102 protein-coding genes, 1 tRNA gene and 1 other RNA gene (1 of these 104 only partly in view) are annotated in these 114,029 nt (G+C 65.0%); 39 read left to right on the top strand and 65 right to left on the bottom strand.

Annotated elements, in window-relative coordinates; genetic code table 11:
- Positions 1–506, bottom strand: the 5' portion of a protein-coding gene (locus tag ACYQ3G_RS12995) for a YeeE/YedE thiosulfate transporter family protein (RefSeq protein WP_459826251.1). It extends 295 nt beyond the left edge of the window; 506 of the gene's 801 nt are visible here — the first part of the coding sequence; its start codon is at positions 504–506; its stop codon lies off the left edge, out of view.
- On the opposite strand from ACYQ3G_RS12995, the gene ACYQ3G_RS13000 reads away from it, so the two are divergent.
- From ACYQ3G_RS13000 to ACYQ3G_RS13010, 3 genes are all read left to right on the top strand, one after another.
- On the top strand, positions 410–2,989 hold the full coding sequence (locus ACYQ3G_RS13000) for a PAS domain S-box protein (RefSeq protein ID WP_459826253.1): 2,580 nt from the start codon (positions 410–412) through the stop codon (positions 2,987–2,989). The genes ACYQ3G_RS12995 and ACYQ3G_RS13000 overlap by 97 nt on opposite strands.
- 122 nt (positions 2,990–3,111) lie before the next feature.
- On the top strand, positions 3,112–5,406 hold the full coding sequence (locus ACYQ3G_RS13005; protein ID WP_459826255.1) for a bacteriohemerythrin: 2,295 nt from the start codon (positions 3,112–3,114) through the stop codon (positions 5,404–5,406).
- Between the two features lie 148 nt (positions 5,407–5,554).
- Positions 5,555–5,983 carry an acyl-CoA thioesterase gene (locus ACYQ3G_RS13010; protein WP_459826259.1) on the top strand — a complete coding sequence of 143 codons (429 nt, stop codon included), beginning with the start codon at positions 5,555–5,557 and terminating at the stop codon, positions 5,981–5,983.
- 23 nt (positions 5,984–6,006) lie between these two features.
- On the opposite strand, the gene ACYQ3G_RS13015 is transcribed toward ACYQ3G_RS13010, so the two are convergent.
- The 12 genes from ACYQ3G_RS13015 to ACYQ3G_RS13070 all read right to left on the bottom strand — a co-directional run bounded on the left by ACYQ3G_RS13015 (position 6,007) and on the right by ACYQ3G_RS13070 (position 18,861).
- Positions 6,007–6,663, bottom strand: a complete 657-nt coding sequence (locus ACYQ3G_RS13015) for a potassium channel family protein (protein ID WP_459826262.1) — start codon at positions 6,661–6,663, stop codon at positions 6,007–6,009.
- Between the two features lie 17 nt (positions 6,664–6,680).
- Positions 6,681–8,051: a TrkH family potassium uptake protein gene (locus ACYQ3G_RS13020; RefSeq protein WP_459826264.1), complete on the bottom strand. Its 1,371-nt coding sequence runs from the start codon at positions 8,049–8,051 to the stop codon at positions 6,681–6,683.
- Positions 8,048–8,632, bottom strand: a complete 585-nt coding sequence (locus ACYQ3G_RS13025; RefSeq protein ID WP_459826266.1) for a hypothetical protein — start codon at positions 8,630–8,632, stop codon at positions 8,048–8,050. The genes ACYQ3G_RS13020 and ACYQ3G_RS13025 overlap by 4 nt, the downstream gene beginning before the upstream one ends.
- Complete coding sequence (locus tag ACYQ3G_RS13030) at positions 8,633–10,465, bottom strand: sensor histidine kinase (protein ID WP_459826268.1); 1,833 nt, start codon at positions 10,463–10,465, stop codon at positions 8,633–8,635. It abuts the gene before it with no gap.
- A 159-nt stretch (positions 10,466–10,624) separates the two neighbouring features.
- Entirely contained in the window at positions 10,625–11,962 is a 1,338-nt protein-coding gene (locus ACYQ3G_RS13035; protein ID WP_459826270.1) for a sigma-54-dependent transcriptional regulator, read from the bottom strand.
- Positions 11,963–12,122: 160 nt separating this feature from the next.
- Positions 12,123–13,784, bottom strand: a complete 1,662-nt coding sequence (hcp, locus tag ACYQ3G_RS13040; protein ID WP_459826272.1) for a hydroxylamine reductase — start codon at positions 13,782–13,784, stop codon at positions 12,123–12,125.
- A 112-nt stretch (positions 13,785–13,896) separates the two neighbouring features.
- A complete protein-coding gene (locus ACYQ3G_RS13045) occupies positions 13,897–14,433 on the bottom strand; it encodes an HPP family protein (RefSeq protein ID WP_459826274.1) in 537 nt (178 codons plus the stop codon).
- Between the two features lie 2 nt (positions 14,434–14,435).
- A complete protein-coding gene (locus ACYQ3G_RS13050; protein WP_459826276.1) occupies positions 14,436–15,026 on the bottom strand; it encodes a CBS domain-containing protein in 591 nt (196 codons plus the stop codon).
- Positions 15,027–15,162: 136 nt separating this feature from the next.
- Positions 15,163–15,867, bottom strand: a complete 705-nt coding sequence (locus tag ACYQ3G_RS13055) for an ABC transporter ATP-binding protein (protein WP_459826278.1) — start codon at positions 15,865–15,867, stop codon at positions 15,163–15,165.
- 2 nt (positions 15,868–15,869) lie between these two features.
- Entirely contained in the window at positions 15,870–17,069 is a 1,200-nt protein-coding gene (locus tag ACYQ3G_RS13060) for an ABC transporter permease (protein ID WP_459826280.1), read from the bottom strand.
- The gene (locus ACYQ3G_RS13065; RefSeq protein WP_459826282.1) at positions 17,066–18,256 is read right to left on the bottom strand and encodes an efflux RND transporter periplasmic adaptor subunit; all 1,191 of its coding nucleotides are present in this window, start codon (positions 18,254–18,256) and stop codon (positions 17,066–17,068) included. Before ACYQ3G_RS13065 ends, ACYQ3G_RS13060 begins: the two co-directional genes overlap by 4 nt.
- A complete protein-coding gene (locus ACYQ3G_RS13070) occupies positions 18,253–18,861 on the bottom strand; it encodes a TetR/AcrR family transcriptional regulator (protein ID WP_459826284.1) in 609 nt (202 codons plus the stop codon). The genes ACYQ3G_RS13065 and ACYQ3G_RS13070 overlap by 4 nt, the downstream gene beginning before the upstream one ends.
- 197 nt (positions 18,862–19,058) lie before the next feature.
- Between ACYQ3G_RS13070 and ACYQ3G_RS13075 the strand changes: the two genes are divergently transcribed.
- Positions 19,059–19,865, top strand: coding sequence for a sterol desaturase family protein (locus ACYQ3G_RS13075; protein ID WP_459826286.1), 807 nt, complete (start codon positions 19,059–19,061; stop codon positions 19,863–19,865).
- 297 nt (positions 19,866–20,162) lie between these two features.
- On the top strand, positions 20,163–20,483 hold the full coding sequence (locus ACYQ3G_RS13080; protein WP_459826288.1) for a DsrE family protein: 321 nt from the start codon (positions 20,163–20,165) through the stop codon (positions 20,481–20,483).
- 55 nt (positions 20,484–20,538) lie between these two features.
- Here ACYQ3G_RS13080 and ACYQ3G_RS13085 read toward each other — a convergent pair whose 3' ends face one another.
- The 12 genes from ACYQ3G_RS13085 to ACYQ3G_RS13140 all read right to left on the bottom strand — a co-directional run bounded on the left by ACYQ3G_RS13085 (position 20,539) and on the right by ACYQ3G_RS13140 (position 35,209).
- Entirely contained in the window at positions 20,539–21,138 is a 600-nt protein-coding gene (locus tag ACYQ3G_RS13085) for a PqiC family protein (protein WP_459826290.1), read from the bottom strand.
- Entirely contained in the window at positions 21,128–22,759 is a 1,632-nt protein-coding gene (locus ACYQ3G_RS13090; protein ID WP_459826292.1) for a PqiB family protein, read from the bottom strand. Before ACYQ3G_RS13090 ends, ACYQ3G_RS13085 begins: the two co-directional genes overlap by 11 nt.
- Entirely contained in the window at positions 22,756–23,388 is a 633-nt protein-coding gene (locus ACYQ3G_RS13095; RefSeq protein WP_459826294.1) for a paraquat-inducible protein A, read from the bottom strand. The genes ACYQ3G_RS13090 and ACYQ3G_RS13095 overlap by 4 nt, the downstream gene beginning before the upstream one ends.
- The gene (locus ACYQ3G_RS13100) at positions 23,385–24,065 is read right to left on the bottom strand and encodes a paraquat-inducible protein A (RefSeq protein ID WP_459826296.1); all 681 of its coding nucleotides are present in this window, start codon (positions 24,063–24,065) and stop codon (positions 23,385–23,387) included. Before ACYQ3G_RS13100 ends, ACYQ3G_RS13095 begins: the two co-directional genes overlap by 4 nt.
- 111 nt (positions 24,066–24,176) lie before the next feature.
- Complete coding sequence (gene pgl / locus ACYQ3G_RS13105; RefSeq protein WP_459826298.1) at positions 24,177–24,923, bottom strand: 6-phosphogluconolactonase; 747 nt, start codon at positions 24,921–24,923, stop codon at positions 24,177–24,179.
- 13 nt (positions 24,924–24,936) lie between these two features.
- A complete protein-coding gene (locus ACYQ3G_RS13110) occupies positions 24,937–26,373 on the bottom strand; it encodes an efflux transporter outer membrane subunit (protein ID WP_459826300.1) in 1,437 nt (478 codons plus the stop codon).
- Positions 26,366–29,539, bottom strand: coding sequence for an efflux RND transporter permease subunit (locus ACYQ3G_RS13115; protein ID WP_459826302.1), 3,174 nt, complete (start codon positions 29,537–29,539; stop codon positions 26,366–26,368). Before ACYQ3G_RS13115 ends, ACYQ3G_RS13110 begins: the two co-directional genes overlap by 8 nt.
- A 4-nt stretch (positions 29,540–29,543) precedes the next feature.
- On the bottom strand, positions 29,544–30,764 hold the full coding sequence (locus ACYQ3G_RS13120) for an efflux RND transporter periplasmic adaptor subunit (RefSeq protein ID WP_459826304.1): 1,221 nt from the start codon (positions 30,762–30,764) through the stop codon (positions 29,544–29,546).
- Positions 30,765–31,064: 300 nt separating this feature from the next.
- On the bottom strand, positions 31,065–31,751 hold the full coding sequence (locus tag ACYQ3G_RS13125) for a DUF3313 domain-containing protein (RefSeq protein WP_459826306.1): 687 nt from the start codon (positions 31,749–31,751) through the stop codon (positions 31,065–31,067).
- A 124-nt stretch (positions 31,752–31,875) separates the two neighbouring features.
- Entirely contained in the window at positions 31,876–32,544 is a 669-nt protein-coding gene (locus ACYQ3G_RS13130) for a TetR/AcrR family transcriptional regulator (protein WP_459826308.1), read from the bottom strand.
- A 26-nt stretch (positions 32,545–32,570) separates the two neighbouring features.
- Positions 32,571–33,170 (bottom strand): outer membrane protein, encoded by a 600-nt coding sequence (locus ACYQ3G_RS13135; protein ID WP_459826310.1) that lies wholly within the window; start codon positions 33,168–33,170, stop codon positions 32,571–32,573.
- A 242-nt stretch (positions 33,171–33,412) separates the two neighbouring features.
- Entirely contained in the window at positions 33,413–35,209 is a 1,797-nt protein-coding gene (locus tag ACYQ3G_RS13140) for a sulfatase-like hydrolase/transferase (protein ID WP_459826312.1), read from the bottom strand.
- Between the two features lie 381 nt (positions 35,210–35,590).
- On the opposite strand from ACYQ3G_RS13140, the gene ACYQ3G_RS13145 reads away from it, so the two are divergent.
- From ACYQ3G_RS13145 to ACYQ3G_RS13175, 7 genes are all read left to right on the top strand, one after another.
- Positions 35,591–36,142 carry an RNA polymerase sigma factor gene (locus ACYQ3G_RS13145; protein ID WP_459826314.1) on the top strand — a complete coding sequence of 184 codons (552 nt, stop codon included), beginning with the start codon at positions 35,591–35,593 and terminating at the stop codon, positions 36,140–36,142.
- Entirely contained in the window at positions 36,139–36,723 is a 585-nt protein-coding gene (locus ACYQ3G_RS13150) for an isoamylase early set domain-containing protein (protein WP_459826316.1), read from the top strand. The genes ACYQ3G_RS13145 and ACYQ3G_RS13150 overlap by 4 nt, the downstream gene beginning before the upstream one ends.
- Positions 36,707–37,429, top strand: coding sequence for a hypothetical protein (locus tag ACYQ3G_RS13155; RefSeq protein ID WP_459826318.1), 723 nt, complete (start codon positions 36,707–36,709; stop codon positions 37,427–37,429). The genes ACYQ3G_RS13150 and ACYQ3G_RS13155 overlap by 17 nt, the downstream gene beginning before the upstream one ends.
- A gap of 40 nt (positions 37,430–37,469) precedes the next feature.
- Positions 37,470–38,471 (top strand): tetratricopeptide repeat protein, encoded by a 1,002-nt coding sequence (locus tag ACYQ3G_RS13160; protein WP_459826320.1) that lies wholly within the window; start codon positions 37,470–37,472, stop codon positions 38,469–38,471.
- A 17-nt stretch (positions 38,472–38,488) separates the two neighbouring features.
- Positions 38,489–39,217 (top strand): hypothetical protein, encoded by a 729-nt coding sequence (locus tag ACYQ3G_RS13165; protein ID WP_459826322.1) that lies wholly within the window; start codon positions 38,489–38,491, stop codon positions 39,215–39,217.
- 218 nt (positions 39,218–39,435) lie between these two features.
- On the top strand, positions 39,436–40,038 hold the full coding sequence (locus tag ACYQ3G_RS13170) for an MFS transporter (RefSeq protein ID WP_459826324.1): 603 nt from the start codon (positions 39,436–39,438) through the stop codon (positions 40,036–40,038).
- Between the two features lie 24 nt (positions 40,039–40,062).
- Entirely contained in the window at positions 40,063–41,106 is a 1,044-nt protein-coding gene (locus tag ACYQ3G_RS13175; RefSeq protein ID WP_459826326.1) for a GNAT family N-acetyltransferase, read from the top strand.
- A 30-nt stretch (positions 41,107–41,136) separates the two neighbouring features.
- On the opposite strand, the gene ACYQ3G_RS13180 is transcribed toward ACYQ3G_RS13175, so the two are convergent.
- Together ACYQ3G_RS13180 and ACYQ3G_RS13185 are read right to left on the bottom strand one after the other, a co-directional pair.
- Positions 41,137–41,367 (bottom strand): acyl carrier protein, encoded by a 231-nt coding sequence (locus ACYQ3G_RS13180; RefSeq protein WP_459826328.1) that lies wholly within the window; start codon positions 41,365–41,367, stop codon positions 41,137–41,139.
- Positions 41,368–41,401: 34 nt separating this feature from the next.
- The gene (locus tag ACYQ3G_RS13185) at positions 41,402–42,877 is read right to left on the bottom strand and encodes an AMP-binding protein (RefSeq protein WP_459826330.1); all 1,476 of its coding nucleotides are present in this window, start codon (positions 42,875–42,877) and stop codon (positions 41,402–41,404) included.
- A gap of 296 nt (positions 42,878–43,173) precedes the next feature.
- On the opposite strand from ACYQ3G_RS13185, the gene ACYQ3G_RS13190 reads away from it, so the two are divergent.
- The 9 genes from ACYQ3G_RS13190 to ACYQ3G_RS13230 are packed head-to-tail and all read left to right on the top strand — an operon-like array spanning position 43,174 to position 52,808.
- The gene (locus ACYQ3G_RS13190; RefSeq protein ID WP_459826332.1) at positions 43,174–45,468 is read left to right on the top strand and encodes a xanthine dehydrogenase family protein molybdopterin-binding subunit; all 2,295 of its coding nucleotides are present in this window, start codon (positions 43,174–43,176) and stop codon (positions 45,466–45,468) included.
- Positions 45,465–45,917, top strand: a complete 453-nt coding sequence (locus ACYQ3G_RS13195; protein ID WP_459826334.1) for a (2Fe-2S)-binding protein — start codon at positions 45,465–45,467, stop codon at positions 45,915–45,917. The genes ACYQ3G_RS13190 and ACYQ3G_RS13195 overlap by 4 nt, the downstream gene beginning before the upstream one ends.
- Positions 45,914–46,747 (top strand): FAD binding domain-containing protein, encoded by an 834-nt coding sequence (locus tag ACYQ3G_RS13200; RefSeq protein WP_459826336.1) that lies wholly within the window; start codon positions 45,914–45,916, stop codon positions 46,745–46,747. The genes ACYQ3G_RS13195 and ACYQ3G_RS13200 overlap by 4 nt, the downstream gene beginning before the upstream one ends.
- A complete protein-coding gene (locus tag ACYQ3G_RS13205) occupies positions 46,744–47,691 on the top strand; it encodes an ABC transporter substrate-binding protein (RefSeq protein ID WP_459826338.1) in 948 nt (315 codons plus the stop codon). Before ACYQ3G_RS13200 ends, ACYQ3G_RS13205 begins: the two co-directional genes overlap by 4 nt.
- On the top strand, positions 47,688–49,637 hold the full coding sequence (locus tag ACYQ3G_RS13210; RefSeq protein WP_459826340.1) for a SpoIIE family protein phosphatase: 1,950 nt from the start codon (positions 47,688–47,690) through the stop codon (positions 49,635–49,637). Before ACYQ3G_RS13205 ends, ACYQ3G_RS13210 begins: the two co-directional genes overlap by 4 nt.
- 10 nt (positions 49,638–49,647) lie before the next feature.
- Entirely contained in the window at positions 49,648–49,977 is a 330-nt protein-coding gene (locus ACYQ3G_RS13215; RefSeq protein WP_459826342.1) for an STAS domain-containing protein, read from the top strand.
- On the top strand, positions 49,977–50,417 hold the full coding sequence (locus ACYQ3G_RS13220; protein ID WP_459826344.1) for an ATP-binding protein: 441 nt from the start codon (positions 49,977–49,979) through the stop codon (positions 50,415–50,417). The genes ACYQ3G_RS13215 and ACYQ3G_RS13220 overlap by 1 nt, the downstream gene beginning before the upstream one ends.
- Positions 50,414–51,715, top strand: coding sequence for a hypothetical protein (locus tag ACYQ3G_RS13225; RefSeq protein ID WP_459826346.1), 1,302 nt, complete (start codon positions 50,414–50,416; stop codon positions 51,713–51,715). The genes ACYQ3G_RS13220 and ACYQ3G_RS13225 overlap by 4 nt, the downstream gene beginning before the upstream one ends.
- Entirely contained in the window at positions 51,702–52,808 is a 1,107-nt protein-coding gene (locus ACYQ3G_RS13230) for a pyridoxal phosphate-dependent aminotransferase (protein ID WP_459826348.1), read from the top strand. Before ACYQ3G_RS13225 ends, ACYQ3G_RS13230 begins: the two co-directional genes overlap by 14 nt.
- A 72-nt stretch (positions 52,809–52,880) precedes the next feature.
- Here the strand turns inward: ACYQ3G_RS13230 and ACYQ3G_RS13235 are convergent, their stop codons facing one another.
- From ACYQ3G_RS13235 to ACYQ3G_RS13245, 3 genes are all read right to left on the bottom strand, one after another.
- Positions 52,881–53,459 carry a DJ-1/PfpI family protein gene (locus tag ACYQ3G_RS13235; RefSeq protein WP_459826349.1) on the bottom strand — a complete coding sequence of 193 codons (579 nt, stop codon included), beginning with the start codon at positions 53,457–53,459 and terminating at the stop codon, positions 52,881–52,883.
- Between the two features lie 59 nt (positions 53,460–53,518).
- Entirely contained in the window at positions 53,519–53,713 is a 195-nt protein-coding gene (tatA, locus tag ACYQ3G_RS13240; RefSeq protein ID WP_028575970.1) for a twin-arginine translocase TatA/TatE family subunit, read from the bottom strand.
- Positions 53,714–53,812: 99 nt separating this feature from the next.
- The gene (locus ACYQ3G_RS13245; RefSeq protein WP_459826352.1) at positions 53,813–54,760 is read right to left on the bottom strand and encodes a L,D-transpeptidase family protein; all 948 of its coding nucleotides are present in this window, start codon (positions 54,758–54,760) and stop codon (positions 53,813–53,815) included.
- 79 nt (positions 54,761–54,839) lie between these two features.
- On the opposite strand from ACYQ3G_RS13245, the gene ACYQ3G_RS13250 reads away from it, so the two are divergent.
- Positions 54,840–55,160, top strand: coding sequence for a hypothetical protein (locus ACYQ3G_RS13250; protein WP_028575969.1), 321 nt, complete (start codon positions 54,840–54,842; stop codon positions 55,158–55,160).
- 1 nt (position 55,161) lies between these two features.
- On the opposite strand, the gene ACYQ3G_RS13255 is transcribed toward ACYQ3G_RS13250, so the two are convergent.
- The 4 genes from ACYQ3G_RS13255 to ACYQ3G_RS13270 form a co-directional block, all read right to left on the bottom strand.
- Positions 55,162–56,082: a L,D-transpeptidase family protein gene (locus ACYQ3G_RS13255; RefSeq protein ID WP_459826354.1), complete on the bottom strand. Its 921-nt coding sequence runs from the start codon at positions 56,080–56,082 to the stop codon at positions 55,162–55,164.
- A 209-nt stretch (positions 56,083–56,291) separates the two neighbouring features.
- The gene (locus tag ACYQ3G_RS13260) at positions 56,292–56,957 is read right to left on the bottom strand and encodes a potassium channel family protein (RefSeq protein WP_459826356.1); all 666 of its coding nucleotides are present in this window, start codon (positions 56,955–56,957) and stop codon (positions 56,292–56,294) included.
- A gap of 8 nt (positions 56,958–56,965) precedes the next feature.
- Positions 56,966–57,613 carry a potassium channel family protein gene (locus ACYQ3G_RS13265; protein WP_459826359.1) on the bottom strand — a complete coding sequence of 216 codons (648 nt, stop codon included), beginning with the start codon at positions 57,611–57,613 and terminating at the stop codon, positions 56,966–56,968.
- On the bottom strand, positions 57,610–60,453 hold the full coding sequence (locus tag ACYQ3G_RS13270; protein ID WP_459826361.1) for a cation-translocating P-type ATPase: 2,844 nt from the start codon (positions 60,451–60,453) through the stop codon (positions 57,610–57,612). The genes ACYQ3G_RS13265 and ACYQ3G_RS13270 overlap by 4 nt, the downstream gene beginning before the upstream one ends.
- 297 nt (positions 60,454–60,750) lie before the next feature.
- On the opposite strand from ACYQ3G_RS13270, the gene ACYQ3G_RS13275 reads away from it, so the two are divergent.
- The 8 genes from ACYQ3G_RS13275 to cysS all read left to right on the top strand — a co-directional run bounded on the left by ACYQ3G_RS13275 (position 60,751) and on the right by cysS (position 73,303).
- The gene (locus ACYQ3G_RS13275) at positions 60,751–64,146 is read left to right on the top strand and encodes a PAS domain S-box protein (protein WP_459826363.1); all 3,396 of its coding nucleotides are present in this window, start codon (positions 60,751–60,753) and stop codon (positions 64,144–64,146) included.
- Between the two features lie 256 nt (positions 64,147–64,402).
- Positions 64,403–66,739 carry an SLC13 family permease gene (locus ACYQ3G_RS13280; RefSeq protein ID WP_459826365.1) on the top strand — a complete coding sequence of 779 codons (2,337 nt, stop codon included), beginning with the start codon at positions 64,403–64,405 and terminating at the stop codon, positions 66,737–66,739.
- Positions 66,740–67,076: 337 nt separating this feature from the next.
- Positions 67,077–68,036: a Nif3-like dinuclear metal center hexameric protein gene (locus ACYQ3G_RS13285; RefSeq protein WP_459826367.1), complete on the top strand. Its 960-nt coding sequence runs from the start codon at positions 67,077–67,079 to the stop codon at positions 68,034–68,036.
- Positions 68,037–68,090: 54 nt separating this feature from the next.
- Positions 68,091–68,822 carry a zinc ribbon domain-containing protein gene (locus ACYQ3G_RS13290; protein ID WP_459826369.1) on the top strand — a complete coding sequence of 244 codons (732 nt, stop codon included), beginning with the start codon at positions 68,091–68,093 and terminating at the stop codon, positions 68,820–68,822.
- 7 nt (positions 68,823–68,829) lie between these two features.
- Positions 68,830–69,187: RNase P RNA component class A (gene rnpB / locus ACYQ3G_RS13295), an RNA gene on the top strand.
- An 8-nt stretch (positions 69,188–69,195) separates the two neighbouring features.
- Entirely contained in the window at positions 69,196–70,386 is a 1,191-nt protein-coding gene (gene ispD, locus ACYQ3G_RS13300; RefSeq protein ID WP_459826371.1) for a 2-C-methyl-D-erythritol 4-phosphate cytidylyltransferase, read from the top strand.
- Positions 70,383–71,843, top strand: a complete 1,461-nt coding sequence (gene gltX / locus ACYQ3G_RS13305) for a glutamate--tRNA ligase (protein ID WP_459826373.1) — start codon at positions 70,383–70,385, stop codon at positions 71,841–71,843. The genes ispD and gltX overlap by 4 nt, the downstream gene beginning before the upstream one ends.
- Positions 71,844–71,845: 2 nt before the next feature.
- Positions 71,846–73,303, top strand: coding sequence for a cysteine--tRNA ligase (gene cysS / locus ACYQ3G_RS13310; protein WP_459826375.1), 1,458 nt, complete (start codon positions 71,846–71,848; stop codon positions 73,301–73,303).
- 485 nt (positions 73,304–73,788) lie between these two features.
- Here the strand turns inward: cysS and ACYQ3G_RS13315 are convergent, their stop codons facing one another.
- The 13 genes from ACYQ3G_RS13315 to ACYQ3G_RS13375 all read right to left on the bottom strand — a co-directional run bounded on the left by ACYQ3G_RS13315 (position 73,789) and on the right by ACYQ3G_RS13375 (position 87,160).
- Positions 73,789–74,829 carry an IS110 family RNA-guided transposase gene (locus ACYQ3G_RS13315; RefSeq protein ID WP_459822339.1) on the bottom strand — a complete coding sequence of 347 codons (1,041 nt, stop codon included), beginning with the start codon at positions 74,827–74,829 and terminating at the stop codon, positions 73,789–73,791.
- Positions 74,830–75,152: 323 nt separating this feature from the next.
- Positions 75,153–77,195, bottom strand: a complete 2,043-nt coding sequence (locus ACYQ3G_RS13320) for an AsmA family protein (RefSeq protein WP_459826377.1) — start codon at positions 77,193–77,195, stop codon at positions 75,153–75,155.
- Between the two features lie 274 nt (positions 77,196–77,469).
- The gene (locus ACYQ3G_RS13325) at positions 77,470–78,483 is read right to left on the bottom strand and encodes an FAD:protein FMN transferase (protein WP_459826379.1); all 1,014 of its coding nucleotides are present in this window, start codon (positions 78,481–78,483) and stop codon (positions 77,470–77,472) included.
- Positions 78,484–78,510: 27 nt separating this feature from the next.
- Positions 78,511–79,392: an RnfABCDGE type electron transport complex subunit B gene (rnfB, locus tag ACYQ3G_RS13330; protein ID WP_459826381.1), complete on the bottom strand. Its 882-nt coding sequence runs from the start codon at positions 79,390–79,392 to the stop codon at positions 78,511–78,513.
- A gap of 19 nt (positions 79,393–79,411) precedes the next feature.
- Complete coding sequence (locus tag ACYQ3G_RS13335) at positions 79,412–79,987, bottom strand: electron transport complex protein RnfA (protein ID WP_028575952.1); 576 nt, start codon at positions 79,985–79,987, stop codon at positions 79,412–79,414.
- Positions 79,988–80,005: 18 nt separating this feature from the next.
- On the bottom strand, positions 80,006–80,725 hold the full coding sequence (gene rsxE, locus ACYQ3G_RS13340; protein WP_028575951.1) for an electron transport complex subunit RsxE: 720 nt from the start codon (positions 80,723–80,725) through the stop codon (positions 80,006–80,008).
- A 27-nt stretch (positions 80,726–80,752) separates the two neighbouring features.
- Entirely contained in the window at positions 80,753–81,334 is a 582-nt protein-coding gene (gene rnfG / locus ACYQ3G_RS13345) for an RnfABCDGE type electron transport complex subunit G (RefSeq protein WP_028575950.1), read from the bottom strand.
- Between the two features lie 5 nt (positions 81,335–81,339).
- Positions 81,340–82,296, bottom strand: a complete 957-nt coding sequence (locus ACYQ3G_RS13350; protein WP_459826384.1) for an RnfABCDGE type electron transport complex subunit D — start codon at positions 82,294–82,296, stop codon at positions 81,340–81,342.
- A 57-nt stretch (positions 82,297–82,353) separates the two neighbouring features.
- Positions 82,354–83,550 (bottom strand): 4Fe-4S dicluster domain-containing protein, encoded by a 1,197-nt coding sequence (locus ACYQ3G_RS13355; protein WP_459826386.1) that lies wholly within the window; start codon positions 83,548–83,550, stop codon positions 82,354–82,356.
- Between the two features lie 7 nt (positions 83,551–83,557).
- The gene (locus tag ACYQ3G_RS13360) at positions 83,558–84,307 is read right to left on the bottom strand and encodes a cytochrome c3 family protein (RefSeq protein ID WP_459826388.1); all 750 of its coding nucleotides are present in this window, start codon (positions 84,305–84,307) and stop codon (positions 83,558–83,560) included.
- Between the two features lie 477 nt (positions 84,308–84,784).
- A complete protein-coding gene (locus tag ACYQ3G_RS13365; RefSeq protein WP_459826390.1) occupies positions 84,785–85,162 on the bottom strand; it encodes a hypothetical protein in 378 nt (125 codons plus the stop codon).
- 62 nt (positions 85,163–85,224) lie between these two features.
- Entirely contained in the window at positions 85,225–86,598 is a 1,374-nt protein-coding gene (locus ACYQ3G_RS13370; RefSeq protein WP_459826392.1) for a PFL family protein, read from the bottom strand.
- A gap of 10 nt (positions 86,599–86,608) precedes the next feature.
- Positions 86,609–87,160 (bottom strand): glycine cleavage system transcriptional repressor, encoded by a 552-nt coding sequence (locus tag ACYQ3G_RS13375; protein WP_459826394.1) that lies wholly within the window; start codon positions 87,158–87,160, stop codon positions 86,609–86,611.
- A 147-nt stretch (positions 87,161–87,307) separates the two neighbouring features.
- Here ACYQ3G_RS13375 and purT point away from each other — a divergent pair, with 147 nt between their 5' ends.
- Both purT and ACYQ3G_RS13385 read left to right on the top strand, forming a co-directional pair.
- Positions 87,308–88,489, top strand: coding sequence for a formate-dependent phosphoribosylglycinamide formyltransferase (gene purT, locus ACYQ3G_RS13380; protein ID WP_459826396.1), 1,182 nt, complete (start codon positions 87,308–87,310; stop codon positions 88,487–88,489).
- A gap of 171 nt (positions 88,490–88,660) precedes the next feature.
- A complete protein-coding gene (locus ACYQ3G_RS13385) occupies positions 88,661–89,224 on the top strand; it encodes a DUF2059 domain-containing protein (RefSeq protein ID WP_459826398.1) in 564 nt (187 codons plus the stop codon).
- 64 nt (positions 89,225–89,288) lie between these two features.
- Here the strand turns inward: ACYQ3G_RS13385 and hysD are convergent, their stop codons facing one another.
- From hysD to ACYQ3G_RS13405, 4 genes are all read right to left on the bottom strand, one after another.
- A complete protein-coding gene (gene hysD, locus ACYQ3G_RS13390) occupies positions 89,289–89,756 on the bottom strand; it encodes a NiFeSe hydrogenase maturation protease (protein ID WP_459826400.1) in 468 nt (155 codons plus the stop codon).
- Positions 89,757–89,864: 108 nt separating this feature from the next.
- Positions 89,865–91,409 carry a NiFeSe hydrogenase large subunit HysA gene (gene hysA / locus ACYQ3G_RS13395; protein ID WP_459826402.1) on the bottom strand — a complete coding sequence of 515 codons (1,545 nt, stop codon included), beginning with the start codon at positions 91,407–91,409 and terminating at the stop codon, positions 89,865–89,867.
- A gap of 15 nt (positions 91,410–91,424) precedes the next feature.
- Entirely contained in the window at positions 91,425–92,372 is a 948-nt protein-coding gene (hysB, locus tag ACYQ3G_RS13400; protein ID WP_028575941.1) for a NiFeSe hydrogenase small subunit, read from the bottom strand.
- Positions 92,373–92,761: 389 nt separating this feature from the next.
- Positions 92,762–93,529 (bottom strand): hypothetical protein, encoded by a 768-nt coding sequence (locus tag ACYQ3G_RS13405; protein ID WP_459826405.1) that lies wholly within the window; start codon positions 93,527–93,529, stop codon positions 92,762–92,764.
- A 171-nt stretch (positions 93,530–93,700) separates the two neighbouring features.
- On the opposite strand from ACYQ3G_RS13405, the gene ACYQ3G_RS13410 reads away from it, so the two are divergent.
- Both ACYQ3G_RS13410 and ACYQ3G_RS13415 read left to right on the top strand, forming a co-directional pair.
- Entirely contained in the window at positions 93,701–94,684 is a 984-nt protein-coding gene (locus ACYQ3G_RS13410) for an ABC transporter substrate-binding protein (protein ID WP_459826407.1), read from the top strand.
- Positions 94,685–94,749: 65 nt separating this feature from the next.
- A complete protein-coding gene (locus tag ACYQ3G_RS13415; protein WP_459826409.1) occupies positions 94,750–95,334 on the top strand; it encodes an NF038143 family protein in 585 nt (194 codons plus the stop codon).
- Between the two features lie 49 nt (positions 95,335–95,383).
- Here ACYQ3G_RS13415 and ACYQ3G_RS13420 read toward each other — a convergent pair whose 3' ends face one another.
- Complete coding sequence (locus tag ACYQ3G_RS13420) at positions 95,384–95,683, bottom strand: hypothetical protein (RefSeq protein WP_028575937.1); 300 nt, start codon at positions 95,681–95,683, stop codon at positions 95,384–95,386.
- 121 nt (positions 95,684–95,804) lie between these two features.
- On the opposite strand from ACYQ3G_RS13420, the gene ACYQ3G_RS13425 reads away from it, so the two are divergent.
- Both ACYQ3G_RS13425 and ACYQ3G_RS13430 read left to right on the top strand, forming a co-directional pair.
- The gene (locus ACYQ3G_RS13425) at positions 95,805–96,503 is read left to right on the top strand and encodes a FadR/GntR family transcriptional regulator (RefSeq protein ID WP_459826411.1); all 699 of its coding nucleotides are present in this window, start codon (positions 95,805–95,807) and stop codon (positions 96,501–96,503) included.
- A gap of 4 nt (positions 96,504–96,507) precedes the next feature.
- The gene (locus tag ACYQ3G_RS13430) at positions 96,508–97,530 is read left to right on the top strand and encodes an alpha-hydroxy-acid oxidizing protein (RefSeq protein ID WP_459826413.1); all 1,023 of its coding nucleotides are present in this window, start codon (positions 96,508–96,510) and stop codon (positions 97,528–97,530) included.
- A 45-nt stretch (positions 97,531–97,575) separates the two neighbouring features.
- Here ACYQ3G_RS13430 and ACYQ3G_RS13435 read toward each other — a convergent pair whose 3' ends face one another.
- Positions 97,576–97,878 (bottom strand): PilZ domain-containing protein, encoded by a 303-nt coding sequence (locus ACYQ3G_RS13435; RefSeq protein WP_028575934.1) that lies wholly within the window; start codon positions 97,876–97,878, stop codon positions 97,576–97,578.
- A gap of 201 nt (positions 97,879–98,079) precedes the next feature.
- Between ACYQ3G_RS13435 and ACYQ3G_RS13440 the strand changes: the two genes are divergently transcribed.
- The 3 genes from ACYQ3G_RS13440 to ACYQ3G_RS13450 all read left to right on the top strand — a co-directional run bounded on the left by ACYQ3G_RS13440 (position 98,080) and on the right by ACYQ3G_RS13450 (position 99,777).
- Positions 98,080–98,156 (top strand) — tRNA-Met (locus tag ACYQ3G_RS13440).
- Positions 98,157–98,521: 365 nt separating this feature from the next.
- Positions 98,522–99,073, top strand: coding sequence for a PilZ domain-containing protein (locus ACYQ3G_RS13445; protein ID WP_459826415.1), 552 nt, complete (start codon positions 98,522–98,524; stop codon positions 99,071–99,073).
- Between the two features lie 35 nt (positions 99,074–99,108).
- Positions 99,109–99,777: a GntR family transcriptional regulator gene (locus ACYQ3G_RS13450; protein ID WP_459826417.1), complete on the top strand. Its 669-nt coding sequence runs from the start codon at positions 99,109–99,111 to the stop codon at positions 99,775–99,777.
- 178 nt (positions 99,778–99,955) lie between these two features.
- Here ACYQ3G_RS13450 and ACYQ3G_RS13455 read toward each other — a convergent pair whose 3' ends face one another.
- The 12 genes from ACYQ3G_RS13455 to ACYQ3G_RS13510 all read right to left on the bottom strand — a co-directional run bounded on the left by ACYQ3G_RS13455 (position 99,956) and on the right by ACYQ3G_RS13510 (position 114,028).
- Complete coding sequence (locus tag ACYQ3G_RS13455; RefSeq protein WP_459826419.1) at positions 99,956–101,893, bottom strand: type IV pilus secretin PilQ; 1,938 nt, start codon at positions 101,891–101,893, stop codon at positions 99,956–99,958.
- A gap of 147 nt (positions 101,894–102,040) precedes the next feature.
- Positions 102,041–102,532, bottom strand: coding sequence for a pilus assembly protein PilP (locus ACYQ3G_RS13460; protein ID WP_459826421.1), 492 nt, complete (start codon positions 102,530–102,532; stop codon positions 102,041–102,043).
- 7 nt (positions 102,533–102,539) lie between these two features.
- Entirely contained in the window at positions 102,540–103,163 is a 624-nt protein-coding gene (locus ACYQ3G_RS13465) for a type IV pilus inner membrane component PilO (protein WP_169725509.1), read from the bottom strand.
- Positions 103,156–103,740: a PilN domain-containing protein gene (locus ACYQ3G_RS13470; RefSeq protein ID WP_459826423.1), complete on the bottom strand. Its 585-nt coding sequence runs from the start codon at positions 103,738–103,740 to the stop codon at positions 103,156–103,158. The genes ACYQ3G_RS13465 and ACYQ3G_RS13470 overlap by 8 nt, the downstream gene beginning before the upstream one ends.
- Positions 103,741–103,755: 15 nt before the next feature.
- Positions 103,756–104,808 carry a type IV pilus assembly protein PilM gene (gene pilM / locus ACYQ3G_RS13475; RefSeq protein WP_459826425.1) on the bottom strand — a complete coding sequence of 351 codons (1,053 nt, stop codon included), beginning with the start codon at positions 104,806–104,808 and terminating at the stop codon, positions 103,756–103,758.
- A 540-nt stretch (positions 104,809–105,348) separates the two neighbouring features.
- Entirely contained in the window at positions 105,349–106,506 is a 1,158-nt protein-coding gene (icd, locus tag ACYQ3G_RS13480; protein ID WP_459826427.1) for an NADP-dependent isocitrate dehydrogenase, read from the bottom strand.
- A 90-nt stretch (positions 106,507–106,596) separates the two neighbouring features.
- On the bottom strand, positions 106,597–107,073 hold the full coding sequence (locus ACYQ3G_RS13485; RefSeq protein WP_028575926.1) for a chemotaxis protein CheX: 477 nt from the start codon (positions 107,071–107,073) through the stop codon (positions 106,597–106,599).
- A 49-nt stretch (positions 107,074–107,122) separates the two neighbouring features.
- Positions 107,123–108,160, bottom strand: a complete 1,038-nt coding sequence (locus tag ACYQ3G_RS13490; RefSeq protein ID WP_028575925.1) for a protein-tyrosine phosphatase family protein — start codon at positions 108,158–108,160, stop codon at positions 107,123–107,125.
- A complete protein-coding gene (locus ACYQ3G_RS13495) occupies positions 108,153–110,609 on the bottom strand; it encodes a PEP/pyruvate-binding domain-containing protein (protein WP_459826430.1) in 2,457 nt (818 codons plus the stop codon). The genes ACYQ3G_RS13490 and ACYQ3G_RS13495 overlap by 8 nt, the downstream gene beginning before the upstream one ends.
- 15 nt (positions 110,610–110,624) lie before the next feature.
- The gene (locus ACYQ3G_RS13500; protein WP_459826432.1) at positions 110,625–110,996 is read right to left on the bottom strand and encodes a response regulator; all 372 of its coding nucleotides are present in this window, start codon (positions 110,994–110,996) and stop codon (positions 110,625–110,627) included.
- An 81-nt stretch (positions 110,997–111,077) separates the two neighbouring features.
- Complete coding sequence (locus ACYQ3G_RS13505) at positions 111,078–113,111, bottom strand: ATP-binding protein (protein WP_459826434.1); 2,034 nt, start codon at positions 113,109–113,111, stop codon at positions 111,078–111,080.
- Positions 113,108–114,028, bottom strand: coding sequence for a phosphate/phosphite/phosphonate ABC transporter substrate-binding protein (locus tag ACYQ3G_RS13510; protein ID WP_459826436.1), 921 nt, complete (start codon positions 114,026–114,028; stop codon positions 113,108–113,110). The genes ACYQ3G_RS13505 and ACYQ3G_RS13510 overlap by 4 nt, the downstream gene beginning before the upstream one ends.
- Between the last annotated feature and the right edge of the window lies 1 nt (position 114,029).

Raw genomic sequence — 114,029 nt, forward strand, 5'->3', positions numbered from 1 at the left:
ACCAGCATGAACTGCCAGTCGACCTTGACCTTTTCCTTGGTGAAATATTCGTTGGCCTCCACGCGTTCCGGCACGACCTGCTTCTCGATGATGCCCGCCCCGCGCACGAAGGTCGTCGAGGCGCCGAGATAGGTCGTCTTGCCCAGCCAGACCGTGGTGGCATAGGCCGAAAGAATGGCCAGCACGCCCACCAGGGCCCCGGCCAGATACGGGCTCCAGCCTCCGTCGTTCCTGTTTGATTGCATTCGCGTTCCCTCCTGAAAAGATTGAGAGCCAAAACCCTGCGGCGCCGGACGCCGCGCATGCCGATTCAAGAAAACCATACTTGAGAATAGGGAAAAAGTGGAGCCCCAAAAATGGGGGAGGGAGCTTCTCCCCGCCCTTGACCACGGCCCCCGCCATCTGTCACATGGATTATACCGAAAACCGCCCCGGCAGGCATCCGGGCAGGGCCGGCGCCTTCCGGCCCCGAAACAACCGCAGCCCCGGAACCATGCACGATTCATCCGCGCCGCCCCCCTCTTCCCGCCTCGAGCAGGATCTCATCGCCGCACGTGCGCGCATCGCGGAGCTGGAAAGTCTGCTCCTGAGCCTGCAGTCGCGGCCCGGCCCTGTCCAGGACGCGGGCGGGTCGAATGCGGCCGTCTACCAATCCATGGTGGACAACCTCCCCCTGTCCATCATGACCTATGACCGCAACGGACGCGTGACCTTCGTCAACCGGTTCCATCTGGAAACCTTCGCCAGGGGTCGACTCGGCCCGGAATTCTTTCTCGGCCTCCATCTGACGGAACTGCCCGGCTTGGTTTCCGCCGGTCTGCGGGACGAACTCGAAGGGTTGATCCAAGGCCAGCCCCTGGCCCTGGAGAGCGTCTTCATCCCGCGCCTCTCCGCCGGCGGGTCGGCCTGGCAAAGCGTCAGGGGCATCCCCCTGCACGACGCGGGCAGGATCTGCGGCGGCATCCTCATCCGCGAGGACGTCACCGGGCGCAAACTGGCCGAAAGCGCGCTCAGGGAGAGCGAGCAGCGCCTGCGCGTCATCGCCGACAACACCCACGACTGGGAATACTGGCGGGGCCCGGACGGCAAGTACCTCTGGGTTTCCCCGGCCTCGCGCGAGATCACGGGCCTGGCCCCGGATGTGTTTCTTGGCGACTTCGGCCTGCACATCCGCTCCGTCATCCATCCCGACGACCGGCAGCGCTGGCTGTCCCACCTCGACGAGGCAGACGCGCTGCGCCCGGCCCACAGGGAGATGGAATTCCGCATCGTCAAGCCCTCCGGTGAAGTCGTCTGGATCAGCCACGTCTGCAAGGCTATCTATGACGCCGACGGCAAATACCTCGGCAGGCGCGGCTGCAACCGCGACATCACGGCCCGGAAACAGGCCGAAAACGACCTGCAGTCGACCCTGACCGAGCTTTCGGCCGTGCACAAGAGCGCCCCGGTCGTCATGGTGCTGTTCGATGAAGAGACGCGGGTCCGCAAGCTCAACCGCGCGGCCCTGGAGTTCATCGGCCGCAGCGAGGAGGACATCCTGGGCCTGCGCTGCGGCGAAGTGCTGGGCTGCCCGAACCACGACGCGTCACCGCTGGGCTGCGGATTCGGCCAGACCTGCCCGATGTGCTCCATGAGCGGCGTCATCCGGGACACCTTCGCCGACCGGCAGAGCAGACAGAACGTGGAATTCTGGCTGCTGCACGGCGAGTCCGGAGGCGAGGACCGCTGCCTGCTGCTCAGCGCGGACTACCTGGAAGTGCAAAGCGCGCCGCTGGTCCTGGTCTGCGCCCTGGACATCACCCGCCAGAAGGCCGTCGAAGCGAGCCTGCTACGCGCCAAGGAGGAGGCCGAAGCCGCCAATCGCGCCAAGTCCGAGTTCCTGGCCAACATGAGCCACGAGCTGCGCACGCCCCTCAACGGCGTCATGGGCATGATGCAGCTCCTGCAATCCACGCAGCTGGACGAGGAGCAGGACGAGTTCGTGTCCATGGCCCTGCGTTCCTCGGACCGGCTGACCCGGCTGCTCTCGGACATCCTCGACATTTCGAAGATCGAGGCCGGCAAGGTCGAAATCGTGCGCGAAACGTTCAGTCCGGCGGAGCTGGCCGAATCCGTGTCCGACCTTTTCAGCCTCGCGGCCCGGGAAAAGAGCCTGCCCCTGTCCTGCGCCCTGCATCCCGACCTGCCACAGCGCCTCGTGGGCGACGCCGCCCGCGTGAGACAGGTCCTCTTCAACCTGGTGGGCAACTCCCTCAAGTTCACGGATTCGGGCTCCATCACCCTGGAGATGACGCCTCTGGCCTCGCCGCGGGCGGATGCGCTGCGCGTTCTCTTTTCCGTGCACGACACGGGCATCGGCATCCCCGCCGACAAGTTCGGCGAGCTGTTCAAGCCCTTCGTCCAGGTGGAGGGGTCCTACACGCGCAGATACCAGGGCGCAGGCCTGGGCCTGGCCATCGTCAAGCGCCTGGTGGAACTCATGGACGGGAACATCTTCATCGAAAGCGAGCCGGGCATGGGCACCTCGATGCATGTGGTTTTGCCCTTCGAACTGCACGCAGGCGCCCAGAGGGATATGCGGGCCGGGGCCCGAACCGGAGAATCGCGCCCTGGCCTGCGCATCCTGGTGGCCGAGGACGATCCGTCCAACCAGCTCTACATGCGGCGCATCCTGGAAAAGGCGGGCCACGCCGTCGTCTTGGCGACCAATGGCCGCCAGGCGTTCGATTTCTGGGAAAATGCCGACTTCGACCTGATCCTCATGGACATCCAGATGCCGCTCATGGGCGGGACCGAAGCCGTCAGGCTGATCAGGGAGACGGAAACCCGGACCGGCAGGGCCCCGGTCCCCATCATCGCCCTGACCGCCTACGCCATGGCCGGAGACCGCGAGAGATTCATGTCCCATGGCATGAACGACTATGTCGGCAAGCCGGCAGGAATCGACGCCCTGGAGGCGGCCATCGCCAGAGCCTGCCGCCGGCCCTGACGAAGCGTCCTCCCGCGCCCGCACCCGGCAGATTTGCTCATCCGGGGTGACACGCCGCAGGGAGTCTGTTACCCATCACGGCAGGAACGTGTAACTGGGGGCGATGTGACGGGAGGCAAGCCATGCCCGGCAAGCCGGATACATTCCGCACAGAATGGACGACCTTCGCGGTCTGCGCCTTCATCCTGGCTGCCGTCCTGACATACGCGAATCAGCGTGAATACGCCGCCATCAAGGCCCGGGAACAGGAACGCCTGACGGCCGTGGCCTCGGTCAGCGAGTACATGGTCGAGACCCAGCTCGGAAAGATCGGCGCGACCCTCGGCAACCTCCGGGACGCATTCCCCCCACCCGCGCTCACGCAACGCCTTCATGACAGTTCGGGGGCCCTTTCGACCGCAGCCAGACTCAAGATCCTGGCCACGGCCATGACCAGCGTCCGCTCCCTGGACATCATCGACGCGTCGGGCGCAATCCTCGCGTCCAACCTCGATGAGCACGCAGGCCAGAACGCGGCGGAGCAGGAATACTTCACGACTCCCCGCGACCGGCCTGCCGACGATGTCCTCTATATCAGCCGCCCCTTCAACAGCACCGTCGGCGACCTGACCGTCAACATCACGAAATGCCTCATCGCGCCGGACGGCTCCTTCGCCGGCCTGATCACGGCCTCCGTCGACCCGGAGTTCTTCCGGGCCATCATGACCGCCGTGCTGTACGCTCCCAATTCATGGGCCAGGCTGGTCCACGGCTCGGGCACGATCCTCCTCTGGGTGCCCGAAAGACCGGGACTCATCGGCTCGAACCTGGCCATCCCGGGCACATTCTTCACGCGTCACATCGAGAGCGGACTCGAATCCGCCCTGTTCGAGGGGAAAAGCTATGCCGCGCAGGAAGAGTCCCTGCTCATCCTGCGCACGGTGCAGTCGCCGAGCCTCAAGCTGAGTCCGCCGCTGGTCCTGGGCGTCGGCCGGGACACGCACACCGTATTCCTGTACTGGCGCCATAACGTTCGCGTCTCCGTCGTCCTCTTCTGCTCCGTCTCCCTGGCCGGGGCCGCAGCCCTCTTCGGCTCGCAGCGCTGGCGCCGCACGACGCGGCTCCGTTCCGAACGCATGGGCATCGAACTGCAGTCGGTCCGGACGGAACTCGAAAGCTTCTTTTCCATCTCCCCGAACCTGCTCGTCATCGCCGACCTCCAGGGCGTCTGCCAAAAACTCAACCCGGCCTGGGAAAAGGGCATGGGGTACGCTGCCGGGGAACTGGAAGGGCAACACTGCGTCGACCTCTTCCACCCCGACGACACGCAAGCGGTTTTCGATGCCCTGGCCGACATCGCCGCCGGCAAGACCATTTCCGACTTCGTGGCCAGATTCCGGCACAGGGACGGGTCCTACCGTTGCCTCGAATGGTCCGCGGCAGGTCGCGACGGCCTGGTCTACGCCGCGGCCCACGACATCACCGAGCGCAAGGAGACGGAGCGGCACCTGCATGAACTGGCCTACCATGACCGACTGACGGGACTCCCCAACCGATCGCTCTTCTTCGACCGCCTGTCCCACGCCCTGTCCGTCGCCAAACGCAACCAGAAGCGTCTGGGCATCCTCTTCCTCGACCTGGACGGGTTCAAGAAAGTCAACGACGAGCACGGCCACGACGCGGGCGACACGGTCCTGAAGACCATCGCCGGCAAGCTCGTGGAAACCGTGCGGGCCACCGACACCGTCGCCAGAATGGGCGGCGACGAGTTCGTGGTCATCCTCAGCGAGATCGAGGGCCAGGACGGGGCCGAACTCGTGACGCGGAAGATCCTGAGCGCGGTGACCCCCGAGATTCCCCTGTCCGACACGCTGACGTGCTCGGTCGGCGCCAGCGTCGGCATCAGCCTCTATCCCGAGCACGGCGCCGACATGGACAGCCTGCTCATGGCCGCGGACATGGCCATGTACCTGAGCAAAAAGAAGGGCCGAAACGGCTTCGCCTTTGCCGGAGAGGCAGAACAGCCCGAAACCGGCGTCAGGCTGAGCGAAAACCATGTCGTGGGCGTGGGGGAGATCGACGAGCAGCACGCGGAATTGGTCTCGCTGGTCAACAGATTGTGCTCCACCCTGCAGGTCGGGGACGGCCTGGTGGTCGAGAGCCTTTTCAAGGTGCTCCTGGCGTACACCGAATACCATTTCGCCACCGAGCTGAGGCTCATGCTGCAGCACGACTACCCGAACCGCAGGGAACATGACGCCGAACACGAACGGCTGGTGCGGGAGCTGCGCCGCTTCGGCCTGGAGATGGGCGGCAGGGACGCTGCGTTCCTGAGCGACTTTTTCACGACATGGCTCCTGGAACACATCCTGAAGCAGGACAAGGCGCTCGGCGCGTTCCTGCGCGGCCTGCGGGAACCGGCAGGGACCTGGACCTGAGCCGGCGGCGTCCCGTCGCCCCGGCCCCGAAGCGGCCCCCCGCGATTCGACAACGGGATGGTGTTGCTGGTAGGGATGAAAAATGCCGGAACGCAACCCCAACCCGGCCGCGCCCGTCCGGGCCGCGGCCGCACCGCGAGGAGAGCCCATGTCAGAGCCCGACAAACCAGGACGCCAGCCCAAGGGGCTGCTGGTCCTGCGCACCCTGGCCATGCCCAAGGACACCAACCCCAGCGGCGACATCTTCGGCGGCTGGATGCTGGCCCAGATGGACGTGGCCGGCGGACTCATGGCCTCGGAGATCGCCAAGGGCCGGACGGTGACCGTCAGCGTGGAGAAGATGTCCTTCGACAAGCCGGTCAAGGTCGGAGACACCGTCTGCATCTACGCGGAACTGCAACGTGTGGGGACCTCCTCCATGGACATCAAGCTGGAGGTCTGGGCCCGGCAGCTCGTCGGGGCCTACGAGGCCGAACGCCAGCTGGTGACGGAAGGCCTGTTCCGCTACGTGGCCGTGGACGAGAACCGCCGCCCGCGCAAGGTTCCGGACAACCCGCTCTTCTTCAAGCGGGACTAGCCGAATGGGCGCCTGCCGCCGGGCTACTTGAGTTCCTTGATCCGGCGGATGTCCGCGGACTTGCCGAGCATGACGAGGATGTCGCTGTCCTTGATGACGTAGTCCGCGGGCGGTACCAGGACGAAGTTCTCGGGCACGAGTTCCTTGATGGCGATGACGTGCACGTTGTACCGCGCGCGAAGGTTCAGCTGGATGAGGGACTTGCCGATGAAATCCCGGGGCGCGCCGACCTGGATCATGTCGAACTCCTCGGCCAGCGGGATGAAATCGAGCACGTTGGGGCGGGAGAGGTTGCGGGACACGCGGATGGCCATGTCCCGTTCCGGATGGATGATCTCGGTGGCGCCCATGCGCCGGAGGATCTTGGCGTGGTCGTCATCGATGGCCTTGGCCAGAATCTTCTTCACCCCGGCCTCCTGCAGGTACAGGCAGATCAGGATGCTGTTGCTGATCTTGGTCCCCGTGGAGACGATGACCCCGTCCGTCTCCTCCAGGCCCAGCGACTTGACCGCCTCCTTGTCCGTGGCGTCGAGGACCATGGCCTCCGAGCAATGGGGATCGATGGACTGGACCCTGGCCCGGTCCGAGTCGATGGCCAGCACCTCGTTGCCGTCCTCGTAGAGCGCCTTGGCGGCGTGAAATCCGAAGTTGCCAAGGCCTATCACCGCAAAACGTTTCATATCTTCAGACCTCTTTTCTATCCGATCATCAGGTTTTCTTCGGAATACTCGACGCCCCTGGCCGGGCCTGCGCCGACGACAATGTAGGTGAAGGTCAGCACGCCGACACGCCCAATGAACATCATGCAGGTGATGACCAGCTTACCCCAGAGCGTCAGGGACGGGGTGATGCCCATGGACAGCCCCACCGTGCCGAAGGCCGACACGGTCTCGAACATGTAGGACAAAAACGACCCGTGCGGCGTGACCAGGGCGCTCTCGCCCACCGCGTCCCCGGCCAGGAGCAGGAACACGGCCAGGCCGATGATGCTCAGGGAAACCAGGACGAGGGATACGCTGCGGGTCACGGTCTCGTTCGGAACGCTCTTGCGGAACATGTTGACGCGCGGGCTTTTGCGGACGCGGCAGATGGTGAAGGCGGCCAGCAGGGCCAGCGTCGTCGTCTTCACGCCGCCGCCGCACGATCCCGGGGACGCGCCGAAAAACATGAGGAAGAGCATGAACGTCAGGGTCGCGTCCTGCAGGGCGCCGATGTCCACGGTGTTGAAGCCGGCCGTCCTGCAGGTGATGGACTGGAAAACCGGGGCGAGGAACTTCTGCGCCGGGGGCCCGTCCGGCAGGGAGCCGTGCATTTCGAGCAGATAGAACATCACGGAGCCGCCCGTGATGAGGATGAGCGTCGTCCAGAGCACGACCTTGGTCTGCAGCGCCAAACGACCCCTGGACCCCTTGCGGCCGGTCGCCCAGGCCTGGAGGTCGTACAAGACGGGGAAGCCGATGCCGCCGATGACGATGAGGGCGCAGACGGCGAAGTTCAGAAGCAGACTTCCGTTGTAGCGCACCAGGCTGTCGGGGAAGAGAGCGAACCCGGCGTTGCAGAACGCGGAGACGGAATGGAAGACGCCAAAATAGAGAGCCTTCCCGAACGGATACTCCGCAAGCCAGTGCAGGGTGAGCAGGACGGCCCCGACGGCTTCCACGCCGAGCGTGAAAAGAATGACGCTCCTGACGAGGCTGACGATGTCCTCGCGCGGGGTGTGGGTGAAGACATCCTGCATGACCAGCCTGTGCCGGATGGAGACGCTGCGTCCGAGCCAGTTGAAGAGGGCCACGGATATGGTCATGAGGCCAAGCCCCCCCACCTGGATGAGGCCGAGGATGACGGCCTGGCCGAACATGGTGAAGGTCGTGGCGGTGTCGGCCACGGTCAGGCCCGTGACGCACACGGCCGAGGTCGCGGTGAACAGGGCGTCCACGGCGGCGATGCGGCCGGCAATGGTCGCCGCGGGCAGCATGAGCAGCAGGGTGCCGATGAGAATGACGGCCAGGAAACTCGCCAGGACGAGGGCCGCGGGATGCATCTTCAGCATGCGGGAACGGAAGGTCATGCGCAGCGCCTGGGATGGAGAAACTGTTCGCAGTGCGCATGGGCCGCCATCTCGCACCACGCCTGCAGGCGCTGCGGCCCGAGGACCATCCTGTTGCGGTATGCGCCGCACACGGCCATTTCGGTTCGCTCGTCGATGTCGCAGTAGTTCAGGAAGGGGCAGACCAGCGCCAGCTGGCGTTCGGGGCTGTCCGCGGCACCGAGGCGCAGGACCGCCTCTTCGATCCCGGCAGCGTCCAGCCTCCTGAAATTCATGACGGCGATGAAATCGGCCCCGTTGCGGCGGAAGCTCTCCAGCAGCACGCGGTGCCGATGCGGCATGACCGCCACGACGCTACGAACGCGGCCGGAACGTTTCAGCAGGCCGACGAGATCCGGCAGCGCGAACCTCCGGGCCTGCGCGTTGCTGGCGGCCACGACGGCTACCGTGGACACGCATCCATCGGCCGTCCGCTCCAGGCACTGCATGGTGCCGGAGACGCATTCCTCCGGGGAAGCGCCCCCGACGACACCGTCCGGGTCCACGAGAAGCAGCTTCCCGCCCTGGACCACCGGACACACACTTGCTTTTGCGCACTTCATTTACGACTCCCTGAACACCTTGGGCAAGGTGAAGACGAACGTGCTCCCCCGCCCCGGTTCCGATTCGACCCAGATCGTGCCGCCGTGGGCGCGCACGATCTCCTTGCAGATCGCAAGCCCCAGGCCCGAGCCCTCGCTCTCCCTGTCCCCGACCTGCACGAATTTCTGAAATATCCTGGACTGGTACTCCTGCGGGATGCCCGGCCCGTCGTCGGCCACGGCCAGGCGGACCCAGGACCCGTCATCGGTGGCCCGCAGCGCGATGCGCCCGCCCCGGCCGACGTAGCGCAGGGCGTTGGAGACGAGGTTGCTGAGCACCCAGGCGATCTTGTTCGCATCGGCCCGGACCGACGGCCCGTCCCCGTCGATCTCCCGAAGGAAGGAAATGTCCTTCAAGTCCATCTGGCTCCTGAAGACCGACTGCACGTGCGAAAAGAGCGTCCCCACCGGCACCGGCTCGAACTCCATCTCGATCCTGCCGGCCTCGATCCTGGACAGGTCCAGCAGGTCGCTGACCAGCGACTTCATGCGCACCACCTCTTCGTGCGCCGCGACCAGCAGTTCCCGGTCCTTCTCGGTCAGGCTGCCCGCGGCATGTTCGAGGAGCAGGTCCACACTCATGCCGATGCTCGTCAGGGGCGTACGCAGTTCATGGGACGCGGCCATGACGAAGTCGTTCTTGAGCTGCTCGACCTGCTTCAGCCGGGTGATGTCCCGCAGCAGCAGAACCGCCCCGGACAGGTTCTTCCCGCTGCCGATGGCCGTCACGGAGAAGAGGTGGTGCGCGGCGCGGCCTTCGCCCTTGAAGACCAGAATGCGCTCCTCGTCCGGCATGGCCGGCGGCTGCCCCGTGCGCACCGTGGCCCGGACGAGGTCGCAGACCCTGGCGTCCGGAACGATGTCGGCGCAATGCACGTCGCCGGGTCCGGCGGAATCCGTCCCGAAGAGACGCCGCGCCGCAGGGTTGATGCCCGTGACACGCAGCTGCGTGTCGAAAATCACGAGCGAATCCTCGATGCTGGCCAGCACGGCCTCGCTCTTGTCCTTCTCGGCAATGATCTGCTCGATGTTCATGGCATGGTACCGTCCGACTTGGTTGGCCATGCGGTTGAACTCGCCGGCCAGATGGCTCAGTTCGTCGGACCCGCCCACCGGGACCTGCACCGCATAGTCGCCGTCCGAGATATGGCGCGAGGCCTCCATGAACCGCCTGATGGGCCGCACGATGCGGTCCGCCAGGACCATGCTGAACACCAGGGCCACGCCCAGGGACACCGCGGCCACAAGGGACGTGGACCAGATGGCGCTGCGCGCGACCTCGCCCGCCCTGAGGCTGGCCCCGTACATGGCCTCCTCGTTGAGGAGGCGCAGCCTGACGCAGGCGTCCCGGACCCGCGTGAACAGCGGCGAGACGTCGCGAAGGTAGCCCGCCGCCTCGGACGCGCCGTGATCGGGGAGCGTTGCCGCCAGAACTTCGAAGGCCCTGCGGTAGGCCGCGTAGTCGCGCTCGATGCCCTGCAGCAGCTCTCCCTCTCCGCCGACGGTGACATTGTCCCTGGCCTTGGCCAGCCATTCGAGAAACGCCGCCTCGTTGCTGCGAAAGAGTTCCGCACCGCCGCCCTGCCCCAGCAGCATCAGAAGGATGGCGCTGTCCTGGCGCTCGATGGTGTCGACCATGTTCTCCGCGGCCAGGATGCTGCGGTAGTTCTCGCTCAGGATGGCCTCGGTGGCCCTGCCCAGGGAAATCAGGTTGACCACGGCCAGAATGACGACCAGGCCCATGAAGGCGAAGGAAAGGCCGTAACCGAGCAGAATCTTTTTTTTGAGCGTCATGCGTTGCCCTCCGCGCCTGGCCCTACGAAAGCAAGGGCCAGGCCAAACATATTTTTTATATATTTCAAATATTTGAGAGAAAGAACCAGGGAACGGTATTGCAGTTTGCGTGATGCGGGGATTTGGGACCTTGCATTGTGCAAGGCCGAAAAGGAAAAATCAGATGCCGTAAGCCTTGCGCCTGCGCCACAGGGTGGCCTGGTCGATGCCCAGTGCGTCGGCGGCGGCCTGCAGGGAGGCCGAAGCGGCCAGGACCCTGCGGATGTGCAGTTCCTCTATGGCCGCCAGGGGGACGGGATCGCCGATCTTCGGGGCGGTGTCGGCGGGGACGACGCTGTCCGGCAGGTCGGCCCTGCCGATCATCTCGCCGCAGCTCAGGATCACGGCCCGCTCCACGGCGTTGCGCAGTTCGCGGACGTTGCCGGGCCAGGGGTGGCTGGCCAGGGCGAGTTGCGCCTCGTCGGTGAAGCCCAGGATGCGCTTGCGGTTGGCCCGGCCGAAGTAGGCCAGGAAATCCATGGCCAGGGGCAGGATGTCCTCGGGGCGGCTGCGCAGGGGCGGGACGGTCAGGCTGATGACGTTCAGGCGGTAGAAGAGATCCTCGCGGAAGCGGCCCTCGGCCACGCGCTTCTGCAGATCGACGTTGGTCGCGGCGATGATGCGCACGTCGGCCTTGCGCGACGCGGACTCGCCCAGGCGCTCGTACTCCTTGTCCTGGATGAAGCGCAGCAGCTTGGCCTGCACGCCGGGGGCCAGATCGCCGACCTCGTCCAGGAACAGGGTGCCGCCCTCGCAGGCCGCGATGCGCCCCGGATTGTCGCGCATGGCCCCGGTGAAGGCGCCCTTGGCGTGGCCGAAGAGTTCGCTCTCCAGCAGCTCCGAGGGAATGGCCGGACAGGCCACCACGGCCATGGGCTTTGCCGCCCTGGTGCTCCAGGCGTGGATGGCCCGGGCGAAGACGGTCTTGCCCGTGCCGCTCTCGCCCTGCAGCAGGACGATGGCGTCGGAGGGCGCCGCTTTCCTGGCCAACTCCATGACCCGCTGCATGCCGACGTTGGCGCTCTGCAGCCTGTCCTCGGGGCCCAGACGCTGCATGTTCTCCTTGAGGGCCGCGATCTGGGTCTCCAGCTCACGGATGCGGGCGATGCGGCCGGCCGCGAGCTTGACCTGGTCGGGCGAGAAGGGCTTGGAGAGATAGTCCGTCGCGCCTCGCCGCATGGCCTCGACCACGCTCTCGATGGAGGCGAAGGCCGTGATGACCACGATCTTGATCCAGGGCGAGTCGGCCAGCAGGGCGGGGATGAGGTCCATGCCGCTCTCCTCCCCGAGCTTGAGGTCGAGGAAGGCCATGTCGAAGACGAGCCTGCGGCTTTCCTCCATGGCGTCGGCCGGATTGCTCACGGCCACGACCGTGTGCCCCTCGGCGGCCAGACAGTAGGCCAGGGTCTTGCGGATGTTGGTTTCGTCGTCGACGATGAGGATCTTGAGAATGTCCATGAGGTTTTCCGGCAGCCCTGAACGATGCACCGGCTGCGTTGAACTTCCTACCTCAGAGGCCTCCGCCCGCCAAGACAATATCGGGACGTTCCGGAAAGACCGGCAACGAGAGGGCTCCGGCGAAACGACATGAAGAAGGGGGACCGAAGCCCCCCTATTTCTATTTCCCGGCCATCATGGCCGCGATGTCGTCCTGCACCGTGCCGGTGGGCTTGAGGTCGAACTTCTCGATGACGACCTTGGCCACGTTCGGGGACAGGAAGCCCGGCAGCGTGGGCCCGAGGCGGATGCCCTTCACGCCGAGGAACAGCAGGGCCAGGAGCACGGCCACGGCCTTCTGCTCGTACCAGGCGATGTCGTAGGACACGGGCAGCTTGTTGATGTCGTCCAGGCCGAAGACCTCCTTGAGCTTCAGGGCGATGACGGCCAAGGAGTAGGAATCGTTGCACTGGCCGGCGTCCAGCACGCGCGGGATGCCCCCGATGTCGCCGAGGTTCAGCTTGTTGTAGCGGTACTTGGCGCACCCGGCCGTAAGGATGACTGTATCCTTGGGCAGGGCCTCCGCCACCTGGGTGAAGTACTCGCGGGACTTCTGGCGGCCGTCGCAGCCGGCCATGACCACGAAGCGCTTGATGGCGCCGGACTTGACGGCCTCCACCACCTTGTCGGCCAGGGCCATGACCTGATGGTGAGCGAAGCCGCCGACGATGGTGCCCTTTTCCAGCTCCGTGGGCGGCGCGCATTTCTTGGCCTGGGCGATCATGCCCGAGAAGTCCTTGGCCCCGCCGGCCGGGCGGTCCGGGATGTGCGTGGCACCCTCGTAGCCGACCACGCCCGTGGTGTAGAGGCGGCCGAGGTACGTGTTTTCCTTCTTCAGCGGCACCAGGCAGTTGGTGGTCAGCAGGATGGGACCATTGAAGGCCTCGAACTCGGGGTTCTGGTGCCACCAGGAGCCGCCGTAGTTGCCGACGAAGTGCTTGTACTTCTTGAAGGCCGGGTAGTAGTTGGCCGGGAGCATCTCGCCGTGGGTGTAGACGTCCACGCCCGTGCCATCGGTCTGCTTGAGCAGTTCCTCCATGTCCTTCAAGTCATGGCCGCTGATGAGGATGCCCGGGTTCGTGCCCACGCCGATGTTGACCTGGGTGATCTCGGGGTGGCCGTAGGTGCTCGTGTTGGCCTCGTCCAGCAGGGCCATGGTCGTGACCGCCACCTGTCCGGCCTTCATGACCAGGCCGACCATCTCGTCCACGGACAGGTTCTTGGTGGTCGAGGCCAGGGCTTCCAGCATGAAGTCGTCGATCTCGGCCTTGCGGAAGCCCAGCACCGCGGCGTGCTCGGCGTAGGCGGCGATGCCCTTCAGGCCGATGATCAGGAACTCGCGCAGGGAGCGCACATCCTCGTTCTCCGTGGCCATGATGCCGACGGTTTTGGCCTTTTCGGCAAAGGCCGACGAAGGCGCGCTCCACGTGGCGGCCTCGGACAGGGGTTCACTGAAGTCCTTGCCGTTCTTGGCCTTGTAGGCTGCCAGGAAGGCACTTCTGAGCTTGTCGCGGCGGGCCAGGCCCTCCTGGATCATGGCCGTGAAGCGCGCGTCGTCCCAGTTGGCGTTGGTGATGGTGGCAAAGAGGCCCTGCAGGACAAAGTCGTCATTGGAGCGGTCGGGCTGCCCCAGTTCTTTCAGGCGTTCCCCGTACACGGCGATGCCGCGCAGCACGAAAATCAGAAGATCTTGCAGGTTGGCTGTCTCCTCCGGTTTTCCGCACACTCCCTTGATGGTGCAGCCGGTATTCTTGGCCGTTTCCTGACACTGAAAACAGAACATGGTTTCCCTCCCTTTTTCAGGTTGCCGGTGACATCGACGAAAATGCCCCCCCTTGTACCATGGCCTACAGGAATGTTCCAGCCGTTTTTGCCGCAACGATGTCGCTCGGCAGCTAGAACCAGAACTCGGGGTAGCGCCGACTTTTGGGGATGTTGTTGACGAGCACGGCCACGGCCAGGAGCACCGCCGCCCCGAAGCCCACGGGCACGAGGGCGTACATGTAGCCCAGGCCGTGCACCGAGTCGCCGCCGATGACGGCAATGAGCGCCGTAGCCCCTCCGGGCGGGTGCAGGGTCTTGGTCACGTGCATGGCCGCGATGGCCGTGGAGACCGCCACGGCGGCGGACAGCCAGACGGCGTCACCGAAGAGCTGGAATGCGCACACGCCGATCAGGGCGGAGATGACATGCCCCCCGAGCACGTTTCGCGGCTGGGCCAGGGGGCTGCGCACGGCGCCGTAGACGAGGACGGCCGTGGCGCCGAAGGAGCCGATCAGGAGGCCCTGGCCCAGCCTGTCGACGAAGGCCGCGCCGATGAGCCCCACCAGGGCGATGCCCAGAAAGGCCCCGACCCAGGACCAGACCACCTCGGCATTCCCGACCCGCGGCGGGCTTTGGGTCGTGCCGCGCATTTTTCTGAAGTATTCCACGCCTACCTCCCGCACATGGCGCCGACGAGGTCGGTCCGGGTCACGATGCCCACGGGGCGGCCCTGCGCGTCGCAGATGGGCAGGCGGTTGATGGAGTGCCTGGCGAACAGCTCCGAAACCTCGGACGCCGGCGTCTCCGGAGAAGCGACCACGGGCGGGCTGGTCATGAGGTCGTCCACGAGGAGCCCGCGCAGGTCCGCGACCATGCAGCCCGGCGTGTTCAGGCAGGTGGAGACCACGGCCATGAAGGTGGCCGTGCCCGGCAGCCCCATCCGGCGCAGGAAATCCTTTTCCGAAACCACGCCGCAGACCCGCCCCTGGCCGTCGAGCACGGGTGCGCCGCTGACGCCGAGGCTGGCCATGCGCGCGGCCGCGTCCGGGGCCTTCATGCCCTTTTCCAGGCAGTGCACGGGCGAGGACATGATCTCGTCCGCCCTGCCCAGGGCCCGGACGCGCTTCAGGGCCAGGTCGTAGGCCAGCTCGTATATCTCCCGAAAGGTTCCGGGCGTGATGTCCACATAGCCCTGCATGGACCGCATGGCGTCCAGGACATCCTCTTCAGTCAAATCCATAAGTCCACATTGATCGGCCATAGATTTCTCCTTAGGAACGCGTTCCTCCCAGGCGGTCCCGCCACCCGGGCTTCATCACCTACCCCATAAACAGGTCAAGGGCCAGCGGCCCTTGCGGGGCGCGGGGCAGAGCCCCGCATCTCTTCCCTTCCCACCCTCAAACCTCCCGCCCATCCCCGGCCTGCTCGTGGGTGCGCCCGTCGCGGATCTGGTAGAGCCGCCGGAACGTCGGGATGATCTTCTCGTCGTGGGTGACGACGATGATGGCGGTCTCGAACTGCGCGGCCATGCGGTTCAGGATGCGGATCACGGCCAAGGCGCGTTCGCTGTCCAGGGGTGCGGTGGGCTCGTCGGCCAGGATGACCGGCGGCCGGTTGACCAGGGCGCGGGCGATGGCCACGCGTTGCTGCTCCCCGCCCGAGAGCTGTGACGGCATGGCCTGGGCGCGGTGTCCGACGTCCAGGGCCTCCAGGAGTTCGCGAGCCCGCGAGCGGGCCTGGGAGTTGGGCAGCCCCGAGAGCATGGGCAGCAGCGCCACGTTGTCGGTGACGTCGAGAAAGGGGATGAGATAGGGCGCCTGAAAGATGAACCCGATCTTGTCGCGGCGCAGGGCGCGCAGGTCGGGAATTTTCCAGCCGTGGTCGTAGATGAGGTCGTCGCCCAGGGTCATCCTGCCGCTTGTGGGCTCGATGACCGCGCCGAGGCACTTGAGGAGCGTGGTCTTGCCCGAGCCCGAAGGCCCGATGAGCCCCACCACTTCGCCGGGGGCGACCTCCATGTCCACGCCTTTGAGGGCGTCCACGGCCGTGTCGCCGTGACCGTAGCGCTTGCGCACGTCTTCGATGCGGATGCCTGTGGTCATGTTCAGCCTCCTATGGCCTCGGCCGGATCGACCTTGAGGGCCGCGCGGATGGCCATGACGCTGGCCAGGGCGCAGATGACCATGACGGCGGCGAAACCGCGCGCCGCGTCGCCGGGGAGCAGGAGCACGTATTTGGGAAAGATGGGCGCCCACAGGGTGGCCGCGATCTTGCCGACGACGAAGCCGATGAGCCCCAGGCCCAGGGCCTGCTGCAGGATCATGGCGGCGATGGTCCGGTTGCGGGTGCCGATAAGCTTCAGCACGGCGATTTCGCGGATCTTGCCCAGGGTCAGGGTGTAGATGATGAAGGCGACGATGGCGGCGCTGACCACGGACAGGATGACGAGGAACATGCCGATCTGCCGGGCCGAGGTGGCCACGAGCTTCTGGACCAGAATCTCCTCCATCTGGGGCCGGGTGTAGGCCTCCAGACGGGTCCAGCGCCGGATGTCCGCGGCCACGTCGCCCGGCGCGCGTCCTGGGGCGAGGCGCACGAGGACGGCGTTGACGTTGGAGTTTGTGGACTGGGAGGCGATGACGGCGTCCAGAAGACCGGGCACGGGCCGGTTGAAGGCCGGATTTTCCGCTGTGCGGCGGCGCGACCGGACGATGGCGTCGTTGTCCTTCAGGAACTGGGCCTCCTGGGCGTCCTTCAGCGGGATGAAGACCATGGGGTCCCCGCCCGAGGACACGGCGCGGCGCGTCAGGCCGACCACGGTGTAGACGTTGCGGCGGATGCGGATCTCCTGGCCGAGGCCAAAGCCCGTCTTGACGTCGGCCACGGCCTCGTAGTGGCCGCGGGTGATGTGCCGGCCGGCGGTCAGGAAGGTCGGCTGTCCCGGTTCGCCGGGGCCGCCGGGGACCACACCGACGACCATGGCGCGCACGTCGCCGCCGTCGTGACGGACCTGCATGGTCAGATAGGTCACGTTGGCGGCCCCGGTCACGCCCTCCATGGCCAGGATGGAGCGGTAGGCGTCGTCGGGGATGGTCGAGGACTCGGCGTAGGGGCCCAGGGTGTCCTGCTGGACGACCCACAGGTCGGCGCGGCTGTTGTCCAGGAGCATGGTGGCGTCCTCGACCAGGCCGCGGTAGATGCCGGCCATGGACAGGGTGACGCCGATGAGCAGGCCGAGGCCAATGCCGGTGAACACGAACTTGCCCCAGGCGTGCAGGATGTCGCGTCCGGCCAGGCTGATCATTTCGCGCCCCCTTCGATGCGGTCGACGATCTTGATGGAGCTGCGGGCCGTCAGCGGGGATTTGCTGTGGGAGACGACCCGCTGGCCGGAGCGCAGGCCCGAGCGGACCTGGACCATGCCGTCGAGGTCGCCGGGGCCGAGTTCCACGGGGGCGAAGCGGATCTCGCCGTTTTCCGCCAGCCAGACGCCGAGGGCCTGGCCGTCACGCTGCACGCTGCTGCCGGGGATAGTCGGGGCCGGCGGCAGGGCCGGAAGGTCCACCGTGACCTCGACGAGTTCGCCCAGGGGCGGGAGCGGGTCGGGGAGGTGCTCGAAAACGACCTTGGCCAGCAGTTCCTCGGTCACGGAATCGGCCACGGGTTCCACGCGCAGGACCCTGCCCGGCAGGGCCTCTCCGGTGCGCGACCGCAGCACGAGGCGGGCTGGGAGGCCGGCCCCGAGACCTGCGGCCCGCAGCTGGTCGAAACGGGCGTTGACCCACAGGCTGGCGGGGTCGATGACCTCCAGCACGGCCTGACCGGCCACGACCGTCGTGCCGGGATCAGCCAGGCGGCGCGTGACCAGCCCGGGCGCGGGTGAGACCAGCCGGACCGTATCCCGCTGCCGCGCAAGCCCCTCGCCTTCGGAGCGCAGGCGCTCGTGCTCGTGCCTGGCAGACTCGACGGACGCCAGGGCTGCGGCCAGGCCGCTCTCGGCCACGGCGAACTCCTGACGGCGGGCTTCCAGGGAATCGCGGCTGACGGCCCCGGACTCGGCCAGGGATTCGAAACGGCCGGCCTGGGACCGGGCATAGGTCGCCCTGGCCCGCAGTTCGGCCACCTGGGCCTCGGCAGCCCGCACGGCCGCGGCAGCCCGGTCCAGGGCGGCGTTCTGGGCGGCGAGGCGCTCATCGAGGTCCACCGGATCCATCTCGCCGAGAACCTGCCCGGCTTCGACCCTGTCGCCCACGTGCACGGACAGGGTCCGCACCCGGCCGGCCGCGGTGGGTCCGATGGCGTGCGTGAAGCGCGCCTCCACGGTGCCGATGCCGAACAGCGACGGCCTGACGGCCATGTCCTTCACCTCGGCCACGACCACGGGCACGGGCGCCAACGGGCCCGAACGCGTCGCGACAAAAAGAAAGGCGGTCCCAAGGAGTCCCAGGATGGCGGTCAGGACGACGGTCTTGCGGGATGTGGCGCGGATCATGGCAGCCTCCTCACGGCGCGCCGGTAGAGTTCGAAGGTCCGGGAGGCCGCGTCCGCGGCGTGCCGCATGTCGCCGCCGAGCAGGGACTTGATGACCAGGCCCTGGATGGACCCGATGAACATGGCCACGGCCACGGGCACGTCGAGGCCCTCGTCCACCTCCCCTTCCCGCTTTCCCCGCTCCAGCAGCGCGGCGAGCATGTCGCCGTAGGTGCGCAGCAGGTTCTCCAGGGCCTTCTTGGCCGGCGTGGGCTCGGTACGCGGCAGTTCGGCGAAAAGCATGCGCGGCACGCCCGGGTACTCCACCGCGAAGCCTATGTGGGCGATGAAGACGGCCTCGAGGGCAGCCAGCGGCCCCGCAGCCCCGGCGGCGGCCCCTTGGACCCTGGCGAGCAGTTCGGCGGAGACCCAGTCCATGACCGTCTGCCAGACCTCGTCCTTGGTGGCGAAATGCCGGAACACGGCGGCCTGGGACAACCCCATGCGCGCGGCGATGGCCATGGTCGTGATCTCGGCCGGGTTGCAGACCGAGGCCAGATCCAGCACGGTCTTGACCGTCATGGCCCGCCGCTCCTCGGCCGAAAGATATTTGGGAACCTGTGTCATGCGCAGCCTCATAAAATAAGTGATCAATAACTCACTTCTTAACCAGGCCCGCACTCCTGTCAAGGCTAAAAGCGGGTGAAGCACCGCAATCAGCCGACGAGCCCCCCCTGGAAAGATACACCCGAACCGTGTAGGGTCGGGTGATCGCGGGATATGCAGCCGATTGCGCCCCGGCTCAGACACGCGGCAGGAGTTCCATGGATACCGGAAATGTCATCAGGCTCGGCGCCTTCGTGTTGACCGGCTCGCTTCTGGCCGTCCTGGAGGCGGTGCGCCCGCGCAGAGCCCCCGAGGCGGGAAGAACGCTCAGGTGGGTGGGCAACCTGGGCGTGGTGGCCGTGTCGTCGATGCTTGTCCGGCTCCTTTTCCCCGTGGCGCCCATGGCCCTGGCGGCGACGATGCGTGAAGCGGACCTGGGCCTCTTCCCCGCCCTCGGGCTGAACTTGGACATGGAGATCGCCCTGTCAATCCTCATCCTCGACCTGGCCATGTACGCCCAGCACCGGGCCTTCCACGCCTGGTGGCCCCTGTGGCGGGTGCACCGCATGCACCACGCCGACACCTTCTTCGACTTCTCGACGGGGGTGCGTTTCCACCCCATGGAAATCATCGCCTCCATGGCCTTCAAGCTCGCCCTGGTGGCCCTGCTGGCCCCGCCGCCCGCGGCCGTCCTGACCTTCGAGGTCATCCTGAACAGCGCGGCCATGTTCAACCACGCCAACCTCTTCCTGCCCCTGACTGCGGACAGGGTCGTGCGGCGTTTCCTGGTCACCCCGGACATGCACCGCATCCACCACTCCACCGACGGCAGGGAGATGAACCGCAACTTCGGCTTCTGCTTCCCCTGGTGGGACCGCCTCTTCGCGACCTATCAGGACCAGCCCGCCGCGGGCCACGAAGCCATGCCCCTGGGCCTGAACATCTTCAGGGAGCGAAAATTCCGCTCCCTGCACAGGATGCTGGCCATGCCGTTCACGAAGTACCCCTCTGAGCCCGTCCGCTAGCCAATCACTTCCGACTGCCCCAGCCAGAAGCAGGCCAGGGCGGCAGGGATCTTCAGGGCCTTGACGCCGCGCCCTCCCCAAGGGCTGCAATCCGAAATCCGCTGCGTCTCTGGTGACCGCGTAACACCTAGCCACGCCTCGCTCCTCACAGCACCTGGCCAGCCCCGCAAAGCGAGAGTGAACGTAGGCATGCGGAAAGCCACACTCCAGCATCCGGGACCGTTACAGCTTGACGACGATTCCGGACGCCGCTTATTCATCGGAAAAATCGATGGATGACTACCGAAAAGAACGAAAATGCAAATACTTCTCGTCCTGTCCAGCCCGGACCCGGAGATCAAGTGGAACGCCGTCAGGTTCGGCCACTTTCTGCTGGCCGAAGGTGAAGACGTGACCCTGTTTCTGAACGGCCCGGCCGTGGACCTCTACGCTGGCGACAGCGAAACCTTCCCCATCGCCGAACAGGCCAAGCTCTTCGCCCTGAGCGAGGGCGTGCTCGTCGCCTGAGGCAAGTGCATGGGCATCAACGGCGTGGATGCAAGCGTTCACGTGACCATGTCGAGCATGAAGTTTCTGTACGAACAGCTGCAGAAGGCCGACAGGATACTCAACTTCTAGCCCCGTGCAGCCGAGGCAGCCGCTGCCCGGTCCGGCCCCGGCTGCAGCCCCCCTTTCAGTCCCGCGCGGCCGCGATGGCTGCGGCGATGTCGTCGGCCAGCCTCTCGACGTTGCGCTGCTGGGCCGCGACCCAGGTGGCGTGATCGGCGTCCGGCAGGGGCTGGGCCGTATCCGTGCGCCGCACCAGGGGTCCGCCCTGCCCTTCCGCGTCCAGCAGGGTCCAGCGGGCGGACAGCGTCGCCTCGCGGCCGAGGCTGCCGCCCATGGCCACCACGTCGACGAGGACGCGGAACCGTGGCCGGGACTGCTGGTCCCAGGGGAAGAGGGACACGTTCTCGGTCCCGAGAATCATCGAAAGCCGCTCGGCCACGGCCCGCGCCATGTCCCGGTCCACCTCGCCGGCCCAGCGGTGGTATTCGGCCAGGCGGTACCGCCCGTTCTCCCCGCCCGTGACTATGCGCGTCTGCTTGAGGACGTCGGGCAGGGTCACGGGGCCGACGCTCAAGGACACCGCGTCCCCGGCCGGGGTCGTGGCGGCAGCCTGCGGAACGTGCAGGCTGTAGTAGGACGTGGTCGGCGCCTTCCCGGCGCAACCGGCCAGCAGCATGGCGCAGGCCAGGCCCAGGAGCGCCGCGCGGGTGAGTCTACTTTTCATCTTCCTTCTCTCCTTTGCCGAACAGGAGTGACTGCGGCCGGCTCTCGATGGCGGTGGTCAGTTCGCGCAGGGAGCGCAGGGTCAGGGCCAGCTCTTCGAGAGACTTCTTCAGGTTGTAGGTCAGGGGCGAGTCCTTGCCGACGGTGCCCTGCACCTCCTGCAATGTCGTCTGCAGGGCCCCGAGACTGGCCTGCAGCGCCGGGGCGGTCTCCCCGTTCAGGCGCCGCGCGAACACCCCGGCGTCCCTGACGGTCGTCGTGGCTTCCTTGAGCAGCAGGTCGAAATCCCGTCCGATCTTTTCGAAGGGCACCTTCTCCAGGCTGCGCGTGATCCTGGCGATGCTCTCCTGGATCTGCTCGATGGAGCCGCCCATGCTGGGGATGACGGGGAGGCCGTTCTCATGGGCCAGGGCGGCCTTGGGCTCGTCGGGGTAGAACCCGAGATCGACCAGGAGCTGCCCCGTGAGGAGGTTGCCCGTCTTGAGCTGGGCCCGCAGATTGCGGTCCTCCACGAACCATCTGAGCAGGGGATTGCTCTCCCCGGCCTCCTGTTCGGGAATGGCCTTCAGCACGTTCTGGATCCGCTCCGGCTCCACGGAAAGCAGGACGGGCACGCGCAGTTCCCTGCGCTTCTCGTCGTAGATCAGGTCGATGCCGGACACCTCGCCAATCTTGATGCCGTAGATCTCCACCGGGGCGCCGATGCTCAGGCCCCGCACCGACTGGTCGAAATAGACCAGCCAGGTCCTGCGCAGGGTGTAGGTTTTCTCCTGGATGCTCTCGCGGGTGGGATAGAGCTGAAACGTCGCGTGTTCCGCCGCTTCCCCGCCAGGCTCCATGCCGTCGGGCACATCGAAGGCCAGGCCTCCGGAGATGATGGTGATGAGGGACTCCGTGTCGATCTTCAGCCCCTGGGCCGAAAGGGACACATCCAGGCCGCTCGAGTTCCAGAAGCGCGTGTTCTGGGTGACCTTGGCGTCGTGGGGGGCTTCGATGAAGACCTGGACGTCGACGGTCCGGCCGTCGGGGGCGAAGCCGAAGCTGACGACCTGGCCGACCTGGATCTGGCGGTAGTAGACCGGGACGCCGACCTTGAGGGAGCCGAGCTTCCTGGCTTTGAGCCAGAAATGCTTGCCGGGCAGGCCCGTGGTCACGACGGGCTGCACTTCGAGGCCGACGAAGCTCACGGTTGGCTGCCCTTCGAGGGCCGGATCGACGCCGATGTACGCGCCCGAAAACAGCGTGGTCAGGCCCGAGGCCGTGCCGCCGCGGATCTGGGCGCGCTCCACCCAGAAGCGCGTCCTGTCGTTCAGGTACCGGTCGTACCCCTTGGCCAGTTCGGCCGTGACCACGACCCGCTTCAGGTCGTCGCCCAGGCGGATGGTCTCGACCTGGCCGATGACCACGTCCTTGTACTTGATCTTGGTCTTGCCGGCCTCGAGCCCTTCGGCCGACGAGAACATGATGGTGATGACGGGGCCCTTCTCGCTCAGCGCCTTGAAGACGAGCCACCCGCCGACGACGAGGGCCACCAGCGGCACGATCCAGACCAGCGAGAGGCTGCGGCTTTTCCGGGTTTGGGCGGGAGACGCGAGCTCCGCGGGGCTTTCACTATCAGTCATGAATCCTCCTCGATGACATCCCAGATGAGGCGGGGGTCGAAACTCTCGGCGGCCAGCATGGTCAGCACCACCACCACGGCGAAGAACACGGCCGCCGGGCCGGCCTCGATGTTGGCCACGGCGCCGAGCTTGACCAGGGCGACCAGGATGGTGACCACGTACACGTCGACCATGGACCACCGGCCCACGAGCTCAGTCATGCGGTACAGCACGGTGCGGTCTCTGGGCCGCCAGCGGCAGCGCAGCTGGACGCTTGTCAGCAGAAAAATCAGGATGACCAGCTTGGCCATGGGCACGAAGATGCTGGCGACGAAGATGACGGCCGCGATCTCCCACGAGCCGCTGTGGATGAAATAGATGACGCCGCTCATGATCGTGTCGGACTGGGCCGCGCCGAGGGCCGTGGTGATGGTCATGGGCAGGATGTTGGCCGGCACGTACATGATGGCTGCGGCCAGCAGAAAGGCCCAGGCACGGGCGATGCTGCTCGGCTTGCGGGCGTGCAGGGCCGCGCCGCAGCGCGGGCAGCGCCCATGGCCGGGGCCGACGGTCCCGGCGGGCACCAGGAGCCCGCAGTCGTGGCAGGCGATCAGCCCGGCCTGCCTGGCGGAAGTGTATCCGCCGGTCATGGGCGGCGGTCCAGCCGCGCCCAGACGAGCGGCGGGTCGAGGGTCGCCATGGCGGCCGTGGTGACCACGGTCAGCAGGCCCAGGGCCATGACCGCCGCCCCCGGCACGATGGTCGCCATCTTGGCGAGCTTGACCAGGGCCACCAGGATGCCGATGACGAAGACCTCCATCATGGCCCACGAGTTGACGTGCAGGATGGCCCGGAAAATGGCGACGCTCCCCGGCGCCGCGGCGTTCAGGCGCAGGGGGACGAGGATGTAGAGAAGGCCCGTGAGCTGGGCCAGGGGTATGAGGGCGCAGGTCAGGAGCACGAGCGCGCCCAGGCCGTAGAGGTGCTGCTTCCAGAGCTCGAAGATGCCCGTCAGCAGCGTGGTCTCCTGCACGAATCCGCCGCTCTTCATGGCCAGGAAGGGGTGCGTCAGGGCGATGGCGAAAAGGATCAGCCCGCTCAGGGCGAAGGCCAGCGGCCGGTCGATGCTGTTGCTCTTTTGCCGGTGCACCACCGCCCCGCAACGCGGACAGAGGGAGGTCGTGCCGACCGCGCCCGAAGGCCGCGTCAGCAGGTCGCAGGTCTGGCAGGCCACCACGCCAGGGGCGCTGCTGCCCCGGCGCGGGTCCGAGGCCGGAGTCTGTTCCGTCTCGTGACGGCGCGACGGGTCGATTGCCGTATTCATCATGCCAACTCCGCGGGGCTCCGCCTTTCCGAAGGCCCCCGATGTGTCACGCCCCCCGGGCCCGGTCAAGCAGGACGAAACGCCCCCAGGGCCGGGACGAGTCCGCTTCGGCGTTCACGTGAGATCCGTGAACACGAAGGGATTCCCCATTTGCAGCACCAGCTTGGCCGGACAGGAGGACACGGAGGCGGAAGGATCCGTGAATCGGGCGAACGCCGCGGCCTTGGCCCGGCCGGCGAAAAGCAGGACACCGGTCCCGCAGGCGCGCAGGAGGGACGCCGACGCGCTCATCCTGCCAGGCGGGGGCTTGGGCGCGTCGTCCATGACGAAAAACCCGTGCCGCGCGTCCATGACGGAGTGGTGGTCCGGAAAAAGGGACGCCACGTGCCCGTCCTCGCCCGCGCTGAGCAGAACGACGTCGAACCGGGAACCCAGCTCCGCCAGGGCCCCGTCGTAGTCCCGCGCCGCCCGCTGCGGGTCCGGGGCGTCGCCAGGGAACGGATGGGCCTGTGGGGGCATCCGCCCCTCCCGGGCCAGAGGGTCCACAAGGTGCTCGCGCAGCAGCCTGAAGTTGCTGTCGGGGTGGTCCATGGGCACCAGCCGCTCGTCGACCAGAAAGACATGGACCTGTCCCCAGTCCAGCCGCTCCTGCCGCATGGCCTCGAAAACCCTGGCCACGCTCCTGCCGCCCGGCACGGCGAGCACCGCACGGCCCCGCACGTCGAGGACACCGCGCAGCTCGGCGCAGAGACGCCGTGCGGCCAGCCGCGGCAGATCGTCCGGATCGGCGCCCCGGATGACCGTCGCCATCTCTACCATGCCTGTCCTGCGCTCCATGATGGCAAAGATTTCAAGGAGCAAGAACTTGTCGGGGTCATTCCGCACCCACCTGGCCCCGAGGCCCGACGGCGCCGGGGGCCGCATCCTGCATCCACCCCCCGCCCATGGCCTTGTACAGCCCGATCATGGCCTGATGCAGGGCTACCTGGGTCCTGGTGAAGGACAGCTCCGCGTTGAAGAGGCTGCGCTCCGCGTCGAGGACCGTCAGGAAGTCCGAGTACCCCTCGTCGTAGCGCAGTCTGGCGATCTCGTCGTACTGGCGCAGGGACCCGACCTGCAGCTCCTGGGCGGCCAGTTGCCGGCCCGTCTGCTGCTGGTCCGCCAGGGCGTCGTTGACCTCGCGGAAGGCGTTCTGCACGGCCTGCATGTAACCCGCCAGGGCCTGCCCCTGCGCGGCCTCGGCCGCCCTGACGCCGCCCGATATCTTGCCGGCCGTGAAGATGGGCGCGGTCAGCGGGGCGCTGTAGTTCCAGACTTGGGCGGAACTCAGGAAGAGGTCCGTGAGATCCTCGCTGGCAAAGCCGAAGAGGCCCGTCAGGGAGATGGCCGGGAAATAGGCCGCCTTGGCCACCCCGATCTGGGCGTTGGCGGCGACGAGGGCCTGCTCGGCCTGGCGCACGTCCGGGCGGCGCTCCAGGAGGTCCGAGGGCAACCCCGCCGCGACGGCGGGCAGCGTCAGTTCCCCGATGGCCCGCCCCCGGGGGATGGGGCCGGGGTTGCGCCCCAGCAGCACGGACAGCCCGTTCTCCTGCTGGGCGATGGCCTTCTCGATGGGCGGGATGCTGGCCAGGGCCTCGTCGTACTGGGATTTGTTCTGGGTCAGCTCCAGCAGGGAGATGACGCCCCCGTCGTAGCGCTCCTGAAAGATCCTGTAGGACTCCTCGCGACTGCGCGCGGTTTCCCGGGCGATCTCCAGCTGCCGGTCCAGGCCGCGCAGGTTGACGTAGGCCGAGGCCACGCCGCCGACCAGGGACAGGACGACACCGCGCCGCGCCTCCTCCGTGGCCAGCAGCTGGGCCCTGGCCGCCTCGGCGCTGCGCCGGATGCGGCCCCACAGGTCGATCTCCCAGGCGGCGTTGAGGCTGGTCGAATACGTCTCGGTCAGGGTCGCGAAGCCCGGCGCGGGTTTGTTCTCCGCCTCCCGGGTGACCTGCTCCCGGGTGTAGGACGCCCCCGCCCCCACCTGGGGGAAAAGGTCCGCGCGCACGATGCCGTAGCGGGCCTCGAACTCCTCCACGCGCCTGGCGGCGATGAGGAGGTCCTTGTTCTCCCGTAGGGCCGTGTCGATGAGGCCGTCCAGGACCGGGTCACCGAACTGCCCCCACCAGGCCGTGTCGGCCAGGGCCCTTGCCTCGCCGGCATCCACCCGCCACGCGGACGGGACGTCGAGGTCGGGACGCGCGTAATCCGGGCCCAGGGTGCAGCCAGTTCCCAGAACCATGAGCATGAGGATCGTGATGAAGCTACGCATGTCTTCCCTCCACGCCTTCGGCCTGCGGCCGGTCAGTGTTGGGAGTCTGCTTCGAACCGTGCTTTTTGCCGCCGAGTTTCTCCACGACGTAGAACGTCACGGGGATGAGGAAGACGCCGATGAACGTGGCCGCCGTCATGCCGCCGATGACGGCGCTGCCCATCACCTGGCGCGAGACGGCGCCGGCCCCGGAGGCGATGGCCAGGGGCACGCAGCCGAGGATGAAGGCGAAGGAGGTCATGAGGATGGGCCGCAGCCTGAGCTTCGCGCCCTCGAGGGTGGCCTCCAGCAGCGGCCTGCCTTTCTCGTACTCCATCTTGGCGAACTCGACGATGAGGATGGCGTTCTTGGCCGAGAGACCGATGAGCATGACCAGGCCGATCTGGGCGTAGACGTTGTTCTCCTGCCCACGCAGCAGGAGCGCCCCGAAGGCCCCGGCCACCGCGATGGGCGTGCCCAGCAGGACCGAGAACGGCAGTGACCAACTCTCGTACTGCGCGGCCAGGATGAGGAAGACGCACAGCAGCGAGAAGCCGAAGATGGCCATGGCCGAGACGCCCTTCTGGGCCTGCCACTCCTGGAAGGACATGCCCATGTAGTCGTAGCCCATCTCGGAGGGCATGGTCTCCTCGAAGACCTCCTCCAGGGCCTGCATGGCCTGGGCCGAGCTGTAGCCCGGCGCGGCGTTGGCGTTGATCTGGGCGCTGCGGTAGAGGTTGTAGCGGATGGTGAACTCGGGCCCCGAAATGTTCCTGACCGATGTCAGGGCCGAGAGGGGCACGGTCCCGCCCGCGCTGTTGCGCACGTAGAACTGCCCGATGTTGTCGATGTTCGTGCGGTAGTCGCCCTCGGCCTGGATGAAGACCTGCCACTGCCGGCCGAACTTGTTGAAGTAGTTGATGAAGCCGCTGCCCATGAAGCTCTGCAGTGTCTTGTACACGTCGTTGATGTTCACGCCCTGCTTGAGGACCTTGTCCCGGTCCACGTCGACAAAGAGCTGCGGGACCGTGGGCCGGAAGGTCGTCGTCACGCTGGCCAGCTCAGGCCGCTTGCGGGCCGCGGCCAGGAATGCGTCCACGTTTTCGGACAGGAAGGCGATGTCCTTGCCCGCCCTGTCCTCGAGCATGAAGGTCACGCCGCCCGATGTGCCGATGCCGGGGATGGCCGGCGGCGAGAAGGCGAAGCCCACGGCCCCGCTGATCCCGGCCAGCTTGCGGCTGAGGTTCTGCTTGATGGCCTCGTACTTGACCTCGGGGACCTTGCGCATGGCCCAGTCCTCGAGGGTGATGAAAAAGAAGGCGCTGTAGGTGTTGGTGACCTGGCTCAGCATGCTGTAGCCGATGACCGAGGTGCAGAACTTCACGCCGGGCGTGTCCATGATCAGCTTCTCAGCCTCGGTGGCCACCGCGGCAGTGCGCTGCAGTGAGGCCGCGTCGGGAAGCTGGATGCCGGCGTAGAGGTATCCCTGGTCCTCCTCGGGCAGGAACCCCGTCGGCACCTTGCCCCCGAAGAACCCCGTCAGGACGACGATGCCCACGAGGAACAGCAGGCTCACGAAGCTTTTGTGCACGGCCACGCGGCAGATGCCGACGTAGCCGTCCGTGGCCCGGCCGAAGACGCGGTTGAACCAGTCGTAGAACTTCTGCAGGGGCCCCGAGCCTTTCTTCTTGGGCCGCAGCAGCAGGGCGCTGAGCGCCGGGCTCAGGGTCAGGGCGTTGAAGGCCGAGATGATGACCGAGATGGCGATGGTCAGGGCGAACTGCTGGTAGAGCCGCCCCGTGATGCCCGGGATGAAGGCCGTGGGGATGAAGACCGCGGCCAGGATGATGGCGATGGCGATGACCGGGCCCGAAACCTCCTCCATGGCCTTGAAGGTCGCCTCCCTGGGCGAGAGGCCGTGCTCGATGTGGTGCTCCACCGCCTCGACCACGACGATGGCGTCGTCCACGACCAGGCCGATGGCCAGGACCAGGCCGAAGAGCGAGAGCGTGTTGATGGAGAACCCGAAGAGCGGGAAGAGCATGAACGTGCCCACCAGGGACACGGGCACGGCCAGCAGCGGGATGAGCGTCGCCCGCCAGCCCTGCAGGAAGACGAAGACCACCAGGATGACCAGCACCAGGGCTTCGACGAGGGTGTGCTGGATCTCCTTGATGCCCTCGGTCACGGCCAGGGTGGTGTCCAGTGAGACCACGTAGTCCAGGTCCGGCGGGAAGCGCTCCTTGAGCTCCTCCATCAGGGCCCTGGCCCCGTTCGCCGCCTCGACGGCGTTGGTGCCCGGCATCTGGTAGAGGGCGATGAGGGCCGCGGGCCTGCCGTTCAGGCGCCCTTCCAGGCTGTAGGTCTGGGCCCCGAGCTCGATGCGCGCCACGTCCCGCACGCGCACCACCGACCCGTCGGAACCCGCGCGCAGCACGATCTGGCCGAACTCCTCCTCGGACTGCAGGCGGCCCTGGGCCCGGACCGTGTAGGTGAACTCCTGCCCCGCCGGGACCGGCTGCGCGCCGACCTGGCCGGCCGGGTTGACCGTGTTCTGGGCGGTGATGGCGCTGACGATCTCGGGGATGGTGATGTTCAGCTTGGCCAGCTGGTCGGGCTTGACCCACAGGCGCATGGCGTACTGGCCGGCGCCGAAGACGGTCACGCTGGCGATGCCCTTCACGCGGGTCATCTGATCGTTGATGTTGATGTAGGCGTAGTTGGCCAGGAAGACGTTGTCGTAGGTCCCGTTCGGGGAGAAGAGGCCGAACATGATCAGCGGGGACGCCGTGGATTTCTGCACCGTCACGCCATAGTTGCGCACGTCGGACGGCAGCTGCGACTCGGCCTGCCCCTGCCGCATCTGGGCCAGGAGCTGGTCCGTGTTGGGGTCGGTCTTGATGTCGAAGTTGACGGTCAGCTTGGACTCGCCGTTGTTGGCGTTGATGGAGTACATGTAGTTCATGTTGTCCACGCCCGACATCTGCTGCTCGATGGGCGTGGCCACCGCCTGCTCCAGGGTCAGGGCGTCGGCGCCGGTGTAGACGGCCGAGACCTTGATCTCCGGCGGGACGATGTCGGGGAACTGGGCCATGGGCAGGCCGACCATGGCCACGATGCCGACGATGACCATGAGGATCGAGATGACCATGGCCACGATGGGGCGGTTGATGAAGAATCTGGCCATGCGTTTACCCCTTGGCCGCGGGAGCCGGCGCCGCGGGCACGAACGGCCTGGTGGTGACGGTCATGTCCTGGCGCACCTTCTGGGTCCCCTCGGCGACCACGCTTTCCCCTGCCTCGAGCCCCTCCTCGACGACCCACCCCGAGTCGACCCTCTCGGCGACCCTGACCGGACGGATCTGCACCTTGTTGTCCGTGGTGATGACGGCCACGAGGTACTTGCCCTGCAGTTCCGTCACGGCCCGCTGCGGGACGACCACCGCGTCCTTCCTGACGCGCATCATGGCCCTGACCTTTCCGAACATCCCTGGCCGCAGGAAGCCGTCGGCGTTTGGGAACAGGGTGCCTATCCTGAGGGTGCCCGTGGTGGGGTCGATCTGACGGTCGGCCAGGGCCATCTTCCCGCTCTGGGCATAGACGGACCCGTCGGCGAGGACCAGTTGCATCGGAATCTGCGCGGCGTCGCTTTCAGACCTGCGGACGCTCAGATACTCCTGCTCGCTGACGCTGATGTAGACCTTGATGGGGTCGAGGGCGGACACGGAGGTCAGCTCCTCCTGCACGTTGGGGCCCACCAGGTTGCCGAGTTGGGCCTTGGCGATGCCCGCCACTCCGTCCACCGGGGACACGACCCTGGTGAAGCTCAGTTCCAGCAGGGCCTTCTCCAGATTGGCCTCGGCCACGGAGATCCCGGCCTTGGCCGTCAGGACGGCGGCCTTGCTGATGAGGTCGCGACCCACGGCGTAGTCGAGGTCCTTCTGGGACACGGCGTTCCTGGCGGCCAGGGGCCGGATGCGCGCCAGGTCCGCGCGGGCCGTGGCCGCGGAAGCATCCTGCGCGGCCAGATCGCCCTTGGCCTGTTCCAGGGCGGCCCGGGCCTGCCTGACCTCGGCCTCGAAGGTCCGCGGGTCGATCTCGAAGAGGACCTGCCCTTTGCGCACCTTGTCGCCTTCGATGTAATTCTGCCTGACGAGATACCCCGTGACCTGGGGGCGGATGACGGCATTGACGGATCCGTCCAGGGCGCCGATCCACTCGCTGTAGACCGGGACGTCCTGCCGGGCGACGGTCACCACCTCGACGACGGGGGGCGGGGGGGCAACTGCCTGCTCGGCCTGCCTGCACCCGACGCCCAGGAACAACGCCGGCAGAAGCGCCCAGGCCGCGGCCAGCGCGACCAGGGGACGGAAAGCGAAACATTCACGCACTCGCACTTCACAGCCTTTCATGGGCATCTCCTTTCATCTTGAACCGGGTTTCACCGCCGGCCGCCTTGGCGGGAGGGCGCTTTCATCTGCGTCTGTCCGCAATTTCAGGCTTCTCCGGATGGCGTCAGCCTCCCATATCTGATCAGGCGAGAAAAATGAACAGGATTGATGGGTTCCGGGAGCCAGGATAATCGATAACCTTGCCTGGAGGGACAGGCGAGACAACCCCGCGGCGCTACCGTTTTCAACCGGGCGCACGGACCCAAGCGGACGTCGCGGCGCACGATCACCCCACGCCGCGACGTCCGAGAGACCGCTCAGCTACTTGGTCCGTCCCCAGACGACATCAATGCGTTCCTTCAGCAGGGCGGCCCACTCGTTCATGGCTTCCTCGGACTGCCCGGTCTTGGTGAAGCCGGCTGTGTCATATTTCTTGCCGACCTTCGTGTCGGCGAACATGGCGAGGGTCTCCCCCGTCACGGAGTCGACGAAACGGATTTCCACGGCGCACTTGCCCACGCCAACGGCCTGGCCCGTCGCGACCTTCATGCCGGCCGAAAGAATGATGCCTACGGGGACCACGGAGGTCAGAGCGTTGGACACGGGACTGCTGGCCTCGACCTCGGTCACGGCCGCCTTGACGGCGATGACGCCCGGCCCCGGCTGGGAGGACAGCTTCAGCGCCTTGCCGTCGGGCACCTGCGTGAGCACGTCATGGAAATACGTGGCCAGGAGTTTCAGATCCGCCATCTTCAGCCCCGACTCCCTGGCCATGTCCTCGCCCTGCCACAGCACCACCGGCTCGATGTACAAGGCCGAGTAGGTTGCCGGGCTGAAGGCCGTGTTCCTCCATCCCAGCCCGCCCTTCAGGTCGGGGTTTTCCTGCAGCTTCGCGTAATCGGCGCCGAGGAAGTGGTCCGCGGGGTTGAAGTCCGTGGCGGACTGTTTCCCGCCCGTGGCGCACGCGCACAATGAGAACAGCAACGCGACAAGGATAATTTTCTTCATGACAACCGCTCCTTGAACATTCATGTTGAGATGCAACGACGCTGAAAAACTCCGTCCACAGGCAATGCATTCCTCTCTCTGGAATGCCCGGGGGATATGTAAAAACACACTATATCCTCAGGCTTCAGCAATGAAACAGAGAGTCGGCCGGGATGCTCACGTCGTCGAAATCCAGCCTCGCGTAGCAGCGGGCCCGGCTGACTTCGACTCCCAAGGACTGTAGCACGGCCTGAGCCAGGTTGCGGGCGTACTCTTCCGACGCTCTCCCATTGATCACAGCGTTGAAGGCCATAATCACGGGACCGAAAATCAGGTCGAAGGCGAGCTGCTCATCGGGCACAGTGAAGAGCCCGGCCGCCATGCCGTTTTTGATCTCACGCGGCACGACCGTGGTGGTCAGGTTTCCTGCGCTGAGGGCGCCCGGGCCGCCCTTGCACACGAATTGGGCCAACACGGGGTTGTTCACGGCCAGCCTGACAACCGACACAAGGCCGCAGGCAAGACTCGCGGCGGGGTCCCGTTGCCTCTGCACGATGGGGTCGACGATGGTGATGATCTCGTTACTCACTTCCCTGGCCACTTCCAGAAACAATTCCTCGTTGGTGCGGAAGTAATTGTAGAATGTGCCTCGGGATACGCCAGCCTGCTTTATGACCAGCTCGATGACCGAGGCCTCTGCTCCGTGCTGCGCGAAAACATGTATTGCGCCCCGCAGGAGTTTTGCCCGAGTTTTTTCCCGGCGCTCTGCCGCGACGAGCGTCCTGTGGTCGATCGGCTTCGTTCGATTCGTCATGGTGAAAAGCATCCGCAATTTAAGATTCAGAAGGCCATGGTCATGCCGGCGTACAGGCCGTCGTTGGCCATGTCGTAGCTGAACCCGTCCTTGTCATAGTCGACTTTCAGGTACCGGTAGCCGAAGGTGGCGATGATGGACTCGGACAGCGCGTACTCCAGGCCGGCCAGAGCCTGCCAGGTGAAGTCGGAGCCGACGCCGAAACCGCCGACGTCAGCGTAGCCGACCAGGCTCAGCCCGCCGCCAACCGGAAAAATCAGTCTCAGCCCGAGATAGGGATCCACCCAATCCTTGTCGCCCGAGCGGCCAACCGAACCCGACGGTCCGCCGACCAGGCGTGCGTCGATATCCACATCCACGTCGATTTTGCTGTACCGCATGCCACCAACGGCATCCAGCGCCAACCGCTCTTCCAGAACGCGCCAGGCCACTGCGAAAGCCAACATGGTTTGTTTCACCTCCGCCTCGGCCGATACGGACACCGCGCCGTCGGCGCTCCGCGCGTCCGCGGAATCGGAGACATTCATGTACATGCCGTCGAAGAGAAAGCCCAGGCGTCCCTTCCGCACCTCGATGGCCGTCATGAAGCCGAAGTCCAACACGTCGAGAATGTCGGAAAACTTCATGTCCATCGTCGTTTTGGGCAGTCGCCCGGCCTGGACGTCGCCTTTCATCCTCGTGGCCCAGAGGTAGGGAGTGATGGAATAGCGGAGAGTGTCGCCACTCTCGGCAGACCATGCTGGCAAGACGCCTAAAGCCGCAACTGTCAGGAGAAGAAGCGCCGACACCCGGATCCGCGTGCGTGTACGGACACAATATCTGTTCATGAATTTTACCCCGGTTTGGATTTGGTCTTCAATACACAAGTTCACAGATCGAGACGGTCGATGCTCCACTCGATCCCTTCGACCCGGGGCATCTCACGGCCGTCGTCGATGCCGATCTCGGCCTTGATGATGGCTTCGAGCTTGCCGTTCATGGCCGTGACCAACGCGGCATTGCCTTTCGGGTCCACGGCCAGATTGTCCATTTCGTTCGGGTCGGCGGACAGGTCGAACAGTTCGACGTCGTTCCAGCGATACAGTTCGTCGAGGCTCTCCGGCCTGTTGCGCTCCATCGGTGAGAAATAGCGCGTGAACTTGTGGCGTCCGTCGAATACGGTCCGGAGACTGCCGCGCTTTTTCATGTTCGGCCGGTACCCGGCCTTCTGCACGGCGGCCTTGGGATCCTGGCCAACTGCCCTGGCTTCCGCGATGATACGGATCAGTTCGCTGTCGTTGGTCGAGATGCCGCTGTAGGTGAAGAGGACGCTGTCGCGAACGGCATGCACGTCGGCCGTGCCGGGGCTGGTGAGAACCGCCGAGAAGTCCTTCCCCGGGAGTTCCCGGCCGGCGAATTCGGCCCGCCTGCCGGCATCCACGCCGCACATGGAGAGTATGCTCGGCACGATGTCGACATGCCCGGTCAGGGCGGCGCAGTCCCGGCCGCCCTGCACCTCGGGGTGGGAGATGATCAACGGCAGATGGATGGCCTCCTCGTAGGCGAAGGGGCCTTTGCCGCGCAGGCCGTGGGCGCCGCCCATTTCGCCGTGGTCCGAGGTGAAGACGATGATGGTATTCTCGGTCAGGCCGAGGGCATCCAGTTCGTCGAGGATTGTCGTCAGTTCGAGGTCCGCGGCGCGCATCGAGTTGAGATAGAAGTCGCTGAAGCGCTCCCAGCGGGCCGGCTCCGTGGGAATGGTCCCCAGCGTGTAGCCCCAGGCGCGGTTGAATTCACCGTGGGCGGCCGGCCGGCCCGGAGCGTCCAGGGGCTGGCGGAGGTTGCCCGGCAGCGGCGCATTCCAGCGCTTTTCGTACAGGGGGTGCTTCGGAGCCCGCGAAGAAACCATCAGGAGCTTGCCGGTGTCCTGCACGTTCTCGCCGGAGAGGTCGGTATTGAAGTACATGATGTCGTGAGGGTTCACGAGGCTCACGAACAGCGACCAGGGAGTGCCTTCATCGGCCAGGGACCGGCCCTTGTCGCGCAGCCACGAGACGGCGCTGCCGGCGATCATGTGGTCGTGCTTGTACCCGCCCAGGGTATGCGCCAGCACGTCGCCGGGCCAGACGAAATCCGAGAACCCGTAGGCCTCCATTTCCTTGGTGAAAAGGCGCTCTGGCCGGTCGGTGTCGAAATCGCGATTCAGATGCCATTTCCCCTTGTAGGCCGTGTAGTAGCCGGCCTTGCGCAGCATGTGGCCGATGGTCGGCACTTCCGTGGACAGGGATTTCACGTAGGGCATGTCGCAATTCTCGAACATGCCGTTGTCCGGGGTCTGCAGGCCCGTCATCAGCACGGATCGGGAGCTGGTGCACATGACCGCCGGGCAATAGTGTCTGTGGAAGGTCACGCCACGTTCGCGCAGCAGCTCATGCCCGGCCAGCGTGAAGCCCTCGGGATGGCGCTTAAAATATCGTTCCTGGTCCGTGAAGACGAACAGGACATTGGGGCGGCCGGCCACAGGTGCCGAAGTTGGCTTGGGCGTGGTCGCGGCCCTGGCCCCGGGCGGATGGACGAAGCTTGCTTCGACGAGGGATGCTGCAACCATCCCGCTGGAAATCTTGAGGAAGCTTCGCCTGGAAATGGCGGCTTCAGCCTGCTGCTCCTGCGTGGACTTGCGTTCCATATCCGACTCCCTTGAACGGGTTAGAGGTGAAGGATTGGCAGGTGGACATATGCTTGCCCGGAAGTCCTGCACCCACCTATAATGACAACTATGTCATTATGACAAATACATCATTCATGGCAAGCCCGTTCTTCGACACGAGAGTCCCCCGACAGCCGATCATGGGCCGCAAACGCACGTCGGACAGCAGTGCCGGAAGGACTCGTCGGCCGGCATCCGCCTGCCGATCATACCGATGACCTTGCGGATTCTTCCGATACCGGCATCGTGGCGACTGGAGCCAGCAGATTCGGTGAGAATCACGTCGCGTCGTGAGTTCACCAGGGCTTTTCCCGCCGAAGGATGTGACAAATCTACTCTCCCGCGCGTATATGCTTAAGCATGGATACGCCGGATACCGACAGAGACGACGCGATGGCCGTGGAGCGCACCCTGAACGGCGAACGCGAGGCCTTCGCCGTCCTGGTCCGGCGGTATCAGGGACCGGTCTACCGTCTCATGCTGCGCTTCAGCCGGGACGAACACGAAGCCGGCGAAATGGCCCAGGACGCCTTTGTCCGGGCCTACGAGCGGCTGGCCTCCTACGACCCGCGGCGGCGCTTCTTCACCTGGCTCTACACATTGGCCCTGAACCTGGCCCGCGACCGTGCGCGGCGGGTCGTGCGCGAACCCCTGTATAGGCAGGACCTGGAAAAGATCCAGGCCGACCCGCGACACGACCCCTTGGCCAGCCTCGAAGCCGCAAGGCTTCTCGACGCCCTGCGGGGGCTTGCACCCAAATACGCCGAGGCCCTGGCCCTGCGGTACATCGAGGACCTGCCCCTGGACGCCGTGGCCGAAACCCTTGGGCTGTCCATGAGCGGCGCCAAAATGCGCGTGCACAGGGCCCTGCACATGCTGCGGAAACTCTACGGGAAGGAAGGAACACCATGAATGCGAAACATCGCACCGATACATCGAACGACGAACTCGCCTCCGGCCTGCGCCGCCTCGGCGCCATGGATCCGGGTCCGGATTTCGCGGCCCGCGTCATGGACCGCATCGGCGCCGCCGCGCCGCTGCCCGGCCCGAAGCGGCGGATGGCGCGGGTGATCGGCTGGCTCACGGAGCCGCGAACCATCCGCGTCTCGCCCCTCGGCGGCCTGGCCGCCGCGGCCTGCCTGCTGCTCGCCCTGGGACTGTTCTTCACCATCAATCCCGGGACCGGAAGCGGCCGTACACCGGCAGGCCTGTCGCCCGTCACCTTCGTCCTGGCCGCGCCCTCGGCGCGGGAAGTGGCCGTCATCGGCAGCTTCAACGGCTGGAAGACTGCGGGCTGGACCATGCGCAACGACCCGGCCACGGGCCTGTGGACCCTGACGACGGCCTTGCCGCCCGGCAGCCACGAATACGTCTTTCTCGTCGACGGGACCACGCCCGTGACCGACGCCGCGGCGGCCCTCAGCGTCGACGACGGCTTCGGCAGCCGCAACTCCATCCTGCTGGTGAAAAACGGCGATGGCGCGGCGCTTTAGCATCCTGCTCATTGCGTTCCTCGTAGCCGCGGCATGGCTACCGGGACCGGTGGACGCCCTGGCGTCCGCACTCGACGCGCCCCTGCGGCAGGCCCAGGACGACGGACGGCTGAGCGCCGGCGATGCCCAGGCCATCGAAGCCGCCATCGACCAGGCCAGGGCCGACGGGCTGCCGCCTGCGCCCTTCATAGCCAAGGCCGAGGAAGGGCTGGCCAAACGCGTCGCCGGCCGGGCCATCATCCAGGCCCTGGAGACCATGCGCAGCGATTACGCGTTCGCCCGGGACGCCCTGGCAAGGGAAGGTCGGGAACCGTCGCCGGACGATGTCGTCATGGCCGGGGACAGTCTGCGGGTCGGACTCACGCGCCAGGAACTGGATGAGATGGCGGCGTTGGCGCCGCCCGCGTCGCCGGCGGAACTGGCCACGGCGGCCAGAACGCGGGCAGCATTGAACGCCGTCGCATTTCCCGCGCGCCTGTCCGACGCCATCCTGCGCCGCGGCCTGGCCGCAGGTTCCCTGTCCGCCCAGTGGACGCAACTCTTCCGCGTGGTGCAGCGGACCCGCGAGGCAGGCATGGCCGACGCCGCCGTGGCCGACGCCGCCATGCGGACACTGGACGACGGGGGCGGGCCGGCCGAACTCCTGCAGGAACTGGGGCTGACCGGCCGTGACATCCGCAGAAGCCCCGGCAAAACCGCAAAATAGTCTGTGACCTTCGGGTCCGGCCAACGTATATCCTTGTGCCATGAAAAACATCATCCGTACGATCATCATCCTGCTGCTGCCCCTGACCATCGGAGCCTGCGCCCACATGGACGCCGCCGTCCGCAAGGTCCAAGGCGAATACCATGCGGTGCAGGGGCAATACTACCTGAACAGGGGAGATTTCGCCGCCGGCCGGGCGGCCTTCGCCCCCAGGGTGGCCCAGTGGCCCGACGACCCTGAACTGAACTACTTCATGGCCCGCTTCGAGCTGGGCGGAGACAAACCCGAAGCGGCGCTGCCGTTCATCCAGAAGGCCGTGAAGCTGGCCCCGGCCAACGCCGACTACCGCTTCTGGGAAGGCGTGACCTGGTGGGCGCTGATGAAGCCGGACAAGGAAAGGGCCGCCTACGAAAAGGCCCTGTCCATCGACCCGGACCACCTCTCGGCGAACCTCTACCTGGCCCACAACATGCTCGACCGCGGCAGAAACGCCGAGGCGCTGAAACTCTACGACAAGGCCCTCTCCCTGAACCCGGACGAACCCCAGGCCATGTTCAACAGGGCAGTGGCCCTGGAGCGCCTGAAGCGGGACAGGGAGATGAAGCTGGCCATGCACCGCTACCTGGAGAACTACCCGGACGCCCCCCTTGCGCGGCAGGGCGTGCGCATGCTGAACGAAGCCGGCGACTTCTCGTGGCGCAACCACGTCATCGGGCTGCGCACCATCCCCCTGAAGGCCGTGGAGTTCAGGCCTGGAACGGCGACGCTGACCGAAAACGGCGAAGCATCGCTGAGGCGCATCGGCGAGATGCTGAACGACAAGGCGGACCTGAACGTCCACGTCGTCGCCTACGTCAAGGGCGACACGGCCCTGGCCAGGGACCGGGCCCTGGCCGTCAGGGAATATGTTCGCCGCCAGTACCCGAAAGTCGCCCCGGCGCGCCTCGCGCCGAGCTGGTTCGACACACCCGAGAGCATCAAAACGGACGCCGGGACGCACAGCCTGGCCCAGTCCGTCAACATCTTCACCAAGGTTCAATAGCGTAAAGGAGAATCACCATGCGTACCATCCTCAAGTATTTTCTGGCCGCAATGCTGCTGACAACCCTGTCGGCCCTTCCGGTCATGGCCCAGGAAACGGATGATCCCGGCGACGCCCCCGCACCGGCCTTCAGCAACCCGACACAGTCGAGCATTGCCGAAGGGCTGGCTGCGGCCGCAACGGAAAAAGCCGATGCAGAGCTCGCCGATGCCACGGCCGACCTCGCCGACGCCACGGCAGACTTGGAGCAGGCGAACGCGAATCTGGCCGCAACCCCCGGCGACCCGGCTCTTGAGCAGGCTGCTGCGGACGCGCTCTCCGCGTACGACACGGCGGTGAAGAATTTCAACGCCGCGACTGCGGCGGCCGCAGTCGACGTCACCGCAGCGGATGTGGCGGCCATGCGCAGCCTCGACATGGGCTGGGGCCAAATCGCGCAGGAGCTTGGCGTGCATCCCAGCACCATCGGCAAGAGCGTGGCCAACCGCAACCGCGCCATGAACAGCTATGGCAACGCGTACGGCCTGACAACGCGCAACACCGCCACGGGCAAATCCAGCGACGCGGCGTCCGCTTCATCGGGCAAGGGCGGCAAGGCAGGAGGAAACGGCAAGGGTGGAGGTAACGCCGGTGGCAACGGCAAGGGCGGCGGTAACGGCGGCGGCAACGGCGGTGGTAACGGCGGCGGCAACGGCGGTGGAAATGGTGGTGGAAATGGTGGAGGCAACGGCGGCGGAAAGAAGTAGCACCTCGCCATCTCGCTGATCATCGTTCAAGGGATCGGACACGGAGTCCGGTCCCTTTGTTTTTTCGACCTCCACAAAGCCCGCCACTGCAGTCCGTCACGATCTTCGCCCGGCCGGGCCCGGCCCGCCATCCCTTTGGGGCGCGTACCCTTCCCTCTGGCAAAGGACGGCCAATCCGGTTATGGGCTGGTCATCAGCAACCGTTTCAGGAACATGCAATGCCTTCGTGTGCACATGGCGCAGCCCTCTTCTCGTACCCCTTTCTGTCCCTGTGCGCGGTGGCCCTGTTCGGCTTCGGCAATATCGCCGTGTTCTACGGCCTGTATCCCTACCTCATCTCCATCGGGATTTCGCCCTTCTGGTCCGGCTGGATTCTGGCCCTCGAACCTCTGACCGCCCTGGTCCTGCGTCCGCTCATCAGCCCCAGGCTCGGGCCCGGCAACGCCCTGCCGGTCATGTGCGCGAGCCTGGTCATGACCGCTCTGGCCCTGCTCGGCTACTGCCTGGCCAGGGACACGGCGTCCCTCGTCTGCCTGCGGATCTTTCACGGCGCGGCCTTCGTGGCCCTGGTCTCGGCGACCACGGCGCTGCTCGTCCACTTCATCCCGCCTTCCGCAAGCGGCCGGGGCTTCGGCATCTTTTCTTTGACCACCATGCTGCCCTTCGCCGTCATGCCCCCGCTCATGGAATTCCTGCTGCGCGTCGTGCCCAGCGCCGGCCTGCCCCACGCCTGGCTCTTCCGGCTCTCCGCGGCCATGGCCCTCGGCGCCGGCCTGCTCGTGCACCGCAGCACGGCCCAGGACCCGCCGACCCATTCCTGAACCTTCCGCCAAGGAACAAACCCGATGCACCCCACCAGAACCCGACAGGAATGCCTGGACTGGCTCCGCGCCAACCCCGGGACCATCGAACCCGGCCAGGACGTGAATATCGCCCCGTTCAGGCCCGAAGACGCCGAGGGCGTGGCCCGGCTGTATTTCGCCGTCTACGGGGAGAACTTCCCCCTGGACTATGTCTACGACCCGGCCAGCATCGCGGCCGCGAACGCGGGGCCGGACCTGTACCAGTACGTGGCTCGCACCCCGTCCGGAGACGTGGTCGGAGTTTCGGCCCTGTTCCGGGCCGCCCCTTTCGAGGGCATCATGGAATCGGGAGGGCTCATGGTCCTGCCCGGATACCGCAGCGGGTTCCTGGCCGTGAACCTGACCGCGGCGACGATCGACTCCCTGCCACAGGAACTCGGCCTCAATGCCGTGTTCGGACAGTGCGTATGTGATCTGCTGAGCACGCAGAAGATGGTGCGAAAATTCGCCTACGGCTACTACGCCATGGAACTGGAAGCCATGCCGCCAAGGCCCGAGGAGAGCATCGACGGGGTCGGCGGGCGGATTTCGCTCCTCAACGCCATGCGCGTCTTTCGCGACCGACCACACACCGTCCACCTGCCCAAGCGCTACGCCCGGTTCATCCAGGACATCTACGCCGCGGCAGGACTGAAACGCAGTCCGGGCGTACCCCTGCCGGCCACCGGAGCGACACGCTGCACCTCGACCGCCATGGATGCGGCGTCCCTGGCCAAGCTCCTGGTCCACGAACCGGGAACGGACATGCAGGCCGCCATCGACGCCTTCGAAACCCGTCACCCGGGCCGCCACGCGTACCACCTGCACTTGCCGCTGGCCCATCCGGCCCTGCCGGAAGCCGTGGAAACGGCCCGCGCACGGGGCTATTTCTACGCCGGCGTGCTCCCGCTCTGGACCGGCACCGACGTGCTCCTGCTGCAGAAGCTCCCGGCCGAGCCGGACTTCTCCCTGCCCAGGCTGCTCGGCGACGAGGCCAAAAAACTGTTCGCCTTCATCCGGGCCGACCGGGAGTCCCTGGCGACCTGAAAACCGGGCCGGGTCTCCCCGGCCCGCAGCCTACCTGTTCAGGCGCTTCTCGAAATCTTCGAGAGTCTTCAGCTCGCACGCCTCTTTTTCGCTGATGCTGACCTTGAACCGGTCCGCGATGGCCAGCAGGATGGCCGGGTAATCGACGGAATCGACGCCCTGCCTGGACAGGGGCTGGCTGGGGTCGAGCCCGTCGACGACATCCGGCTCAACGCCGGCGTCCAGGAAAAGATCGAACAACTCTTCGCGGGTGACAGTCATGGTCATCTCCTTGGTGTAGCTGGTGACAGCGGCCTCATCGCCGCAATTTGTGACGCTGGATCTTGCCGGTGGCCGTGCGCGGGAGGGACGGCAGAAATTCGACCATGGCCGGGACCATGTGTTTGGGGAGACGCTCGCGGACGTGGCGCCGCAAGGCCTGGGCCAGCCTGCCGTCGGCTTCGACCCCGGCCGGGGGCACCACAAAGGCCGCCGGGTAGTCCAGACCGTGCAGCGTGCAGCGGGCGACGCAGCACTCGGCCACGGCCGGGTGCGTCTGCAGGCAGTCCTCGACCAGGATCGGCGAAACCCACAGCCCGCCCGACTTGATCATGTCGTCGGCCCGGCCCTGGTACCGGTAGAACCCGTCCTCCTCCACGCACAAGTCGCCGGTTTCGAGCCAGCCTCCCGGCAGCATGGCCTTGGCCGTGGACTCGGGCCGGTTCCAATAGCCCCGCGCCAGCCCCGGACCGCGCACGCGCAGGCGTCCGGGCGTGCCCGAAGGGACGTCTTCACCGCGCTCGTCCACAAGACGGACCTCATAGCCGGGCACAACGCGGCCCAGGGTTCCGGCGAACGCCGATCCCGGCAGGTTGGACAGGAAGACGAAGCCCGATTCGGTTGTGCCCAGTCCGTCGAAAATGTCCACCCCGAGCCAGTCCCGCACCTCCGTGAACACGGGGGCGGGCAGCGCCTCCCCCGCCGAATAACACAGACGCAGGGACGACATGTCTTCCCCGCCCGAACGCGCGCGCAGCAGGGACTGGTAGACCGTGGGAACGGAAAAGAAGACGCTGACCCGGTGCCTGGCCACAAGGCCCATGATCTCTTCCGGATCGGGCGGACCCGGATTGAGGACCAGGGTTGCGCCCGCTCCCAGGGCCAGTCCGATCTGGACGCCCAGTCCGTAGGCGAAGGGCATCTTACTGGAGGACAGGAAAATGTCGTCTGCCGCGTCGCCCAGCACGGCCGGTGCGAAGGTGTGCGGCGGCACGGCCAGGTCGTCGCAGTCGTGCGGCACGCCCTTGGGCCTGCCCGTCGAACCGGACGTGTAGAGCATGAAGCCGGAACTGTCCCTGCCGGCGGCGGTCCGCAACGGAGCGGAAGATGCATCCGGCCGGCCGGCGGGTTCGCCCGGATCGGTTTCCAGGACCGGTCCTTGCCAGGACGTGTCGTGACCCCGCCCGGCGCAGAGCACGAGCAGACGGGGCCCGGCATCGTGCAGGATGAAGTCCCGGTCGGCCAGGCTGACGCGCTCGTTGATGGGCACGGCCACGGCCCCGACGGCCAGGGCGGCCAAAAACCACGTCACCAGGGCCGGGCTGTCCGGCAGCAGCAGGGCCACCCTGTCGCCCGGGACCACGTCCCTGCGCAGCAGTTCGCCGGCCAGGACGCGGATGTCCCGCACCAGCCGGTCGTAGCTCACCAATCGCCCTTCGAAGATCAGCGCCGCCTTGGACGGATGGCGTGCCGCGTGGCCTTCGAGAATGGACAAGACACTGTTCGAATCCATGAATCCCCCTGACGTTTTCCCTGACCGGACACGGAGCGACTCGCCCGGACAATTCCGCCCGGAACGGATTTCTCCGCCGGGCTCCCGGCCCCGCCCCCGGCGAAGCGCCGGAATCTGCCGACGACGAGGCAGCGCGGCGCATTGCCTCGTACACATTTTCCGCGGTCCGCACAATGACGGCAGCTTGCGGCGGGGTTCCTGCACGGCAGCCGCGCACGGTGCGGACAGCGCCTTGTGTTGACAGAAAGCGTTTTTTTTTCGCAGAGTTTTTCAGTTTTTCCCATCAAGGAGCGTCCATGCCACACGGACCCTACGACATCGGCCCCGCCCGCCCGCGCCTGGACGCCCTGTCCAAGGCCTGCGGAGCCGAGCGTTTCAGCACGGATCACTACCCGCCAGGCATGCTCTGGGCCGGGGTCCGGCGCGCCGGCGTCCCCCACGGCCTGATCCGCGAGATCGACACGGCCCGGGCCGCGAGCCTTCCGGGAGTGCACCGGGTGCTGACCCGGGCCGACGTTCCGGGCACCAACCGTCAGGGCATCGTGCACAAGGACATGCCCGTGCTGTGCGGCAGCAGGGTCCGCCACGCCGGGGACCCGGTGGCTCTGGTGGTGGCGGACAGCCGCGACGTGCTGCGCAGGGCCCTTGACCTCATCGGCGTGAGCATCGACCCCCTGCCCGCCGTCTGCGACGTGGACGCTGCCCTGGCCGAAAACGCCCCGCTGATCCATCAAGGCCACGGCTCCAACCTGCTGCTGACCGCCGAAATCCTCAAGGGAGACGCCGAGGCCTCCTTGAAAAAATGTGACGTGATCCTTGAGGAAACCTTTTTCACCCCCTCCCAGGCCCACGCCTTTCTGGAAACGGAAAACGGCGTGGCCCGCATGGACGAGGACGGCGTCCTCCACATGACGGTTTCCACCCAGGCGCCGTTTCGGGACCGTTTCGAGATCGGCCACGCCCTGGGCCTTGCGCCATGGAAGATCCGCATCGAGAGCCCCTTTCTGGGCGGAGGGTTCGGGGGCAAGGACGGCAGCACGGTGCAGTGCCTGCTGGGCCTGGCCGCCATGCGCCTGCCGGGGCGGTGGATCAAGATGTGGTGGGACCGCGAGGAGAGCTTCCTGGCCGGCTACAAGCGCCACGCCGCGCGCCTGGAGTACACCCTGGGGGCCATGGCCGACGGCACCCTCGAAGCCCTGCGTTGCCGACTGTGGTTCGACACCGGAGCCTACGCCCACCTGGGCGGGGAGATCATGGAACTGGGCATGGAGCACGCCGCCGGGCCGTACCGGATCGGCAGCATGGATTGCAGGGGCTGGTGCGTGTACACCAACAATCCCGTGGCCGGAGCCTTCCGGGGCTTCGGCGTGGCCCAGGTCAGCTTCGCCTTCGAGGGCATGATGGACCGCCTGGCCGACCGCCTCGGCCGGGACCGCCTGGACCTGCGCCGCCAGAACGCCCTGCGCAGGGGGGACCGCAACTGCTCCGGCGTGACCCTGACCGCCTCCACGGGGCTGGACGAATGCCTGCGCCGCCTGCGCGAAGACGAGCTCTGGACCTCCAGGCAGGCCTGGAAAAAGGCCGCCCCCCGCTTCACGCGCCGGGGCGTGGGCGTCGCCGCCGTGTTCAACGGCATGGGCTACGGCCGGGGGCTGGCCGACAACGCCATCGCCAAGATCGAACTCACGCCCGAAGGATCTTTCACCATCTACAGCGGCGTGAGCGACATGGGACAGGGCAACGCCTCCACCTACGCCCAGATCGCGGGGGAGACCCTCTGCCAGGACGCCGGCCGCCTGTGCGTCGTCCAGCCGGACACGGAGCTGGCCCACCCGTCTGGGTCGGCCGCGGCCGGGCGCACGACCTACACCTTCGGCAAGGCCCTGATCCAGGCCTGCGAACTCATGGCTTCCAAGCTGATCCGCCGCGCCGCGCTGGCGCTGATGATCGACGAGCCCGGCGGCTTCACCCTGGTGCCCGGCGCGGTCCGGCATCTGCCCACGGGCCGGGAGCTGCCCCTGTCCTCCCTGGGCGCCATGCTCACGCGCGACGACCGCATCTGCGTGGCCGAATATCTCATGCCCGTGTCCCGCGAGGTGCCGGACACGGGCAAGGACTTCGCTCTGGGCTTTCCGCATCTGATCTTCCCCTACGCGGCCCACCTCGTGCGGATCGAGATCGACGAGCTGACGGGCGCGGTCCGGGTCTGCGACTATCTGGCCGCCACGGACGGCGGGCGCGTCCTCAACCCGCAAAATTTCCACCAGCAGATCGAGGGCGGCGTCGCCCAGGGGCTGGGCTTCGCGCTGCTGGAGGACTTCGCGACCTCGGACGGCCAAGTCGCCACCCGGGACCTGTCCACGTATCTCATCCCCACCAGCATGGACCTGCCGGACACGCGCTCACTGGCCGTGGAAACCCTGGAGCATAGCGGCCCCTTCGGCATGAAGGGCGTCGGCGAGGTAGGCCTGAACGGGCCCCTCCCGGCCGTGGCCTCGGCCCTGTCCGACGCCCTGGGAGGATACGCGGTCCGGGCCCCCATAACGCCGGAAACGGTGCTGCACCTTCTTTCAGCCGGAGAACGGGCATGATCATCCATTTCAGCGTCAACGGCCGGGACGTGGAGCGCGACGTGCGGGGGGACGAGCGGGCCGTGGACATCATCCGCGAAGACCTCGGCCTGACCGGAACCAAGGAAGGCTGCGGCACCGGCGAATGCGGGGCCTGCGCGGTCCTGCTGAACGGCCGGGCCCGGCTGTCCTGCCTGACCCTCGCCGCCCAGCTCGACGGCGCGGTCCTGACCACCATCGAGGGTCTGGGGACTCCGGACCGGCCGCACGCGCTGCAGCGCGCCTTCGCCGAGCACGGGGCCGTGCAGTGCGGATTCTGCACGCCGGGCATGGTCGTGGCGGCAGCGGACCTGCTGGCCCGCAACCCCGACCCGTCCAGGGATGACATCCGCGAGGGGCTGTCCGGGAACCTGTGCCGCTGCACGGGCTACTCGCGCATCCTCGACGCCGTGGAAAAGGCCGAGCGATGAGGCGCGTGCACCTGCCCTCCTCCCTGGACGCGCTGTGGCCCCTCCTGAATGACCCGCAGGCGCGGGTCATGGCCGGAGGCACGGACCTCCTTGTCGGGCTCCGCGCCGGCCTGCCGGCCGGCCCCATCTGCTGCCTGGAACGCATCCCTGCCCTGCGCGGCGTGTCCGTGTCCGGTCGTATCGTACGCATCGGCTCGACCACGACCCTGACGGAGCTGCTCGAATGCAGGGACATCGCCGCCGGGCTGCCACTGCTGGGCGCGTCCGTCCGCCGGCTCGGTTCCCCTCTGGTCCGCAACCAGGCCACCCTGGGCGGCAACATCTGCACCGCCTCCCCGGCCGGAGACACGCTGCCCGCACTGTACGCCCTGGGGGCGACCCTCGAACTCGCCTCCCGGTCCTCGACCCGCGCAGTCCCCGTGGAGGATTTCATCACCGGACCGGGACGGACGGTCCTGCGGCCCGGCGAAATCCTCGCCGCCGTGTGCGTCCCGCTGCCGGAGTCCAGAGCCGTCCAGCACTTCGAGAAGATAGGCCGGAGACGGGCCCTGGCCATCAGCGTGGCCAGTCTGGCGGCCTGCCTCGAGTTGGACGGCGGGCGCATCCGCCGCATCAGCCTGGCCCTGGGCAGCGTCGCCCCCACGGTGCTGCGCTGCCGCGAAGCCGAGGAGTGGCTGGCCGGACGCGAACTGACCGCGGACAACCTGACGCAGGCGGCCGAACTTGTGCGCGCCGCGGTGCACCCCGTCAGCGACGTCCGCGCCACGGCCGACTACAGGCGGCAGGTGGCCGCCAACCTGCTTCTGCGTCTCGAGGCACACCGGCCATGAGGGCGGCCCTCCTGACGGTCCTTTTCGTCGTCCTCTGCGGGGCGGCGCAGGCCGGGACGCAGCGTCTGGTCCTGCACTGGCTGCCCCAGGCCCAGTTCGCCGGCGTCCTCATGGCCGAAGAGAAAGGCTTCTACGCCCGCCGTGGAGTCGACCTGGAAATTGTGCCAGGCGGCCCGGACATCAACGTCTCCCGGCACCTGGCCGAAGGCCGGGCCGAATTCGCGACCATGTTCCTGTCCACGGCCCTCGAACGCCGCGCCTCCGGCATGGACCTGGTCCACATCGGCCAGATCGTGCACCAGTCGGCCCTGATGCTCGTGGCCCGCAAGGACTCGGGCGTGCGATCCCTGAACGACCTGCAGGGGCGGCGCGTGGGCATGTGGGGTCCGGATTTCCAGATCCAGCCCCGCGCCCTATTCAAGCGCCTCGGCATCGAGGTGGAGGTCGTGGAGCAGGCGCCGTCCATGGACCTCTTCATGCGCGGCGGCCTCGATGCCGTGTCGGCCATGTGGTATAATGAATACCACACCCTCATGTCCTACGGCCTGGATGAAAAGGACATGACCGCCTTCTTTTTCCGCGACCTGGACCTCAACTTCCCGGAGGACGGGCTCTACTGCCTGCGCGAGACCTACGAACGCGACCCGACTGCGGCGCGGGCCGTGGCCCAGGCCACCCTGGAAGGGTGGACTTACGTCTTCGCCCATCCCGAAGAGGCCCTGGAACTGGTCGTCCGGCGCATGAAGGAGCACAAGGTCAGGGCCAACCGGGCCCACCAGCGCTGGATGCTGGCCCGCATGCAGGACATCATCCTGGCCGGGGGCGCCCCGCGACTGAACCTGGACCGCGCCGACTTCGAGGCCGCGACCGCCGCCCTCGTGGAACAGGGTTTCATCTCCGACCCGCCCGGTTACGCGGATTTCGTCATGGAGCCCGGGCCATGAAACGCATGGCCATCGCCACCCGCCTGTCGCTGCTGATCCTGGCCTGTGTCACGGCCATCGTCGTCCTCGTGGCGGGTTACGCCTTCGAGTCCTCCAGACGGACCATGGTCGACATGGCCCGCGAAAACGGGGCGCTGCTGGCCCAGTCCACGGCCGGCCGCATCAGCGCCCAGCTCAAGGCCACGGCCAAGGTCACGGAAACCGTGGCCGCCACCCTGGAGGACGCGGACATGCGGGAAAGCGAGCTGCGCGACCTGACCCGCCGCATTCTCTTCAGCAACCCCGGCATCTTCGGCTCGGCCATCGCTTTCGAGCCCCACGCCTTTCAAGCCGGCCGCCGGTTCTTCGCCCCCTTCTCCTTCAGGCAGGACAGCCACGTCACCTCCACCACCCTCGGCGGAGCGGATTACAACTACTTCGCCATGGACTGGTACCAGCTGGCCAGGGAGCTCAATCAACCCATCTGGACCGAACCCTATTTCGACGAGGGCGGCGGCAAAGCCCTCATGGTCACCTACTCCGCCCCCTTCGCGCGGGTGACGCCCCGGGGTCTGCAGCTCACGGGCGTCGTCACGGCCGACGTCAACCTCGATTGGCTGCAGCGCATGATCTCCTCCATCCGGGTCTCGGACAACGGGCACGTCTTTCTGCTCTCGCGCTACGGGGCCTACATCGCCCACCCCGACGCGGAACTGATCATGAACGAGACGATCTTCACCCATGCCGAAGAGCTGAACCACCCGCCCCTGCGGGAGCTCGGCACGGAGATGGTCTCCGGCAGGTCCGGGTTCGTCGAATTTTCCGACTTCCCCGGCGTGGGCGCCGCCTTCGTTTCCTTCCAGCCGTTGCCTGACGAGCACTGGTCCCTCGGCGTGGTACTGCCCAAGGACGAACTGCTGGCCGGCGTGAACCGGCTGACCCGCGTCATGGCCGGTATCGGTCTGGCCGGGTTCGCGGTCCTGGCCGGGGTGGTCCTGCTGGTCTCGGGCTCCATCACCCGCCCCTTGCGCATCCTGACCGGTGCGGCGGCCGGCATCGCCGGGGGCGATCTCGACCAGCCCATGCCGTTCATCGCCCCGGGCGACGAGGTGGGCGATCTGGCCGCCTCCTTCGAGCGCATGCGGACATCCCTCAAGCGGCACATCGCGAACCTGACCGAGACCACCGCCGCCAAGGAACGCATCGAGTCCGAGCTGCGCATCGCCCACGACATCCAGATGGGCATCCTGCCCAAGACCTTTCCGCCCTTCCCCGACAGGACCGAACTGGACGTCTTCGCCTCCATCCTGCCCGCGCGGGAAGTGGGCGGAGACCTCTACGACTTCTTCTTCATCGACGGGCACCGCTTCTGCTTCCTGGTGGGCGACGTTTCGGGCAAGGGCGTGCCCGCAGCCTTCTTCATGGCCGTGACCAAGACCCTGATCAAGGCCGTGGCCGAGCGCGAGCCGGAGCCGGGCCGCATCCTGGCCAGAGTCAACGACGAGCTGGCTGCGGACAACGACTCGTGCATGTTCGTGACCCTCTTCCTGGCCGTCCTGGACACGCGCACGGGCAGGCTCGGATACGGCAACGCCGGGCATCCCTCCCCACTGCTGCTGCGCGCCGGACTTCCCCCGGAGCGGATCGCCGGCATGGAGGAGCCCATGGCCGGGGCCATGCCGGACATCGACTACAGCACCGGCACCCTCGACCTTGTCCCCGGCGACGCGCTCTTCCTCTCCACCGACGGGGTGAGCGAAGCCATGAACCCGGACCTCGAACTGTACTCGGACGACCGCCTCCTGGAAACCGTGGCCGGGCAGGCCCGCGCCGGAGCGCGCGACCTGGTCCTGGCCGTGTCCGCGTCGGTCACCGCCTGGGCCGGAGACGCGGAGCAGTCGGACGACATCACCATGCTCGCCGTGCGCTATCTCGGCCCAGGCCCAGGGCGAACTTCACCATCATAAGGAGACAACCATGGACATCCAGACCCGGACCGTCGGGACAAAAGCGCTGCTCACCTGCTCCGGCCGCATGGACGCCGTCTCCGCCCCCCGTTTCGAGTCCGCCTGCGCGGAACTGCTCGGACAGGGGTGCACGACGCACGTCGCGGACCTGACCGGGCTCGAGTACATCAGCTCCGCCGGACTCCGCAGCATCCTGGCCGCCGGCAAGCGCCTCAAGGCCGCCGGCGGCAGCCTCTCCTTCTGCGGCCTGTCCGGCATGGTCGACGAGGTCTTCAGGGTTTCGGGATTCCTGAAGCTGTTCACGATCCACCCGTCCGCGGACGCGGCCCTGGAGGGGTGATGGAAACGACAGGGGGCGTCTGCCTGCGCATCCCGGCCACCCTCGAAAGCCTCGCCCTGGTCCAGGACTTTGTCGGCAGCCGAGGCGCTCGCCTGGGCCTCGGCGCCGAACTGGCTGCCAGGCTCGAACTGGTGGTCGAGGAACTGGTGGTCAACATCGGCAGCTACGCCTACCCCCAAGGCGGAGGCGACATGGAGGTGGACTGCCTGCTCACCCCGGATGCGGCCAGCTTCTGCCTGATCCTGCGCGACTGGGGCGTGGCCTTCGACCCCCTCGGCCGCGAGGCTCCGGACCTGGATGCAGGGCTCGACGAACGGGAGCCGGGCGGCCTGGGCATCTTCCTGGTCCGGGAACTGGCCGACGAGTGCACCTACCGCCGCCACGGCGACATGAACGAATTCAGGGCCTGCTTCGCCCTGGCAAAGGACGGGCGCAGATGACACGCGAAAAGACCATCACCCTGAAGCTGCACGCGGACCCGGCCTGGATTCCCATGGTCCAGGGCGTGGCCGAGCAGTGCGGCGCGGTTTTCGGCCTCGACCACGGCAAGGCCCTGCGCCTGACCATGGCCGTGGAGGAACTGCTGGCCTACCTCGCCGAACTGGCCCCCAAGGCGCCCCTCGAACTGCGTCTCGAACCCGGCGCGAGTCACGTCGACACGCGGTTTTCCTTCACGGCCCGCGACGCCGACCTCTGGGCCATGAACATCACCGCGTGCGGGGACGCCTGCGCCGAGGACAACCTGCAGGCCATGGGCCTGCTCCTGGCCGCGCGCATGAGCGACGGCTTCGAGGCGCACCGCGACAGCGCAAACGTGACCCTGCGCCTGCGCATGGACCGCTCCTATCCGGGCATCGAAAGCCGGGAGGCGGAACGCTTCGCTCCCCGCGGCGAGGTGACGTTTCTCCCGGCCGACGAGCCGAGCCTGATCAAGGAGGCCTGCGCCCTGACGGCGGCACTCTACCCCCAGCGCCTCGTGCCTCCGGCCTTCAGGACCCCGGGCAAGGTGGTCGACCGGATCCGGGGCGGCGAGCTGTGCGGCGTCCTGGCCCTGGACCGCGGGGGCACGGTCTGCGGCCTGATGACCTGGGAACCGCTGTCCGCCACCAGCGTCTCCTTCTGCGGACCGTACGTCTTCACCCGGGAGAGGGCCGCCACCGCGCGAGGCCTGACGGAACGTCTCGTCGGCGCCGTGGCCCGGACCCCCGTTGCGGTCATCCTGAGCCAGATGCCCACGGAAGACCTGCCCGAGGGTGAAGCCGAACTGCTGGGGACCCTGCCCCTGGCCCAGGCCGACGGCACGCCGGCCCCCCTTCCGGTCTGGTATCGGGACATGCGCGAGGACAACGGCCTGGCGGTATGGACCCACCCGGCCCTCGAAGGCTTCCTGCGGGAGACGTACGACCGGCTTTTCCTCGTGCGCGACATCCATCCCACCTCCCGGCAGGGAGAACAGGTGGCCGGGCGCTCGGTCTTCGCCACGTCCATCCGACCCGAAGCCAGCCAGGCGGTGATCATCCCCATGCTTGACGGCGAGGATGCCTCCGCCACCGTGCGCGGGCACGTCCAGCTGCTCCAGTCCGAAGGGTACCGCAACATCCTGGCCCATCTGGATCTGGCCTTCGGCTGGCAGGCGGCCCTGGCCCCGGCCTTTCTGGAAAACGGCTTCGAGCCTCGCGTCCTGCTCCCCCACGCGGGACAGGCGGACATGGTGGTGCTGCAGCATGCTGAATCTTGAACGCCTGGTGCCGGCCCACGTCTGGCGCTTCGAGGTCTACACGCCGAGCAGGCCGGACCAGGAGCTGATGCGGCTTTTCCGCGTCGACCACCTGCACCGCCTCAACAATAACGAGAACCCCCTCGGCCCCCCGCCCGAAGCCGCCCGCATCGTGCAGGGCTTCCCGCCCCGCCTGGCCCCCATCTACCCCAGCGGCGACGCCTACGCCCTGCGGCAAATCCTGGCCGGACGCTTCGGCAAGTCGCCGGACCAGTTCCTCGTCGGCAACGGCTCCTGCGAACTCATCACCAGCGTCATCAAGGCCTTCTGCGCCGAGGGCGACACCATCGTCACCGCGGACAGGACCTTCGCCGTCTACGAATGGGTGGCCGAATTTTCCGGCATCGCGGCCCGTCTGGTCCCGCTCATGGATTTCGGCTTCGACCCCAAGGGCATGCTCGCGGCCGGCGACGAGCGCACCAAGATCCTCTTTGTCTGCAACCCCAACAACCCCACGGGCACCTGGTGGGACACGGGGACCCTGCGCCGCTTCCTGGACGCGGTGAACGGCCGGCGGATCGTGGTGCTGGACGAGGCGTATTTCGAATATGTGGACCAGCCCGGTTTCCCCAACGGCATGGACCTCCTGGACGAGTACCCCAACCTGGTCGTCTTTCGCACCTTCTCGAAGATGTACGCCCTGGCGGCCCTGCGCATCGGCTACCTGTGCGGTTCCCCGGCCGTGGTCGACATCGTGCGCCGCACCCACGTCGTCTATTCCGTCAACTCCCTCGCCCAGCAGGCCGCGGCGGCGGCCCTGGAGAACGACGGGCCGTTCATCGCCCGGACGCGCGCCATGGTGGCCGCGGGCAAGGACAGGATAAAGGCCCTGTGCACGGAACTGAATCTGCCGTGCCAGTGCGGGGAGGGAAACTTCGTCATGATCCGCGTGCCGGTGGCCGACACCCTGCTATACCGCAAGCTCATGGCCAAGGGGGTCATGATCCGGACCATGACGGGGTTCCGTTTTCCGGGCTGGATCAGGGTCAGTATCGCGCAGGAGGAGGTGATGGAGGTATTCTGCGGGGCCATGCGGGACGTGCTGCGCCCCTGAATGGTAAAAAGCGGCGTTGCAGGCCGAGGTCCCGACGGAGCGGACCTGGCCGCCCCGTCGGGAAAAAACTGATCAGATGGAGATCTTCGCGCCCAGAAGCGCCGCGAACTTGGCGATCCAGTCCGGGTGCGCGGGCCAGGCCGGGGCCGTGACCAGGTTGCCGTCGACGTGGGCCTTGTCCAGGGCGATGTCGGCGTACCGGCCGCCGGCGCAGGTCACGTCCGGGCCGCAGGCCGGGTAGGCCGAGCAGGTCTTGCCTTGCAGCACGCCGGCCGTGACCAGGACCAGGGGGCCGTGGCAGATGGCCGCGATGGGCTTGCCGGCCGCGTTGAACTCGCGCACGATTTCCAGCACCCGCGGGTTGAGGCGGATGTATTCCGGGGCGCGCCCGCCGGGCACGACCAGACCGACGTACTCGGCGGAATCCACGGCGGCGAAATCCTTGTTCAGCGTGAAGTTGTGGCCGCGCTTCTCGCTGTAGGTCTGATCCCCCTCGAAGTCGTGGATGGAGGTGCGCACGAACTCCCCGGCTTTCTTGTCCGGACAGACGGCCTCCACCGCGTAGCCAAGCATGGTCAGGGCCTGGAACGGCACCATGACCTCGTAATCCTCTACATAGTCGCCGACCAGCATGAGTATCTTCTTGGACATGACGAAATCTCCTCGTGTTGAGAGTGAAGATGACGACGCCTGAAAACCGGCAGAGAGCATCAGGCCTTGGGGCCGTTTTCCTCCGGACCCTTCACCGGCTCGATGTCGACGGGATCGGGCGTATTTATGGCGGATTTGAAATTCCTGAGGGCCCGTCCCATGTCGGACCCGATGCGGGGCAGGTTCTTGCCTCCGAAGACAAACAGGGCGATGACCAGAACGATCAGAAGTTCCTGAACACCTATGCCGAACATGAAGGCCTCCCGGGCGAAACAGGGTGATTGGACCCGAACCCCGCCTGCGCATCCGCTGCAGATGGTTGCAGTGACGCACTGCGGGCCGGTGCTCCCGAACTAGTCGAGGTGCCCGAAAACAGCAAGCTCTCGCCCGCCCCCCACGACGGGAATCTCGCCGCCCAACAGGGCGACGAGAACGGCGCTCCTGAGCAGGGCGTAGGCCGAATCCGGGGCCGCCGCGTCGGCCATCGTGCCCCGCACGCCGTCCAGAAAGGAGATTTCCCCGTCGGCATTGCGGTCCGTCACTGCCAGGACCGGCGCCCCCCCTTCCCCGTACACCACGACCTCCAGGGAAACGCCGTACCCTGCGCCCTCCCGGATGGTCACGTCGGTCGGCCCGAGCCACGTCCGCAGCCGCGCCTCGTAGGCGCAGACCCCGTCCGGGCAGTCCGGCAGCCCGTCGTCGGCCAGGTCCGGCACCTGCGTGAAGGGCCTGACAAGGCCGAACAGGCCCCGCGCGCCGTTGAAGATGAGGACCGGGTCCCCGACCCGGCAGAGGTTGAAGAGCTTCTCCATGTCCCGGTTGTCCAGGGCGATGCAGCCCTCGGTCCAGTCCCGCTCCCGAAACTCGCCGAATTGCCTGGAGACGCCTCCGCCGTGGATGGCGACGGCGCAGCCGAGGCCCGTGTCGCACGGAGTCGGCCTGGACGCGAGCACCGCCTTGCGGATCCTCCTGTAGGCCGCCGGGGAGACCAGACCCGAGGCCAGCCCCCGCTGGGCGTCGGCCAGGTTCGGGTAGGACAGGCCGAGGGTGCGGTGGAAGCGCGTCTGGCTCTTGTGGTACGTGATGGAATACAGTCCCTCCGGGGTGGCCAGGTCATGAGCCCGGACCTTGTCCGACACCGGGTCCACGCCGAAGCTGACCGGAAAACTGGCCGCCAGCCGCCCGCCCACGTACAGCGTCAGCTCTCTCGTGGCCTTGTCCACGACAACGACGCGCCGGGCCGACGGCTCTGCCGCCTGCAGTCCGGACGCGGAAAAAGCAAGCAGAAAGAGGAATAGCAATTGACTTCGAAAATTGTGGAGGAGTAACATACAGTCCTAAAAAGATACCGGCAACACTCAACGCATGGGAGGATGCACGATGTTGACGAAAAAAACGGTTCTCACACTGTCCATGACACTGTTTCTTGCCGCGCTTCTGTTTGGGGCCACGGGTTGCGCCAACCTGAGCAAGGAGGACAGGGCCCTGCTGGAGAGCACGCGCCAGTCGGCCGAAGAGGCCAAGGCCGCGGCTGCCAGGGCCGAAGCCGCCAGCCAGCGGCTCGAAGCCCAGGGCGTACGCCTCGAAAAGGCAGCCGCCAGCGCGGAACAGTCCGCAACCAAGGCCGAGATGGCGGCCGAACGAGCCGAGGCCGCGGCCCTCAAGGCCGAACGCATCTTCGACAAGTCCCTGAAGAAGTAGCTCACTCCTTCCTGGGGCGCGCCACGGCCATAGGCACTCCCGACTTTTCGGCCAAGGCCCTGTCCAGGGCCGCGCGGTCGAGTTCGAGAGGTCCTATGGCCGTCTCGTAATAGAGCACCTCGTCCATGACCTTGGCCAGCGAATTGCCGAGCCTGCCGTCGAAGTCCTCGAAGACCTGGACCCACAATTTCCCATCTGCCCAGCCGAACTTGATGGGCTCGTAGATGACCATCACTGTGGCGCCGACGGGCACCAGCGGATAGAGCGCGCCCACGTCCTCGGGATACATGCGGATGCAGCCGTGGCTGACCCGGCGCCCGACCCCCCAGGGCTTGTTGGTCCCGTGGATGCCGTAGAGGCCGCGCGAGAGCCGGAAGACGAAGTCGCCCAGGGGGTTGTCCGGCCCGGGGGGCACCTCGGCGGGCAGGTCGGGTTCCTCCCTGCGGATGGACTCCGGCACCACCCACGTCGGATTGGCCGTCTTGCTCTTGACCGCGTACTCTCCCAGTTCCGTCAGGTACCCTTCCCGGCCGATGCCGATGGGCGCGGTGAAGAAGAAGTCGTGGCCGCCGTTTGAAAAGAAGTAGTACAGGCGCATTTCGGCCAGGTTGACGACGAAGCCCGTTTCCGGGTGATCGCGCGGGGGCACGAAGGTCAGTGGCAGGCGCACCAGACTGTCCCTGGGCGGCACCCACGGGTCGATGCCCGGGTTGGCGGTCACGATCTGATTGTAGCCGAGGCCGAACTCCCGGGCGATGTCCAGGAGCGTGTCATGCTCCCGCGCCTGGACCATGCGCGTCACACCGTAGACGCCGGTGCCGGGCTCCATCATGAAGCTGCGCAGGGCCCAGGAGGGGCAGGCCCCAAGCAGGACCCAGACGAGGGCCGATGCGGCGACGAACAGGCAACGCTTTCTTTTCATGTCTTCTCAATCCCCACGAGTACGGCCGCCGGGGCCGTGATGCGCGCCGAGCGTGCCGCGGGACCGGCGGGCCTGGGGGCGGCCCGGCTGCGGTCCCGGAATTTCCGCTTCGAGCCGACGACGACTCTCTTCCGCCATGTTTTCAACTCCACCCTACCAGACTCGGCCGCCGCTGTCCCGGCCCCGGACCGCCACCGTTCGCGCCCCCCTCACCCCCCGAGAATCCCCGACAGCCCCTGCGCCGCGGACTTGTGCACCAGGGCGATGACCTCGTCGCCCGCCACGAGCACGGTCTCGCCGTGGGGGATGACCAGCCGTCCGCCGCGCAGTACTGCGACCAGGATGCATTCGGCCGGAAAGGTCAGTTCCACGACCCTCTTGCCCGCGGCCGGGGCATGGGGTTGCACGGTCTGCTCCACCAGGGAGCAGTCGCCCCTGGAGAGCTTGAGCAGGGTCGTCATGCCGCCCAGGGACATCTCCTCGGCGATGAGCTGGGCCATGAGCCCGGCCTGGTTGACGGCTGCGTCCACGCCCATGGCCGGCGTGAACATCCAGCCGTTTGCCGGGTCCTTGACCCTGGCGATGGTGCGCGGCACGCCGAATTCGAAGCGCGCCAGGCTCGTGGCCACCAGGTTCGTGGCGTCCGTGCCGGTCACCGCCGCCAGGACGTCGGCGTCCCTCACGCCCGTGGCCTCCAGCACGGCCGGGTCGGCGCCGCTGCCGGTCACGACGCACCCGTCCGGCAGCGCCTCGTGCAGGGCCCGGAGTTCCCCGGCATGGCGCTCGATGATCCGGACCTGATGCCCTCCGGCCAGCAGCAGCGTCGCCAGGTGTGTCCCGACCTTTCCCCCGCCCACGATGATCACCTTCTTCATGGCTCACCTCACGTCAGGGCCAGAATGGAGCGCAGCCGCTCCGAGGATTCGCGCAGCACGGCGACGTAGACGGTGTCGTCGCGCTCGAACGCCGTTTCGGACGAGGGCAGCAGGATCCGTCCCCGCCTGCCCACGGCCACGACGTGCATCTCGCCGAAGACCGTCAGATACCCCGTCTTGCGGCCTTCGAGGGGCGGCGGGACGGGGAAGCACACGATCTCGGCCTGACCGTCGCCCAGGCTCGCCAGAACTTCGGACTCCGCATAGAGGAGCAGGTCGGCGATGCGGTTGACGGCCCAGTCGAAAGGCGCGACGACCTGCACGCCGAGCCGGCGGTAGAGCTCCGCGTTCTGCGGGTCATGCAGGCCGGCCACCACCCTGGGGACGCGGAAGACAAGGCGGGCCAACCGCGCGACGACCACGTTGGTCTCGTCGCTGCCCGTCACGGCCGCCAACCCGTCGGCCTGTCCGATGCCTGCGCGGACCAGGACGTCCCGGTCGAAGCACCCGCCTGCGACCAGCCTGTCCCGCAGCGACGGTTCGAGCCGCTCCGCCCCCGAGTCGTCGTCCACGAAGGCGAAGTCGTGGCCCCCGCGGCGCAGGGCCAGGGCCAGCCCCGTGCCCATCCTACCGCACCCGACGATGACGTATCTCATGTAACGACTCCCGTATGCTTGGTTTTCTCCATCCGGCGCAGCACCCATTTCCGGGCCTCGTCGGCCAGCAGGAGGAGCGGCGTCCAGGCGAAGAGGAACACCCAGTTGAAAAGCGGGAAAGGTCCTGTCCCGACCAGCCTCTGGGCCGGCGGCCAGTGGACGATGGCCGCGACGACCGCCAGTTCGCTGGCCACGCCGAGCCACAGGAGTCGGTTCCCGAAGGCCGGGACCCGAAGCGACGACGCCCGCTCCGTGCGCTGGGCGAAGAGGTTGCCGATCTGGGTAGTCACGACGCAGGCCAGGGCCATGGCCGTGGCGGACTCGTACAGCGGGCCGGCGGACGGCAGGTCGAGCCACTGGCCCCAATGCCCATTGGTCCAGTACAGGAAATAGAAGGCGGCCATGACCGCCAGACTCTGCAGCGGCCCCAGGAACAGGTAGGCCCGCGCCAGAAGGCCGGGGGTGATGACGTGCTCGCGCAGGTTTCGGGGCAGTCGGTCCATGAGGCCCGCCTCGGCCTTTTCCGCGCCCAGGCCCAGGGCCGGCAGCAGGTCCGTGCCCAGGTCCACGGCCAGGATGTGCATGACGTTCAGGGCCAGGGGGATGCGCCCGCCGCTCAAGGCGAAAAGGATGAAGGGCACGGCCTCGGGGGTGTTGCTCGTGAAGATGTATGTCGTGAACTTCTTGATGTTGGCGAAGACGGCGCGGCCTTCCTCGATGGCGCCGACGATGGTCGCGAAATTGTCGTCCGTGAGGATGACGTCCGCCGCCTCCTTGGCCACGTCGGTGCCCGAGAGGCCCATGGCGATGCCGATGTCGGCCTTCTTGATGGCCGGGGCGTCGTTGACTCCGTCGCCGGTCACGGCCACCACGTGCCCCGCCCGCTGCAGGGCCAAAACGATGCGCAGCTTGTGCTCCGGGGCGGCGCGGGCGAAGATGACCTCCCCGCTCAGGGCATCGTCCAGGGCCGCCTCGTCCATGGCGTCGAGGTCCGCGCCGCTGACGATGCGCGCCCGCCCGTCCCGCCCGTCCCGCCCGTCCCGGATGATACCAATGCGGCGCGCCACGCTCTCGGCCGTCAGGCCGTAGTCCCCGGTGATCATGACAATGCGGATGCCCGCCCGACGGCACGTGGCCACGGCCTCCTCGACCTCGGGCCGGGGCGGGTCCATCATGGCCACGAGGCCCAGAAACGTCATGTCCGCCTCGACGTCCCCGGCCGGCAACCGGCCAAGATCGGCGCCGGCAAGCCCTTCGCCGCGCACGGTCCGCCTGGCCACGGCCAGGACCCGCAGTCCCGAACGGGCGAAGCCGTCGCCCGCGCCCATGATGCGGGCGCGGGCGGGCTCGTCCAGGGGCCCCTCGTCCCCGCCCGCGAGCATCCGGGTGCAGAGTTCCAGCACCTCCCGCGGCGCGCCCTTGGCATGGACCAGGGTCTCGCCGTCGCCGCGGTGCACGGTGCTCATGCGGCGGCGCCTGGAGTCGAAGGGCAATTCGCGCAACCTGGGCGTGGCCCGCTCCTCGACGGCCAGATCGACGCCCGCCTTCAGGGCCGCCACCCGCAGGGCCGCCTCCGTCGGGTCCCCGATGACCGTCCAACGTGAACTGCCTTCGCCGGGCGGCTGCAGGCGGGCGTTGGTGCACAGCCCGGCGGAAAGCAGCAGCGCGTGCAAGCCGCCACCGCGGGGAACCTCCACCGCTTCGTCGCCGCGCCACATGCCGCCGTCCGGGGCGTACCCCGTGCCCGTGACGCGCAGGGCATCACCCTCGGGGACGCCGGGCAGCCAGATCTCGCGCACCGTCATCTCGTTCTGGGTCAGGGTCCCGGTCTTGTCCGTGCAGATGACCGAGGCGCAGCCCAAGGTTTCCACGGCCGAGAGGCGCTTGACCAGAGCGTTGCGTCCGGCCATGCGCTGCACGCCCATGGCCAGGGACAGGGTAACGGTCGGCAGCAGCCCCTCGGGCACGAAGGCGACGATCATGCCCATGCCGAAAACGAGTCCTTCGGCCCAGTCCATGCCGGCCAGCAGGACGGACAGGAGGAAGAACACGCACCCCGAACACACGGCGATGACCGTGACGACCCGCGTGACCCGGCGCATCTCCTTCTGCAGGGGGCAGAGCTCCTCCGCGATGCCCTGGGTGAAACCGGCGATCTTCCCGAACTCGGTGGCCATGCCCGTGGCGAAGACCACGCCCCGGCCCGTGCCCGAGACCACGCTCGTCCCGGCAAAGGCGACGTTCGGGGTCTCCAGCCGCGACATACCCCGGCCGGCGACCGCCCCGTGGGTCTTGAGGACGCTTCGCGACTCGCCCGTCAGGGTCGACTGGTCCAGGCGCAGGTCTGCGGACTCGATAAGCCGCGCGTCGGCACAGACCCGGCAGCCCTCCGCCAGCACCAGGACATCCCCCGGCACGAGGGTGGCGGCATCGACCAGCAGGATCTCGCCGCCACGCACGACGCTCGCCTTCTCGTCCAGCATCCGACGCATGGCCTCGGTGGCCTTCTCGGCCTTGAACTCCTGCCAGAAGCTTAACGCCCCGTTGATGACGTTCACGGCCCAGATGGAAAAGGCGAGCTGCGGCATGCGGGCGAAGATGGCCACGAAACCTGCGATCCAGAGAAGCATGGCCATGAGGTGGGTGAAGTTGGCCAGAAACTTGAGCGGCAGAGACGCGTTGCGGGCGACGGCGATGGTGTTGGGCCCGAAGCGGGCCAGGCGCGCCGCGGCCTCCGGCGTGCCCAAACCGTCGGGACCGCTGCCCATGGCCCGGCAGGCCTCGGCGGCCGGCAATGCTTCGAAGGATGCCGTCCGATCGAAAATATCGTGTTGACCCATGAAGACCCGCCCATGCCCGCGGGAGGGGGACACGTTCTCTTCCACCCGCACCGGATGCCGGGGCCGACAGTACCCACGGCGCCCGACGATCCGAAACGTGCCTTCTCGTACCAGAATACAGCTCCAAACGTCCAACGAAACGCCCTCGATCCTGCGACATATCAAAACGCGTACGGAGAACTTTCCATACCTGCAGGGTAGCCTTTACACCTTGCTGTACATCTACTAGCCTCGATCAATGACCACTCGGACTGCACAGCCCGGCACGTTCCGGTTCGACACGGGTTCGGATAACGCATGACACGTTTGCGATCGACACTTCAGGCCGCGGTTTTCTGGATCGTGCTGCTGGCCCTGTCCCTCGGCTGGAACTGGCAACAGATCGAACAGTCGATGACGGGGCTGGCCGAGTCCGAAGCCAATGCCGCCTTCCAGAAGGACCTGACCTATAGGCTGTGGGCCGCCATGCAGGGGGGCGTCTACGTCCCGCCTTCGGAGAAGACGCCGCCCAACCCCCATCTGGCGCATGTCCCGGACCGCGATGTCAAGACGACCGCAGGGAAGGCACTGACCCTGGTCAACCCGTCCTACATGACACGCCAGGTGCACGAACTGGGCAAGGAAAAGTACGGCCTGCGCGGGCACATCTCCAGCCTCAAGCCCCTGCGTCCCGAAAACGCCCCCGACGAGTGGGAATCCTCCGCCCTGCGTGCATTCGCCGCCGGGAGCCGCAAGGAGACCACCCGGCAGGCCCTCGACGGGCAGCCCTTCTTCAGGCTGATGCGCCCGCTCCAGGCCGATCCTCCCTGCCTCAAATGCCACAGCGTCCAGGGCTACGCCCAGGGGGACATCATCGGCGGCATCAGCGTCTCGGTGCCCATGCAGACCTATCTCGACCTCGCGGGGCAGCAGCGCCTGCGCCTGATCGTCGCGCATCTCTTCATCGGCCTGCTCGGGCTGGCCGGACTGTGCGCGAGCCACGTTCATTTCCGCAATTACAAGCGCTCGCTGCGCGAGAGCGAGGACAGGTTCGAACAGCTGGCCGAGCACAGCCGCACCGTGACCTGGGAGGTGAACGCCGACGGTCTTTTCACCCATGTCGGCAAGGCGGCCGCTTCCGTACTGGGCTATGCCCCGGAAGACCTCGTCGGTCGCATGCGGTTCTACGACCTCCACCCCGCAGAGGGACGGGAAGCCTTCAAATCTTCGACCTTCGACGTTTTCGAACGCAAGGGGGTCTTCACGAACTTCGAGAACCCGGCGCGCACCCGGGACGGACGCGACATCTGGCTGTCCACCAACGGCTTCCCCCTGCTCGATGGCGCGGGCAACCTCCTCGGCTATCGGGGCAACGACACCGACATCACCGCCGAAAAACAGGCCCGGGCCCAGCTCGCCCAGCGCGAAGCCATGCTCGCCTCGATGCTTGAAAACCTGCCCGTGGACTTCTGGGCCCGCGACCTGGACGGCCGCGGCATCATCCAGAGCCGGCTGAGCAAGGAGCACTGGGGGGATTTCTGCGGCCCGGACTTTGCCGACCAGCCCATGCACACGGACAACGCTGGGAAATGGGAGGCCAAGCACGCCCGGCTCTTTGCGGGGGAAACCGTCGAGCAGGAAGAGGAACTGACCCTGGCCGACGGACGGCGCCGCATCTTCCACTCCATGGGCGCGCCCATCGTCATGCACGGCGAGGTGGCAGGCATCCTGGGCCTCAACCTCGACATCACGGAGCGCAAGATCATCGAGGCCCAGCTGAGCCGCGAACGACTCCTCAGCGACGCCATCTTCGACAGCATCCCGGGTCTGCTCTACCTCTACGACCAGGACGGACGGCTGGTGCGCTGGAACCGGAAGCACAGCGAAATGACGGGTTACACGGACCGGGAACTCTCCACCATGCACCTCATGGACTGGTACCGGGACGACCCCGCCACGCAGGACAGGATCGCCAAGGCCATCGAGCGCGTGCTTGAGCACGGCATCGGCGCCGAGGAGGCTGAGCTTCAGACCAAGGACGGGCGCCGGATCCCCTTCTTCTTCACCGCCGTGCGCCTGGAGCTTGAAGGCCGGACCTACTTCACCGGCATCGGCATCGACATGACCGACCGCAAGCGATCCGAGGAGGCCCTGCGCCAGAGCGAGGAGCGCCTGGCCCTGGCCCTGGAGGCCGCCACCGACGGCCTGTGGGACTGGAACCTCGAAACGGGCGAGACGTATTTCAGCCCCCGCTATCTGGGCATGCTCGGATATGCGCCGGGGGACCTCGAACTGAACGTCGACAGCTGGGAACGCCTGCTCCATCCGGATGACCGCGAGGAGGCCAAGCGGACCGAGCTGGACCACATCGAACGCAACGAACCCTTTTCCATCGAATTCCGCCTGCGCAACAAGGCCGGGGGATGGCAGTGGGTCATGAGTCGCGGCAAGGTAGTGGATTGGACTGCAGACGGGCGCCCGCGGCGCATGGTCGGCACCCATGTGGACATCGACCAGCGCAAGCGCATGGAGAACGAGCTGGTCAAGGCCAAGGAGGCCGCCGAAGCCTCTAACGCCGCCAAGTCGGAGTTTCTGGCCAACATGAGCCATGAGATCCGCACCCCATTGAACGGCATCATGGGCACGCTGCAACTCCTGGAGTCCGGAGCGGGTAACGAGGAGCAGCGCCGCACCTGTGCCCTGGCCCTGCAGGCCACGGGCCGGCTGACGCGACTGCTGTCCGACATCCTCGACCTGTCGCGGGTGGAGGCGGGCAAGATGCAGATGCGCGTCGAACCCTTCAACCTCCGCGAAGCCCTCGAACACAGCGTCGACCTCTTCAAGCCCATCGCCCTGCAGTCGGGTCTGGCGTTCAGCCACCACTTCGACCCGGCCCTCCCGGAATACGTGGCCGGTGACGCCGTCCGCGTCCAGCAGGTGCTCATGAACCTGATCGGCAACGCCTTCAAGTTCACGACCACGGGACATGTCACCGTGGAGGCCTCCCCCCTGCGGTCGAAAGACGACGGCAGCGTGCGGGTCTTCTTCGCGGTTTCGGACTCCGGGCGCGGCATCGACGACGAATCCCTGCGCACCCTCTTCCAGCCCTTCAGCCAGGTCACCACGGGGTTCACCAGGGATCACCAGGGCGCCGGCCTCGGGCTGGCCATCACCCGGCGGCTGGTGGCTCTCATGGGCGGCACCATGAACGTGGAAAGCGAGCCGGGCGTCGGCTCGGTCTTCTCCTTCAGCCTGACCTTCGCGGCCACCGATGCGCTCCCGACCGCACCGGAACCGGTCGAGGATCGCCAGGCAACGCCGCACCCGGCGCACATCCTTCTGGCCGAGGATGACGAGGTGACGATCTTCGCCACGCACGCGCTCCTGGCCAAGGCCGGATACGAGGTCAGCGTCGCCCGCACCGGGCACGAGGCGGTCGCCCTGCTCCGGGAGCGAGACTTCGGGCTCGTGCTCATGGACGTCCAGATGCCCGGCATGGACGGCGTCGAGGCGACGCGGCTCATCCGCAGCGATCCCGGCCTCGGGGCCAAGCGGGGCATTCCCGTCATCGCCCTGACGGCCTTCGCCATGGACGGGGAGAAGACGGCCTTCCTCGCGGCCGGCATGGACGCGCATGTGTCCAAGCCCGTCGGGATGAAGGAACTGCTCCGGGCCATCGACGCAGTCCTTTCGGGCCAGGCCGTCCGTTCATGACAGGATCGTCCCCGAAGGCCGGCCCCACGCGGGAAACATTCGTGCGGATTTTTCGGGAAGGCTGATCGGTTATTCCAATTCGCGTTTTCGCCCTTGACCCCAACCGTCCTGCCCTGCCATGTTGATCGTTTCAACGCGGCGCGACATCGGGACGGCCCTCCGCTCATCCGCCGAACCAGGCCGGAGGCGCCTTTCCCCGCCATGCGTGACGTCGGCCGGGCAACCCTGACCACTCATCCACGGAGTCCACTGCACCATGCTGCCTCTCGTCATCCTCCTCGTCATCGTCCTCACCGCCCTGGTGCTGTTCATCGGCGGCTGGCTACCCGTGGACGTGGTCGGCCTCATGGTCCTGGCCGCCCTGGCCCTGACCGGCCTCGTCTCCCCGGAGGAGGCCATGGCCGGGTTCAGCAGCCCCGCCGTCATCACCGTCTGGGCCATGTTCATCCTCTCGGCCGGGCTGACCCGCACGGGCGTGGCCTACCGCATCGGCCAGCCCCTCCAGCACTTCGCACGCGGGAGCGAGACCGTGCTGGTCATCGCCCTCATGACCGCGGCCAGCATCCTCTCGGCCCTCATCAACACCACCACCGTGGCCGCCATCCTCATGCCCGCGACCATGGACCTTGCCCGGCGCAGCGGCCGGCCGCCCGCGCGCCTGCTCATGCCCATGGCCCTGGGGTGCCTCCTCGGCGGGCCGTTCACGGGCATCTCCACGCCGCCGAACATCCTGGCCACCGACGCCCTGCGCGCGGCGGGCCTGACGACCTTCGCCCTCTTCGACTTCACGCCCATCACCGCCGCCCTGGTCGTGGCAGGCATCGCCTTCACCGTCGTGGTGGGCCTGCGCCTGCTGCCCAAGGGGGCAGGGTCGGGCCGGGACACGGGGGCCCTCGAATCCTCCTATCAGGTCGGGGCGCACATCTTCTCCATCGAGCTGCCGCCGGCCTCGCCCCTGGTGGGCCGCAGCCTGGTCGAGAGCCGTCTGGGCTCGGCCCTGTACCTGACGGTGGTGGGCCTGCACCGAGCAGGGGAGCTGATCCTCGCCCCACGGGCGCAGGAAACCCTGCAGGCCGGCGACCTGGTCATCGTCCACGGCCAGACGGACCAGGTCAGCCGCTTCCACGGCAGCCGGCACCTGCGGGTCGAGCCGGACGGGCCGCAGACCGGGGAAGTCGCGGACCGGCTGGAAGTCGTTACGGGGCTCATCGGCAAGGGCTCGTCCCTCGTCGGCAGGACCCTGGCCGAAAGCGGGCTGCGCCGCGACCACCGCGTGCACGTCCTGGCCTTGGGCGCGCCTTCGGGAGAATGCCTGGGGGATTTTCGCCGCCATCGTTTCCAGGAGGGGGACCGCCTCGTGCTGCAGGGCGAACGCGCAGCCCTGGAGCGCCTGGCCGGCCAGGGGCTCGTCGAGGGCCTGATGCCCGTGACGCAGGCCCCGGCCGGGACGCCTGCGTGCGAGGAGCTCAGCCTCTGCTCCGTGCGGGTGCCCGAAGGGTCCGCCCTGGCCGGCCGCAACCTGATTGAAAGCCGCCTGGGCAACGCCTTCGGCCTGACCGTGGTGGGCCTGGTGCGCGGCAACGACGTGACCTGCCTGCCCGCCCCGGAGGAAACCGTGCGGGCCGGCGACCTGCTGGTGGTCCAGGGGCTGAAGCGGGACATCGACGTCTTCGAGGGGCTGCAGGACCTGGAAATCTCCGAGCAGTCTTCGCGGCTGGCCGCCGAACTGGAATCGCAGCAGATCGGCATGGCCGAGGTGCTGCTCTCGCCCCGGACGACCCTGGCCGGGAAGACCCTGAACGACCTGCTCTTCCGGGACCACTACGGCCTGAGCGTCCTGGCCGTCCTGCGCAAGGGACGGCCCGCCCGCGCGGGCTTGCAGGACATGCCCCTGCAGTTCGGCGACGCCCTGCTGGTCTACGGGCCGCGCCAGAGCCTGGAGGCCGTGGCCCGCGACGACGACTTCCTGGTCCTGGACCAGGCCGCGGCCCAGGCCCCGCGCCTGCACAAGGCGCCCCTGGCCGCGGCCGTCATGATCGCCGTGCTGGGCAGCGCCATCCTGGGCCTGGCGCCCATCGCCATCGCCGCCCTGGCCGGGGTGGCGGTCATGGTCGTGACCGGCTGCCTGAAAATGGAGGAGGCCTACCAGGCCATCGAATGGAAGGTGGTCTTCCTCATCGCCAGCATGCTCCCCCTGGGGGTGGCCATCCAGAACACCGGGGCTGCGCAGATGGGGGCCGAGGCCCTCATCGCCCTGGTAGGGGACATGGGCCCGCGCTGGGTGGTGGCCGCGCTCTTCGGGGTGACGGTGCTGGGCACCCAGGTCATCCCCACGGCGGCGCTGGTGGTGCTCATGGCCCCGGTGGCCCTGGGCGCTGCGGCAAGCCTCGGCATCTCGCCGCAGCTCCTGATGATGACCGTGGCCATCGCCGCCTCGTCGAGCTTCGCCAGCCCCCTGTCCCACCCGGCCCACCTGCTGGTCATGGGACCGGGCGGATACAGGTTCACCGACTACGTCAAGGTCGGGGTGCCGCTGACCGTCATCTCGCTCGTCGTGTCGGTCTGGCTGCTGCCCCTGATGTGGCCGGCCTGAGGCGGGATGGAACGACGAAAAAACCGTCGTGCGGCGAATCTGGAACCGGACCGCCCGCCTGACGGGTTGACTTCCGCAACGCCCTGTGTTCAACGTCCGTGTTCCGGAGCCATGAACCTCCTGGAAGATCGTTCGGAACAAGTCCGCGAAAGACGGAAGCCGCCCTCTTTCACGCACACCTTCCGGACAGGCAGTCCCTGTCGACCCAAGGCTTTGGCCATCCTCGGCCAGAGCCTTTTTTGGTGCCGCCCTGCATTGACATCACGGGGGCGGGTTACTAGATTTCCTGCTTTGCTTGTCATCTGACGAAGAGCGCCGCGTTCGCTCACGGAGCCCCATGCATCCCAAAGACCTCATCGCCCGCATCGAATCCACGGCGCCCCCGCATCTGGCCGCGTCCTGGGACAAGAGCGGGGTGCAGATCGCATCTGCCGCGGCCGAGGTCCGGACCATGTGCGTGGCCCTGGACCCCACGGTGGACACCCTGCGCCGGGCGGTGGACCTGCAGGCCGACTTCCTGCTCTGCCACCACCCCCTGGCCCTCTCGCCCCGGCTGCCGAGCCGCCTGGACGAGTACCACGAGGTCCTGCGGCTGACGCTTGGCTCCTCCATGTGGCTCTACAGCGCGCACACGTCCCTGGACGCTAACCCGGACGGCCCCGTCAACTGGCTGGGGCGCGCCCTTGGGCTGCGGGACATGCGCATCCTGGAGGTCACGCGCCGCGAGACGCCGACGCTCTTCCGCTTTCCGGCCCATCTGGACGCCGAAGTCCTGCGGGGCTTCGAGGACGCCTGCACGCATCGCGACGCGCAAGCTTCGGAATGCGCGCTGTGGCCCGAGGACGCCGCAAGCTTCCGCGCCAGGGTCGCCGGCCTGGGCCCATGCCAGGAGATCTCCCTGACCTCCCCGGCCCGCGAGTTCGGTTTCGGCTGCATCGGCACCCTGCCCCAGGCCCTGACCTGGCTCGATTTTTCGGCCCGCCTGCGAGAGGTGCTGCGGGCCGCGCCGCGCAGCGTCGGCTTCGCCCCGGACTCCGTGACCACCGTGGCCTACTGCCCCGGTTCCGGCGCGGATCTGGCCCCGGCGGCCTTTGCCCGCGGCGCCGACGTCTACCTCACGGGCGACGTGAAGTACCACCAGGCCCAGGCCGTGCAGGACCTGGGTCTGACCCTCGACGTCGGCCATTTCAGCCTTGAGGAAAACATGATGCGCATCTGGAGCGAAAGCCTGGCCCACGAGCTCGCCGACGCCGGCGTGCGGGTCGTCTTTCTTCCGGGCCGCGACCCCTTTGCCTGAAGTCTCCCCGGGGACAGCCCGGATTCACGATACGTTTTTTGAGGAGGAGTAACCTTGAGCATTTATATCCAACAGATCGAACAGCTCGTCGTGCTGCAGAAGGTCGACTCGGAGATGATCACCCTGGAGCGCATTCTCGAAGAAGCCCCCAAGCAGCTGCAGAGCCTGCAGGAAAAGAGGCAGTACCTGGAGCAGCAGCAGTCCGTGATCCAGGAGAAGATCGACGTCCTCATGGAGCAGAAGGGCCGCATCGAGGGCGAGATCGAGAACGACGCCCAGAAGGTCAAGAAGAGCAAGAACAAGCTCATGATGGTCGAGAACACCAAGGAATATCACGCCATGATGCGCGAGATGGACACCATGGAGAAGATGAACCGCGTCCGCGAGGAGGAACGTTCCAACCTCCTGGCCGACCTTTCGGACCTCGAAGGCCGCAAGGACGCCCTGCAGAAGGACATCGACGCCCTGTCCGAGACCATCTCCTCCCAGCAGGCCAACCTGGACCAGGAACTGGCCGAGAAGCGCGCCCGCCTGGCCGAGCTGGACAAGGACAAGAAAAAGGCCTCCGAGGCCGTGCCCGCGCCCATCCTGACCCGCTACAACTTCATCCGCGACCGCATCCCCAACCCCGTCATCGTCCCCGTCAGCGAGGGCGTGTGCAAGGGCTGCCATGTCGTCATCCCGCCCCAGACCTTTATCGACCTGCAGAAGGGCGAGCAGATCCTGAGCTGTCCCAACTGCCTGCGCATCATCTTCTGGGAGCGCCACTTCTCGGGCAACGAGTGATTTTTACGGAGCCGGACAGGCTGTCGCCGCCGGCCGCAAGGCTGGGGGAGGAAAGTCCGGACACCACAGGGCAGGATGCTGGATAACGTCCAGCGGGGGTGACCCCGGGACAGTGCCACAGAAACAGACCGCCCCGGCCTCACGGCCGGGGTAAGGGTGAAAAGGCGGGGTAAGAGCCCACCAGTTGTCACGGTGACGCGGCAAGCTAGGTAAACCCCATCCGGTGCAAGACCAAATAGGAAGGTGACCGGCCCGGTCGATATCCTTCGGGTAGGTTGCTGGAGACGGCGGGCAACCGCCGCCCTAGAGGAATGACAGCCGCCCGGCAACGGGAACAGAATCCGGCTTATCGTCCGGCTCCGTAATTTCGATCATGACGAATCCACTCTGGACCATCATCCTGGCCGCGGGCCAGGGTTCGCGCCTGGCCTGCGAAACGGGCGGCGCGCGCAAGCAGTTCCTGCCCCACGAGGGTCGCCCCCTCTACTGGCGCAGCGTCACGACCATGGCCGCCGTCTCCGGACTGGCGGGCGTGGTCGTCGTCTTTCCCGCGCCGGAACTGGGCGAGCGCGCCCGCGAACTGGAACTCCTCAAGCATACCAGCCCCGTCGGCGTGCCCGTGCTGGCCGTGGCCGGCGGCGAGCGGCGCCAGGACTCCGTGCGCCTGGGCCTGGCCGCCCTGCCCAAAGGCTGCGGGCGGGTCCTGGTCCACGACAGCGCCCGGCCGTTCTTCAGCCCTACCCTCGTGCAGGCTCTTCTCGCAGGGCTGACCGACGGCATCGACGGCGTCATCCCCGGCCTGCCCGTCACGGACACCGTCAAGCGCGTCGAGGCCGACACGGTCGTCTCCACCCTGCGCCGCGACAGCCTGCGCGCCGTGCAGACCCCGCAGCTCTTCCCCGCCGCCCTGCTGCGCCGGGTCCACGAGCAGGCCCTGGCCGAAAGCTGGGAGGTCACGGACGACGCCAGCATGGTCGAACTGGCCGGCGGCACGGTCCGGATCGTCCCGGGCGAGGCCGCCAACCTCAAGATCACCAACCCGGAGGACCTGCGCGTGCTCGCTTCCCCCGCCCCGGCCCCCGTGCCCTGCACCGGCTTCGGCTACGACGTCCACGCCTACGGCGGCACCCGGCCCATGGTCCTGGGCGGCATGCCCATCGCCGGCGCGCCCCTGGTCAAGGCCCACTCCGACGGCGACGTGCTCCTGCACGCCCTGTGCGACGCCATCCTCGGCTGCCTGGGCCTGGGCGACATCGGCGAACATTTCCCGGACAGCGACGAGAAGTTCGACAACATCTCCTCGGCCGTCCTCCTCTCGGAAGTAATGGACAAGGCCCGCCGCATGGGCCTGACCGTGACCCACGTCGACCTTACCGTCATCGCCCAGACGCCGCGCCTGTCCCCCCACAAGGAGGGCATCCGCGCCAACGTGGCCCGGCTCATGGAACTCGCCGACCATCAGGTCAACGTCAAGGCCACCACCGAGGAGCACCTGGGCTTCACGGGCCGCAAGGAAGGCATCAAGGCCGTGGCCGTGGTCACGGCCGCAAGGACCCCGGCATGACCAATTTCAGGACCGGCGGCCCCTGGGTCACCCGCTTCGCGCCCAGCCCCACGGGCGTGCCGCACCTGGGCAACGCGCGCACCGCCGTGCTCAACTTCCTCCTGGCCCGCCAGAGCGGCGGAACCTTCCTGCTGCGCCTGGAGGACACGGACCGCGAGCGCTCAACCTTCGCCCACGAGGCGGCCATCCTGTGGTCCCTGGCCTGGCTGGGCCTGGCTCCGGACCAGCCCGTGCGGCACCAGAGCCTGCGCCTGGACCACTACCATGCGGCAGTGGCCAGGCTGGCCGACGACGGCCGCGCCTACCCCTGCTTCTGCTCCGAGGCCGACCTCGAACGCGAACGCGCCGGAGCAGCGGCCAAGGGACTCCCGCCGCGCTACAGCGGACGCTGCGCCGCCCTGCCGCCCGCCGAACGCGCCGACCGTGTCGCGCAGGGCGAGCCCCACGTCATGCGCTTCCGTCTGCCGGGCCAGGCCGACGTCGCCTTCACGGACCTCATCAAGGGCGACATGCGCGTCCCGTCCGGCGCCTTCGGCGATTTCGTGCTCCTGCGCCAGGACGGCTGGCCCAGCTACAACCTGGCCGTGGTCGTCGACGACATCGACATGGGCGTGACCCTGGTCCTGCGCGGCGAGGACCACCTGACCAACACCGCCCGCCAGATCCTGCTCTACCAGTCTCTGGGCGGTACGCCGCCGAGCTTCGCCCACCACGGCCTGCTGGTGGACACCGAAGGCAAAAAGCTCTCCAAGCGCAGCGGCGCCCTGGGCATCCCCGACTGCATCCGCGCCGGCCTCGAACCCATGGCCGTGGTCCACTACCTCGCCTCCCTGTCCGGGGCCCTGCCGACCAAAAAGCTTTTCGAGTCCCTGGACGACATGGCCCGGGCCTTCAACCCCTTCGCCCTGGGCCGCGGCAACGCCGTCATGAACCTCGACGAGCTGCGGGCCTTGAGCGCCCGCTACTTCCGCGCCGCCGACCCTGACAGCCACGTCCGCGCCCTGGATGACGCCCTGCCCGCGGGCGACCCGTGGCACGCCCTTCCCGACGGACTGCGCCGCGACCTCGTCCTCGGGCTGCGCGACAACGCCGCCGCCGTGGACGACCTGCGCGCCCTGCTGCCCCACTTCACCGCCGACGAAATCCGCTACGGCGCTTCGGCTATTTCGGAATTCTCCACCGGCACGGCCGTCCTTGACGCGCTCCTCGACGCCCTTCCAGCATCGGAGCCGCAGACGCGACTGGCCGCAAGCGAAGCCTCCGAACTCCTCAAGCAAACCGCCGCCCGGGCCGACGTCAAGGGCCGCGCCCTGTACCATCCCATCCGCCTGGCCCTGACCGGATCCGATTTTGGCCCGGAACTCTCGGCCCTGCTGACCCTCCTGACCGTTGACAGAATCCGGGATCGCGTCCACACGGCCCTGAACATGTTTCGCCCACGAACCAACAAGGAATGAGCATGCAGATCTACAACAGCCTCACCAGGAAAAAGGAAGAATTCGTCCCCCTCAAGCCCGGCCACGTCTCCATGTACGTCTGCGGCATCACGGCCTACGACTTCTGCCACATCGGCCACGCCCGCTCGGCCGTGGTCTTCGACGTCCTGGTCCGCTACCTGCGCTACATCGGCCTCGACGTGACTTTCGTGCGCAACTTCACCGACATCGACGACAAGATCATAGGTCGCGCCAACCGCGAAGGCTCCGACTTCGAGACCATCGCCCGCACCTACATCGACGCCTTCTACGAGGACATGGACCGCCTCGGCATCCTGCGCGCCGACATCGAACCCAAGGCCACCGAACACATCGCCGAGATGATCGCCCTGTGCGAAAACCTCATCGCCAAGGGCCACGCCTACTCCACCGCCGACGGCGACGTCTATTTCCGCGTCCGCTCCTACCAGAGCTACGGCAAGCTCTCGGGCCGCAACATCGAGGACCTCCAGTCCGGAGCGCGCATCGAACCCGGCGAGCAGAAGGAGGACCCCCTCGACTTCGCCCTGTGGAAGGGCGCCAAGCCCGGCGAACCCTCCTGGCCCAGCCCCTGGGGCCCCGGCCGCCCCGGCTGGCACATCGAATGCTCGGCCATGAGCGAGCGCTACCTGCCCCTGCCCTTCGACATCCACGGCGGCGGCCAGGACCTGGCCTTCCCCCACCACGAGAACGAGCGCGCCCAGACCGAGGCCGCCACGGACAAGCAGTTCGTGCGCTACTGGGTGCACAACGGGTTCGTGCAGATCAATTCTGAAAAAATGTCGAAATCACTGAACAATTTCGTGACCATCCGCGACATCCTGGCCAACTACCTGCCCGAGGTGCTGCGCTTCTTCCTCATCACCAAGCACTACCGCAGCCCCCTGGACTACACCGCCGACGCCCTTGAGGAATCCGAACGCGCCTTGAAGCGCGTCTACCTGACCAAGGCCGCCGCCGAAGCCCACGTGGCCGGAACCAAGTGGACCAACTCCCCCCTGCCGGCCGAAATCGTCGTCGAATCCACGGCCCTCGAAGCCAAGTGGGACGAGGCAATGGCCGACGACATGAACACCGCCGCCGCCCTGGGACACGTCTTCGTGCTCATGAAGACCGTCAACCGCATCCTCGAGGACAAGGCTCTCAAGAAGTCCGAACAGGGCCGCGACCTCGTGCGCCACGCCCTCAAGCTCTTCGAGCGCTGGGGCGAAGTCCTCGGCCTCTTCCTCACGCCAAGCGCCGACTTCCTGGCACAGCTCAAGGCCAGCCGCGTCCGGCGCAGGCAGATCGACACCGCCCTCATCGAAGCTCGACTCGCCCAGCGCCAGGAAGCGCGCGCCGCCAAGGATTTCGCCCGCTCCGACGCCATCCGCGACGAACTCCTTGCCCTCGGCGTGACCATCCAGGACACGGCCCAGGGGGCGCAGTGGGATGTCGAGTAGGGGATGAGAAATGCGGGGCTCTGCCCCGCACCCCGCAAGGGGCTCGCCCCTTGACCCGGTTATCATGGGGATGATGGGAAGGCCGCGTGAGCGGCCTTTCTTTTTTTTGCGTGGTGAAGAGGAAAAGATGAGGATGATGGGTAGGCTGTGGGATATTTGTGAAAGACCGTCATGTATAGACCCGCCCTCAGTGTCAAAACATTTTGCAACAAACGAGAGGAATGCAGTCATGTATCCGGCATCTGGTCACTGAGACCGTGCCCTGATGAAATCCGCGCTTTGGAATCCAAACATTGCGACGGCATGTTTCTGCCGATGACGCTTCCGGAGTTTCCCAAAGCCGGTTCGACCGTTTGTGCATCATGTTTTGCGGCACTCCACAGGATGAGTTTTTTCGCGTTTATCCACAGTTGGCTGGCGCGGCCCTTGCGTGGGACATCCAAAAAAATGTCGCATAGCAAGGGCCGTGACAGCCCCGGCATATCTCAGTTCGTTGCCTTTGCTGCCTGATATTCCTCGCCTCGTGCCAATACCGCCCAGGCAATTCGAGCGGTTTTGTTCGCCTGAGCCACTGAGGCCACAAATTGCCCTCGTCGAGCAACCACTCCTTGAAGCCACGCCTTGCGTTTATCATTGGCTGTTTCCACAATGCCGGACCAAGCCCGGCAAACATTCCGAGCCCCCTGTATCAACAGTTTGCGGATGTATGTGTTGCCTCGTTTGGTGATGCCAAGAAGTTTCTGTTTTCCGCCGGAAGAATGCTCTCTGGGCGTCAACCCCAAGTATGCAGCAAGCTCTCTGCCGTTTTTGAACTGTTTGGCATCGCCCACATGGGCAACAAGCGCGGAGGCTGTCACTGGGCCAATACCAGGTACCTTCATCAGTCGAGTGCAATGCTCGTTGGCTTTTGTGATTGCCTCCATCTTGTGATCCAATTCGGCAAGACGTTCGTCAGCCTCATGGAGTTCTGTGTAGAGGTCGGAGAATAAATCACGAGCCTTGATGCTTAATCCGTTCTGAGGATCTTCCACAATTTCCGGTAAGCGCTTGCGTACATGGGTGATGCCTTGAGGCAAAATGATTCCTTTTTCGGACAGAAGACCGCGTATCTGGTTCGCAAGGGCGGTTCGGCTTTTGAGCAACCGCTCACGGACACAATGCCAGGCAGACATGTCTTGCTGCTCTTCAGTTTTGACCGACACAAAACGTGTTGACGGTCGTCCTGCGACTTCACAGATGGCCCGGGCATCCGCAGCGTCAGTTTTATTGTTGATAACGAACGGCTTCACGTGGCGAGGCGAAATCAAACCTACAGTGTGTCCCAGTTTCTGTATCTCCCGCCCCCAGTAATGCGCACCTCCGCAGGCTTCCAAGCCCACCGTGCAAACGGGAAGGTTGGCAAAAAACGCCAGAACATCCTTTCTGTTCAGCTGCTTGTTGAAAACGTCTTTTCCGTGCTTGTCCACGCCGTGCACCTGGAATTTATGCTTTGCGATATCAAGCCCAATACGGCATACTTGTTTCATGACCCGCCTCCCAGATTAAGTGTTTGGAGATACTCACTTATGGCACATTCGATGCCGTTATGCCATGGGCATATGGGGGGCGGGTCTATCCCATCATTGCGAGGAGTCTTCGACGAAGCAATCCAGATTTCGGGACTCAAGACGGACGAAGCATGGATCGCCACGGCGAAGACGCCTCGCGATGACGATAATGGTGCACATGTGGCGTTGCGCTTGGGTCATAGTTCAATGACGTCAGTACGCATCCGGTGATAGCCCCTTCAACCGGATGAACCTTCTTCATTGCTGTCGGCCGCGGTGCGGTGATGGGACTCAACACGCGTTTACTTGAAAAGCTGCTTCAGCCCTTCCAGGCCCTTGTTCAGGCCTGAACCCACACCCTTGATGGCATCGCCCACGGCCCTGCTGCCGGACAGGCCGAGGCTTCGCAGCACGGCATTCGTGTCCGGCGCGATGGTCGGTTCATGGACAGGGCCGCTGACGCGGACGGGGAAACTGCGCAACCCGAGCGCGCCCTCGTCGAACGTGCCCTCGCTGCCATCGAGGTGCAGCGTGAGGCGATAGTCCATGACCATGGGCACCAAATCCGTCTGGCCGCCGCCGGTGATGCGGAAACGCGGCGCCAACAGCAGCAGGTCGCGGCTCGTCTCCACCCCCCGCACGATACTCCCGCTTCCCGAAAGCACGGAAAACACCGTCCGCTCCGGCTCCGCCGGGCCCGCGGACTGCCCCTTCAACGCCCGGATGCCGTCGCGCACCTTTGCGCCGATGTTCACGCCGTTCAACGCCCCGTTCACGACCCTGAAATCATATGTTCCTCCCAGGTTGCGCAGCAAGACCGGCACGGCGTGCCCTTTCGTCTCGACGGATGCCGAACCGCCCGCAGTGCCCGTCACGAACTCCTGACCATGCAACGCCCCGAGCAACGGGCCGATCTGCAGACCGGAGAGCACATGACTCCAGGAATACGCCGGGGTGTCCGTCCTGAGGTCCAGAGCGCCAGACGCCTGCAACCGTCCACCGTATGCGCTTGCCGCCACCTCGTCGAGAACCAGCCGCCCGCCTGCGGCATGACCGCGCAGCAGGGCTTCAGTGCAGCGGACATTGGCCGCGGTCAGGTCGCCAACGGCCAGAGTCGCGTTGCCGTTCAATGCCCGCAGTTCGCGCATGGGCAGGGTGCTGGGTTCGCCCGTTTCTGACGACGGCCGGCCGGCGCTTTCGGCCGGGCGGATGCGGTATCGGTCGAAGTTCAGGCTGTCCACGCGCAAATCAAGGGAAACGAACGGGTTCTTCCGCCCCTGCACCGAAATGCCGCCCAGCATGGTCGAATTGTCCAAGACAAGACGAAGATCAGATACATCGATCCCCTCGTCCACGGCGGCCCAGTCGCACGAAAACTCCATCCGCTCCAGGGCGTTTGGATCATGGAAAGCCGGAAGCGGGAGGTGCAGGCGCGCACATGCGTCCTTGGGGCTGAAAGGAGCCACCTCCATGTTGCCCGCACTGCCTGCGCCCGGCATCTGTCTGGTGGCGAAACGCACGTCGAGCCCCAGCCCCTGCATCCGCCCGTTGTCCAGACGACCGTCCGTGGAAAAATAGTCGGCCGACAGGGTGATGGTTTCCGGACTCCGAGGGAGCCCTTCCCCGCTGAGGCGCGCGGTCAGGTTCAGCTTCTCCGCCTCCAGGCGGTCCAGTTCGAGGACGGCCTTGGCTGAAAAATCCAGTTCACCGCTCATGTCCCCGATGATCGCGGCAGCCCTCGTGTCCACGTCGAACGGCTCCCCGAAGGCGAAATCCGAGACGTCCAGGTGAATCCCGCTTACATCGAAATGGTTGTCCTTGAGCCGGTCGTCCCAGACCACGCGCGCCTCGGAAACGCTCAGGCCGTCCACGATGAGCGAGGCCAGAACCGGCACCCGCTTGTCGCGCTTCAACATGGAACCGCCGCCACCGGCTCCCGAGGGCTCTTCCGGCGTGGCCAGATCCATCCAGTTTCCGCGACCGCCAGCGTCACGGGTAAGGAAAACTGACAGGCCCTCGACATCCAAGGCCACGACCTCCAGACGTGACAGGAGAAGAGGGAACAACCGCGCCTTGAGGCGCGCGTTCTTCAATGTCAGGAATGGCCCCTCGAAACCCTGGCCGTTGCGCAGTTGCACGCCATCTATCGATACGGCCAGATACGGAAAGAGGCTTAGTTCGAGGTCACCGTCGATGATCAGTTCCCGGCCAGTGTTTTCGCGTACGGCTGACACGATCTGAGGCTTGAAATCATTGGGGTCGATCCCGAAGAAAAGAACGCCCGCAAGAGCGGCAAGGCCCAGAACCGCAACGAGCACGGCACGCAAGATCCATTTCGAAGCCATATTCGTACCCATCCGTGGATGATGATTTGCTGAGTGTCCACGCACAAAGTCTCTGACCGGGACACGTGCGGCGCAATGCCAAAGCCGCGGATGGAAATCCGCAGGTCTTCCGAAACGTCTTGGGACGCTTCGCGTCAGCATAACGGGAAAACAGGCCGGAATAAAGGGAAGATGGCCGTGGAAATGGATCAGCCCGGATCAAGCGGTTTGCTGGGGCCAAGAAAACGGAAAAGCCGGCAGAGCCGGCTTTTCCATGAACGTGCGGAATACGGGATCAGCCCCAGGTAGACGACGAGATACGCGCTCCGGTGGAGGTGATCAGCAGGCAGTCGTGACCGAGCATGGACTCCGTGAGACGCAGGGCCTCGCGCGGGTGCATGAGGCTCAGGGCCGTGGCCAGGCCGTCGGCTTCCTTGACCGTCGGGGCCTTCACGCTGACGCTACGTACGTACTGCGGCGAAGCGCCGCTGGCCGGATCGACCAGGTGATGCGATTTCTTCGACGGGTCGAAGAAGACCTCGTAACCGCCGGACGTGGCCACGGCGCCGGCCTTCATGTCGATTACCGCCGGGTAGTTGCCCTGCTTGTCCGGATCCTCGATGGCCACGCGCCAGGGACGGACCAGACCGTCGGACGCGCCACCCACCCGGATGTCGCCGCCGGCGTCGATCAGGAAGTTGACCACGCCGGCCTTGGTCAGGGCTTCGGCCGCGCTGTCGGCGATGTAGCCCTTGGCCACGCCGTCAAGGGTCGCAGACATGCCGGCGACGTCAAAGCGCAGGTTCGAACCGCTGCTGCGCAGCCGAGAACCGTCGACCAGCGCCAGCGCCTCCTTCATGTCCTGGGCGTCAGGCTTGCCGTGACTGCGCTCCAGCAGGTTGACCACAGGGGCGATGGTCGCGTCGAACCTCCCGGAGGAACGCCGGTGCAGATCGCCGCTGAAGGCGACGACGTCCAAAAGTTCCTGGGGAGCGCCGTTCAAACGCCCATCGCGGTTGAGGGCGGACAGGGCCGTGGACGGGTCGAAACGGTTGAAAATGCCGATCTGGCGCTCGACCTCGGCGAAGGCGCGGCCGGTGGCCTCCTCGCCGAGTCCCTGCGACGGGGCGAGCACCGTCATGCTCACGAAGGTGCCCATGAGCATCCGCTGTTCGGACGTTTTGATCACCCCTGACGCGGCGAAGGCCGGAAGAACCCGGATGGCGGGAGCCAGTGCCGCACCGGCAGCGAGAACGCCCAGGGTTTTCAGGAAAGCCCGGCGGTCGTGTATCTGAGTCGCATGCTTCATGTTCGTTGCTCCGATTCTGTGGCGTGGTTAGGCTTGCAGGTCCGCGACATGGGACTCTTCAGGGTATCTGGCCGGCTCCGTATCGGGGGCGGCGGAGATCATGTCGGGGTTCAGGCAGCGCAGGATGTCGCGCGGGCACTTCTCGACGCAGGCCTCGCCACAGGACGGACCGTACGCCAGACAAGCCTTGTGGTCGATGTGGATACGCTCGTCGACCATGGTGATGCACTGGGCCGGACATTTCTTGATGCACGCGCCGCAGCTGATGCAGCCGGCCTCGCAGACGTCCTTCACGGCCTTGCCCTTGTCCTGGGACGAACAGAAGACCATGACGCGCGAACGCCTGGGGATGAGCTCCAGAATGGAGTTGGGGCAGGTGCGCACGCAGGTGCCGCAGCTGGTGCATTTTTCGGGAGAGATGTGCACCAGATCGCCTTCGATCCACATGGCGTCGAAGGGGCAGGCCCGGACGCAGTCCCCGAAGCCGAGGCAGGAATACTTGCAGGCGTCGGGGCCGTCCTGGACCAGCTTGGCTGCAGCACAGCTCTGGATGCCGAAGTAATCGAACTTCTTGGCCACCTTGCCCTCGACCTTGACGCAGCGGCGAAAAGCCACCATCGGGTCGGCGTCGCCGGCGGCCTTGCCGGTCAATTCGGCTATGCGCTTGGCCACATCCGGGCCACCGGCGCAGCACTTGTTCGGCGGCGTGCTCGGGTCGTTGATGACCGCTGCGGCATACGCCTCACATCCGGCGAAACCGCAGCCGCCGCAGTTGGCGCCGGGCAGGGCCTCGACAACCACCTCGAGGCGAGGGTCCTCTTCCACGGCGAGCAGCTTTGAAGCGACGGACAGAACGCTGGCCGAGACAAAGCCTAGTCCAAACAAGGAGACAACTGACTCGATGATCATACGTACTCTCTCCGCTTCGTTAAGCTATCATGCCTTTGAAGGCCAGGAATGCCAGGGACATGATCCCCGCCATGATCAGACCGCTCGGGACGCCTTGCATGGACCGCGGGATCCGCGTCACGGCGAAACGCTCACGGATGCCCGCCATCAGCACGATCGCCAGCAGAAAGCCCAGCGAGGCGGCTATGGAGTACAGCGTGGCGGTCACGAGGTCGAATTCCAGACGCTGCACGAGGATGGCCACGCCGAGCACGGCGCAGTTGGTCGTGATCAGCGGCAGGAAAATACCCAGGGACTTGTACAGGGGCGGCACCATTTTCTTCAGGAACATCTCGACGAACTGAACCAGCGCCGCGATGACGAGGATGAAGAAAATCGTCTGCAGGTATTGAAGATGGAACGGCACCATGACGTACTTTTGAAAAAGAAACGTGATCACCGTCGCGAGGACCGTGACAAACAGAACCGCCGCGCCCATGCCGATGGCGACGCCTTTCTCCTTGGAGCACCCCAGATAGGGACAGTTGCCAAGGTACTGCGCCAGCAGGATGTTGTTGACGAAGATGGCTGAAATAAAAAGGAGGAAAATTTCCATGAGTCACTCTCCCTAGAGTTAGCCTTTGGCCGGTTCCATGCGTTCCAGCTTCTTCTGGGCGGCAATCTTGTCCATCATCTTGCAGGCGCCGCATCCCGAGCATCCGGCGTCGAAATTGGGGTCAAGCTCCACGCCCTTTCTCTTGGCCTGCCAGATGGTCAGATAGTTCATGCCCGCCAGAATGAGACCGAGGCACACGAACGCGCCCGGGGCCTGCACCATGAACGTGAAGGGATGAAAATCCGGCCCGAAGAGGCCCACGCCGAACAGCTTTCCGGCGCCGAAGATTTCGCGGATCGCACCCAGAAAGGTCAGCGACATGGTGAAACCGATGCCCATGCCCAAGCCGTCAGCCAGGGAGGCCAGGGGCGGGTTCTTGCCCGCAAAGGCCTCGGCGCGACCGAGAATGATGCAGTTCACGACGATGAGAGGCACGAAGATGCCCAGCTGCTGATACAGCGGAAAAGCGAAGGCCTGCATGAGCATCTCCACCGCCACGACCAGCGAGGCCGCGATGGCGATGAAACAGGCGATACGCACCTTTTTGGGAATGATGTTGCGTACAAGGGAAATGATGACGTTGGACAGGGCGAGCACGAAGACGACCGCCGCGCCCATGCCCAGACCGTTCTCGGCGTTGGTCGTCACGGCCAGTGTCGGACACAGGCCCAGCACCAGGCGGAACGGCGGAATTTCCTTCCACAACCCTTTGGTAAATTCTTGCACCAAGCTGGCCATTCTATAGCTCCTTAGAAAAATCTTCTGTTACCAGGAAGTCTTGATGGAGTCTTTGAGACTTGTGTACCATGTCGCAGCCTGCTTGGCCGCAGCCGATGCGCCAATGGAGGAGAAGGTCGCACCGGACACGGCGTCGATGCCGCCGCCGTCCTTCTTGAGCGCGGCCTTGTCCAGGGCGAGGTTCTTGAACTGCTTGGTGAAGGCTGGCTCCGCAACGCGCGAACCCAGACCAGGGGTCTCCTTGTGGGTCGTGACGCCGATGCCCAGGATGGTGTCCTTGGTCACGTCGAAGCCCACGAGGACGTTCACGTCGCCGCCGTAGCCCTTGCCCGCGGCCTCCATGGCCACTGCGATGAGCTTGCCGTCCTTGATCGAGGGAAAGACGTTGATCGTCTGACTCTCGTCACCGGGCTTGGGCATCTTCTTCCTGTCGGCAATGGGGTCGTTGGTGCCTTCAAGAAAAATCTTCTTCAAGGCCGGCCCCTGCACGTTCATGAGCACCTGCTCTTCGATGATGGGCGTGGTCCAGACCTTGAGGCCGGACAGCACGAACCCGGACAGTCCCGTGATAGCCGAGAGAACGACAATCATGCGAACGATTTCCATCATGGCGACTACCTCCCCCCAAAGGGCTTGGGTTGAATGAGATCGATAAGGGGAGTGCACAAATTGATCAGCAGTACAGCAAAGACGGCCCCGTCAGGATAAATGCCGTAGGTCCGGATGATGATCAGCAGGGCGCCTCCGAACAGGCCATACAGCAGCATGGGCAGCTTCCAGACGGGCGAGGAGGACGGGTACGGCATCAGGAAAAAGGCGGCCAGCATGGTCCCGCCGGACAGGAGATGAAACAGAGGCGGCGCGTAGAGCTTCGGGTCGATCATGTTGTAAACCAGCCCAGTGAGGAACACGCCGACCAGAAAAGAAACCGGGATGAACCAGCGCAATTGCCTGGTCGCCAGGAGGTAGACGCCGCCCAGAGCAACCAGCAGCACCTGCGAGGCTCCCAGCGCTCCAAGATTGCTCCCGAGCAGCAGGGACGTGTTGGAGATGCCCGAAACTGCATCGACCCCGAAGTACTTGAGTTCGCTCAAGGGTTCGACGAGATCCCATTTGAGGAGCATGCCGTTGAGGTCCATGAAGTCCGGCCAGGAAACCGTCAAGACGGCCCAGCCGATAGCAGGGGCGCAGACCGGGCTGCCTCCGAACCCGCCGAAGACCATCCTGCCGAGGATGACCGTCACGGCGCTGCCGATGACCACCATCCAGACCGGGGCCGTCGCCGGCAGAAGAAACGCGAAGACAACGCCGTCGAACAAGGCGCTGTAATCATCCGCAGTCGATTCCTGACCCATCCACTTCTGCATCAGGAATTCCGTCACGACCGCCGTAAGCCCCGCCCAAGCGATCACTTCAACCGCATCATAACCGTAACGGTACACTGCCATGATCGCGGCAGGCAGAAGAGCCAGCAGCGAATGCAGCATCGTCGATCGGACGGTTCTTCCGCAGTGCCATATCGGCGCCGAAGACACGCTGAATAAATTTTTTGTAACTTCCTGGCTAGCCATGTGCTCTTATCCTTTCTTTGTTCTTATCTTGTTGCACCAAAAAGAACGGCAATGTCATCAATCCTGGAGTCGACAGGTCGCCACATCAGCATCCTGGGCAGCCAGGAATTGCTTGGCCAAGAGAATGTATTGCAAAACAGGCCGGTTGGCCGGACAAACGAACGTGCACATGCCGCATTCCAGACAGGCACCGACATGCTCGATTCTCGCGCTGTCGAACATCTTGAATTCGGCGAAACGGGACAGCATGCCCGGCTGGATGCGCGCCGGACAGGCCAGGACGCACTCGCCGCAATTGATGCACGGGTTGGGCTGAACCGGAGGAAAGAGCCCCTCCTCCACCAGCGTGACAGCCGAGCAGTTTTTCGGGACGCCTGCGGACAGATCGAAAATGGCCTCGCCCCGCATGGGCCCGCCGAGGGCGACCTTCTTGTCCGTTCCTGCAGATGCGCCGGCCGCGCTCAGGAGTTCCTGCACGGCTATGCCCACGGGGGCGACGAAGGTCTTGTCGCCGATGCTGACCACGGTCTCCGTGAGGGACAGCTTCGTCTCGGCCACGCGGCCCACGGCATAGAGCTCCGCGACGGAAATGACGTCCACGTTGTCGGGCCGTTCGGCACCCGTGGCCGCATAGACCACGAGGGGGTCGATGGTAGCCGGGTAGGCGTCGCTGGCGCCCACCGTCGTGCAGCCATGCAGGGAGATCTGCTTGCCCGAGGCGATCACAAGCTTGATCGTGCCGGGCTTGAGAGCCTTCTCGATAAGCTGGATGCCGGCCTTGAGGGTGACCTGGGCGTCCTTGACCAGCTGTTCGCTGACGATGACCCCTGGCTCGGGGTTGAGGCCGTTGATGATGAGGGTGCGGGTGGCGTGCAGACCGCTCGTGTCGATGCCGAGTTCGAGCAGCTTGCGGCAGAGGTCCTCGCCGGCCAGCGTGTCGAGTTCAGCGCAGGGGGCGGGACGCGCGGGGACGGCCGCCTCCTCCCCTTCCTTGGGCGCGGGGATGGGGCCGATGATGATGGCATCGGGCAGGATGTCCTCGACCATGCCGTCGATGCTCGCATGGACGAAACCGAGATTGTAGGCACCCTTGGACGGGTTCTCGGCGATGACCTGGCCGCGCCCGACGATCTGCTTCTTCTTGACCACGGGCTTGTGCTTCTTCTGAATGGGAATCCGGACAGCAGCGGGTGCGGGGATGTCCTGGAGACTGCCCTTGATTTCAACCGAGGTGTTCAGGCGTAATTTCATCATGATGGTCTTACCTGGTATGACAGCGGGTACAGGATTTATCGCCAAAAGGCCCTTTGCCAGCCTCTTCGTGACACTTCATGCACTGATCGTGGAACGAATCCATGCGATGCGGCAACGGAGTGGCGTCCGTATCGTAATGGCAGGAGTTGCACGAAGGTTGCGCGGGGCCGGTCTTGCCGGGAAGCAGTTCGTGACACTCGCTGCATCCCTCCAGCTTCTTTTCGTACATCTCGGCGTGGCAGCTTTCGCACTTGGCGTGCACCGCATCGCGCAGGGCAGGGGTGTTGCCGTCGGCCTTTTCGCCGTGGCACTGGTTGCACGCGCCCGGCTCGGCCTCGATGCTCGTGTCATGGTGACAGTCGGTGCACGCGGTCGTGTACTGGCTCACGTGGTCGTCATGGCTCCATTTGAGCTTGCCCATCTCGGCATGGTGACAGCGGGTGCAGGTGTCGGCCGGCAGTTGGGTCTGATGGTCCGAAGTGAACTTGGCGTCGAACTCGGTCGCATGGCAGGAACCGCACGGCAGCGGCGTCAGGCCCGGCGTCTCGCTTTCATGGTGGCATTTCGCGCAGTTCCCGCCACTACTCTCTACGTATTTCACGTGACGCGAGTGGGTGAAAACTACATCGCCGCCTTTATTGTCCAACCGAAGACGAACAGGCAGCTCTTCCGAAGGGGCTGGCGTGAACTGGCCGCCCAGGGCCAGGATTGCCAACATACCGCAGACAATGGTGATGGGTACGTAACGTTTTTTCAAGGCAGTGTCCTTGTGCTCCGGTTTGACGCAACTAAAGACAGGATGCTTCCCGCAAGCATCCATCTCAGACAAGATACAAACAGCTGGACGATTTAAACCTATTGAAAAATAGGCCTGCGTGTTGCCCTATTCAATTATCGATTTTTTGTAAACATAAATCTCGAAACATTCTGTAACTCAACTGTTTTAATCAGATTTTATCGACCGTGAACGTCATACGCGAAAACCGCGCCCAGACCGGCGCACCTGCAATCCGCACCGCCAAAACGCCCTCCCGCCTCCTCGGGCAAACGCTGCAGCACAATGAAAAGAGGGCCCGGAAGTCTGCACTCCCGGGCCCTCTTTCAATCGTCGTCATCCCCTTGAAGGAGGGGCTCCTTGCCATTTATCGAACGGACTGCCGCCATCCCGACGAACGCGACCACGAAAATGACGCGCGGTCTCGTTCGAGACGGTCGGCAGCGATGTCGCGACAGATCATTTCGTCTCGTGCAAGTCCTCGCCGATCTCCTGCAGCAGGGCGCGGACGGCGGCGAGCCGTTCCCGCTGCCGACCGTCGAGCCGGCGGTCGAGATCCTCGGCCGCGTGGGCCATGGCCTTGACCTGATTTTCCATGGCCATGGCCGAGGTACGGCGCGGCAGGGTCGCAAGCTCGGTGACCTTGCCGTCGAGGACGGCATGGCGCGCATCCAGTTCCAGCACCGCGCCGTTGAGGCGCTTGAGCTCCTCGATTTCGCGGCCGAGCCCTGCCACGTTCTGGTGCAGGGCGTAGAAGAAGACGAACAGGAGCAGAATGGTGCCCGCGGCCAGGGCTGCCGCTACCCGGTCCTTCCCGAAAACGTCCTTGGTGTTCATGGATCCCTCCGGCGGTGATGTCATGCACCGCCCGCTATCCCAAAACCCGGTCAGCCTCAACCTCAGTTGATGAGCGCCTGCAGCGGCGCGGGGATGGCCCCGCCGCGACTGACGAAGCCGCCCGAGACGGCGTTGCTGCGCACGGGCATGATTTCGGCTTCGCCCAGCAGGCCGCCGAAATGCACCTTGTCGCCGGCCTTCTTGCCGGGCACGGGGATGAGCCGGGCGGCCGTGGTCTTCTTGTTGATCATGCCGATGGCCATCTCGTCGGCGATGATGGCCGAAATGGTCTCGGCCGTGGTGTCGCCGGGCAGGGCGACCATGTCCAGGCCCACGGAGCAGACCGCGGTCATGGCCTCGAGCTTCTCCAGGCAGAGCTGTCCGCCGGCGGCCGCTGCGGCGATGTTTAGGTCCTCGCTGACGGGGATGAACGCGCCGCTCAGGCCGCCCACGCGGGAACTGGCGAAGGCGCCGCCCTTCTTGACCGCGTCGTTGAGCATGGCCAGGGCCGCCGTGGAGCCGGGCACGCCGATGGCGCCCAGGCCCAGGGACTGGAAGATCTCGCCCACGCTGTCGCCGACGTTGGGCGTCGGGGCCAGGGACAGGTCCACGATGCCGAACTCCACGGCCAGGATGCGGGCCACCTCGCGACCGATGATCTCGCCCACGCGCGTGACCTTGTAGGCCGTGCGCTTGATGACGTCGGCCAGTTCGCCCAGATGGGCGCCGGGGTTGTCCTGCAGGGCGCGGTCGATGGCCTTCCTGACCACGCCGGGGCCGCTGACCCCGACGTTGATGACCGAACCGGCCTCGCCCACGCCCAGATAGGCGCCGGCCATGAAGGGCACGTCCTCGGGGATGTTGGCGAAGACCACGAGCTTGGCGCAGCCCAGGCCGTCGCGGTCCTTGGTGCGTTCGGCCGTGGCCTTGATGGTGCGGCCCATGAGCCCCACGGCGTCCATGTTGATGCCGGCGCGGGTCGAGGCCACGTTGACGGACGAGCACATACGCTCGGTCACGTCCAGGGCCTCGGGGATGGCCTCGATGAGGGCCAGGTCGCCCTTGGCCATGCCCTTCTCGACCAGGGCGCCGAAACCGCCGATGAAGTCGACCTTCACGTCCCGGGCCGCCTGGTCCAGGGTCTTGGCCACCTCGACCATGCCGCGGCTGTCGAAGGGCGCGGCTGCCACGGCGATGGGGCTGACGGAGATGCGCTTGTTGACCACGGGGATGCCGTAGCGGTCGCCGACCTCGTCGCAGACGGCGACAAGGTCCTTGGCCAGGGTGGTGATGCGCTTGTATATGGCGTCGGTGAAACGCGGAAGATCGTGGGACGCGCATTCGAGCAGGCTGATGCCAAGCGTCACGGTGCGCACGTCCAGATTCTCGTTCTTGATCATGGACAGGGTGGAGAGGACCTCGCGGTCGTTGAGCATGTCGGGCCTCCTAGACTCGGTGAATCGTTTCGAAAATTTCGCGGTGCTGGACCGAGACGTCCAGCCCGAAGCCCGCGCAAACCTGCTGCATGACCTGCCGAAGCTGCCGATGATCGACGCCCATGGGCATGTCGACCTCGAAGATCATGATCATCTCGTCCACGCCGTCCTCCTGGGTGATGATGGCCCGGAAGTTGACCACGTTGCAGGCCAGGGAGGCGATGGCCGTGGTCACGGCCGAGATGGTGCCGGGCTTGTCCACGCCGCGGGTGGTGATGACGAAGGGCTGGCTCTGGGCCGGGACCGGCGCGACGGCCGAGGTCATGGGACTCAGATGGGCGCTCAGCCCCATGCCGCCCAAGGCCTCGTTCAGCGCGGCGCCGATCGTGTCCAGGGGGTGCCCCTCGGGGTTGAGCACGATGAATATGGATGCGAACTCCGTCTGCAAAATGGTCTGGCTGACGTCCTCGATGTTGCAGCCGTGCGCAAACAGAATGGTCGATATTTTTGCCAGAATGCCCGGCTTGTCCTTGCCGATGACCGACAATACGAATTTGTTCATGGAACCTCCGATCCTCAGGAAAGTCACGATCTATGGCCCGCGGCGCGGGCATGCGTCAAGCCTTATCCCGTCCCCGCTCTGGCCAACCGCGGCGACTTGGGCTAGGGCTTCGGCCACCGAACACATCAATTTTACTGCGAGGTACACATGGCGCACATAGGAACCCCCCTCTCCCCCACGGCCACCAAGGTGCTCCTGCTCGGCTCCGGCGAACTGGGCAAGGAAGTGGTCATTGAACTGCAGCGCCTCGGCGTCGAGGTCGTCGCCGTGGACAGGTACGAAAATGCCCCGGCCATGCAGGTCGCCCACCGCTCCCACACGGTGTCCATGCTCGACGGGCAGGCCCTGCGCCGCATAATCGAGAGCGAGCGGCCGGACTACATCGTCCCCGAGATCGAGGCCATCGCCACGGACACCCTGCTGGAACTGGAGGCCGAGGGCTTCACGGTCATCCCCACGGCTCGCGCCGCGAAGCTGACCATGAACCGCGAGGGCATCCGCCGCCTGGCGGCCGAGGAACTGGGCCTGGCCACCTCGCCCTACCGCTTCGCCGAAACCTACGAGGAATACCTGGCGGCCGTGGAGGCCGTGGGCACGCCGTGCGTGGTCAAGCCCATCATGAGTTCCTCGGGCAAGGGGCAGTCCGTGGTCAAGACTCCGGCCGACGCCGAGAAATCGTGGAAATACGCCCAGGAAGGCGGCCGCACGGGCAAGGGCAAGGTCATCGTCGAGGGCTTTGTGGACTTCGACTACGAGATCACCCTGCTGACCGTGCGCCACATCGGCGGCACGACCTTCTGCGAGCCCATCGGACACTACCAGAAGGACGGCGACTACCAGCAGTCCTGGCAGCCCCAGCCCATGAGCCCCGCCGCCCTGGCCGAGGCCCGGCGCATGGCCGAGGCCGTGACGGGCGCCCTGGGCGGCCGCGGCATCTTCGGAGTGGAACTGTTCGTCAAGGGCGACACGGTCTATTTCAGCGAGGTTTCCCCGCGCCCCCACGACACGGGCCTGGTGACCCTCATCTCCCAGGACCTCTCGGAGTTCGCCCTGCACGCCCGGGCCATCCTGGGCCTGCCCGTGCCCGTCATCCGCCAGCACGGTCCCTCAGCCTCAAGCGTCATCCTGGTCGAAGGCACATCGAACCGGGTCCGCTTCGGCAACCTCGAAGCAGCCCTGGCCGAACCCGACACGGACCTGCGCCTCTTCGGCAAGCCCGAGGTCGGCGGCAAGCGCCGCATGGGCGTGGTCGTGGCCCGGGACGAAAGCATCGACAAGGCCGTGGACAAGGCCAAGAAAGCCGCGTCCCTCGTGACGGTCGAACTCTGAGCCGCGCGGTGCGGGGACGGGTCCAGGCCTGTCCCCGCGCCACTTGTCTTCCGCCTCCGCTTGGACTAGAGAGCAGCCGTCCAGGCGATATCCGCCCCCCTCCGGCACGCGAGCGTCGCGCATCCGCCCAGCCCAAACGACCGGTCCCCGCCCTTCCCTTAAGGAGACAACATGTTGAGAAAATTTGCCTTTGTTTTGTGTTTCATGCTTGCCTGCTCCACGGCCGTCGCCGGGGAAAAGGAGCACCGGGCCCTGGCCGAGGAACTGATCAAGATCACCGAAGGCGACATGGTCATGGAAAAGATGAAGGCCCAGGTGACCATGATCTTCCAGCAGATCACGGCCCAGATGAACGTCCAGGAAGCCGACAAGCCCAAGCTCGACAAGTATTCCAAGCGCTTCGACGCCATCCTCAAGGAGGACATGGCCTGGGACAAGGTCAAGCCGCAGTATCTGGACCTGTACACGTCCGTCTTCACCGAAGAGGAGACCAAGGGCCTGGTGGATTTCTACAAGTCCGACCTCGGCAAGAAGGTCACGTCCAAGATGCCCGAGCTCATGCAGCAGAGCATGACCGTGGCCCGCACCTACATGCAGGGCGTGGTGCCCAAGCTCGAAACCCTGACCGAGGAAATGCGCAAGGAATTCGAGCCCGCGGCCGCGCAGGCTCCCGGCCAGGAGGCTCCGGCCGCCAAGGCCGCGCCGGCCGGATCGAAGGAAGGCAAGAAAGAATAGGTTTTGCCGCGAAGTAAATGAAAGGCTCCGTCGGTTGCTGCCGGCGGAGCCTTTTATATTGATGTCAGGCCAACAGGGCGCGGATTTCCCGCCGGGCGGCCTCCAGGTACTTCGGGTAGTTCGCCTTGACGGGTTCGGACAGTTCCATGGACCAGTCGCTGATGGTCAGGGGTTCGATGCCGATGACGACGAGGGTCTGCGGCTTGTGGCCGAGCAGCTCCGCCATCCTGAGGGAATCGAGGAGGTCGATGTCGTGCAGCGAGAGGCGCTGCTCCCCGTTCTCCCGCAGATTATCCTCGGTGAAACGGTAGATGGTGCCGGGCTCGCGGCCGCCCTTGACGCAATCGAGGACCAGCACCCGCTCGTATTCCTGAAAAACGTAGAAAATGTCCTGGGTGAAGGTCGCGCCATCCAGAAAATCGACCTCATCGGGGTTCCACTCCTCCCGGGACAGGTCCTGCACCGCGTGCACCCCCGCCCCATCGTCGGTCAGCAGCAGATTCCCCACCCCAAGCACCAAAAGTCTTTTCATGCCATGCTCTCCGAAATCCTGCACCGCCTGGTTGCGGCGCGTTGCGTTGTGGCGTCGTTCAAAAAAAAGGGCCGGTCGCCCGGCCCTTCATGATCCATCGGATACGAATCAGTCAACGTTGATGACGTGTTCTTCACCGGTCTCAGCGTGCAGCACGTGCACGGCACAGCCCAGTCACGGGTCAAAGGCGCGAACGAGGCGCCCGACGTTGACGGGATTCTTGATGTCCGGAACCGGCACGCCGATCAGAGCCTCCTCGATGGGGCCGCGCTGGCCCATGTCGTCGCGGGGGTTGGCGTTCCAGAGGGTGGCGGACACGATCTGGTAGCTTTCGATCTTCTTGTCCTTGATCTTCAGGTAGTGCAGCAGGGAGCCGCGGGGGGCCTCGGTGAAGCCGGTGCCTTCGCCGACGTCCGGGAGTTCGGGCTTGGCGTAGGTTTCTCCGCCGGCCGTGACATCCTTGAGCCATTTCTCAACGGCCGTGGCCACCATCCAGGTCTCCTCGGCGCGGGCCACGTGGCGGCCCATGATGGAGAAGGCCTTGTCGCCCAGGTCGCGGAAGTTCTTGGCCTCGATGCCATACAGGTCCTTGAGGAGCTTCTGGCCCACGGGGCTGAGTTCGGGGTTTTCTACCCACATGCGGGCCAGGGGGCCCACTTCGCAGGGTTTGTCCTTGTAGCGCGGAGCCTTGACGAAGCTGTAGGCGCCCTTCTTGTCCGGGTTGGGGACTGTCTCGCCGACGCTGTAATGCAGGCCGCCGGGAGCGGAATAGTCGAAGAAGGAATGGCCTACGTATTCCTTGATCAGCTTGGGATCGAAGGCTTCGTCCTTGCCGTCGAGGAAGACGCCGGGCTTGAGCAGGAAGGTCTTCTGCTCGTCGTCCTGGGGGAAGACGCCGAAGGCGATGACGTTCTTGTAGCCGACGCCGGTCGCGAACAGGTCGGTGTACACGGAACCCAGAGTGTAGATGAGGGGCAGGTACTCGTCGACCACGAACTTCTGCACTTCCTTGAAGCGGGCGGCGTATTCGGCCAGCTTCTCGGCGGTGGGAATCTGGGTCGCGCCGCCGCCGACCATGCCCTGGACGTGCGGCATGCGGCCGCCGAACATGGCCACCATCTCGTGGCAGATGCGGCGGACTTCAAGGGCCTTCAGATACTGGTTCAGGCCGTAGGTGTTCGTGGCCTCGGCCTTGGCGCCGTCCGTGATGCGATCCGTGAGCAGGTCCGCGTTGGCGTATCTGGGCACGAAGGGGGAGACATCGGGTCCCTTGACGTAGTCCAGGGCGGCCAGATGGTAGAAGTGCAGGATATGGGACTGCAGGTAGTTGGCGCCGAAGATCAGGTTGCGGGTGATGCGTCCGTTGGTCGGGACCTTCACGCCGAAGGCCTCGTCCTGGGCCATGACCGAAGCGGTGCAGTGGGCCGTGGGGCAGACGCCGCAGATGCGCTGCACGATCTGGGAGGAATCCCGGGGATCGCGACCTTTGAGAATCTGCTCGAACCCGCGGAACATGCCGCCGGAGCACTTCGCGTCGACGACCTTGCCGTCCTTGACTTCGACCTCGATCTTGAGGTGCCCCTCGACCCTGGTCAACGGGTCGATGGCAATCTTGATTTTCCCGTCAGTGGCGGGATTAGCTGCTTGTGACACGTGCGTCCTCCTTGATTATTCCGCTACATAGAAAGGAGACTTCCCGTCCGGGAAATCCGGTTCCACACAGCCGATGCACACGGCGTTCTCGACACACCAGTTGATGCCGTTGTTCCAGCGGCGCTTGTAACAGTCGGCATAGGTGGACGGGCCCTTGCAGCCGAGCTCGGCCTTGCAGCCGGGCTTGGTGAAGGTGGGGGCGAAATCCGACGCGTCGTACTTTTCGAGGTACGGACAGTTTTCGTGGATGTTCTCGCCGAAGAAGAGCATCGGGCGGCCTTCGTCATCAAGCTCGGGCAGCGGGTGCTCGTTGGGGTTGAGGACATGGCTCCAGGCGGCGACCAGGGTGCCGACCATCCAGTCTGGATGGGGCGGGCATCCGGGCACGTTGACCAACAGCTTGTCGATCTTTTCGGCGGCGAAAAAGTCACGCACGCTCGTGGCGCCGGTGACGTTGCCGGCCGCGGCCGGGATGCCGCCGTAGGCGGAACAGGTGCCGACGGCAACGGTGGCCAGGGACTTGGGCGCAAGGTCCCTGATCAGCTCGGCCATGGTCACTTCGTGGTGATGGCCCTTGGCGTCAAGGGTTTCACCGACGATGCAGTAACGGCCTTCCTTGGCGGTGGGGATGGCACCTTCGACCAGCAGGAAGAAGTTGCCCTTGAACTTTTCGGCGATGGCGTACATGTGCTCAAGCGCCATTTCGCCTTCGCTGGCCATGACGGTGGGATGGAACTCAAGGCTGATGACATCCAGCAGGATCTCCTTGATCCTGGGATGCACGGCGTTGAGCAGGGACACGGAACACCCGGTGCAGCCCTGACCCTGTACCCAGATGACCGGGGCTTTTTTCGCCCCTTCGGTCATGGCATGCAGGATGCCCGGATGATAGATCTGGGAAATGCCCAGTCCGGCGACACCTGCGGAGCACAGTTTGACGAACTCACGTCTGCTTAAACTCATACCCTCCTCCTTCAAAAAGGTAATAGCGTGCAGAGACTTCGGCCTTTTTTTCACGAGCGCTTCGATATCCTCTAAATATTCAATGTGTCAACGCGCTTTGGATCGAAATTCACGATTGTTGCAATCTGCATACGGCGATGTAGGACATCGCGCGAAATGCGAGGGGCCCTTCAAAATTGGGACGCGACAGGTGACACCTATTTTGACTAGAGTATTACGAATTCCTGATTACACTGGTCAATCAACCATGAATTGTGGCACGCGCACCCCATGGTCCACCGAGCCGGCGAACTGCGCGAACCCTTCGCGTCGTGGAGCCACCGGCGCACGTGCCGGGCAGAGCACCCGAAAATCTTCTGCGCCAAAACCTGGGTCGTCGAGGGGGATCGTTATTTTCTGCGGGGAAAATAGGCGGTCGTGGAATTGTGTTCCCACAGGAACTGGTGAATGTGGTAACCGTCGGAGAAGAAGGTCACAGAGCCGAGAATGGGCGACGGCGAGTCGGACGTGTCGCCGTAGACATAGATGAAGCGGTTGAAACGGTAGAGCTTCCGGTGCAATCCCATTCTTTCGGCGTGCAGGATGAGATGGCCGCTGCGGGCCCGGTCGTCCTCGATCCAGACCCGGCTGGAATCGTGCAGGGTGTACTCGCCGACATAGTTTTCCTCGACGAACTCCTCCGTGGCCACGCCATGCATGAACCTGGCCTCGGCGCCGTGCTTGAGGGCGTCCTGCCCCGACTCGTTGGCCAGGATCGTCGTACCGGGCCGCTGCGCCACCTGTCCGATGGGCACCGCATTCTGCGCGGCGGATTCGGGGAGCCGGGGCTCGGGCGGAGGGATTTGCGCTACCGGCTCCGGGCCGGAGATTGCGGCCGGGGCCTTGGGCGTGGCGGGCTTTGCCGCCGCTTCAGGCTGGCGGGCCGGTCTGGGCCGGTGAACGGGCGTCTTCGGGAGCGGCTTCGGCGCATCCTCGATCCGCTCTTTGGCTGACGCCGCCGGCTCGGGAGGAACCTGCGCCGGCTTGACCGCCGGGGCCACGATGTCGAGCAGCAAGGTCCTGTCTTCGTCGTGTCCGACCGTTCGGAGGTCCAGCCCCAGGAGAAGGACCGCATGCAGGGCAATGGACAGAAGCGCGCACAGGACGAGAAAAGGCACGCCTCCAGCGGGTCGCCCGGCGTCCGATTCCCTCTCGCCGGTTTCCGGTCCGTGGCGGGAGGCATTCTTGCAGGCAAGAAGGGAAAGCGACAACTCGGGTGCGTTCATGTTGTTCTTTGGCCTGTGCGGTGGTATTCAAAAAACGGCTCACATCCACCACCGGGGGAAGCAATGCGAATTCTTCTCACAGCGTTTCTTGCAATCCTCTTCGACACTTCCGCCGCCTTTTCCGAATCCACTATAAGCATCATCCACAGTTACCACAAGGAGTACGCCTGGGAACAAAGCCTCTCCGAAGGACTGCTGCAATCCCTGCCACGTGGCGCGGCCATCCGCCACTTCTACCTCGACACCAAGCGCACGCCGCAGGCCGAACACCGCGCGCGGGCCGACGCGGTCTGGGAGGAAATCAGAGCCGCGGCGTGGAGCCTCATCATCCTCTGCGACGACAACGCGGCCAAATACCTTGGCCCCCGGCTGAAAAACGGCCCCACCCCCGTGGTGTACCTCGGGATCAACCGCAACCCGCGCGACTACGGGCTCTTTCCCGCCCCGAACATGACAGGGGTCCTCGAGCGCCCCCTGCTCAAACGCTCCCTGCACTCCATGTGCAAACTCGTGAACACCGACGACACCAAGGTCCTCATCCTCTTCGACTCCGACGCGACGTCCGACGCGGTGGTCCACGAGGCCTTTGAAGGAAAATCGCGCCTCAACCTCGGCAAGGTGCAGGTTGAGCTGAAGCAGTTCTCTCTGCTCGACAACTGGCGGGAGGCGCTTCTGAACGCCAAGGCCGAAGGGTTCGACACGGTCTACATCGGGCTGTACCACACCCTGCGCGACAGCGCCGGCAAGCACGTGCCCGAGGACGAGGTCCTGGCCTGGGCCAACGCCAACACGCCCGTTCCGATCTTCGCCTTCTGGGATTTCGCCGTGGGCAAGGGAAAAACCATCGGCGGACATGTGCTGAGCGCTTTCGACCAGGGGCAGGCGGCAGGGAAAATCGCCTGCCGGATACTGGCCGGGACCCCGCCCTCGGCCATCCTCCCCCAAACCGCCCAGGCCGGAACGTACACGTTCAGCGCGTTTGAACTGGACCGGTTCGGGATCAAATTGCCCGACGCGATACGCGCACAGGCCGTCATGGTCCCGTGAGCAGCGCCGACGGATCCGAAAACCGGCCTTGACCGCCGCTGGCCCGCTTACTACTGAACATGCCCATGACCACAACAGCCCAAAAAAAGCAGCTCATCCTGGAGTACGAGAAGAAATTTGCCCACAAACTGGCCGCCTTCGTGCTCGACAAGCCCAAACCGCCCTTGTGGATGATCTTTGTCCCGGTCTTCTTCGTCTTTTTCGCGCAGAAAATGAAACAATATTCGAGCGGGTTGGAAGAATTCGTCCAGAACTACACCAAACCGCGCCGCCTCGCCCTCGACGCGGCCATGGACTCGCAGGAGACCGGCGCGCCCATCGACACGGCCGGCCTGCTCGAACGCGCCGGCGCGATTCCCGAGCAATCCCGTCCGCTTTTCCAGGACTGGATGGCTGCCCTCACGGATCATTACCGCACGCTCTTCGAGGCCCCCGGCGGCACGCCCGAAGCCCTGATCCGGTCGGGATACCGCAGCAAGACGGATTATCTGCTCCAGTGCAACGTCCTCAACAAGGCCGAGAACGCCTTCACCGAATCCCTCATGCCCAGGATCGAAGGGGACGGCCAGGACATCCGCAACGTTGTGGAGAGGATGAAGGTTGCCGTCGTCGACCTGCGCCGCCAGGAAGCCGACGCCATCTTCCGCTAGCCGGCCAGCTGACCCGGCGCGCTTTCGGAGCGGAAGTGCGTCGACACGCTCAGAGCATCTCCTCCATCTGGGCGAAGAAATCGCCGCGCTCAAAAACCGGGCCGTATTCCCCCTCCAACCGGTCCAGACTGCCCAAAAACGCGTCCCAACCCTCGATCTCGCCGACCTTCTTCCTGTCGGCGAAGATCTTGAAGCGCGTTCCCCGGGGGCACTTGGTCAGATTGATCTCGAAGCTGCGTCCGGACGCATAGACCGTCCAATACGCGGACCAACTCGTCCGGTCCCCTTCCGTCTTCTTGTACTTTTCGAAATAGGCCTCGAACACCTCCACGATGCGCGCGTTGTCCATGATTCCCTCCTCGTGACTGGTTTCCTGAAATTCAACGCCTGTGCATCCACAGGTCCGGATTCCCCTTGCCTTTGACCACTCCCCGCAATATTGGTAGGACCAATTTCACGGGAGCACAACCTTGAGTACACCGCAACAGCAAAAAAGAATCTACGAAGAAATTGCCGCGCGTCTGCAGGAGTTGGTGGAAGTCGACGACCTGCAGCCGGGAGACCGGTTGCCGCCCGAACGCCGCTTGGCGGAATTGTTCGGCGTTTCGCGCAATTCCATGCGCGAGGCCATCAAGAGTCTGGAACAGGCGGGGCTGCTCAAAAGCAGGCCGGGAGCCGGAACCTACATCGCGGCGGCCAGCCCGACGGAACTGGCCCGGCAACTCGGCGAGGCCTTCGCCCGGGAACGGCACAGGCTTGAGGACATTTTCGAACTTCGCCTCCTGCTGGAGCCGCAGATCGCGCGCCTTGCGGCGCGGCGCGTCTCCCCGCGGGCCATCGAACGGCTGGACGACCTCATGCACACCTATGAAAACGCCGTGAGGCATGGGGAGCCTGTCCTGGAGATCGACCAGGACCTCCACGACACCATCGCGGCGGCCACGGGCAACCACGCCATCGTCAGGCTCATGGAGCAGATGCACGACATGCTCTTCGAAAGTCGCGACGAAACCTTGCAGTCGCCGGAGCGCAGCCGCAACGCGCTGGAGGACCACCGAAAAATCCTGGCGGCGCTGCGCCTGCGCGATGCCGACGGTGCCTGCGCCGCCATGACGGAACATCTCGAACATACACGGGAAATCGTATTCACCTCAAAAAAAGGAGCATGAACTCATGAAGGAAATTCGCAAAACAGCCCGCGACCTGATGACTGGCTACTGCCGCGTCTGCCCCGTCTGCAACGGGAAGGCCTGCGCCGGCGAGGTTCCGGGCATGGGCGGCCTGGGCACGGGAACGGCCTTCATGGCCAATGTGCAGGCCCTGGCCGACTGCACGTTCAACATGCGCCTCGTGCACGACATCACGGAGCCGGACACGAGCACGTCCCTGCTGGGCCTTAAGCTGTCCATGCCCGTCATGGCGGCCCCCATCGGCGGCGTGTCCTTCAACATGGGCGGGAAGAGGTCCGAAGAGGAGTACATCACCGCCATCATCGACGGCTGCAGACAGGCCGGGATCATCGGCTGCACCGGCGACGGGGTCCCGCCGTTCATCCACGAGGCCGGCTTCGCCGCCATCACGGCCGCAGGGGGACACGGCATCCCGTTCATCAAACCCTGGGAGGACGCGGAGCTCTATGACAAGCTCGCCAAGGCCAGGGATACGGGCGCATCCGCCGTCGGCATGGACATCGACGCCGCCGGCCTCATCACCCTGCGCAAGATGGGACGGCCGGTGTCGCCCAAGCCGGTGGCCACCCTGCGCGAGATCATCGCCAAGGCCGGCCTGAAGTTCATCGTCAAGGGCGTCATGACCGTGGAGGACGCCCGTCTGGCCGCGGAGGCGGGCGCGGACGCCATCGTCGTCTCCAACCACGGCGGGCGCGTGCTCGACCACACGCCGGGAACGGCCAAGGTGCTGCCGGGCATCGCGAAGGAAATGAAGGGAAAGATCGCCATCATCGCGGACGGCGGAATCCGCAGCGGCGGGGACGTGCTGAAGATGCTGGCCCTCGGGGCCGACGCGGTCATGCTCGGCCGGCCCTTCAGCATCGCGGCCATGGGTGGCCTGACCGAGGGCGTCACGGCCTATGCCCAGACGCTGCGCACGGAACTCATGCAGGCCATGGTCATGACCGGCACCAGGGCCGTCACGCAGATGCCCGCAAACATCCTCTGGAACGGCCCCCGGGCGTAAGGCCCCGGGCACAAGGCGCAAAAAAAGGGCCGGATGGCCGGCCCTTTACCCTCTGTACTTGAGTCCCGTCTCGTACACCGGCAGCCCCCGCTCGGGGATCTGCTTGGTCCAGCAGACGGCCACGGGATAGCGGTCGAACTCGCCGAGGGAGGATTCATTGGGGGTGTACCCTTCCAGCGAAAGCTCAAGCTTGGCCCCGGGCTCGATGGGCGTCCGGGTCTTGAGGCAAAGCCCGCCGTCGCCGTAGTTGATCATGCGGGCGTAATGCGTCTTGTGCTGTCCCTCGTAGGTGTACCGGACGGGCACGAGACAATCCTTGCGAATGTGGGTGCGCTTGTTGGCAATCATATCGACCTCCTTACTCATGCGCAGGAACCCGATCGTCGGGATCCGGACATGTTCCGATGAACTTTCTCTAATCACTACCCCAAACCCGCCCAAGAGGCAAATCGCCAAAATCGCGGTTCGACAAAAAAAAGTGCTTGCCATTTGAAAGCCCGCTCTATATTAACCGACTTCGCTTTCGGGGAGACCCGAAACCGCGAATACGGCGAGGTAGCTCAGACGGTTAGAGCATGCGGCTCATATCCGCAGTGTCGGGGGTTCAATTCCCTCCCTCGCTACCAAAAATTCAAGGCTCCGATTTTCGGAGCCTTTTCTTTTTTGCCTCCACTTTGTCCTCGGAACGGATCGTTAATCCCCCTCTTTTGGATCATGGTACATCAGGCCAACCGACCAGATTCACGCAACTTCATACCGAAGAAAAACTTTTTGAAAATAATCGCACTCCCCCAGGATCATTGCAGTCTGCGCCCAGTACTCATGCAACACTCGCAGCCGCGTTTCAGTGCAGCGCGCACGGATCATCGGGAAACCTGAAAACTATTACAGAAAAAAGATTATTGAAACCCAATCGGAATTATGAAATAACCAAAAAAAATTATTGAACAAATAAACTTGTGACTCGTGATCCGGCAGGTCCTGGTGCATAATGGACGCTCTTGAAAAATCCGCTCCACGCAAAAATACCAAAATTTCATTTCGTACCGATGAACTCACGCTCGCAAAACTCAAGGCTGCCTGTCGGATCGAAAACAAGACAATTTCATCTCTGATCGAAGACGTTCTCACGGAACATGTTCTGCGTCAGGAAGCGCCCATGACTTCTCCTGATGAAAAACGGCAATGTCAACGAAAGCAGTGTTCTATTTCAGCTGTCATATTCTCAACGAAAGATGAATCTGCTTTTTTCTATCATGGCACGATTGTAGACATGTCCTTATCTTCGATGCAGATTCTTTTGAAAAATGTTCACGCCGAGCATGCGTTTCAAAGTGGGTTTGAAATTCTTTTTTCTCTCCCTCATTGCGATTATCCAATGCTGCTTCCATGCCGTTTTGTGAGGGCAAGCTATCTTCATGGAGAAACTATGCTTGTCGCTCATTTCAAATCTACGAATCCTGTCGAAGAAAACATTATCAAGCATTTCCTGACGAACTGCAATCTGACGAATGACAGCCTCGCAAAAAAGAGGCACAGGTGACTACAGCTTCCTGACTGCATGCAAGGATATTGACAATGGAAACGAAAAGTTTGTTGAAAAGAAGGGTACTGCGCGACGACGTTGCAGAATACCTCATGGAATCCATCTTGCGCGGAGACCTCAATCCTGGCGACAAGATCATAGAATCCAAACTCGCCCGCGAGTTGTCCATCAGCCAGGGAGCCGTACGCGAAGCCATCCGGGACCTTATCGCGCAGGGCGTTCTGGAGACAGAGCCGTACAAGGGAACGCGGATCAGGACGCTGAGCAAGGAACAGCTCAACGACTACTACGACGTGCGCACCGAAATCGAGGCCCTCGCCGTCCGCTGGAGCGTGATCAAGCACCGCTCAAGATACCTGGACCTCGACTACCTCAAGAGCTGTGTCGACAACATGGCCGTCTGCGTCGAAATGAACGACACCAAGAACATGCGCAAGAACGACATGTCCTTTCATCTCGCCATCGTCCAGGGCGCCCACAGCGAATCTCTGGCCAAGGCCTGGCACTCCCTCGGCAACTACTACTGGACCTATATCGCGGTCTACTACGACCACGCCGCGTCCCTGCTCAATGCACAGGTCGACAAGCACCGCATGATGTACGAGGCCATCGCTGGCGCCGACATCAACGCCTACGCCCAATGCGTGCGCGGCCACTACTTCGACGCCAACACCCTCTTCCCCGAGAAAATTTCAGTCTGACGATTTCGGACGAGCAACGCCCGACCACGGCCCCAAGCCTGTCGCATGAAGGCATGTACCGCAGCAATGCACGCGGTGCGTGCCTTTTTCTTCGTATTCAGCTTGGTGACCCATCGGGATGCGCGACAAAAAAGGCCGCCCGGTGACAGGCGGCCTTGAGGGTTGAATTCTCAACCGGCTACAGAATTCGCGGCTGGATGAAGATCAGGAGTTCGGCCTTGTTCTTCGTTTCGTACTTGTTCTTGAACAGCCAGCCCAGGCCGGGAACGTCACCCAGCCCGGGAATCTGGCTCTTCTCGGAAGTTTCCGTCGTCTTGAGTACGCCGCCTATGACGATGGTCTCGCGGTCGCTGACCATCATTTTCGTCTTGGTCGACTTGGTGTCGATGTCCCGGCCGTCGCTCTTGGGGCTGTCGTCGCTGATGTCGAGGTCGAGGATCAATTTGTTGTCAGGCGTAATCTGCGGCAGCACCGATATCTTCAGCACCGCTTCTTCGTATTCGGTCGTCGTACCGCCGCTTTCCGACTCCGTGGCCGTTGCGAGCTTCGTGCCCTGCTGAATTTCCGCACGGTTGTTGTTCAGGGTGAGGACACGCGGGGAGGATATGGTCTTGACCAGGTTCTTCTGCTCACCAAGCTGCAAGGATGCATCCAAGGCGAAAAGGTCCTCACCGAGGAATTTGCCGACTGTTCCGCCCAACGTTATGCCGTTGGCGGTGTTGATGGCGTTCAAGCCGGTTGACGTGAAGGTGCCGCGCCATTGTTCATTCGGCAGATTCGCAGTGGTTTCGGTCTGATAGGTCGTGCCCCACTTGACGCCCAGGCTGCGCTGGAATTCGTCGGTGGCGTAGACAAGGCGGGCCTCGATCATGACCTGGCGCTCGGCGCGGTCCAGCTTCTTGATGAAGCTGTCAATCCGGTCCAGGGTCTCCTCGGTGTCGGTCACGATCAGGATGTTCGTGCGCGGGTCGGAGGAAACGGTGCCGCGGTTCGGCGTCAGCAGGGTTTTGACCTTGCCCTCGAATTCGGCGGCCGTGTTGTAGTTGATCTGGATGTACTCGGTCTTCAGCGGGGCCAGGTTGCGCATGCTCTCCTGGGCCTGGATGGCCGCCTCGCGGGCCTTCTGCAACTGGGCGCGTTCGGCTTCGAGCTTCGTGGCCGAGGCGATGCGCATGATGTTGCCCTTGATGACCATGCCCAGATTCTTCTGCAGCAGCACGAGGTCAAGAGCCTGATCCCAGGGGATGTCCACAAGCTTGAGGGAAATGTTCCCGGAAATGTCGTCGTCGAGGATGAGATTGTAGCCGCTGATTTCGGAAATGAGGCGCAATACCTGTTCGACGGAAGCGTTCTGCAGGTCGATGGAGATCTTCTCACCCGTGTAGTTTTCCTTCATGCCCGGAAAGAGCGTGTTCAGCTCCTGGATCTCGCTCTCCTTGTACACCGGGTCATCGGATGCAGCCTTGTCGACGTCGGCAATGGCCGCGGGTTGGGCGGACTTGCCGGTCTTGACGAGGACATACGTTTCATCGCCCTTGCGCAGCACGGACAGAGCCGGGTTCTCGGCGCCGGCAAAGACCAGATAGGCGTTGCCGTCCTTGTCGTTATAGGCGGTCACGGTCTCGATCTTGGTGCCGAGCTTGCTCACGTCATACTTCTTAAGCAGGGATGGCTGGAATTGCGCCTTGCGGAACGTCAGCTTGAACGCGTCGGCCTGCTCGGGCACGACCTCGAAGGGCAGGCTCGAATAGGTCACGACCTGCAACGAATCCTTCGTCGGCTTGAAATTGAGGGTACTGATGACGTTCTTCGGCAGCTCCGGGGCCGGGATGTCATCGGAAACGAGCATCAACCGCCCGAGGCTGTCGGACTGGCGGGAGAGCAGGAACTTGCTCTTGGAATTCAGGAAGACGTTCAGCGCCTTGACCTGTCCGCCGTCCATCTCCTTTTCGAGCCGGCTGACCAGTGCCGTCTCGTTGAGGGGCAGAACGAAATCCGTGATACCGGGAGTGAAGAGGATCTTCACGAGCTTGTCCCCGTCGAAGTCCGCATAGAGCTGCGTTCCCGCGTCGATGGGCACGTCGATCATGGTCTTGCCCAGGGATTCCGACAGCACGGCTTCACGACCGGAGGCGGGCTGCTGGGCATCCGCGGTACCGGTATCGGTGAGGGCAGGCTTGGAGTGTGTTGCGCATGAAGTCAGCACAACGATACAACTTACAAGTAAGAATCCAGATATCGCTCTGAAAATCTTCATAGCACTCTACTCCTTCTCTTGCCGCAATCTTAAATTAATTGTTCTCTTTTTCGCTTCACCGAATACGTCGATGACATCCTCTTCAACAACGAGCATTTCGTTTCCGATGGATGTCACGACACCGTCATAGAGTCCTATGGTCATACCGGGGCGTATCAGGTAGCTCTTGCCGTCAGGCAGTTCGACCATGGCCAGGGAAACCCCGGCGCCCTTGTTCAGGATGCCGATGAGCTTCAGGCTGTGGACGTCGACCGTCTCCAGAGGAGTAGTCGCCTTCTTTTCGAGCTTGGCCTTCTTGGCCGCCTGCATCGCTTCGTATTCACGGATCTTGATGAACGAGACGAAGGGATCGATTTTCCCCGCCCCGCTGTAGGGGGGGTACGGGAACGTGATCCAGTCGGGGAATTCCCCGTCGGGTTGACCGGCTTGGGGTGTCTGCGCGCTGGCCGAGACGCAGAGGAAAAGGACCAGGGTGGGGAGTAAAAGAAGTGCTTTCATGGCTGCGTCACTTTTTTGCTTGTTTTGCGGCTTCACGCGCCTTGATTTCCGCCTCGGTCAGGGCCCTGTAAACCTGCAGCGTCAGGCTGGTGTTCAGATATTTCTCCGTCGGGGAAAAGTCGGACACCGGGCTGAAGGTGACGTTCTGGATGCTGACGAGGCGATCCAGCCTGGACAGCCGGTCGAAGTAGGTCACCAGACGGTGGAAGGTCCCGCTGATCTGCAGCTGGATGCTCCTCGTGGCGTAGAACTCCTGGACCTGCTCGGCGCCGGGCTGGAACAGGATGAATTCCACGTTTTCGTCGCGCCCGAGCTGCTCGAAGGAGGACAGGAGCATCTCCAGCGCCCTGGCGTCTTCGGGCAGAAGCGTCTTGGCGTAGTACAGCTCCTTCTTCCGCAATTCCAGGCTGCGACGCAACTCGGGCAGGTTCGCGACCTGCGCCCTGAACATGGCGATGTCCTTGTCGAGCTTTTCGATCTCCTGCGTGGCCTTGGCGATCTGGGTGAGCTTGTCGTCCAGGATGAAGTACCAGTACCCACCGTAGACCGCGAGCGTCAGGCCCAGAAATATCAGAAACTTCTGCAGGGCGGACAACGCACCTAATTTTTTGGAAACTGCGGATTTATCCATTTGTCGTTCCATTCGTATTTGTGTTTTCAAAATACTCCTGGGCCATCACGGAGCACTCGAAGGCCACCAACCCGAGCCCGTCCACGGCCCGGCGGGACGTCCTGCGAGTATCCACCAACTTGATATACTTCGACAATCTGAGGCGTTCCACGTAACTGGCGAATACCTGGTTGTCCAGGGCGACCCCGCTCAGGGCGATATTGCCGTTGGCGTTGATCGTGAACGTCTCGAACCACATCTTGTCCTTGGGCATGTTCACGACGATCTCGTCGATGTATTTGACGGGAAGCCCCTGGCGCAGGCGGATGTCCTTGATGACCTTGATCCGCGTCTCTATGTCCTTGAGTTCCTGAATGACGCTGTTGACGATGGCGACCTCCTTTTCAAGCAGCGCCTTCGTCTGCTGCTTCGAGGCCACCGATGCCTGCAGCGTACTCAGTTCCGAAGAAAAATAATAATCGACACCATAGACAGACCCAAGCATCAACAAAATTCCCAGAATGAAGAAGACTGCGCCTTTTTCGACATTGGTCGACTTCGATCGTTTTTGCTGAGGGAGTAAATTGATTTTTATCATAATAAGTATCCAGTATTAAATTGCTCTCAAGGCAAGGCCGAAAGGAACAACCATCTGTGGGCCTATCTCATCAAGGTACTCTTTCTGGAACGTATTGTTATCAACGTAAATTTTGCGGAAAGGATTGTGATAATGCACTTCAAGATTCAATTCCTTATGAAAAACATCCCGAAGCCCTCCAAGCAATGCCCCTCCCCCGGACAAGTAAAGAGATTCAGCAGGAGTTACGTTACTCGATGACGAATGATAAAATCCGATGAGGCGCCTCAGTTCGTCGCACCAGTTCTTGAAAATCTTGTTCACGGCCTCAGAGATGGACCGCAGTTCCTTTTCCCCGAGATCGTCCTTTCCGCTGAGCTTGATGCGCTCCGCGTCCATGCGCTTGATGTTCAGAATGGATGCGAGAGACTCCGTGACAGCCCTGCCGCCAAAGGAAACCTCGCGCAAGAAGGAAGGTTGGCCGTTGTGGTAGATGCAAAAAACGCTCTGCGCGCCGCCTATGTCGAGAAGATAGACGGGCTTTTCCTGAAACTCGGGATAATTGTGTTCGAAGCTGTTGCACAGGGCGAAGGAGTCAACGTCGATCACCGACAGGGAAAGGCCCGATTGCGAAATGACGTCGCTCAGATTCTGCACCACCTTCTTCTTGCTGGCCACGAGCAGCACGTCGTAGCTCTTTTCTTTCTGGCCGGGGCCAAGGACCTGGTAGTCGAGGAAGACGTCGTTGATGTCGAAAGGAATGTACTGGCGCGCGTCCTTCATGACCGTATCGCCGATGGCCTTCGCAGATTCGGCCTCGAACACGACCCGCTTCACGATGACCGCATGGCCGGCCATGGATGATACAACCACCTGCTCCTTGAGCTGAAGCTCGGACCAAAGCCCGTTGATCTTCTTTGCGGTGGCCGAACTGTTGTCCAGATCACCCGGCTGCCATGGGCAACGGGCTATGCTTTCCAGGACCAAGTCGCCTTTTCCCGGCCGAATCTTCACCATCTTCAGCCATTCACTTCCAAGATCCAATCCTACGCCGGCGTTTTTCTTTGAAAAAAAACCTAATTTTTTCACAGCGTTACGTCCTCAGTGATTATTTTCGCGACCCAAGACCCTGCATTTATTCGTTGATACTTTTTTAACTAACACAAAATGCGTCGTCAAAGCAAGAAATAATGAGTAGAAAAACAATGCGCGAGCTAAAGAACTTTTCGCATCCTGATACAGACGCTTTGGCTCAAATCCTGACTCTTTTTGTCAATACACGTACACACTCGATCCAAACAGCCACACAATGCCCGTATCGATGCGTCATGCTGAATTCGATTCACGCCTCGTATACGCACCGCGTCGCTCCAAAAAGGATCACACAACGGCTCCAGGGTCGAGAATCAGCCGCACGCATCCCATCGCACTATGTAGCATCGCCAAGGCTGGCTTTCGCAGCACCGCCCCTGTGCGACGAAAAAAGCCCGCTCCGGAAAGGAGCGGGCTTGCAGTAGTTCAACAGCCCAAACCCGATGAATCATGACGGCAGGCATGATCCGTACGTACCGGATGCATCGCGCAGGATCACCCTGTAGGGGATTTCTGCGCAGTCCGACGCGCGCCGTCCTAAATCCGTTCCAGATTGGCCAGCAGGATCTGTCCGAACTCAACGCATCCAACCTGGCGAGCGCCCGTCATCTGCGAGGCCAGATCGACGGTTACGCGTCCGTCGGCAATGGCCAGTTCCACGGCCTTGCGAATTTTCGTTGCGGCCTCGTGCCAGCCGACGTGATCGAGCATGAGCGCGCCAGAGAGAATGAGGCTGCCCGGGTTGGCGAGGTCCTTGCCCTCGATGGTCGGGGCCGTGCCGTGGGTGGGCTCGAAAAAGGCCAGGTCGGAGCTCATGTTGACCCCGGGGGCCAGGCCAAGGCCGCCGACTTGGGCGGCCAGGGCGTCGGACAGGTAGTCGCCGTTCAGATTCGGCGTGGCGATGACATCGTAGTTCTCGGGGCGGATGAGCACCTCCTGGAACATGGCGTCGGCGATCCTGTCCTTGAGCACCAGGGCGCCGGGAGGGCAGCAGTCCTGGCCTTCCAGGACGAGGCGACCGGCAAACTCCTCGGCGGCCAGTTCGTATCCCCAGTTGCGGAAGGCGCCTTCGGTGAACTTCATGATGTTGCCCTTGTGGGCCATGGTCACACTGCGGCGCTTCTGATCCAGGGCGAACTGGATGGCCCGCCGGATGAGGCGTTTGGAGCCTTTGGCCGTCATGGGCTTGATGCCGATGCCGCTCTCGGCGTCGACGTTTGCGCCCATCTCGTCACGGAGGAAGGCGATGAGCCGCTTGGCCTCGGGGCTGCCCGCCTGCCACTCGATGCCCGCGTAGACGTCCTCGGTGTTCTCGCGGAACACGACCATGTCCACCCGCTCGGGGTGCTTGACCGGGCTTTCAATGCCCTTGAAATACTGGATTGGACGGATGCAGGCGAAGAGGTCGAGCGTCTGCCTGAGCGTCACGTTCAGGCTGCGAAACCCTTTGCCCACCGGGGTCTCCAGGGGCCCCTTCATGGCCAGGTCGGCACCCTTGAGGGCTTCTAGCGTCGATTCGGGCAGGTAGGAGCCCGTTTCGGCAAAGGCCTTCTTGCCCGCCAGCAGTTCCACCCACTCGAATCCGCGTCCGTCGCCGTAGGCAACCTCCACCGCCCTGTCCAGAACCGGGCGGCCGGCGGCCCATACTTCCTTTCCTATCCCGTCTCCCTCGATGAAATATACCCTGCGCTTCATATCTTCTCCTCTCACGAATGAATAAAACCCCTCCCGGGGTTTTTTCGGATAGTAAAAGATTATTGATCGCGCAACTGACAAAAAGGGGCCTCAGCTGAAGCAGACCTCCACCATCATCGGTCCGTACTGCGTTTCAAATGGTATGGCCAGGACGGCGCTCGTGGAAACGTGGCGGATGATGTGACCGGAGCCGGTGATGACCGAAGGGATGGCGCCTTCGAAAATCATGCCCATGCCCACAAGGCCCTTGCGCGCCTGTCCGGAGATCATGTTGGTCAGTTCCCCGACGGCGTCGGTCACCGCATCGTTGATCTCGGTCTGCTCCTCATAGATCATCGCGCTGACGATCCCCAGTGCAGTTGCGGCCGTGAATGTCAGCGACATCGTCCCCCTGCTTTTGCCCTTGGGGTTGGAAAAGCCGATGACGCCCGTAATGTCTCCCTTTGCGCTGGCATCCTGCTTCACAAAGGGCGTGCCTGCCTTGGCCTCCGTCATGGCCATGGTCTGCAGGACCGATGTCGTTGCCTCCACGAACTGCGCGATGATCCCCTTTATCGTATCATTCATATTGATGCACCTGTCTCATTGTCTTGAGGTGATGAAAAACTGCAACGTGTCACTGCGATTTCACCATGAGGTGGAACAGCGTTTGTACATAGCGCCCCGAAACCACATCCGCCAGCGCGAAATGCGGCAGGGCCCCCCGTGCGATGGTGCCGGCGAAAGCGAACCACAGTTCCAGGGACAAGGCTTCCAGTGCGGGGGCGAGCACCGTTTCCCAGAGTCTTCCGGCCTTTTCTTCGTTCATGCTGAAGGAACGGCATTGCAGGGGACGGGAGGAAAAGAGGATGCACGACCCGTTCTCCAGCAACGGACACCGGGCGTCGGCGTCGGACAGGCAGAACTCCTCGGCGCTGACCTGGCTGGCCGCAAGGCGTTCGCGCCGCGCCGTCTCCACGGCCCGCGAGATGACCTCCAGGCGCTTTTCGCTGCTGAGCACGACATTCATCCTCTGGGTGACGTACACGGCCTCGACCATGGTCAACTGAATGGGCGTGCTGCAGCATCTGGCGTGGTCCCGGCCGCACATTTCCAGGGGCCTGCCCGCCTCGTCGTCGACCCTGGCCTGCAGCGCCTCGTAGTCGCGAAAGAACGGGCTGAGGTCCACGGCCTTGTGCATCTCCAGCGACGGCTCCCGCACGGTCAGCTTGGGGCTCTGCCGCCCGTATTTGCGGATGGTCCACCACTGCGAGAAATTCGCCGGCTTGGAGCGCAGGGTACGCAGCTTGAACCAGGCCAACCGGTGCCCCAGGCCCCGGCGCAGCAGGTATGCGTTGAGCACGGTGCCGGTACGCCCGATGCCGTGCCGGCAATGGATGAGCACCTTCTTGCCCAGATAGATGGCCTCGTCGAGCCAGGCCAGGGCCTTTTCCAGCTCCTCCAGCTCGGGCGCCTCCTCGTCGGCCAGGGGCATGTGGTAGACCTCGAATCCTGCCGCGCACTCGATGTCGTGCAGGTCGCAGAACTCGCCGCAGAGGTTGAGGATGGCCCCGACTCCGGCCGCCCGCAGGTAATCGAGCTGTTCGTAGCTCATGGGCGCGGCGCCCACGGCCAGCTGGTCCGTGACCCAGGTCGCCCTGTACGCTTCACTCATGGGCGGCCTCCGGGAAAAAGCTCTGCATGAAGGAGGCCGCTTCCCGCTTGGCCTGCGGCACATCCGAGAGCCGGATGTCCATGAGCCGCGTCACGGCGAGGACGAGGCCCAAGGCGTGCAGCGCCCTCGCCGTCTCCTCCATGCCCACGCGGGCCAGGGACGCGTCGAGCATGTCCCCCCGGATGACGGTCTCGTAGCCGAACCGCTCCAGGACATCGCGCACGAAGATCAGCCGGTAGGCGCGCTGGTTCAGGGCCGCCCCGCCGCCCTTGAACCGGAACTTGACGTAATTCGCGCCGGGCGTGTCGCCGCACAGCGCGTCGACGATGGAAAAGTGGTATCCGAAACGGATGTTCAGGTGCATGTACTCCCTGGCGATGATGGCGTAGCTGGCGAGAATCCTGGAATCCATGCGGAAGATGCCCGAACTGACCCGGTCGAACTCCTCCCAGTCCACATGCAGCTGGCCGCTGTCCCAGGTCACTCGCCCGTCGGCCAGCCCGTCCCACATGGCGCGCAGGGGAGCGCTGTCCAAGTGCTCGACGTCCACCGGCCCTTTGCCCCCGGCCTGCGGCGAAAGCCCCCCTCCCAGGTCCAGGACGTACATGACAAGGGGCAGATCCGTGGCCAGCCTGCGCGACCGGCCCAAACCCCTGCCGCCCCTGCCGACCAGGGAGAACATCTCGGCCACGCTCTTCTCGTGGCAGAAACGGACCACGTCGTGCAAGGACCGGCATCCCTCGGGCGTGAAATTTTCCGCGTCCGGGTCGATCAGGCCGAGATGGACCGCCACGGCGGCCAGGTCTTCGTTCCCGGCCCGAATTCTGGCGTGCATTCTCTCGACGTCGCGGCTTTGCGCCATGACGCCCGGCAGGCAGCCGGCAAAGATTTTTCCGGCGCCGCCGTCCACGGTCACCACCTCCCCTTCGCCAAGCACGCCCGGCCCGCACCCCACCACGACGGGCACCCCGCGTTCACGGGCCACGGAGGCCAGGTGGCTGGCCCGGCTCCCGCTGCCGGCCACGATGCCGGAGATGCGGTCCAGGAACTGCGAAAGGGCCGGCCGCAGCGAAGCGGTCACAACCACGGAGCCCGGCGGGATGGAACGGAAGTCCGCCCCCGAGGCCACATGAAAGACCGGACCGCACGCCGCCCCTGGCGAGGCGCAGTCCAGTTCCGACACGAGCAGCGGGGCCGCCTTGGCCTCCTCGGAGGAAAAGGCCTCCCGGTCCTCGTCCTGCTGGAGGCGCCTCGACTGCAGGATGACGAGGCCGTCGATGTCCAGGGCCCATTCCACGTCCTGAGGCTCGCCGAAAACGTTCTCCAGGCGCATGCACCACGCCCCCAGTTCCCGCAACACGGCGTCGTCGACCATCGGCGCGCTTTCGCAGGCGCAGCCCATGAGGATGTCCGGCTGCGGCTCCCGCGAGAGGTAGTGTTTACCCGGCGTGGCCGAACCGTCGACCAGGTTGGCGGCCAGGCCACCGACGACGTACACGCCCACGGCCTTCCCGCCCACCGCGGCGCAGGCCGGGTCGCGGGTGTAGACCACGCCCGCGGCCCGGGCGCGGACCATGGGCAGGACCAGCACCGCCATGGCCGTGTCGAAGTCCGTCAGGCCGTGCCGCACGCGGTAGGCCACGGCGCGGGGGCAGTACTTCCCGGCCAGGACCCGCTTGTAGGCGCCCAGGACGTCGCCGGGGGCCACGTCGAGTTCGCTGGCGTACTGCCCGGCGAAGGAGATCTCCCCGTCCTCGGCCACGGCGCTCGATCGCACGGCCAGGCGCCGGCCCTCCAGACCGCTGCTCCGCAGCGCGTCCATGATCTCCGCGGCGACGTCCGAGGGGACTTCGGCGGCGAGAATCAGCTCCTGCAGCTCCCCGGTCACGCGCACGATGGCGTCGTGGTTGGAGAGGGATATGTCCCGAAAATGGCGTTCGACCTCCTCTTCCAGGGCATTGTCGCGCAGGTAGCGGACAAAGGCCGAGGCCGTGACCACGAACCCCGGAGGGGTCGGAACACCGTGACGGCGCGCAAAGGACAGGTTGGCGGCCTTGCCCCCGGCCTGTCCGGCATGGTCGCAGGCCTCGTCGAGGCTCAGGACATACGGGGGATCCGCGGCGGGAGGCGGTTGCGTCACGAGCCTCGATATCTCCGCGGAGATCCGGTCCAGATTCTCGGGCAGGGATTCATACGCCTGCGGGTTCATGAGACAGAGGCGGTCGGCCATCTCGCCCACGCCTTGGGTCAGTTCCCCGAGCAGAAACCTGATCCGCGCCATGTCGGCCGGGTCGTGCCCGTAGAGATGCGCGTCGAGGTCGGCGACGAGGTCCAGCGCCCTGGAGTCGCTGCGCAGCAACTCCTTGAAGTGTTCGTACTTCTCCCGGATATGACGGTTGGGAGCCAGCAGGCGGGTGAACCAGTGACGCAGCAGACGTGACGCGATCATGCAGCCCCTCCCGCCTCAGCCCTGGGGCCCGCTTTTCAGGACTTCAGCTACCTTGGACTCCAGCTCCTCTTTGTCGATGGGCTTGACGCAATATTCACTGGCCCCGAGCTTGAGGGATTCGCGCGCCGTTTCCAGCGTGGGGTACCCCGTCAGCATGATGACCCGGATGCCGGGATCGTGCTTCTTCAGCTCGGCCAGGACCTCCACGCCCGTCATCTTCTTCAGCTTGATGTCGAGGATGGCCAAGGTGGTCCCGCCCTTGGCCACGTGCCGGATGGCCTCCTCCTCTTCGGTGAAGGCCGTGACCTGATGACCCTGGCGTTCCAGGATCCTCTTCACCAGCACTCCCGCATCGGAAACGTCATCCAGGACTATGATCGAAGCCATGCGTTTCTCCTTGTTCCAGACGCGGCCCGGATGGGTGCGGACCGCGCGGGTTCGATTCGTTCAGTCGTGAGAACCAGGCACTCAGGGAAAGGTGCAGTGGTCCAGAGGGATGTCCACCGTAAAAATCGTCCCCGGACCGCTGGTCGCCCCGGCCGGCAGCGGCGGCAGGTCGAAGTCCTCCGGCAGGGGGCTGTCCACCCGGATGTCCCCCATGTGGTCCTTGACGATGCCGAAGGACACGGAAAGCCCGAGCCCCGTCCCCTTGCCCACGGACTTGGTGGTGAAGAAGGGGTCGAAGATCTTCTTGGCCGTCGTCTCGTCGATGCCCGAACCGCTGTCGGCCACCTCCAGCGTGACGATGCCCTTGGGCGTCTTGAGCTTGGTCCTGACCACGATGACGCCGCCGGACTCGGGCATGGCGTCCTTGGCGTTGGTCAGCAGATTGATCCAGATCTGCTTGAGCTTCTCGGGATCGCCGTAAATGATGGGAAAGCTGTCGTCCAGACGGGTCACGATGTCCACATGATCCAGGGCAAAGGAATGCCGGACCAGGGAAATGGCCTCCATGACGGAGTTGTTGAAGCACATCTCGCGCTTCTCGGATTCGCCCTGCCGGGAAAAGCCCAGGAGGTCGGCCACGATCTTGCGGCAGACCTTGGTCTGCTTCTCGATGATGGCCAGATCCTGGCTGAGCTGACTGTCGACGGGCGCGTCCTCCTTGAGGAGCTGGGCGTAGCCGAGGATGATCCCCAACGGCGTGTTGATCTCGTGGGCCACGCCCCCGGCCAGCTTGCCGATGGATTCCATCTTCTGGGCCTGGATCAGTTGCTGCTCGTACTCCTTGATGTCCGTGACGTCCCGGTCCATGCGCAAAAGCCCCACGATGCGGCCGGACTCGTCCTGGACCGGAATCTGGACCACATGGAACCACTTGACCCCGCCCAGAGCCTCCACCTTTTCCTGCCGGTCCACGCGGCCGCCCGTGAGCAGCACCTCGCGGCCTTCGAGGTTGCGGCGCTCGGCCTCGTCTTCGGGGAAGAGATGGAAGTCGTTCAGGCCCTGTATGTCCTCCACGCTCCTGCCCACGCTCTGGGCGAAGGCCCGGTTGCAGGTCTGGTAGATCATGCGCGTGTCCACCAGGGAGATGAGGTCCGGATTCATGTCCAGCACCGTGGACAGGAGCCGCTGCTGGTTGGTCAGGGTTTGCTCGGCCTGCCGCAGCCCGCGGATGTGGTCGCGCAGGGTGAAGGCCATGAAGTCGAGGGACTCGGCCAGGTCCTGGATCTCGTCGCCGACGGACTGCAGGAAAACCGGGCAGTCCCGGCAGCTGGCGGGCTTGGGGCCGAGCTTGCAGGCATGGCCGGCGCACTTGGTGTCGGGCACCAGCCAGCACCTGCGCACGAGGTCGTGGTGCGCCGGGCAGCTTTTTTCGTTGCAGCTCATGATCTCCCAGCAGAAATGCTCGCCGGGCAGGACGGAAAGATTGTCGAGGCTCCCGCCGACAAGTTCCTCGGCGTGGGAGCGCAAGCGCGCCAGCCGCCGCGTCACCGTGCGGGCGAAAACGCTGCCGAGAGCCATGGCGGCCAGCAGGACACCGCCGAACATGGTGGCCAGGGCGGAGATGAACTGCTTGGTGGTGGCGCTCAGGCGCGACTTGGACAGGCCTACGCGGACCGTGCCGATGCGCTCGCCCGAAACGAGGATGGGCGCGGCGAAGTCATAGATGAAAATCTCGCCGGTATCGATGAGCTGCACCCTGACCTTTTCTCCGCTCGCCACGACATTCGCCGCGATGAGCTCCACGGGGAACCCCTTGATGAAGGAATGGGTGACGACCCGGTCGTCCGCGTTCATGACGAAGGCGTAGACCACGTCCCCTGTCTCCCCGACCATGTTGCGCAGGGTCAGGTAGTCCTGCGACAGGAGCGGATTGACGGCCCTGGCCGCCAGGCTCTCGGCCAGGGCCGCGCCGCGCAGCTTGTTCTCCGCCACCAGGGCCGAGGACGTCATGCGTGCCACGACGGGCAGCAGGAAAACGGCCATGCCGAGGACAATGGCTATGATGCCCAGGTTCAGCTTGGTTTCGAATTTCAGGCGGGAAATGCGGCCCGTCATTGCGCATCCTCGTTCAGATGCAGGCGCGATATCAGGTCGCGGATGGGTTTGAAGTCCTCGTCGCGGGCGGGGATGATGTCGACCATGCCGGCAGCCGAGAGAATCTTCGCATGTTCATGATTACTGATCTGCAACCCCAGCATGGCCTTGGCGATCTTGTCCCTGGCGACCGGGTCGAACCCCTTGCGTGCGGAATAGACCCATCCCGGATAGGGCCGGCTTTCGGCCAGGACGCGTATCTGGTCCAGGTCGATTTTGTCCCGCACTACGTCCAGGGTCCCCTTGCGGATGGTGCCGACATCGTAGGCCCCCGCATACACGGCCAGCACGACCGCCTCCTGGCGGCCGCCGGAACCCGTGGCGAAGGAGACTTCGTGGAAATCCTGGCGGGTGATGCCGTGGTCGTAGAAAAGTCCCATGGGGTAGAGATAGCCGCCGGCGGAATTGGGGTCCACGGCGATGAGCCTCTTGCCCCGGCAATCCTCCAGGCGGTTGATGGCCGGGTTGTCCGCCCGCACGATGACCTGGCCCTGGAAGTCCGCGCCGGTGTCGGCCTCGACGATGCGGGCGAAGGCCTCCGACCCCAGACGAGCCAGGGAGATGTAGACAAAGGGATTGGTGAAGGAGATGTCGATCTCGCCCCGCTCGACCATCTTGATGTGCTCGGCGAAGGTGTTGGGGAATATCTGGCGCAGGGAAAGCCCGGTCTTGTGGCGCAGATATTCCAGCAGCCTGCGGTGACGTTCGAAGGAGACGGAATGGGAATACTGGGGCAGATAGGCGTACGTGATGGCTTCCGTCGTCCCGGGAGGGGCGACGCTCTCCACCCTCGACATGTCCACCTTGACCACGGGCTCGTCCTCCGAACACGCGAACAGGCAGGACAGGAGAAAAAAAAGGAGGAAACGCACGATCATG

Source organism: Desulfomicrobium salsuginis, assembly GCF_054657795.1.

Excerpts from the sequence above, each read along its gene's own strand:
- ACYQ3G_RS13000 (WP_459826253.1), top strand. The coding sequence starts at position 410 with ATGGATTATACCGAAAACCGCCCCGGCAGGCATCCGGGCAGGGCCGGC.
- ACYQ3G_RS13005 (WP_459826255.1), top strand. The coding sequence starts at position 3,112 with ATGCCCGGCAAGCCGGATACATTCCGCACAGAATGGACGACCTTCGCG.
- ACYQ3G_RS13010 (WP_459826259.1), top strand. The coding sequence starts at position 5,555 with ATGTCAGAGCCCGACAAACCAGGACGCCAGCCCAAGGGGCTGCTGGTC.
- ACYQ3G_RS13015 (WP_459826262.1), bottom strand. The coding sequence starts at position 6,663 with ATGAAACGTTTTGCGGTGATAGGCCTTGGCAACTTCGGATTTCACGCC.
- ACYQ3G_RS13020 (WP_459826264.1), bottom strand. The coding sequence starts at position 8,051 with ATGACCTTCCGTTCCCGCATGCTGAAGATGCATCCCGCGGCCCTCGTC.
- ACYQ3G_RS13025 (WP_459826266.1), bottom strand. The coding sequence starts at position 8,632 with ATGAAGTGCGCAAAAGCAAGTGTGTGTCCGGTGGTCCAGGGCGGGAAG.
- ACYQ3G_RS13030 (WP_459826268.1), bottom strand. The coding sequence starts at position 10,465 with ATGACGCTCAAAAAAAAGATTCTGCTCGGTTACGGCCTTTCCTTCGCC.
- ACYQ3G_RS13035 (WP_459826270.1), bottom strand. The coding sequence starts at position 11,962 with ATGGACATTCTCAAGATCCTCATCGTCGACGACGAAACCAACATCCGC.
- hcp (WP_459826272.1), bottom strand. The coding sequence starts at position 13,784 with ATGTTCTGTTTTCAGTGTCAGGAAACGGCCAAGAATACCGGCTGCACC.
- ACYQ3G_RS13050 (WP_459826276.1), bottom strand. The coding sequence starts at position 15,026 with ATGGCCGATCAATGTGGACTTATGGATTTGACTGAAGAGGATGTCCTG.
- ACYQ3G_RS13055 (WP_459826278.1), bottom strand. The coding sequence starts at position 15,867 with ATGACCACAGGCATCCGCATCGAAGACGTGCGCAAGCGCTACGGTCAC.
- ACYQ3G_RS13060 (WP_459826280.1), bottom strand. The coding sequence starts at position 17,069 with ATGATCAGCCTGGCCGGACGCGACATCCTGCACGCCTGGGGCAAGTTC.
- ACYQ3G_RS13065 (WP_459826282.1), bottom strand. The coding sequence starts at position 18,256 with ATGATCCGCGCCACATCCCGCAAGACCGTCGTCCTGACCGCCATCCTG.
- ACYQ3G_RS13070 (WP_459826284.1), bottom strand. The coding sequence starts at position 18,861 with ATGACACAGGTTCCCAAATATCTTTCGGCCGAGGAGCGGCGGGCCATG.
- ACYQ3G_RS13075 (WP_459826286.1), top strand. The coding sequence starts at position 19,059 with ATGGATACCGGAAATGTCATCAGGCTCGGCGCCTTCGTGTTGACCGGC.
- ACYQ3G_RS13085 (WP_459826290.1), bottom strand. The coding sequence starts at position 21,138 with ATGAAAAGTAGACTCACCCGCGCGGCGCTCCTGGGCCTGGCCTGCGCC.
- ACYQ3G_RS13090 (WP_459826292.1), bottom strand. The coding sequence starts at position 22,759 with ATGACTGATAGTGAAAGCCCCGCGGAGCTCGCGTCTCCCGCCCAAACC.
- ACYQ3G_RS13095 (WP_459826294.1), bottom strand. The coding sequence starts at position 23,388 with ATGACCGGCGGATACACTTCCGCCAGGCAGGCCGGGCTGATCGCCTGC.
- ACYQ3G_RS13100 (WP_459826296.1), bottom strand. The coding sequence starts at position 24,065 with ATGATGAATACGGCAATCGACCCGTCGCGCCGTCACGAGACGGAACAG.
- ACYQ3G_RS13110 (WP_459826300.1), bottom strand. The coding sequence starts at position 26,373 with ATGCGTAGCTTCATCACGATCCTCATGCTCATGGTTCTGGGAACTGGC.
- ACYQ3G_RS13115 (WP_459826302.1), bottom strand. The coding sequence starts at position 29,539 with ATGGCCAGATTCTTCATCAACCGCCCCATCGTGGCCATGGTCATCTCG.
- ACYQ3G_RS13120 (WP_459826304.1), bottom strand. The coding sequence starts at position 30,764 with ATGAAAGGCTGTGAAGTGCGAGTGCGTGAATGTTTCGCTTTCCGTCCC.
- ACYQ3G_RS13125 (WP_459826306.1), bottom strand. The coding sequence starts at position 31,751 with ATGAAGAAAATTATCCTTGTCGCGTTGCTGTTCTCATTGTGCGCGTGC.
- ACYQ3G_RS13130 (WP_459826308.1), bottom strand. The coding sequence starts at position 32,544 with ATGACGAATCGAACGAAGCCGATCGACCACAGGACGCTCGTCGCGGCA.
- ACYQ3G_RS13135 (WP_459826310.1), bottom strand. The coding sequence starts at position 33,170 with ATGAAGTTTTCCGACATTCTCGACGTGTTGGACTTCGGCTTCATGACG.
- ACYQ3G_RS13140 (WP_459826312.1), bottom strand. The coding sequence starts at position 35,209 with ATGGAACGCAAGTCCACGCAGGAGCAGCAGGCTGAAGCCGCCATTTCC.
- ACYQ3G_RS13145 (WP_459826314.1), top strand. The coding sequence starts at position 35,591 with ATGGATACGCCGGATACCGACAGAGACGACGCGATGGCCGTGGAGCGC.
- ACYQ3G_RS13150 (WP_459826316.1), top strand. The coding sequence starts at position 36,139 with ATGAATGCGAAACATCGCACCGATACATCGAACGACGAACTCGCCTCC.
- ACYQ3G_RS13155 (WP_459826318.1), top strand. The coding sequence starts at position 36,707 with ATGGCGCGGCGCTTTAGCATCCTGCTCATTGCGTTCCTCGTAGCCGCG.
- ACYQ3G_RS13160 (WP_459826320.1), top strand. The coding sequence starts at position 37,470 with ATGAAAAACATCATCCGTACGATCATCATCCTGCTGCTGCCCCTGACC.
- ACYQ3G_RS13165 (WP_459826322.1), top strand. The coding sequence starts at position 38,489 with ATGCGTACCATCCTCAAGTATTTTCTGGCCGCAATGCTGCTGACAACC.
- ACYQ3G_RS13170 (WP_459826324.1), top strand. The coding sequence starts at position 39,436 with ATGCCTTCGTGTGCACATGGCGCAGCCCTCTTCTCGTACCCCTTTCTG.
- ACYQ3G_RS13175 (WP_459826326.1), top strand. The coding sequence starts at position 40,063 with ATGCACCCCACCAGAACCCGACAGGAATGCCTGGACTGGCTCCGCGCC.
- ACYQ3G_RS13180 (WP_459826328.1), bottom strand. The coding sequence starts at position 41,367 with ATGACTGTCACCCGCGAAGAGTTGTTCGATCTTTTCCTGGACGCCGGC.
- ACYQ3G_RS13185 (WP_459826330.1), bottom strand. The coding sequence starts at position 42,877 with ATGGATTCGAACAGTGTCTTGTCCATTCTCGAAGGCCACGCGGCACGC.
- ACYQ3G_RS13190 (WP_459826332.1), top strand. The coding sequence starts at position 43,174 with ATGCCACACGGACCCTACGACATCGGCCCCGCCCGCCCGCGCCTGGAC.
- ACYQ3G_RS13195 (WP_459826334.1), top strand. The coding sequence starts at position 45,465 with ATGATCATCCATTTCAGCGTCAACGGCCGGGACGTGGAGCGCGACGTG.
- ACYQ3G_RS13200 (WP_459826336.1), top strand. The coding sequence starts at position 45,914 with ATGAGGCGCGTGCACCTGCCCTCCTCCCTGGACGCGCTGTGGCCCCTC.
- ACYQ3G_RS13205 (WP_459826338.1), top strand. The coding sequence starts at position 46,744 with ATGAGGGCGGCCCTCCTGACGGTCCTTTTCGTCGTCCTCTGCGGGGCG.
- ACYQ3G_RS13210 (WP_459826340.1), top strand. The coding sequence starts at position 47,688 with ATGAAACGCATGGCCATCGCCACCCGCCTGTCGCTGCTGATCCTGGCC.
- ACYQ3G_RS13215 (WP_459826342.1), top strand. The coding sequence starts at position 49,648 with ATGGACATCCAGACCCGGACCGTCGGGACAAAAGCGCTGCTCACCTGC.
- ACYQ3G_RS13220 (WP_459826344.1), top strand. The coding sequence starts at position 49,977 with ATGGAAACGACAGGGGGCGTCTGCCTGCGCATCCCGGCCACCCTCGAA.
- ACYQ3G_RS13225 (WP_459826346.1), top strand. The coding sequence starts at position 50,414 with ATGACACGCGAAAAGACCATCACCCTGAAGCTGCACGCGGACCCGGCC.
- ACYQ3G_RS13230 (WP_459826348.1), top strand. The coding sequence starts at position 51,702 with ATGCTGAATCTTGAACGCCTGGTGCCGGCCCACGTCTGGCGCTTCGAG.
- ACYQ3G_RS13235 (WP_459826349.1), bottom strand. The coding sequence starts at position 53,459 with ATGTCCAAGAAGATACTCATGCTGGTCGGCGACTATGTAGAGGATTAC.
- tatA (WP_028575970.1), bottom strand. The coding sequence starts at position 53,713 with ATGTTCGGCATAGGTGTTCAGGAACTTCTGATCGTTCTGGTCATCGCC.
- ACYQ3G_RS13250 (WP_028575969.1), top strand. The coding sequence starts at position 54,840 with ATGTTGACGAAAAAAACGGTTCTCACACTGTCCATGACACTGTTTCTT.
- ACYQ3G_RS13255 (WP_459826354.1), bottom strand. The coding sequence starts at position 56,082 with ATGAAAAGAAAGCGTTGCCTGTTCGTCGCCGCATCGGCCCTCGTCTGG.
- ACYQ3G_RS13260 (WP_459826356.1), bottom strand. The coding sequence starts at position 56,957 with ATGAAGAAGGTGATCATCGTGGGCGGGGGAAAGGTCGGGACACACCTG.
- ACYQ3G_RS13265 (WP_459826359.1), bottom strand. The coding sequence starts at position 57,613 with ATGAGATACGTCATCGTCGGGTGCGGTAGGATGGGCACGGGGCTGGCC.
- ACYQ3G_RS13270 (WP_459826361.1), bottom strand. The coding sequence starts at position 60,453 with ATGGGTCAACACGATATTTTCGATCGGACGGCATCCTTCGAAGCATTG.
- ACYQ3G_RS13275 (WP_459826363.1), top strand. The coding sequence starts at position 60,751 with ATGACACGTTTGCGATCGACACTTCAGGCCGCGGTTTTCTGGATCGTG.
- ACYQ3G_RS13280 (WP_459826365.1), top strand. The coding sequence starts at position 64,403 with ATGCTGCCTCTCGTCATCCTCCTCGTCATCGTCCTCACCGCCCTGGTG.
- ACYQ3G_RS13285 (WP_459826367.1), top strand. The coding sequence starts at position 67,077 with ATGCATCCCAAAGACCTCATCGCCCGCATCGAATCCACGGCGCCCCCG.
- ispD (WP_459826371.1), top strand. The coding sequence starts at position 69,196 with ATGACGAATCCACTCTGGACCATCATCCTGGCCGCGGGCCAGGGTTCG.
- gltX (WP_459826373.1), top strand. The coding sequence starts at position 70,383 with ATGACCAATTTCAGGACCGGCGGCCCCTGGGTCACCCGCTTCGCGCCC.
- cysS (WP_459826375.1), top strand. The coding sequence starts at position 71,846 with ATGCAGATCTACAACAGCCTCACCAGGAAAAAGGAAGAATTCGTCCCC.
- ACYQ3G_RS13315 (WP_459822339.1), bottom strand. The coding sequence starts at position 74,829 with ATGAAACAAGTATGCCGTATTGGGCTTGATATCGCAAAGCATAAATTC.
- ACYQ3G_RS13320 (WP_459826377.1), bottom strand. The coding sequence starts at position 77,195 with ATGGCTTCGAAATGGATCTTGCGTGCCGTGCTCGTTGCGGTTCTGGGC.
- ACYQ3G_RS13325 (WP_459826379.1), bottom strand. The coding sequence starts at position 78,483 with ATGAAGCATGCGACTCAGATACACGACCGCCGGGCTTTCCTGAAAACC.
- rnfB (WP_459826381.1), bottom strand. The coding sequence starts at position 79,392 with ATGATCATCGAGTCAGTTGTCTCCTTGTTTGGACTAGGCTTTGTCTCG.
- ACYQ3G_RS13335 (WP_028575952.1), bottom strand. The coding sequence starts at position 79,987 with ATGGAAATTTTCCTCCTTTTTATTTCAGCCATCTTCGTCAACAACATC.
- rsxE (WP_028575951.1), bottom strand. The coding sequence starts at position 80,725 with ATGGCCAGCTTGGTGCAAGAATTTACCAAAGGGTTGTGGAAGGAAATT.
- rnfG (WP_028575950.1), bottom strand. The coding sequence starts at position 81,334 with ATGATGGAAATCGTTCGCATGATTGTCGTTCTCTCGGCTATCACGGGA.
- ACYQ3G_RS13350 (WP_459826384.1), bottom strand. The coding sequence starts at position 82,296 with ATGGCTAGCCAGGAAGTTACAAAAAATTTATTCAGCGTGTCTTCGGCG.
- ACYQ3G_RS13355 (WP_459826386.1), bottom strand. The coding sequence starts at position 83,550 with ATGATGAAATTACGCCTGAACACCTCGGTTGAAATCAAGGGCAGTCTC.
- ACYQ3G_RS13365 (WP_459826390.1), bottom strand. The coding sequence starts at position 85,162 with ATGAACACCAAGGACGTTTTCGGGAAGGACCGGGTAGCGGCAGCCCTG.
- ACYQ3G_RS13370 (WP_459826392.1), bottom strand. The coding sequence starts at position 86,598 with ATGCTCAACGACCGCGAGGTCCTCTCCACCCTGTCCATGATCAAGAAC.
- ACYQ3G_RS13375 (WP_459826394.1), bottom strand. The coding sequence starts at position 87,160 with ATGAACAAATTCGTATTGTCGGTCATCGGCAAGGACAAGCCGGGCATT.
- purT (WP_459826396.1), top strand. The coding sequence starts at position 87,308 with ATGGCGCACATAGGAACCCCCCTCTCCCCCACGGCCACCAAGGTGCTC.
- ACYQ3G_RS13385 (WP_459826398.1), top strand. The coding sequence starts at position 88,661 with ATGTTGAGAAAATTTGCCTTTGTTTTGTGTTTCATGCTTGCCTGCTCC.
- hysD (WP_459826400.1), bottom strand. The coding sequence starts at position 89,756 with ATGAAAAGACTTTTGGTGCTTGGGGTGGGGAATCTGCTGCTGACCGAC.
- hysB (WP_028575941.1), bottom strand. The coding sequence starts at position 92,372 with ATGAGTTTAAGCAGACGTGAGTTCGTCAAACTGTGCTCCGCAGGTGTC.
- ACYQ3G_RS13410 (WP_459826407.1), top strand. The coding sequence starts at position 93,701 with ATGCGAATTCTTCTCACAGCGTTTCTTGCAATCCTCTTCGACACTTCC.
- ACYQ3G_RS13415 (WP_459826409.1), top strand. The coding sequence starts at position 94,750 with ATGACCACAACAGCCCAAAAAAAGCAGCTCATCCTGGAGTACGAGAAG.
- ACYQ3G_RS13420 (WP_028575937.1), bottom strand. The coding sequence starts at position 95,683 with ATGGACAACGCGCGCATCGTGGAGGTGTTCGAGGCCTATTTCGAAAAG.
- ACYQ3G_RS13430 (WP_459826413.1), top strand. The coding sequence starts at position 96,508 with ATGAAGGAAATTCGCAAAACAGCCCGCGACCTGATGACTGGCTACTGC.
- ACYQ3G_RS13435 (WP_028575934.1), bottom strand. The coding sequence starts at position 97,878 with ATGATTGCCAACAAGCGCACCCACATTCGCAAGGATTGTCTCGTGCCC.
- ACYQ3G_RS13445 (WP_459826415.1), top strand. The coding sequence starts at position 98,522 with ATGGACGCTCTTGAAAAATCCGCTCCACGCAAAAATACCAAAATTTCA.
- ACYQ3G_RS13450 (WP_459826417.1), top strand. The coding sequence starts at position 99,109 with ATGGAAACGAAAAGTTTGTTGAAAAGAAGGGTACTGCGCGACGACGTT.
- ACYQ3G_RS13460 (WP_459826421.1), bottom strand. The coding sequence starts at position 102,532 with ATGAAAGCACTTCTTTTACTCCCCACCCTGGTCCTTTTCCTCTGCGTC.
- ACYQ3G_RS13465 (WP_169725509.1), bottom strand. The coding sequence starts at position 103,163 with ATGGATAAATCCGCAGTTTCCAAAAAATTAGGTGCGTTGTCCGCCCTG.
- ACYQ3G_RS13470 (WP_459826423.1), bottom strand. The coding sequence starts at position 103,740 with ATGATAAAAATCAATTTACTCCCTCAGCAAAAACGATCGAAGTCGACC.
- icd (WP_459826427.1), bottom strand. The coding sequence starts at position 106,506 with ATGAAGCGCAGGGTATATTTCATCGAGGGAGACGGGATAGGAAAGGAA.
- ACYQ3G_RS13485 (WP_028575926.1), bottom strand. The coding sequence starts at position 107,073 with ATGAATGATACGATAAAGGGGATCATCGCGCAGTTCGTGGAGGCAACG.
- ACYQ3G_RS13490 (WP_028575925.1), bottom strand. The coding sequence starts at position 108,160 with ATGAGTGAAGCGTACAGGGCGACCTGGGTCACGGACCAGCTGGCCGTG.
- ACYQ3G_RS13495 (WP_459826430.1), bottom strand. The coding sequence starts at position 110,609 with ATGATCGCGTCACGTCTGCTGCGTCACTGGTTCACCCGCCTGCTGGCT.
- ACYQ3G_RS13500 (WP_459826432.1), bottom strand. The coding sequence starts at position 110,996 with ATGGCTTCGATCATAGTCCTGGATGACGTTTCCGATGCGGGAGTGCTG.
- ACYQ3G_RS13505 (WP_459826434.1), bottom strand. The coding sequence starts at position 113,111 with ATGACGGGCCGCATTTCCCGCCTGAAATTCGAAACCAAGCTGAACCTG.
- ACYQ3G_RS13510 (WP_459826436.1), bottom strand. The coding sequence starts at position 114,028 with ATGATCGTGCGTTTCCTCCTTTTTTTTCTCCTGTCCTGCCTGTTCGCG.